Annotated in this window: 94 protein-coding genes, 5 pseudogenes and 1 riboswitch (2 of these 100 running past the window's edge); of the genes and pseudogenes, 44 read left to right on the top strand and 55 right to left on the bottom strand. The window is 70.9% G+C overall.

Annotation, left to right across the window (positions count from 1 at the left end; translation table 11 throughout):
* Positions 1-1,555, top strand: partial view of a thiamine pyrophosphate-requiring protein gene (locus ACFY9S_RS23095; protein ID WP_391131499.1) — the 3' portion only. The gene continues 314 nt to the left of window position 1, outside the view; only the last 1,555 of its 1,869 coding nucleotides appear in the window; its start codon lies beyond the left edge, outside the window; its stop codon occupies positions 1,553-1,555.
* 84 nt (positions 1,556-1,639) lie between these two features.
* Here the strand turns inward: ACFY9S_RS23095 and ACFY9S_RS23090 are convergent, their stop codons facing one another.
* The 3 genes from ACFY9S_RS23090 to ACFY9S_RS23080 all read right to left on the bottom strand — a co-directional run bounded on the left by ACFY9S_RS23090 (position 1,640) and on the right by ACFY9S_RS23080 (position 9,176).
* On the bottom strand, positions 1,640-6,508 hold the full coding sequence (locus ACFY9S_RS23090; RefSeq protein WP_391131497.1) for a DNA repair ATPase: 4,869 nt from the start codon (positions 6,506-6,508) through the stop codon (positions 1,640-1,642).
* Between the two features lie 143 nt (positions 6,509-6,651).
* Positions 6,652-8,688: a flotillin family protein gene (locus tag ACFY9S_RS23085; protein WP_391131495.1), complete on the bottom strand. Its 2,037-nt coding sequence runs from the start codon at positions 8,686-8,688 to the stop codon at positions 6,652-6,654.
* A gap of 71 nt (positions 8,689-8,759) precedes the next feature.
* The gene (locus ACFY9S_RS23080; protein ID WP_391131493.1) at positions 8,760-9,176 is read right to left on the bottom strand and encodes a hypothetical protein; all 417 of its coding nucleotides are present in this window, start codon (positions 9,174-9,176) and stop codon (positions 8,760-8,762) included.
* Positions 9,177-9,427: 251 nt separating this feature from the next.
* Between ACFY9S_RS23080 and ACFY9S_RS23075 the strand changes: the two genes are divergently transcribed.
* The gene (locus ACFY9S_RS23075) at positions 9,428-10,486 is read left to right on the top strand and encodes a helix-turn-helix domain-containing protein (protein ID WP_391131491.1); all 1,059 of its coding nucleotides are present in this window, start codon (positions 9,428-9,430) and stop codon (positions 10,484-10,486) included.
* 456 nt (positions 10,487-10,942) lie between these two features.
* Complete coding sequence (locus ACFY9S_RS23070; protein WP_391131489.1) at positions 10,943-12,475, top strand: amino acid carrier protein; 1,533 nt, start codon at positions 10,943-10,945, stop codon at positions 12,473-12,475.
* Between the two features lie 107 nt (positions 12,476-12,582).
* On the opposite strand, the gene ACFY9S_RS23065 is transcribed toward ACFY9S_RS23070, so the two are convergent.
* Positions 12,583-13,851 (bottom strand): cation:proton antiporter, encoded by a 1,269-nt coding sequence (locus tag ACFY9S_RS23065; RefSeq protein WP_391131487.1) that lies wholly within the window; start codon positions 13,849-13,851, stop codon positions 12,583-12,585.
* Positions 13,852-14,101: 250 nt separating this feature from the next.
* Here ACFY9S_RS23065 and nhaA point away from each other — a divergent pair, with 250 nt between their 5' ends.
* The 3 genes from nhaA to ACFY9S_RS23050 all read left to right on the top strand — a co-directional run bounded on the left by nhaA (position 14,102) and on the right by ACFY9S_RS23050 (position 17,187).
* On the top strand, positions 14,102-15,397 hold the full coding sequence (nhaA, locus tag ACFY9S_RS23060; protein WP_391131486.1) for a Na+/H+ antiporter NhaA: 1,296 nt from the start codon (positions 14,102-14,104) through the stop codon (positions 15,395-15,397).
* 239 nt (positions 15,398-15,636) lie between these two features.
* On the top strand, positions 15,637-16,398 hold the full coding sequence (locus ACFY9S_RS23055; protein ID WP_391131484.1) for a GAF domain-containing protein: 762 nt from the start codon (positions 15,637-15,639) through the stop codon (positions 16,396-16,398).
* 51 nt (positions 16,399-16,449) lie between these two features.
* Positions 16,450-17,187, top strand: a complete 738-nt coding sequence (locus ACFY9S_RS23050; protein WP_391131482.1) for a GAF domain-containing protein — start codon at positions 16,450-16,452, stop codon at positions 17,185-17,187.
* A gap of 29 nt (positions 17,188-17,216) precedes the next feature.
* On the opposite strand, the gene ACFY9S_RS23045 is transcribed toward ACFY9S_RS23050, so the two are convergent.
* The 8 genes from ACFY9S_RS23045 to ACFY9S_RS23010 form a co-directional block, all read right to left on the bottom strand.
* Positions 17,217-18,959, bottom strand: a complete 1,743-nt coding sequence (locus tag ACFY9S_RS23045) for an AMP-binding protein (RefSeq protein ID WP_391131480.1) — start codon at positions 18,957-18,959, stop codon at positions 17,217-17,219.
* Entirely contained in the window at positions 18,956-20,779 is a 1,824-nt protein-coding gene (locus tag ACFY9S_RS23040; RefSeq protein ID WP_391131478.1) for a CoA transferase, read from the bottom strand. Before ACFY9S_RS23040 ends, ACFY9S_RS23045 begins: the two co-directional genes overlap by 4 nt.
* The gene (locus tag ACFY9S_RS23035) at positions 20,776-21,597 is read right to left on the bottom strand and encodes a methyltransferase (RefSeq protein WP_391131476.1); all 822 of its coding nucleotides are present in this window, start codon (positions 21,595-21,597) and stop codon (positions 20,776-20,778) included. The genes ACFY9S_RS23040 and ACFY9S_RS23035 overlap by 4 nt, the downstream gene beginning before the upstream one ends.
* Before the next feature lie 290 nt (positions 21,598-21,887).
* The gene (locus ACFY9S_RS23030; protein WP_391131475.1) at positions 21,888-23,471 is read right to left on the bottom strand and encodes an AMP-binding protein; all 1,584 of its coding nucleotides are present in this window, start codon (positions 23,469-23,471) and stop codon (positions 21,888-21,890) included.
* Positions 23,458-24,828: an FAD-dependent oxidoreductase gene (locus ACFY9S_RS23025; protein WP_391131473.1), complete on the bottom strand. Its 1,371-nt coding sequence runs from the start codon at positions 24,826-24,828 to the stop codon at positions 23,458-23,460. The genes ACFY9S_RS23030 and ACFY9S_RS23025 overlap by 14 nt, the downstream gene beginning before the upstream one ends.
* A gap of 40 nt (positions 24,829-24,868) precedes the next feature.
* Positions 24,869-25,843, bottom strand: a complete 975-nt coding sequence (locus tag ACFY9S_RS23020) for a UbiA family prenyltransferase (RefSeq protein WP_391131471.1) — start codon at positions 25,841-25,843, stop codon at positions 24,869-24,871.
* A gap of 142 nt (positions 25,844-25,985) precedes the next feature.
* Positions 25,986-27,128 (bottom strand): aminotransferase class I/II-fold pyridoxal phosphate-dependent enzyme, encoded by a 1,143-nt coding sequence (locus ACFY9S_RS23015; RefSeq protein ID WP_391131469.1) that lies wholly within the window; start codon positions 27,126-27,128, stop codon positions 25,986-25,988.
* Positions 27,125-28,219: an aminotransferase class I/II-fold pyridoxal phosphate-dependent enzyme gene (locus ACFY9S_RS23010; RefSeq protein WP_391131467.1), complete on the bottom strand. Its 1,095-nt coding sequence runs from the start codon at positions 28,217-28,219 to the stop codon at positions 27,125-27,127. Before ACFY9S_RS23010 ends, ACFY9S_RS23015 begins: the two co-directional genes overlap by 4 nt.
* 356 nt (positions 28,220-28,575) lie before the next feature.
* Between ACFY9S_RS23010 and ACFY9S_RS23005 the strand changes: the two genes are divergently transcribed.
* From ACFY9S_RS23005 to ACFY9S_RS22980, 6 genes are all read left to right on the top strand, one after another.
* Positions 28,576-29,691 carry a Gfo/Idh/MocA family oxidoreductase gene (locus ACFY9S_RS23005; protein ID WP_391131465.1) on the top strand — a complete coding sequence of 372 codons (1,116 nt, stop codon included), beginning with the start codon at positions 28,576-28,578 and terminating at the stop codon, positions 29,689-29,691.
* Between the two features lies 1 nt (position 29,692).
* Complete coding sequence (locus ACFY9S_RS23000) at positions 29,693-30,598, top strand: TIM barrel protein (RefSeq protein WP_391131463.1); 906 nt, start codon at positions 29,693-29,695, stop codon at positions 30,596-30,598.
* On the top strand, positions 30,595-31,887 hold the full coding sequence (locus ACFY9S_RS22995) for a M20/M25/M40 family metallo-hydrolase (RefSeq protein WP_391131461.1): 1,293 nt from the start codon (positions 30,595-30,597) through the stop codon (positions 31,885-31,887). Before ACFY9S_RS23000 ends, ACFY9S_RS22995 begins: the two co-directional genes overlap by 4 nt.
* A gap of 63 nt (positions 31,888-31,950) precedes the next feature.
* Positions 31,951-33,078, top strand: a complete 1,128-nt coding sequence (locus ACFY9S_RS22990) for an Ldh family oxidoreductase (protein ID WP_391131460.1) — start codon at positions 31,951-31,953, stop codon at positions 33,076-33,078.
* Positions 33,075-34,025 carry a Gfo/Idh/MocA family oxidoreductase gene (locus ACFY9S_RS22985; protein WP_391131458.1) on the top strand — a complete coding sequence of 317 codons (951 nt, stop codon included), beginning with the start codon at positions 33,075-33,077 and terminating at the stop codon, positions 34,023-34,025. Before ACFY9S_RS22990 ends, ACFY9S_RS22985 begins: the two co-directional genes overlap by 4 nt.
* Positions 34,022-34,468, top strand: coding sequence for a DUF6917 domain-containing protein (locus ACFY9S_RS22980; RefSeq protein ID WP_391131456.1), 447 nt, complete (start codon positions 34,022-34,024; stop codon positions 34,466-34,468). Before ACFY9S_RS22985 ends, ACFY9S_RS22980 begins: the two co-directional genes overlap by 4 nt.
* Positions 34,469-34,580: 112 nt before the next feature.
* Here the strand turns inward: ACFY9S_RS22980 and ACFY9S_RS22975 are convergent, their stop codons facing one another.
* From ACFY9S_RS22975 to ACFY9S_RS22930, 10 genes are all read right to left on the bottom strand, one after another.
* Positions 34,581-35,114, bottom strand: coding sequence for an EF-hand domain-containing protein (locus ACFY9S_RS22975; RefSeq protein ID WP_391131454.1), 534 nt, complete (start codon positions 35,112-35,114; stop codon positions 34,581-34,583).
* A gap of 178 nt (positions 35,115-35,292) precedes the next feature.
* Positions 35,293-36,552, bottom strand: coding sequence for a nucleotide sugar dehydrogenase (locus ACFY9S_RS22970; protein WP_391131452.1), 1,260 nt, complete (start codon positions 36,550-36,552; stop codon positions 35,293-35,295).
* 49 nt (positions 36,553-36,601) lie between these two features.
* Positions 36,602-36,910 (bottom strand): hypothetical protein, encoded by a 309-nt coding sequence (locus tag ACFY9S_RS22965; RefSeq protein ID WP_391131451.1) that lies wholly within the window; start codon positions 36,908-36,910, stop codon positions 36,602-36,604.
* 239 nt (positions 36,911-37,149) lie between these two features.
* A complete protein-coding gene (locus tag ACFY9S_RS22960; protein ID WP_391131449.1) occupies positions 37,150-40,086 on the bottom strand; it encodes a discoidin domain-containing protein in 2,937 nt (978 codons plus the stop codon).
* Positions 40,087-40,178: 92 nt separating this feature from the next.
* The gene (locus ACFY9S_RS22955) at positions 40,179-41,651 is read right to left on the bottom strand and encodes a GH32 C-terminal domain-containing protein (protein ID WP_391131447.1); all 1,473 of its coding nucleotides are present in this window, start codon (positions 41,649-41,651) and stop codon (positions 40,179-40,181) included.
* A 102-nt stretch (positions 41,652-41,753) separates the two neighbouring features.
* Positions 41,754-44,051, bottom strand: coding sequence for a glycoside hydrolase family 3 N-terminal domain-containing protein (locus tag ACFY9S_RS22950; protein ID WP_391131626.1), 2,298 nt, complete (start codon positions 44,049-44,051; stop codon positions 41,754-41,756).
* Positions 44,052-44,218: 167 nt separating this feature from the next.
* Positions 44,219-45,106, bottom strand: coding sequence for an ABC transporter permease subunit (locus ACFY9S_RS22945; RefSeq protein ID WP_391131445.1), 888 nt, complete (start codon positions 45,104-45,106; stop codon positions 44,219-44,221).
* 6 nt (positions 45,107-45,112) lie between these two features.
* On the bottom strand, positions 45,113-46,099 hold the full coding sequence (locus ACFY9S_RS22940; protein WP_391131443.1) for an ABC transporter permease subunit: 987 nt from the start codon (positions 46,097-46,099) through the stop codon (positions 45,113-45,115).
* 33 nt (positions 46,100-46,132) lie between these two features.
* Positions 46,133-47,431: an extracellular solute-binding protein gene (locus ACFY9S_RS22935; RefSeq protein ID WP_391131441.1), complete on the bottom strand. Its 1,299-nt coding sequence runs from the start codon at positions 47,429-47,431 to the stop codon at positions 46,133-46,135.
* 398 nt (positions 47,432-47,829) lie between these two features.
* Entirely contained in the window at positions 47,830-48,837 is a 1,008-nt protein-coding gene (locus ACFY9S_RS22930) for a substrate-binding domain-containing protein (RefSeq protein WP_391131439.1), read from the bottom strand.
* Positions 48,838-49,372: 535 nt separating this feature from the next.
* On the opposite strand from ACFY9S_RS22930, the gene ACFY9S_RS22925 reads away from it, so the two are divergent.
* Positions 49,373-51,931 (top strand): GH32 C-terminal domain-containing protein, encoded by a 2,559-nt coding sequence (locus ACFY9S_RS22925; RefSeq protein ID WP_391131437.1) that lies wholly within the window; start codon positions 49,373-49,375, stop codon positions 51,929-51,931.
* Positions 51,932-52,101: 170 nt separating this feature from the next.
* Here the strand turns inward: ACFY9S_RS22925 and ACFY9S_RS22920 are convergent, their stop codons facing one another.
* A complete protein-coding gene (locus ACFY9S_RS22920) occupies positions 52,102-52,590 on the bottom strand; it encodes an ATP-binding protein (protein WP_391131435.1) in 489 nt (162 codons plus the stop codon).
* 144 nt (positions 52,591-52,734) lie between these two features.
* Between ACFY9S_RS22920 and ACFY9S_RS22915 the strand changes: the two are divergent.
* Positions 52,735-53,605 (top strand): annotated as a pseudogene (locus ACFY9S_RS22915) (helix-turn-helix domain-containing protein).
* Complete coding sequence (locus tag ACFY9S_RS22910) at positions 53,602-53,799, top strand: DUF397 domain-containing protein (protein WP_102913385.1); 198 nt, start codon at positions 53,602-53,604, stop codon at positions 53,797-53,799. The pseudogene ACFY9S_RS22915 and the gene ACFY9S_RS22910 overlap by 4 nt, the downstream one beginning before the upstream one ends.
* Before the next feature lie 126 nt (positions 53,800-53,925).
* Here ACFY9S_RS22910 and ACFY9S_RS22905 read toward each other — a convergent pair whose 3' ends face one another.
* Together ACFY9S_RS22905 and ACFY9S_RS22900 are read right to left on the bottom strand one after the other, a co-directional pair.
* Positions 53,926-54,582 carry a response regulator gene (locus tag ACFY9S_RS22905; protein WP_391131433.1) on the bottom strand — a complete coding sequence of 219 codons (657 nt, stop codon included), beginning with the start codon at positions 54,580-54,582 and terminating at the stop codon, positions 53,926-53,928.
* Positions 54,579-55,733, bottom strand: a complete 1,155-nt coding sequence (locus tag ACFY9S_RS22900) for a histidine kinase (protein WP_391131431.1) — start codon at positions 55,731-55,733, stop codon at positions 54,579-54,581. The genes ACFY9S_RS22905 and ACFY9S_RS22900 overlap by 4 nt, the downstream gene beginning before the upstream one ends.
* A gap of 380 nt (positions 55,734-56,113) precedes the next feature.
* On the opposite strand from ACFY9S_RS22900, the gene ACFY9S_RS22895 reads away from it, so the two are divergent.
* The 3 genes from ACFY9S_RS22895 (at position 56,114) to ACFY9S_RS22885 (ending at position 58,501) form a co-directional block, all read left to right on the top strand.
* Positions 56,114-57,100, top strand: coding sequence for an ATP-binding cassette domain-containing protein (locus ACFY9S_RS22895; protein WP_391131429.1), 987 nt, complete (start codon positions 56,114-56,116; stop codon positions 57,098-57,100).
* On the top strand, positions 57,097-58,131 hold the full coding sequence (locus ACFY9S_RS22890) for an ABC transporter permease subunit (protein WP_391131427.1): 1,035 nt from the start codon (positions 57,097-57,099) through the stop codon (positions 58,129-58,131). The genes ACFY9S_RS22895 and ACFY9S_RS22890 overlap by 4 nt, the downstream gene beginning before the upstream one ends.
* A 157-nt stretch (positions 58,132-58,288) precedes the next feature.
* Entirely contained in the window at positions 58,289-58,501 is a 213-nt protein-coding gene (locus ACFY9S_RS22885; protein ID WP_391131425.1) for an alpha/beta fold hydrolase, read from the top strand.
* Positions 58,502-58,860: 359 nt separating this feature from the next.
* Here ACFY9S_RS22885 and ACFY9S_RS22880 read toward each other — a convergent pair whose 3' ends face one another.
* Both ACFY9S_RS22880 and ACFY9S_RS22875 read right to left on the bottom strand, forming a co-directional pair.
* Entirely contained in the window at positions 58,861-59,652 is a 792-nt protein-coding gene (locus ACFY9S_RS22880; protein ID WP_391131423.1) for a hypothetical protein, read from the bottom strand.
* The gene (locus ACFY9S_RS22875; protein ID WP_391131624.1) at positions 59,649-60,275 is read right to left on the bottom strand and encodes an ATP-binding cassette domain-containing protein; all 627 of its coding nucleotides are present in this window, start codon (positions 60,273-60,275) and stop codon (positions 59,649-59,651) included. Before ACFY9S_RS22875 ends, ACFY9S_RS22880 begins: the two co-directional genes overlap by 4 nt.
* 336 nt (positions 60,276-60,611) lie before the next feature.
* Between ACFY9S_RS22875 and ACFY9S_RS22870 the strand changes: the two genes are divergently transcribed.
* The 6 genes and pseudogenes from ACFY9S_RS22870 (at position 60,612) to ACFY9S_RS22845 (ending at position 69,452) form a co-directional block, all read left to right on the top strand.
* Positions 60,612-61,841, top strand: coding sequence for an NAD(P)-binding domain-containing protein (locus ACFY9S_RS22870; RefSeq protein WP_391131421.1), 1,230 nt, complete (start codon positions 60,612-60,614; stop codon positions 61,839-61,841).
* Positions 61,842-62,167: 326 nt separating this feature from the next.
* Positions 62,168-62,590 carry a hypothetical protein gene (locus tag ACFY9S_RS22865; protein WP_391131622.1) on the top strand — a complete coding sequence of 141 codons (423 nt, stop codon included), beginning with the start codon at positions 62,168-62,170 and terminating at the stop codon, positions 62,588-62,590.
* A complete protein-coding gene (locus ACFY9S_RS22860; protein ID WP_391131419.1) occupies positions 62,580-63,236 on the top strand; it encodes a hypothetical protein in 657 nt (218 codons plus the stop codon). The genes ACFY9S_RS22865 and ACFY9S_RS22860 overlap by 11 nt, the downstream gene beginning before the upstream one ends.
* 2 nt (positions 63,237-63,238) lie before the next feature.
* Positions 63,239-67,948: a putative T7SS-secreted protein gene (locus ACFY9S_RS22855; RefSeq protein ID WP_391131417.1), complete on the top strand. Its 4,710-nt coding sequence runs from the start codon at positions 63,239-63,241 to the stop codon at positions 67,946-67,948.
* Positions 67,945-68,409, top strand: coding sequence for a barstar family protein (locus tag ACFY9S_RS22850; RefSeq protein WP_391131416.1), 465 nt, complete (start codon positions 67,945-67,947; stop codon positions 68,407-68,409). Before ACFY9S_RS22855 ends, ACFY9S_RS22850 begins: the two co-directional genes overlap by 4 nt.
* Positions 68,410-68,710: 301 nt before the next feature.
* Positions 68,711-69,452: pseudogene (locus ACFY9S_RS22845) on the top strand (transposase).
* Here ACFY9S_RS22845 and ACFY9S_RS22840 read toward each other — a convergent pair.
* Positions 69,449-70,342, bottom strand: coding sequence for an oxidoreductase (locus ACFY9S_RS22840; protein ID WP_391131414.1), 894 nt, complete (start codon positions 70,340-70,342; stop codon positions 69,449-69,451). The pseudogene ACFY9S_RS22845 and the gene ACFY9S_RS22840 sit on opposite strands and share 4 nt — an antisense overlap.
* A 96-nt stretch (positions 70,343-70,438) precedes the next feature.
* Here ACFY9S_RS22840 and ACFY9S_RS22835 point away from each other — a divergent pair, with 96 nt between their 5' ends.
* From ACFY9S_RS22835 to ACFY9S_RS22825, 3 genes and pseudogenes are all read left to right on the top strand, one after another.
* Positions 70,439-71,104, top strand: a complete 666-nt coding sequence (locus ACFY9S_RS22835) for a TetR family transcriptional regulator (protein ID WP_391131412.1) — start codon at positions 70,439-70,441, stop codon at positions 71,102-71,104.
* A 94-nt stretch (positions 71,105-71,198) separates the two neighbouring features.
* The gene (locus ACFY9S_RS22830) at positions 71,199-71,372 is read left to right on the top strand and encodes a hypothetical protein (RefSeq protein WP_391131410.1); all 174 of its coding nucleotides are present in this window, start codon (positions 71,199-71,201) and stop codon (positions 71,370-71,372) included.
* Positions 71,356-71,625: pseudogene (locus ACFY9S_RS22825) on the top strand (VOC family protein); the annotation flags it as partial. The gene ACFY9S_RS22830 and the pseudogene ACFY9S_RS22825, both read left to right, overlap by 17 nt.
* Before the next feature lie 75 nt (positions 71,626-71,700).
* Here ACFY9S_RS22825 and ACFY9S_RS22820 read toward each other — a convergent pair.
* Positions 71,701-72,158, bottom strand: a pseudogene (locus tag ACFY9S_RS22820) (transposase).
* 315 nt (positions 72,159-72,473) lie between these two features.
* Here ACFY9S_RS22820 and ACFY9S_RS22815 point away from each other — a divergent pair.
* The 6 genes from ACFY9S_RS22815 to ACFY9S_RS22790 all read left to right on the top strand — a co-directional run bounded on the left by ACFY9S_RS22815 (position 72,474) and on the right by ACFY9S_RS22790 (position 78,016).
* Positions 72,474-73,136 (top strand): urease subunit gamma, encoded by a 663-nt coding sequence (locus ACFY9S_RS22815; RefSeq protein WP_391131409.1) that lies wholly within the window; start codon positions 72,474-72,476, stop codon positions 73,134-73,136.
* A complete protein-coding gene (locus ACFY9S_RS22810; protein ID WP_391131407.1) occupies positions 73,120-74,973 on the top strand; it encodes an urease subunit alpha in 1,854 nt (617 codons plus the stop codon). Before ACFY9S_RS22815 ends, ACFY9S_RS22810 begins: the two co-directional genes overlap by 17 nt.
* A 97-nt stretch (positions 74,974-75,070) precedes the next feature.
* Positions 75,071-75,745 carry an urease accessory UreF family protein gene (locus ACFY9S_RS22805; RefSeq protein ID WP_391131405.1) on the top strand — a complete coding sequence of 225 codons (675 nt, stop codon included), beginning with the start codon at positions 75,071-75,073 and terminating at the stop codon, positions 75,743-75,745.
* 30 nt (positions 75,746-75,775) lie between these two features.
* Positions 75,776-76,474, top strand: coding sequence for an urease accessory protein UreG (ureG, locus tag ACFY9S_RS22800; protein ID WP_391131403.1), 699 nt, complete (start codon positions 75,776-75,778; stop codon positions 76,472-76,474).
* The gene (locus tag ACFY9S_RS22795) at positions 76,471-77,379 is read left to right on the top strand and encodes an urease accessory protein UreD (RefSeq protein ID WP_391131401.1); all 909 of its coding nucleotides are present in this window, start codon (positions 76,471-76,473) and stop codon (positions 77,377-77,379) included. The genes ureG and ACFY9S_RS22795 overlap by 4 nt, the downstream gene beginning before the upstream one ends.
* 40 nt (positions 77,380-77,419) lie before the next feature.
* Positions 77,420-78,016: an isochorismatase family protein gene (locus ACFY9S_RS22790; protein ID WP_307018173.1), complete on the top strand. Its 597-nt coding sequence runs from the start codon at positions 77,420-77,422 to the stop codon at positions 78,014-78,016.
* 894 nt (positions 78,017-78,910) lie between these two features.
* Here the strand turns inward: ACFY9S_RS22790 and ACFY9S_RS22785 are convergent.
* A complete protein-coding gene (locus tag ACFY9S_RS22785) occupies positions 78,911-80,239 on the bottom strand; it encodes a TRAM domain-containing protein (RefSeq protein ID WP_391131399.1) in 1,329 nt (442 codons plus the stop codon).
* A gap of 109 nt (positions 80,240-80,348) precedes the next feature.
* A complete protein-coding gene (locus ACFY9S_RS22780) occupies positions 80,349-82,400 on the bottom strand; it encodes an amino acid permease (RefSeq protein WP_391131398.1) in 2,052 nt (683 codons plus the stop codon).
* A 182-nt stretch (positions 82,401-82,582) separates the two neighbouring features.
* On the opposite strand from ACFY9S_RS22780, the gene ACFY9S_RS22775 reads away from it, so the two are divergent.
* Positions 82,583-82,705: a hypothetical protein gene (locus tag ACFY9S_RS22775; RefSeq protein ID WP_381216172.1), complete on the top strand. Its 123-nt coding sequence runs from the start codon at positions 82,583-82,585 to the stop codon at positions 82,703-82,705.
* A gap of 27 nt (positions 82,706-82,732) precedes the next feature.
* Here the strand turns inward: ACFY9S_RS22775 and ACFY9S_RS22770 are convergent, their stop codons facing one another.
* Together ACFY9S_RS22770 and ACFY9S_RS22765 are read right to left on the bottom strand one after the other, a co-directional pair.
* A complete protein-coding gene (locus ACFY9S_RS22770) occupies positions 82,733-83,671 on the bottom strand; it encodes a PfkB family carbohydrate kinase (protein WP_391131397.1) in 939 nt (312 codons plus the stop codon).
* A 92-nt stretch (positions 83,672-83,763) separates the two neighbouring features.
* On the bottom strand, positions 83,764-84,492 hold the full coding sequence (locus ACFY9S_RS22765) for a TetR/AcrR family transcriptional regulator C-terminal domain-containing protein (RefSeq protein WP_391131395.1): 729 nt from the start codon (positions 84,490-84,492) through the stop codon (positions 83,764-83,766).
* Between the two features lie 342 nt (positions 84,493-84,834).
* On the opposite strand from ACFY9S_RS22765, the gene ACFY9S_RS22760 reads away from it, so the two are divergent.
* The 3 genes from ACFY9S_RS22760 to ACFY9S_RS22750 all read left to right on the top strand — a co-directional run bounded on the left by ACFY9S_RS22760 (position 84,835) and on the right by ACFY9S_RS22750 (position 87,921).
* Positions 84,835-86,229, top strand: a complete 1,395-nt coding sequence (locus tag ACFY9S_RS22760; protein WP_391131620.1) for an MFS transporter — start codon at positions 84,835-84,837, stop codon at positions 86,227-86,229.
* A gap of 346 nt (positions 86,230-86,575) precedes the next feature.
* Positions 86,576-87,247 carry an NAD-binding protein gene (locus tag ACFY9S_RS22755; protein WP_391131393.1) on the top strand — a complete coding sequence of 224 codons (672 nt, stop codon included), beginning with the start codon at positions 86,576-86,578 and terminating at the stop codon, positions 87,245-87,247.
* Entirely contained in the window at positions 87,247-87,921 is a 675-nt protein-coding gene (locus ACFY9S_RS22750) for a TrkA family potassium uptake protein (RefSeq protein WP_102908236.1), read from the top strand. Before ACFY9S_RS22755 ends, ACFY9S_RS22750 begins: the two co-directional genes overlap by 1 nt.
* A gap of 87 nt (positions 87,922-88,008) precedes the next feature.
* On the opposite strand, the gene ACFY9S_RS22745 is transcribed toward ACFY9S_RS22750, so the two are convergent.
* The 7 genes and pseudogenes from ACFY9S_RS22745 to ACFY9S_RS22715 all read right to left on the bottom strand — a co-directional run bounded on the left by ACFY9S_RS22745 (position 88,009) and on the right by ACFY9S_RS22715 (position 92,361).
* Positions 88,009-88,740 carry a DUF3159 domain-containing protein gene (locus ACFY9S_RS22745; protein ID WP_391131391.1) on the bottom strand — a complete coding sequence of 244 codons (732 nt, stop codon included), beginning with the start codon at positions 88,738-88,740 and terminating at the stop codon, positions 88,009-88,011.
* 3 nt (positions 88,741-88,743) lie between these two features.
* Complete coding sequence (locus ACFY9S_RS22740) at positions 88,744-89,142, bottom strand: OB-fold nucleic acid binding domain-containing protein (protein ID WP_078899176.1); 399 nt, start codon at positions 89,140-89,142, stop codon at positions 88,744-88,746.
* 63 nt (positions 89,143-89,205) lie between these two features.
* Positions 89,206-89,889 carry a response regulator gene (locus tag ACFY9S_RS22735; protein WP_391131389.1) on the bottom strand — a complete coding sequence of 228 codons (684 nt, stop codon included), beginning with the start codon at positions 89,887-89,889 and terminating at the stop codon, positions 89,206-89,208.
* Positions 89,886-90,077: pseudogene (locus ACFY9S_RS22730) on the bottom strand (ATP-binding protein); the annotation flags it as partial. The pseudogene ACFY9S_RS22730 and the gene ACFY9S_RS22735, both read right to left, overlap by 4 nt.
* A gap of 298 nt (positions 90,078-90,375) precedes the next feature.
* On the bottom strand, positions 90,376-91,128 hold the full coding sequence (locus tag ACFY9S_RS22725) for a DUF3710 domain-containing protein (protein WP_391131387.1): 753 nt from the start codon (positions 91,126-91,128) through the stop codon (positions 90,376-90,378).
* Between the two features lies 1 nt (position 91,129).
* Positions 91,130-91,699, bottom strand: a complete 570-nt coding sequence (gene dut / locus ACFY9S_RS22720) for a dUTP diphosphatase (RefSeq protein ID WP_391131618.1) — start codon at positions 91,697-91,699, stop codon at positions 91,130-91,132.
* Positions 91,700-91,776: 77 nt separating this feature from the next.
* Positions 91,777-92,361 (bottom strand): hotdog domain-containing protein, encoded by a 585-nt coding sequence (locus ACFY9S_RS22715; protein WP_391131385.1) that lies wholly within the window; start codon positions 92,359-92,361, stop codon positions 91,777-91,779.
* Positions 92,362-92,419: 58 nt separating this feature from the next.
* On the opposite strand from ACFY9S_RS22715, the gene ACFY9S_RS22710 reads away from it, so the two are divergent.
* On the top strand, positions 92,420-92,878 hold the full coding sequence (locus ACFY9S_RS22710) for a DUF3093 domain-containing protein (RefSeq protein ID WP_102908242.1): 459 nt from the start codon (positions 92,420-92,422) through the stop codon (positions 92,876-92,878).
* 101 nt (positions 92,879-92,979) lie between these two features.
* Here the strand turns inward: ACFY9S_RS22710 and ACFY9S_RS22705 are convergent, their stop codons facing one another.
* The 4 genes from ACFY9S_RS22705 to ACFY9S_RS22690 all read right to left on the bottom strand — a co-directional run bounded on the left by ACFY9S_RS22705 (position 92,980) and on the right by ACFY9S_RS22690 (position 96,551).
* On the bottom strand, positions 92,980-93,942 hold the full coding sequence (locus ACFY9S_RS22705; RefSeq protein ID WP_391131383.1) for a hypothetical protein: 963 nt from the start codon (positions 93,940-93,942) through the stop codon (positions 92,980-92,982).
* Positions 93,943-93,955: 13 nt separating this feature from the next.
* The gene (locus tag ACFY9S_RS22700; protein ID WP_003993510.1) at positions 93,956-94,252 is read right to left on the bottom strand and encodes a DUF4193 domain-containing protein; all 297 of its coding nucleotides are present in this window, start codon (positions 94,250-94,252) and stop codon (positions 93,956-93,958) included.
* 406 nt (positions 94,253-94,658) lie between these two features.
* Positions 94,659-95,891, bottom strand: coding sequence for an ATP-binding protein (locus ACFY9S_RS22695; protein ID WP_391131382.1), 1,233 nt, complete (start codon positions 95,889-95,891; stop codon positions 94,659-94,661).
* A gap of 6 nt (positions 95,892-95,897) precedes the next feature.
* Positions 95,898-96,551 (bottom strand): response regulator transcription factor, encoded by a 654-nt coding sequence (locus ACFY9S_RS22690; RefSeq protein ID WP_003993508.1) that lies wholly within the window; start codon positions 96,549-96,551, stop codon positions 95,898-95,900.
* Positions 96,552-96,961: 410 nt separating this feature from the next.
* Here ACFY9S_RS22690 and ACFY9S_RS22685 point away from each other — a divergent pair, with 410 nt between their 5' ends.
* A complete protein-coding gene (locus ACFY9S_RS22685; RefSeq protein WP_179272427.1) occupies positions 96,962-97,135 on the top strand; it encodes a hypothetical protein in 174 nt (57 codons plus the stop codon).
* 62 nt (positions 97,136-97,197) lie between these two features.
* Here the strand turns inward: ACFY9S_RS22685 and ACFY9S_RS22680 are convergent, their stop codons facing one another.
* Together ACFY9S_RS22680 and ACFY9S_RS22675 are read right to left on the bottom strand one after the other, a co-directional pair.
* Positions 97,198-98,013 carry an inositol monophosphatase family protein gene (locus tag ACFY9S_RS22680; protein ID WP_391131380.1) on the bottom strand — a complete coding sequence of 272 codons (816 nt, stop codon included), beginning with the start codon at positions 98,011-98,013 and terminating at the stop codon, positions 97,198-97,200.
* 8 nt (positions 98,014-98,021) lie between these two features.
* On the bottom strand, positions 98,022-99,149 hold the full coding sequence (locus ACFY9S_RS22675; RefSeq protein ID WP_391131378.1) for a ferrochelatase: 1,128 nt from the start codon (positions 99,147-99,149) through the stop codon (positions 98,022-98,024).
* 159 nt (positions 99,150-99,308) lie between these two features.
* On the opposite strand from ACFY9S_RS22675, the gene ACFY9S_RS22670 reads away from it, so the two are divergent.
* From ACFY9S_RS22670 to sepH, 3 genes are all read left to right on the top strand, one after another.
* The gene (locus ACFY9S_RS22670; protein WP_391131376.1) at positions 99,309-100,547 is read left to right on the top strand and encodes an MFS transporter; all 1,239 of its coding nucleotides are present in this window, start codon (positions 99,309-99,311) and stop codon (positions 100,545-100,547) included.
* Positions 100,507-101,826 carry a D-arabinono-1,4-lactone oxidase gene (locus tag ACFY9S_RS22665; RefSeq protein WP_391131374.1) on the top strand — a complete coding sequence of 440 codons (1,320 nt, stop codon included), beginning with the start codon at positions 100,507-100,509 and terminating at the stop codon, positions 101,824-101,826. Before ACFY9S_RS22670 ends, ACFY9S_RS22665 begins: the two co-directional genes overlap by 41 nt.
* 456 nt (positions 101,827-102,282) lie before the next feature.
* Positions 102,283-103,323: a septation protein SepH gene (gene sepH, locus ACFY9S_RS22660; protein ID WP_391131373.1), complete on the top strand. Its 1,041-nt coding sequence runs from the start codon at positions 102,283-102,285 to the stop codon at positions 103,321-103,323.
* Positions 103,324-103,386: 63 nt separating this feature from the next.
* Here sepH and ACFY9S_RS22655 read toward each other — a convergent pair whose 3' ends face one another.
* Positions 103,387-104,238: a rhodanese-like domain-containing protein gene (locus ACFY9S_RS22655; RefSeq protein WP_391131371.1), complete on the bottom strand. Its 852-nt coding sequence runs from the start codon at positions 104,236-104,238 to the stop codon at positions 103,387-103,389.
* 250 nt (positions 104,239-104,488) lie between these two features.
* Here ACFY9S_RS22655 and ACFY9S_RS22650 point away from each other — a divergent pair, with 250 nt between their 5' ends.
* Positions 104,489-105,292 carry a VOC family protein gene (locus tag ACFY9S_RS22650; RefSeq protein WP_391131370.1) on the top strand — a complete coding sequence of 268 codons (804 nt, stop codon included), beginning with the start codon at positions 104,489-104,491 and terminating at the stop codon, positions 105,290-105,292.
* Positions 105,293-105,314: 22 nt separating this feature from the next.
* On the opposite strand, the gene ACFY9S_RS22645 is transcribed toward ACFY9S_RS22650, so the two are convergent.
* The 4 genes from ACFY9S_RS22645 to ACFY9S_RS22630 are packed head-to-tail and all read right to left on the bottom strand — an operon-like array spanning position 105,315 to position 110,771.
* Positions 105,315-105,965, bottom strand: coding sequence for a thymidine kinase (locus ACFY9S_RS22645; protein WP_102913803.1), 651 nt, complete (start codon positions 105,963-105,965; stop codon positions 105,315-105,317).
* A gap of 46 nt (positions 105,966-106,011) precedes the next feature.
* The gene (locus ACFY9S_RS22640; RefSeq protein ID WP_391131368.1) at positions 106,012-107,208 is read right to left on the bottom strand and encodes an alkaline phosphatase family protein; all 1,197 of its coding nucleotides are present in this window, start codon (positions 107,206-107,208) and stop codon (positions 106,012-106,014) included.
* Positions 107,208-107,795 (bottom strand): DUF5998 family protein, encoded by a 588-nt coding sequence (locus ACFY9S_RS22635; protein WP_391131366.1) that lies wholly within the window; start codon positions 107,793-107,795, stop codon positions 107,208-107,210. Before ACFY9S_RS22635 ends, ACFY9S_RS22640 begins: the two co-directional genes overlap by 1 nt.
* A 51-nt stretch (positions 107,796-107,846) precedes the next feature.
* Complete coding sequence (locus tag ACFY9S_RS22630; RefSeq protein WP_391131364.1) at positions 107,847-110,771, bottom strand: GNAT family N-acetyltransferase; 2,925 nt, start codon at positions 110,769-110,771, stop codon at positions 107,847-107,849.
* A gap of 179 nt (positions 110,772-110,950) precedes the next feature.
* Here ACFY9S_RS22630 and ACFY9S_RS22625 point away from each other — a divergent pair, with 179 nt between their 5' ends.
* Positions 110,951-111,232 carry an HPr family phosphocarrier protein gene (locus tag ACFY9S_RS22625; RefSeq protein ID WP_003993478.1) on the top strand — a complete coding sequence of 94 codons (282 nt, stop codon included), beginning with the start codon at positions 110,951-110,953 and terminating at the stop codon, positions 111,230-111,232.
* 163 nt (positions 111,233-111,395) lie between these two features.
* Here ACFY9S_RS22625 and ACFY9S_RS22620 read toward each other — a convergent pair whose 3' ends face one another.
* The 4 genes from ACFY9S_RS22620 to ACFY9S_RS22605 form a co-directional block, all read right to left on the bottom strand.
* Positions 111,396-112,091, bottom strand: a complete 696-nt coding sequence (locus ACFY9S_RS22620; RefSeq protein ID WP_391131362.1) for an FCD domain-containing protein — start codon at positions 112,089-112,091, stop codon at positions 111,396-111,398.
* Between the two features lie 187 nt (positions 112,092-112,278).
* The gene (locus ACFY9S_RS22615; protein WP_391131360.1) at positions 112,279-113,067 is read right to left on the bottom strand and encodes a peptidoglycan DD-metalloendopeptidase family protein; all 789 of its coding nucleotides are present in this window, start codon (positions 113,065-113,067) and stop codon (positions 112,279-112,281) included.
* 12 nt (positions 113,068-113,079) lie between these two features.
* Positions 113,080-113,244, bottom strand: a riboswitch (cyclic di-AMP (ydaO/yuaA leader).
* Between the two features lie 192 nt (positions 113,245-113,436).
* On the bottom strand, positions 113,437-114,825 hold the full coding sequence (locus ACFY9S_RS22610) for an insulinase family protein (RefSeq protein WP_391131358.1): 1,389 nt from the start codon (positions 114,823-114,825) through the stop codon (positions 113,437-113,439).
* Positions 114,822-115,343: the 3' portion of an insulinase family protein gene (locus ACFY9S_RS22605; protein WP_391131356.1), read on the bottom strand. 846 nt of this gene lie beyond the right edge of the window; only the last 522 of its 1,368 coding nucleotides appear in the window; the start codon falls outside the window, past its right edge — the gene reads right to left on this strand; the stop codon is at positions 114,822-114,824. The genes ACFY9S_RS22610 and ACFY9S_RS22605 overlap by 4 nt, the downstream gene beginning before the upstream one ends.

The raw sequence follows: 115,343 nt of genomic DNA, 5'->3' as shown, positions 1-115,343 counted from the left end.
CCGCAGCGCCATGGGCGGCTCCTACCAGCAGGAAGTGGACCTCGCCGCCCTGTACAAGGACGTCGCCTCGGACTTCTGCGAGACGGTGACGGTGCCCGAGCAACTGCCGAACCTGATCGACCGGGCCTTCCGCACCGCGTACGCCAGGCGCACCGTCACCGCGATCATCCTCCCCGCCGATGTGCAGGAGCTGGACTACAGCCCGCCCACGCACGCCTTCAAGATGGTGCCCTCCAGTCTCGGGCTGGGACGGTACGCGCCGGTGCCCGCCGAGGAGGACCTGCAGCGGGCCGCCGACGTGCTGAACTCCGGCGAGAAGGTCGCCGTCCTCATCGGGCAGGGGGCTCGCGGGGCGCGGGCCGAGGTCGAACGGCTGGCCGACGTGCTCGGCGGCGGCGTGGCGAAGGCCCTGCTCGGCAAGGACGCCCTGCCCGACGACCTGCCCTACGTCACCGGCTCCATCGGGCTGCTGGGCACCCGCCCTTCCTACGAGCTGATGCAGGAGTGCGACACCCTGCTGATGATCGGCTCCAGTTTCCCGTACACGCAGTTCCTGCCGGAGCTGGACCAGGCGCGGGCCGTGCAGATCGACATCGACCCGCACATGATCGGCCTGCGCTACCCGAACGAGGTCAACCTCGTCGGGGACGCCCGCGAGACCCTGCAGCGGCTGCTGCCCCGCCTGCACCGCAAGGAGGACCGGACCTGGCGGGAGAAGATCGAGAAGAACGTCGCCCGCTGGTGGGAGGTCATGCAGCGGCGCGCGGCCGTCAGCGCCGACCCGGTCAACCCGGAGTACGTCGTCCACGCCCTGGACGGCAGGCTGCCCGAGGACGCGATCCTGAGTGCCGACTCCGGCTCGGCCGCCAACTGGTACGCCCGCCACCTCCGGCTGCGCGGCCGGATGCGCGGTTCCCTGTCCGGCACCCTGGCGACGATGGGGCCCGGGGTGCCGTACGCCATCGGCGCGAAGTTCGCCCATCCCGACCGCCCCGCCATCGCCCTGGTCGGGGACGGCGCCATGCAGATGAACGGCATGATGGAGATGGTCACCGCCGCGAAGTACTACCGCGAGTGGTCCGACCCGCGGCTGATCGTGGCCGTGCTGAACAACGGCGACCTCAACCAGGTCACCTGGGAGATGCGCGCCATGTCCGGCGCCCCCCAGTTCGAGCAGTCCCAGCACATCCCCGACCTGCCGTACGCGGGCATCGCCCGGAGCATCGGCCTGGACGGCGTCCGGGTGGAGAAGCCCAAGCAGGTCGAATCCGCCTGGGACCAGGCTCTCGCCGCCGACCGGCCCTTCGTCATCGACTTCCGCACCGACCCGGCCGTGCCGCCGATCCCGCCGCACGCTTCACTCGACCAGATCGAGGCCGCGGCGACCGCGATCCTCAAGGGGGACAGCGACCGCGGCTCCATGGTGAAGCAAGGGCTGAAGGCCAAGGTCCAGGAGATGCTGCCCGGCAGCCGCCACCGCGACGACCGTCCCGGCGCGGGCCCGCACGACAGCTCCGGCGCGGGCCCGCACGGCAGCTCCGAAGGGAACAAGTGACCCCAGGCGGCCCCAGAGGGCCAGGCGCTGCACGACGGGCGGTCGTGGAGCGCCTGGACGTCCAGGAGCGGCACACGTCGCGTCTCAGTCCCCGCCGCCCGGCACCGGCCGTGCGGCATGGCGAGCCGCGGGGTTGGCGATCAGGTTGCGCGGGTCGCCCACCCGGTTGATCGCCGACTCGACGGCTGCGATCCGGTCGGCCAGCAGACCGAGGGCACAGACGGCCCGCGCGAGTTGGTCGTCCTCGGGGCCGCCGAGGGACTGCGCTCGGACATGGGCCGACTTCACCTCGGCCCAGCGCGCCGACCGCTCGGCTGTGAGAGTGCCGCGCAGCTCGGCGAGCTTGAGGAGATTGGCCTCGGCACCGGTGGTGAGGGTCTGGGCCTCGGCCCGGTACTGGTCGTCGATCAGCGCGGCCAGTTCGACGTCGTTCATGACGGGCTGGACGCGTTGGGCGATCTTGTTCATGGTGCGGTAGGAGCCCTGGAGCCGGAAGGGCGGTTCCGTGCGCGCGGTGTCCGACTGGGCCGCCGAGGCGATGTACGCCGCGTTCACGGCCAGGACCGTCTCCCGCGCGGTGAGCAGGTGACGCATTACGGCCAGGATCCGGTCCAGCTCCGCGGGGGCGTACGGATGGGTCAGGCGGTCCGCTCGAGCCGCCGGGTCGCCCTGCGCGAGGCGGATCAGCAGGTCGAGGTCGGTGCGCTCGCGGCCGGCGAGCGGGGCGAGGACCGGGTTGGCGGTGAGGGCGTTCTCGATGAAGCTGAGCGCGAAGGTGTCGCCCTTGCCGGTCAGGACGTCGCCGAGGTTCCACACGTCGGCGCGGTTGGCGAGCATGTCGGGCACCTGGAAGCGGCTGCCGGACTCGGTGTAGGGGTTGCCGGCCATGCAGACCGCGAAGCGTTTGCCGCGCAGGTCGTAGGTGCGCGGTGCGCCGTCCCACACGCCCTCGATGCGGCGGGTGGCGTCGCAGAGGGGGATGAACTTCTGGAGCAGTTCGGGCGAGGTGTGCTGGATGTCGTCCAGGTAGAGGAGGGTGTTGTTGCCCGCCGCCAACGCGAAGTTGATCTTATCGATCTCCTGGCGGGCGGTGGCGTTCGGGGCGTCGGCCGGGTCGAGCGAGGTGACGGTGTGGCCGAGTGCGGGGCCGTCGACCTTCACGAGGATCATGCCGAGCCGGTCGGCGACGTACTCCATGAGGGTCGTCTTGCCGTAGCCGGGCGGGGAGATGAGCAGGAGCAGCCCGCCGGAGTCGGTGCGCTTGGAGTCGCCCGTGGTGCCGAGCTGCTTGGCGAGGCTGTCACCGACGAGCGGGAGGTACACCTCGTCGATGAGCCTGCTGCGGACGAACGCCGACATCACGCGGGGCCGGTACTCGTCCAGGCGGAGGCGGGTGTGCTCGGCGTCCACCAGGGCGGTGCGGCGGTGCTGGTAGGCGCGGTGGCCGGGTACCTCGTGGGTGCGGAACCGCCGCGTCCGGGCGAGGAGTTCGTCGACCCGGACCGTGAGGGCACGGCCGGTGACGCGGGGGTGGGTGCCGCGCAGGCCCGTGACGGTTTCGGTGAGCGGTGCGTCGGACTCGTAGCGGGTCAGGCCGGGGCAGAGTTCGGCGGCCACCGCCTCGGCCAGGTCGCCGGGGGTGAGGTCGGTTCCGGTTGCGGTGGCGTACGCGGTCAGCCATGCCTCGACCAGTTGCTGCCGGGCAGCCGGGTCGGTGAGTGCGGTGAGGTCGTCGTCGTAGGCCGGGGTGCCCACGGTGCGGCGGAACTTGTCCAGCAGGGTGCGGGTGCCGGCGCTGATGACGAAGCCGGGCGGGCCGCTGGTCAGTTCCTCGAAGAGGTACGCGGCCGCCGCTTCTCCGCCCGCGACTTCGGCCAGCTCCCGCCTCAGGTCGGCGATGGCGGGGGTCAGGCCGAAGGTGTCCCGGGCGCGGGCCAGGGACACCGCTCGCCGGGTCCAGTCCTGCCGCTCCCCGTCCGTCGTACCGTGCGCCCAGAACATCTGGGCGGCTGCTCGTGCGGCAGGTTCGTGACGCAGCGGGCCGGCGCCCTCGTACAGGCGCAGGAGCGCGGTGAGGACCGCTGTCGCGTCGTGGTCGTGGACCCCGCGCTCGTAGCCCTCGTCGTACGCCGACTCGGCGGCCTGTCGCACGAGGGCGGGCAGGTCGGCCTCCGCCAGGGCCTCGGGTCCGTGTTCGTCCAGCAGGCGGGCGGCGAGGTACTCGGCGCGGTAGACCTCGGGCGACTCCGAGGGCAGGGGACGGTCCCAGTACGGGCGGGTGGCGCCGAAGTCGGGGTCCGTCACAGGGGAGCGGTAGTCGGTGCCGGTCAGGGCGAAGGCGAGGGTGTCGCCGTGCGGGACGAGGGTGAGGTCGAGGGGCTGGGTGTTGACGGCGAAGCGGTGGGTGCCGAGGCGGATCGTGCGGCCGTCGTCGGCGTACAGGTCGGTGCGGTCGCGCAGGGCGCGGAGCGCCTCCTGACGGGCGGCCTTGAGCCGGCCGTCCAGTTCCTCGGCCCGCACCTGGTCGCCGAGGTCGCGCAGTTCGCCGGCGGTGCGGCGGACCTTGGCGGGCATCGGGTCGGAGGTGAAATACGTGGCGACGGCGTCCGCGTCCGGCTGGGCGGCGGCCCGGCGGGCGACGGTCCGCAGGACGCGGGCCGCCGAGTCGGCCAGGCGTTCGGCGCGCCGGGCGCGGGCGTCGGCGAGGGTCTGCCTCCGGGCGGAGAACGCCTCGTGGATCTCGTCGCGCTTGTCGGCGAGGGTGGTGAGGAAGTCGTCGAACTCGGCGAACCTCGACTCCAGGTTCTCCACCTGTACGAGCAGGCGGGCGAGCTGCTCGTCGGACGCCTCGGGGCTGTCCGCGGCGGCGAGCGCGCCGGTGACGGACTGGCCGAGCAGGGCGAACTCGGCGGTGAACTCGGCCCGTCCCTCCCGGTCGAGGAGTGCGCGGCGACGGCCGTCGAGGGCGGCGCGGGCGCGGTTGACGCCGCCGAGGACCTCGGCGATGCGCTCCAGGATCGCGGTGCGGACGGTGGCGTCGCCGATGTCGAGGCCGGCGACGACCTCGGTCACCGTGCGCAGCCCGTCGGCCAGTTCGTCCGTGCGGGCGGCGACGGGCGTCGCCTCGGCCGCGGTGGCGATCGCCTCGGCATCGGCGACGAGCTGCTCGACCTGCGCGTGGTGGCCGGCGAAGGCGTCCTCGCGGGCGAGGTGAGCCACGGCGCGCCGGCCGAAGGCGGCGAGGTCGGACTCGGTGGCGGCGGCGAGCTCGTCGATGCGGGCGGTGTCCGCGTACCGCATGTCCTTGAGGGTGAGCAGATGACCTTGCGCCCGGCGCAGTTCGGTCAGGCCGGTCACCCAGTCCGCCGCGCTGCGCGCGGACTCGCCACGCAGGCGTCGCACGACCTCGGCGACCCGCGCGGCGGCTTCGGTGAGCGCGTCCTCGGCCTGCCGGGTGAGGGCCTGGACGGTCGCGAACTCGGCCAGGACCTGCTGGGCCGTGTCGTGCAGTCGAGCCAGCGGGGTGTGGAGGTCGCCGAGTTCGGGGTCGCCCAGCCAGTGGTGGGTGTCCGCCGCCCGGGAGCAGGCGGCCAGCAGCGCCTCGTACACCTCGCTCGTGGGGGTCGTGTCGGCGACGGCGCCCGTGATGGTGAGGCAGTCGGCGATGCCGCGCACGAGGTCGGCGTTGCCGATGCGGGCCAGGGGCCCGGTGCCGACCGGCTGGGCGGCGGCGTAGGTGTCCGAGACGTACGGGGAGTTCCACAGCTGTACGGGGTGGACGCGCTGCGGTTCGTCGAGGTCGGCCCGGAGGATGGCGAGGGCGCCGTCGTCGAAGAGCGCCCAGCCGTGGCAGGGCAGGGGGGCCGCCATCTCCTTGCGGATCGTGTTGTACGGCAGGAGGAGGCTGCGGCCTTCCACGCGCGCGTGGAAGGCGTACAGCACGTCCTCGCCGTTCGGGGAGCGGATCTCCCTTTCGAACTCCAGCTCGGTCGTGTCCAGTTCGTACGTCTTGTGGGTGCCGGAGGCCAGGCAGTAGCCGCCCGGGAAGACGATCCCCTGGTCCTCGGGCAGACGGCGGCATGCCCGGCCTATGCCGTCGAGGCGGACGACGGCCCTGGTGAGGGTGTTGAACACCAGGTGGCGGTCGGTGTCCTCCTTGTAGGGGCGGACGCGCAGGAGGATCAGGGCGCCCACGCGCGCGTAAGCGATGTCCGCGTCCGCCAGGGACTGCAGCGGCTCGTCCACGGGCTCGGTGTGGACGCCCTCTGCCGTCTCGGTGTCGTCGTCGGTCTTCACGGTGAGGACACCGCCGACCGCGGAGACGAACACCTCGCCCCGGACGGAGACGTGCGGGTGCCGTCCGAGGACGTGGTTCTCGCGCGTGGTGTCGGTCCATTCGACGTCGTGGGACGGCGGCAGGACGTGGTCGCGCTCGCCCCGGGCGTCCAGGAACCTGACCGCTCCGTCGTCGGACAGGGCCCAGCGCAGCACCCGTGTGTCGTCGGCCTTCTCGCCGGTCTGGAACACGGCGAGCAGCCTGCCCTCGGTGCGGCGGAGCCGGAGGAGGCGAGCCTGGCGGTAGTAGCGGTGCAGGGCGCCGAACTCGCGGACGAAGGCGGGGTCGTCGAGCAGGCCGGGCACGGCGTCGTCGGGCAGTCGTTCCAGGTCGCGGTCGTACAGGGCCAGGACGTCGCCGACGCGTGTGTCGGCCTCCCGGCTCGGGACGGCGTTGGAGCCGACGAGCAGGGCGGCGCCCACCGCCACGACGTCCCCGGGGACCGCGGCGTGGTCCGTGCGCAGTCGCCCGGTGCCGGCGAGTTCGAGCCGCGTCGAGCCGAACTCCTCGCTCCGCCGGGCGTTGAGCGCCTCGGCGCGCCGGGCGAGTTCGGCGGCCTGCGCGGTGAGACGGTCGCGCAGCACCTCGTACGTGCCGGCGTCCGGGCCGATCGTCATGGCGTGCCTTTCGGGAAGTCGGTCGAGGCCGGTTCGCGGCGGGTACCTCGTCGCGGCCTACGCGGCGCTGCACCCCGACGCGGTGAAGGGGCGGTCCGGAGCCGCCGTCCCCTGTGCGGCGGCTCCGGACGTGAAGGGGCGGTTCAGGCGTGGACGGCGCTGCCGTTCAGGGTGGTGAGCGGCTTGTCCGCCAGGCCCAGCTCCCCGGCTCGGTCGAGCAGTTGCTGGAGCTGCCCCGAGTCGGTCCCGCCGGTCTTCATCAGCTTCAGCAGCAGCGCCGAGACGGTCAGGTTCTGAACGTCGGCCGTGGAGACCGAGCCGAGGATGCGGCCCAGGTCGTCGGTGAAGCTGGAGGTGCCGTCCAGCCAGGGCCGGGCCAGTGCCTGAGCGGTCTCGGAGTGCTGGACGAATCCGTCGACGCCCTTGCCGAGCGCGATGGAGGACATCAGCCGGTCGAAGAAGACCGATTCGCCGCCGACGATGCTGATGTCGGCGCTCTCCAGGCCGGTGGCGAGCACCGTGGCCTGGGCCTCGGCGACCTGCCGCTGCATGTCGAGCCCGGCGAGGCGGATCTCCTTGTCGGCCTGGATGCGCAGCCGGTACTCCTCGTGGCCCCGTGAGGCGTCGTCGAGGGCGGCCATGGCGGCGGCCTTCTGCGTCAGCCCCTCGGCTTCGGCCTTGAGCTTCTCGCCGATGGCCGCGGCCTCCGCCAGGGCCTGGGCCTGCGCGCCTTCCGCCTCTGCCCGCAGCCGGGCCTCGGTGGCGGCGGCCTCCGCGCGGCCCGCCTTCTCGGTGACGTCGGCTTCCTTGTCGCGGACCTGGACGGCGGCGAGCCCTTCGGCGGCCGCCTCGGCCTGGATGCCCTCGGCGAGGCGGAGCTTGGCCTGCGCGTCGAGGTCGGCCGTCTTCAACCGGGCCTCGGCCAGAGTCAGTTCCTCGGCGGCCCGGTGCGTGGCGGCCTGCTCGGCGGCCTCGGCGGCCTTGATGTCCTTGACCAGCTTCTCCTGCGCCTCGGCCTCGGCGGCGATGATCACGGTCTGTCGCTGCCGCTCCGCCTCCTCCACGGCCCGCAGCTTCTTGATGGACTCCTCCTGCTCGGCGACCGTACGGTCCACGGCGACACGCTCGCGGATGACCTCGGCGATGTCCCGCTTCTCCGCCTCGACCTCCTTCTCGGCGGCGATCCGGGTCAGCTGCGTCTCCCGTTCCCTGCCGATGACTTCGAGGAGCCGGTCCTTCTCGATGCGCTCGTTCTCGATGGCGATGACCCGCTCGCGGTTCTTTGCGGCGACGGCGACCTCGCGGGCCTGGTTCTCACGCTGCACGCCGAGCTTCTCCTCGGTGGCCAGGAAGGCGCCCTGGGCCCGCAGCCGCTCCTCCTCCACCACCCGCGCCGTCTCGGCCTCCTCCCGGGCCCGTACGGTCGCGATCTCCCGCTTCTGCTTGGTCTCCGCGTCGACCTGGCGGCGCTCCAGCTCCAGGATGGCCTCGCGGGCGTCGACGTTCTGCCGGGTGATCTCCTTCTCCTCGTGGCGCTGGAACTCGTTGGTGCGCACGTGCTCCACGGCCGTCAACTCGGTGATCTTGCGGATGCCCTGGGCGTCGAGGACGTTGGCCGGGTCGAGCTGGGCGACCGGTGTCTGCTCCAGGTAGTCGATCGCCGCGTCCTCCAGGTGGTAGCCGTTGAGGTCGACGCCGATGACCTCGATGATCCGGTACCGCAGCTCCTCGCGCTTGGTGTACAGGTCGGTGAAGTCCAGTTGCTTGCCGACGGTCTTCAGCGCCTCGGAGAACTTCGCGTGGAACAGCTCCTGCAGTGTGTCCCGGTCGCTCGCCCGCGCGGTGCCGACGGCCTGCGCGACCTTGATGACGTCCTCGACGGTCTTGCTGACCTTCACGAAGAACGTGATCCGGATGTCGGCGCGGATGTTGTCCTGGCAGATCAGACCGTCCTTGCCGGTCCGCGTGATCTCGATGGCCTTCACCGAGATGTCCATCACCTCGGCCTTGTGCAGCACGGGCAGCACGACCTGCCCGGTGAAGGTCACGTCGACCTTCCGCAGCTTGGAGACGATCAGCGCCTTGCCCTGCTCCACCTTGCGGAACAGCACGGAGACGACCAGTACGGCGAGCAGGGTGACGGCGACGAGCACGCCGACGCCCAGGAGGATGACATTCATGGGAAACGTCCTTGAGGCGTGAGGAAAATCGAAGCGTGAGAGGGCCGACGGCACGGCCGACGGGGCACTGCTCAGGCGGCGTGGTGCACGTGATCCCGTGCCTCGCCGCGATCGGGCGAGCCGGGTTCGTCGGGGAAGAGCCGGTGCAGAGGGCGTACGAACCGGCAGGTCAGTCGCCATGCGACGGGCAGGGCCGCGACGGGCAGGACCATGCGCAGCAGCCCGGTGGCGGGACACGGCGGCGTGCACGCGGCGAGCAGGAGGCCGCCTCCGACGCTCAGGAACCAGGCCACGGCCGTCAGCGTGGAGACGGCCACCGCCACGGGTACGCCGCCCATGCCCCAGGCACGGAGGTTCGCGTCCGCGTCGAAGGTGCCGGCCGAGGTGAAGCCCGCCGCGACGAGGAGCCAGAAGCACAGCAGCACGACGAGGGCGGCGGTCAGGAGAATCGTGGGCGGACCGGTGACGACCGACAGCAACGTCCGCATGCCGTACCCCTCCCGTCCCGTCAGCACTGCCCGTCAACCGTGTTCGGAGGCGCATCGCTCTCGCAGGGTTTCCGGTGTCGGGCACCTGCCGGTGTCCGGCACCGGAATCCCCCGTAGTGCTCCCCGCGACCCATCCTGCATCGCCGGAGCAGACCCGCGCATTGCCGGATCCCGGCAGTGTTGTCTAAGGTCTGCATGCCGGTCAGCGGCCAAGGAAGCCGTCAGCGGCGCGTCAGGAACTCGGGGGAACCATGGTTGAGTTGGAGATTCCGGAGGAGTATCTGGCGGGCTACGCCCGGATACTGACCGAGGTCGCGGCCACCGGCCGGCGCCTCACCCGGGAGGAACTCACCTCACGCCGGGCCCTCGGGGAGCAGGCGGCCGACGCCGGTTACGGACTGCGGGCCCTGGTCAGCGCCCATCTGACCGCCGCACGCGCGGCCTGGCCGGCCGGCCTCACCTCGGCGGACAGCGTCCTGGCCGCCGTGCAGCAGGCCACGGACGCCTTCGCCGAGGGCTTCGAGCGAGCTCAGCGCCAGGCCGTACGGCAGGAGGAGGCGGCACGCCGCGAGTTCATCGACGACCTCCTCTACGGCCGCAGCGACCTCGGGCGCCTGGCCGAACGTGCCGAACGCTTCGGCCTGCGCCTCTCGCACGCCCATGCCGTCGCCGTCGCCGAGGGCCCGACCGCCTACGAGGAGGGCGACCCGGTACCCCGCCAGGTGGAACGCGCCCTCATCTCCCGCTTCGGCGACCGCAGCATCCTGCTCACCACCAAGGACGGCCGACTGCTGTGCATCGCCCCCGGCCCTCAGGACGAGGTTCTCGCCCACTTCGCGAAGCAGGCGTATGCCGCCACCGACGGCGGCCGGGTCGCCATCGGCCGCCCCCAGTCCGGCCCCGGCGGCGTCGTCCACTCCTACGAGGAGGCGCTCAACGCCCTGGAACTCGCCGAGCGCCTGGAACTGGAGGACCCGGTCCTGCGCGCCGCCGACCTGCTCGTCTACCCCGTCCTCACCCGCGACCGGCAGGCCATGGCCGAACTCGTGCTCGCCACCCTCGGTCCGCTCACCACGGCCCGCGGCGGCGCCCAGCCCCTCCTGGACACCCTCGCCGCCTACTTCGACTCCGGCTGTGTGGCCGCCGAGGCGGCCCGCCGTCTCACCCTCAGCGTGCGGGCCCTGACCTACCGACTGGAACGCATCCACAAGCTCACCGGCGCCAACCCGGCCGACCCGGCCAACCGCTACATGCTGCAGACCGCGGTGATCGGAGCGCGGCTGCTGGACTGGCCCGCCCAGGAGCTCTGACGCGCTCCGGTCCGTTCGCCGTCAGGGGGCATCGGGGGCCGGGGGTTGGGTAGGCGCCTCCGAGTGCGCTCCGGCCGGAGGTGCCTTACATCGCGGCGGCAACCGTGAGCACGGCCGACTTCTCAATAGGTGTCCGATGAACGGATCTCGGGCTCCGCATAACGGTCCGATATCGCTCGCTGGCATTTTCGACCGTAACTGCGAGTCATGTGACTTGCATCACCCATGCCATGGCAAAGGCCGTGGTAGAACTGCGCAACTCCGCAGGTGGAACCGCTCGGCACCACAGCGCGGAGCGGTCGGCATGCACCGGCAGCAAGACCCGGGTGATCACGATCCGCATCCGCGGACAGCCCACCCAGCGTCGCCGATCGGACAACGGCGTTCGTTCAGAGACCGCACATCGACCGGCGGCACTTCCCCGTGCCCCGGGCTCGCACCATCGAGGTAGCCACTGTGTCACTCGACTCCGTCACCCAGAACGTGGACGAAGCCGTCAGCGATTTCTTCGAACCCATAGCCAAGTGGCTCGGAGACGTCGTCTTCTACGCGGTTCCCGTCGGCGGAACCCAACTTCCCCTCATCGTCGCCTGGCTCGTCGTCGCCGGCCTGGTCTTCACCGGCTGGTTCGGGCTGGTACAGGTCCGCAAGTTCAGACTCGCGTTCGACGTGGTGCGCGGGAAGTACGACGAGAAGGGGTCGACCGGCGAGGTCAACCACTTCCAGGCCCTGACCGCCGCCGTCTCCGGCACGGTCGGCCTCGGAAACATCGCGGGTGTGGCCGTGGCCGTCTCCTGGGGCGGCCCCGGCGCCACGTTCTGGATGATCCTGTGCGGCCTGCTCGGCATGGCCACCAAGTTCGTCGAGGTCACCCTCGGCGTGAAGTACCGCGAGGTGCACGCCGACGGCACCGTCTCCGGCGGCCCGATGCACTACCTGCCCAAGGGCCTCAAGGAGCGCTTCGGCAGCGGCGGCGCCAAGCTCGGCAAGGTGCTCGCCGTCCTCGCCTCGATCATGATCCTCTTCTTCGGTCTGTTCGGTGGCAACCTGTTCCAGACCAACCAGAGCTACGCGCAGATCTCCTCGACCTTCGGCGGCGAGGACGGCTTCCTGGCCTCCTCCGCCGGTGCCGTCCTCTTCGGCCTGGTCGTCTCCGCGCTGGTCGGTCTCGTGCTGCTCGGCGGCATCCGCTCCATCGCGTCGGTCACCAGCCGGCTGGTGCCCGCGATGGCCGGCATCTACATCGTGGCCTGCCTGGTCGTCATCCTGGGCAACGTCACCGCGGTGCCGGACGCCTTCCAGGAAATCCTGCGGGGCGCCTTCCAGGCCGACGGCGTCGTCGGCGGTGTGCTCGGTGCCCTGATCATCGGTTTCCAGCGCGCCGCGTTCTCCAACGAGGCCGGTCTCGGCTCCGCCCCGATCGCCCACTCCGCGGTCAAGACCAACCACCCCGCGAGCGAGGGTCTGGTCGCCCTGCTGGAGCCGTTCATCGACACGGTCGTCATCTGCACCATGACCGCGCTGACCATCGTCATCGCCGACCCGGCCAGCTGGGGCGAGGCCCGCGAGGGCAAGGACATCGGCGGCGTCACCATCACCTCCGACGCCTTCGAGACCGTGCTGCCCTGGTTCCCGACCGTGCTCACGATCGCGGTGCTGCTGTTCGCCTTCTCCACGATCCTGACCTGGGGCTACTACGGCCTCAAGGCCTGGTCGTACCTGTTCGGCAAGAGCAAGACCAGCGAGACCGTCTTCAAGGTCATCTGGAGCCTGTTCGTGATCCTGGGCTCCCTGATGTCCCTCGACTCGCTGATCAGCCTGGCCGACTCCGCGCTCTTCCTGCTGTCGGTCTTCAACATCATCGGCCTGTACCTGCTGGCCCCGGTCGTCAAGCGCGAGCTCGCCTCCTTCCTGGAGTTCGTCCGGGCCCGCAAGGCCGGTGAGATCGGCGGCGACGGCGACCAGGAGTCGGCGAAGACCACCGTCTGACCGCCCCCCGGCGGCCCGGCTCCGGTACGGGCCCGTACCCACCTCGCGCCTTGGTGGGTACGGGCCCGTACGTCTGCCGCCACGAGCGACGGCCTGCGATCAGCCGCCTACGACCGGCCGCCGGGCTCCGCCCCGTCGCGCCGCCGGTCCAGGTAACCGATGGCCGGGGTCGCCATGACTCCGTGCAGCACCACCGAGATCACCACGGTGAGGGCGACGACCGCCCACAGCTCCCGCTCCAGCCCGCCGAAGGAGTCCTGCCCCAGGGCGTAGGACAGGTAGAAAAGCGAGCCGATGCCACGGATCCCGAACAGGGCGACCACGGCGCGCTCCTTCTTCCCCACGGCGCTTCCCGCCTGTGCCAGCCATCCGGTCAGCGGCCGCACGACCAGCAGCACGAGCACGCCCAGCAGCGCGCCTCCCAGCGTCAGGGCGGACAAGGCGCCGGCCACCAGGTAACCGCCGAGCAGGAACAGCAGCACGGCCGTGAGCAACCGCTCGATCTGCTCGGTGAACTCGTGCAGCACCTTGTGATAGCCGTGACTGCGCTCGGCGGCGCGGATCACGCAGGCGGTCACGAACACGGACAGGAAGCCGTAGCCGTGCAGCACCTCGGCGATGCCGTACGACACGAAGGTGGCCCCCAGCGCCACGAAGCCCTCCATGTGCTCGGACAGCCGCAGCGCCGAGGTACGCACCCGGAAGAACATCCACCCCAGCAACCAGCCGACACCTCCCCCGACGGCCAGCCCCACAGCGCACTTGCCCAGCAGGTCGGTCAGCGCCCACGAACCGATCCAGTCCCCCGACCACCCCGTCCCGGCCGCCGCCGCGAGGGCGATCGCCGCGTAGACGAACGGAAAGGCGAGTCCGTCGTTCAGCCCCGCCTCGCTGGTCAGGGAGAACCGCACCTCGTCCTCGTCGCGCTCGGTACCGAGCGGCTCGCCCACGCGCACCTCACCGGCCAGCACGGGATCCGTGGGCGCGAGCACGGCCCCCACCAGCAGAGCGGCAGCGGGCGGCCAGTCGAGCAGCCCCCAGGCCAGCAGGGCGACGGCGGCCACGGTCAGCGGCATCGTGATGCCCAGCAGGCGCCACGTGCTCGACCACCGGCGCCATCCGAAGGGCCGGTCGATGGCCAGCCCCGCGCCCATCAGCGACACGATCACACACACCTCGGTGGTGTGTTCGACCCACAGGCGATCCCGCACGGGATCCACAGCCGGCACGCCCACCGGCAGCAACTCGATCAGCACCCCCGCGGCGAGGAAGACCATGGGCAGCGACAACGGCCGCTTGGACACCACCCGGGGCAGCACGGCCGCCCCCAGCGCCCCCAGGCCCAGACAGAGGTAGACCACGTCCGAAAGCGTCACTGCGACCTCCTGCCCGACGCGATCACTCCAGGCCCCGTGTGTACCCCGTCCGCACCGGTATCTCTCTGGAGTACGCCCACCGGTGCTCGCCGCCTGCCCGTTTTCGGCGGACGAGGCGGGGGTATGCCGACGGACCCGCTCCGGTTAGGGTGTGCGGAACGCGCCGGGGAGGCGCGGGGTGTGCCGGGAAGTCTGGTCGGCGTCCGTAGGGCCGTGTGCCCGTTCGCCGATACCCCGGAGGTTCGCCGCCTTGGCCGCCACGCCGCCCCGCACCCCGTTCCTCGGTCTCCTCTCCTGGCCCGAACGGCAGGCAGTGGCCCGGGCCCTGCGCACCGAGACGGTGGGCGGCCTCGTTCTGCTGGCCGCCGCGGTGGTCGCGCTGGTATGGGCGAACACTCCGCTGAGCGGCGCGTACACCACCATCCGCGACTTCCACTTCGGGATACCCGCACTGGGATTGGACCTCTCGGTCGGCCACTGGACCTCCGACGGGCTGCTGACCGTCTTCTTCCTGGTCGCCGGGATCGAGCTGAAGCGGGAGCTGGTCGTCGGCTCACTGCGCACCCCGGCGACGGCGGCGCTGCCCGTCATCGCCGCCGTGTGCGGCATGGCCGTACCCGCCGCCTTCTACGCCGTCACGGTCGCGGCCGGCGGCGGCAGCATGGACGGCTGGGCGGTGCCGATGGCCACCGACATCGCCTTCGCCCTGGCGGTCCTGGCGGTCATCTCCACCCACCTGCCGACCGCCCTGCGGGCCTTCCTTCTGACCCTCGCGGTGGTCGACGACCTCGGCGCGATCCTGATCATCGCCCTCTTCTTCACGTCCGACCTCAACTACTGGGCACTGGCCGGGGCGTTCGCAGGGCTGGCCGTCTTCTACGTCCTGCAGCGGCAGCGGGTGCGGGGCTGGTGGTGGTACGTCCCGCTCGGGGTGACGATCTGGGCGCTCCTCTACAACGGCGGCATCCACGCCACCGTCGCCGGAGTCGCCATGGGCCTGATCCTGCGCACCGTCCGCGACCGGGACGAGAAGGAATCACCCGCGGAACGCACCGGACATCTGCTGCACCCGCTCTCCGCCGGCCTGTGCGTACCACTGTTCGCGCTGTTCGCCGCCGGGGTCGCCGTCTCCGGCGACGCGCTGGGCGAGGTGTTCACCACCCCCGAACCCCTCGGTGTGATCGCCGGACTGGTCGCGGGCAAGATCCTCGGCATCTTCGCCGGGACCTACCTCGCAGCCCGCTTCACCCGCGCGCGGCTGAACTCGGACCTGGCCTGGGCCGACGTCCTGGCCCTGGCGACCCTGGCCGGAATCGGCTTCACGGTCGCCCTGCTCATCGGCGAGCTCGCCTTCCCCGGCACGGCCGTCGGCGAACACGTCAAGGCCGCCGTCCTGATCGCCTCGCTCACCGCCGCCCTGCTGGCCGGCCTGCTCCTGCGCCGCAGGAACGCCGTCTACCGGCGCCTGTACGAGGAGGAGAACCTCGACGAGGACGCCGACGGCATCCCCGACATCTACCAGCGCACGGGATCCGGCAGCACATGACCGACGTGTAGGGACCCCGACGCGGCAGGGGCGCCGACGCCAGGTTGTGCGGCTGTCTCAAGCCGAGTGCCGGAGTTCCCGTGGGGTCACCACGACCGCGAGCACCCGCCCGGTACGAGGACGCAGCCCGAACCGATCCGGTCGTCCGCCTCCCGCCGGTCGGCGGGGGGCATGGCTGCTTGCCTTTGCCAAGATCGGGTGAAACCGTTGATGCGGACCGGCCGCGGGAGGTGATGGGCATGGCGGGGGACGACCTGCTGGGCGGCGGAGACCCCGAGCAAGAGGCGGACGTCGAGCGTGCCCGCATCGCCCACGCGCTCATCGCCGATCTGCGCGGACTGCCTCCGGCCGAGGTGCCCGGCGCCCTGTGCCGAACCTGCCTCGCGCTGCTCCCTGAGGTGTCGGGGCTGTCCGTCTCGGTACTGGGGGGCGGCTCGACGGGCGTCGTCCTGTGCGCCAGCGACGATGTCGCCGCCCGGCTGGCGGAAATCCAGTTCACCCTCGGTGAAGGACCGTGCAGGGAGGCGGCCCGGCTCCATGCACCCGTGTTCGCGACGAACCTGCCTCGTGCCGCGGACCGGCGCCGGTGGCCGCTCTTCTCGATACAGGCGGCGAAGGCCGGGGTCGAGGCGGTCTTCTCCCTGCCGTTGGCAAGCGCCGGCAGCGCGCTGGGCACGCTGGACCTCTACCGCGCGACGCCGGGCTCTCTGAGCGCGGACCGTCTCCGCACGGCCATGCTCGTCGCCGACGCGGTCACTCTCGCCGTCATCGCTCTCGAGCAAGCTTCCCCGGACCCCGAAGGAGTCGTAACGTGGCTGGCAGGAGCGGAATCGGACCGGGAGGAGGTACATCAAGCCACCGGGATGATCATGATGCAGCTGGGAGTGAGCGCCGAGGAAGCGCTCCTGCGTCTGCGTGCGCGGGCCTTCGCCCAGGGCCGTACCGCCATGGAAGTGGCTCGGGCGATCGTCGACCGCAGCATGGACCTCCGCGATGACTGAACGGCCGGTACGCGTGCCGGTACACGCATCGACAGCGCCGGGGAGGCGACCATGAATCGCGAGCGTCGGCTGGCGCAGGCCTTCGTCGTCCTGGCGGACACCTATGCCGCAGAGTTCGACCCTCTGCAACTTTTCCGGCGTCTGGTCCACACCTGCCAGGATCTGCTGGACGTGGACGAGGCGGGTGTGATGATCGCGGACGCCCGCGGCAGCCTGAAGACCATGGCGACGACCGAAGAGGACGACGTCTTCGCCGAACTGCTGCGGCTGCAGAACGGCCATGGCCCCTGCGTGGACTGCTATCGAGCCGTGGAGCCGGTGAGCGTTCCCGACATGGCCACCGAGCACGAGCGCTGGCCGAAACTGGCCACCGCGATGGCCGACGCCGGGTACGAGTCCCTGCAGGCGGTCCCGGTGCGTCTGCACGAGCGTCCGCTGGGAGCCCTCACGCTGCTCCGCCGGCGCCCGGGGCGCCTGGCCGAGGACGACGTACATCTCGCGCAGGCCCTCGCGGACTCCGCTGCGCTGGCTCTGATGCACTGGTCCATCGAGCCGACGGACGGCGAGGACGTGGTCACCCGCGTCCAGGGCGTGATCGCGGCGAAGGCCCAGCTGGAGATCGCCAAGGGCATGGTCGCGCAGTACGGGCAGACCACGATCGGCGATGCGGCCCGCCGGCTCAGCGCCTATGGGAGCAGGAATCAGGTCCGTCTCACCGAGATCGCCCACTCCCTGGTCACCCGCAGTGTGACACCGGCCGACGTGATCGCCGGGCAGCCCCTCGGTTGAGCCGGGAATCGGTGGCTCCGCCGCCACGATCATCGCGATGTGGGGGATCTGCCCCCGCTGCTCTCATCGGCCTCACGAGCGCCCCGCGGTCTTTCCCGGGCTGAGCACGCGGTCGCCCGGGACGTCAGGGTGCGGTAGCAGACCTTCCCGCTGGGGCCGAGGGGCATCTCGTCCACCGCCAGGAGGCGTTCGGGGAGTTTCCGGCGGGCCAGGCCACGGCCCTCCAGGTGGGTGGTGAGGTCGGACAGCGTGGGGACGGGTGTGCCCGGGGCCGGGCGGACGCAGGCGCACAGTCGTTCCCCGAGGTCCGGGTCGGGAACCGGGACGCAGACCGCCTCGGCCACCGCCGGATGGGTACCCAGCTCGCGTTCGACCTCGGCGAGACTGATGTTGAGCCCCCCGCGCACAGCGATGCGTTTGAGCCGGCCCAGGACGTGCAGCCTTCCGCGCTCGTCCAGCAGACCGAGGTCGCCCGAGCGCACCCAGCCGTCGGAGGTGCGGTAACGGCTGTCCAGTTCCGGTGCGTTGACGTAGCACAGCGGTGTCATGGGGCCCAGGGCCTCGATCTGACCCGTCCGCCCGGTGGGCAGCGGCGTGCCGTCGGGTCCGGTGATCCGGATGCGTGCCACCGCGGGGTCCGGGGTGCCGACGCTGTCGCCCGGCGGGTGGTGTTCTCCCGCCGTGTGGCAGTTCAGGCCGTCCGACGAGCCGTACACGGTCACCACCGGTCGGCCGAACCGTTCGCGGCATGCCTGGGCGGTGGCCGCAGGCAGGGGGGCGCCGCTGGAGACGACGGCACGTAATGACGATGTGTCCTCGTCCGGCCGCGCCGGGAGGTCGGCGATACGCCGGAGCATCGTGGGCACCGCGAACAGGTGGGTGGGACGCTGCTCGGCGACCGTCCGCAGCGCTCCCGCCGGGTCGAAGGCCGACCGCACGATCAGGGTGCCGCCGAGGGCGGCCAGGGTGACCGGTGTGCCCAGGGAACCGAAAGAGGAGGCCAGCGGGGCGAGGACGAGGTGGCGGGGCGGCAGTGTGGTGTCGGGGTGCAGGCTCCGGACGTACCGCGCACGGCCGCCGGCCAGGGCGTGATGACTGTAGGCCACCATCTTCGGCTCGGCTTCGGAACCGGACGACACCAGGATGCGGGCGGGCCCGTACGGGTCGGCCGGCCGTGGCCGCCAGGGACGCCGGGTGGGGATGGGCGGGGAGTGCAGTCCGTGCGTCCGTGCGTCGCCCGGGCCGGGGGTGAACACGGTGCGCAGGTACGGAAGATCCGCGACGGCCTGTGTCAGGCGGGCCGATGCGAGGACGGCGCCCTGGGCCCGCGAGCGGGCGAGCAGCGCCCGGACGTCGCGGTCGTCGCCGCCCGGGGGGATCGGGAGGGCCACCGAGCCGATCGCGTAGACGGCGAGTTCCGCGGCCACGGCGTCGCGCCCGTTGGGCAGCAGGAGCGCCACCACGTCTCCGTCTCCCAGGTCCGCCTGGGCGAACAAGGCGGCGATCCGGCGGACTTCGGCGTCCAGCGCCGCGTAGGACAGCACTCCGGCGTCGTCCACCAGCGCCTGGCGGTCCGGGTGTTCATGGACCCGGCCGGTGAACAGTGCGTAGAGGTCGGTGTCGGGGCACAGGCTCGCCGACACCCAGGCACGTCGTTGGGCGTGGGGCACCAGATCCGGGAAGGGCACGCCGGCGCGTGAGGTCCACACCGGCTGCGCGGCCCGGCTCGCGGACGGGGCGATACGGTGCCGGGTCTCGGGGGCGGCCGTCATGCGAACTCCCAGGGGGCGTACGGGCGGGCGTGGCCGGTGGACGGATCAGGTGGTGCGACGGCCGCCCGGAAGGCCGGGTCGCGGGCCGGAGCCGTCAGATCGGTGAGTACGGGGGTCGCGGTCAGACCGGCCTCGGCCAGCCGTGCCGTCCACTGTTCGGTGGTGCGGCGCGCGAAGCGGGCCGTGTGGTCCTCGGCGGCCGTGGGTCCGACGCCGTCCAGCAGGCGGAGCACTGCCTCGGGGCACGCCCGGGCCTCGGGACCGAGGTACAGATGGCCGTCCGCCGTGCGCAGCGGCCGGTCCAGTGCCGTCCAGCGGGGCCGGTGTGCGGGGCGGGGGACGAGAGCGGCGGCGGAGACCAGGGAGGAGTCGACGCGGCTGCCCCGGCCGGTTGCCTCCCGGGCAGCCAGCGCGGCCAGCACCCCCTGCGCGCACACCAGTCCGCCGAGCACGTCGGTGAGGGTCATCAGAGAGGGGGCCGGGGGCTGGTCGGCCGGCCGTGCCGCCGCGGCGAGGCCGCTGTGCACCTGGGCGAGGTAGTCGGTGCCCAGGGGCGGCGGCCGGTCGCCGAAGGCGTCCCCGAAGCCGGATGCCCAGGCGTACACCAGGGCGGGGTGGCCGGGCAGCAGGTCGGTTGCGTCCAGGCCGAGCCGCGAGGCTTTCCCCGGGGCCCAGTTGTGCAGGAAGACGTCGGCCTCGGCGGCCAGCGCGCGGACCGTGTCGCGGCCCCGCGCGGCGGTGAGGTCGGCCTCGATCACCGGCTTGCCCGCGTTGAGAGCCGAGAAGCGGGCCGAGCAGTCCCCCGCCAGCGGAGGGAGCCAGCGCATCGGGTCGCCGCCGGGCGGTTCGATCCGGACCACCTCGGCGCCCAGCATCCGCAGGACGTGCCCGGCGAGCGGGCCCTGCACCCTGCGGGTGGACTCCACCACCCGCAGGCCCGTCAGCGGCAGGACGGCACCGGAGAGCGGGACGGCCGGGCGTGGGCCGCGCACGGCGGTGTCAGGGTGTCCCCGGGCCCCGGGGAAAGGTGCCGGCACCGGAGTGAGGCACCAGGCGGCCGGGCGGACGGCGGGGGCCGGGTCGGAGCCGACGGTGAGGAGGCTGACGCCGGTGTGATGCGCGGCGGCCCTCAGCTCCGCCAGCGTGCGGCGGCGGGCGGCCCGGCGCAGCTCGTCCGGCAGCGGGCAGACGGCGGTGGCGAACCGCTGCTGGAACGGCAGCCAGCCACGGCCGGCGAGCGCGGGGACCACGCCGAGCCGGACCCAGAACTCCCGCCACGCCAGGGGGTCGAGGGTCTCGACCTCCACTCGGGCGTCGTCGGACGTTTCCAGGGTCGCCAGACCGCCCGTCGGCAGCGCGTCCGGTCCGGCCGTCGACGGCGCCGGCGCATCCGGCTCGGGCGGACCCGAGTTGTCGCGGGCCGTCTCGGCGGCGAGGTACTGCCCGACCGCCAGAAGGGCCCCCTGCGCCACAGAGGTCCGCACCTCGCGCAGGTCCAGGCCGCGGGCCCGCGCGACGCGGAGAGCGGTGGCGCCCTGGGCGGCGAGCACCCCCGCCACCACCGAGGCGTAGTCGACGGCCAGCGGGAGCGGCCCGCCCGTCGCCCGGCCGTGGACCTCCATGAGACCGCAGGCGGCCTGTACGGCGCGCTCGTCCGGCAGGTCCGCACCGACCGGCCCCGCCCAGTCGACGGTGTACCGCGGCGTATCCCGGCCCGGGCCGCGCGTCTCCGGCAGGTCCCGCGCGGCGTGCCGCAGCAGCCGGCCGGCGATCGTGGCGGCGACGGCCGGCCGGGCCGCGGCGCGCAGGTGTGGCGTCACGATCGCCCCCGGCCGGGCCGGCGGCCCTGCACCGAGTACAGGACGCTGGATGCGGCGCGGAAGGACGGGTCCCGCATCAGCCGTCCCACGCGGTCCAGGTCCTCCTGGGTCATGCCCTGTTCCGTCAGCCGGTCCCGGAGGTTGCGGGTGTGGTTCAACTGAAGTCCGAGGCCGGGGTCCCGGGCGTGCCGTACGCCGATGTGGAGGTGGACGTCGATGGCGGTCAGCCCCGCCGCCCGGAATGCAGCAGGCACCTTGCGTCCCCAGTGCGGATCGCCGCCCGCGGCGCGCAGCGCGGCCGTCTTGGCCCGCAGGAACCGGACATAGAGCGCCTCGGCCTGCGCGTCCGGGGTCAGCAGGGGTGGCTCGTAGGAGGCGTCGAGCTCGTCGATCTGCAGCAGGCCGCCGGGTTTGAGAGCGCGCACCAGCTTGTGCAGGACGGCGTCCCGGGTGGGGAGGTGCTGCAGGACCAGGCGGGCCACCACCAGGTCGTAGACCGCCTCCGGCAGCGGGTCGCGGGCCACGTCGAGGGCGGCGACCTCCAGGCGCGGGCCGGGTGCCAGGTCGCGCGGGTCGAGGTCGGTGGCGAGCACCGAGCCGCCCGGTGCCACCCGGCCCGCCAGCCAGCGCGCGATGCTGCCGCCGCCGGCGCCGACCTCCAGGCAGTGCCAGCCCGGGCCGACACCGGCGGCCGCCAGGCGGGGCAGGGTCACCGGATCGTAGGCGGCAGCCAGGCAGGAGTGCTGGTCGCGGCTGTGCGCGGTGCCGTTGCCGAAGACCGGGTCGGTGCCCTCCCGGGCGGGAGCGGGCTGGGACACGGTGTGGATCCTCTCGTGAGAACGCTGCCCGGTCAGGCCCGGCGTCGTCAGGTGCGGCCGGACGGGGCCCGGCGTCCGGCACCGGCGCGTTGGATACCGCCGGCATGCGCCCGGCGGGGGCGCGCCTACCCGGGCGCCTGCCCGGGCGCCCACCCGGGCGGGAGCCGGCCGCTCCGGCGAGACCCCTCTCGCAAAGCGGCCCGGAGCGCCGGCGCCGTCGGACAGGGACCCTGGCAGGCCGGCGCCGTCGGACAGCCCGCACAGGCCGTCCTCGTCGGACGGCGGCCCGGTCACGTCCACCGGCCGGTGCCGGCGGGCGCCGCGCCGGTGAGCCGGCGTGCCAGGGCCGCGCGGCGGACCTTGCCGGTTCCGGTGCGGGGCACCTCGTCCCAGGTGAGGACGGTCGGGTCGCGCAGCGCGGGCAGTCCCTGTGTGGCCTGTTTCCAGGCATCCGGGTCCAGCCGGCCGTCGGCGGTGACCACGACGGGCAGCGGATCGCCGTCCGGGGCGCCGAGGATCACGCATTCCAGGGCCTGCGTCAGTCGCTGCTCCAGTACGTCCTCGGTCCGCAGGCAGCTCATACCGGGCAGGGTGTCGGCGGCGCGGTCGAGGACGCTGACACTGCCGTCGCGGTGGTGCACGCCCATGTCGCCCGTGGACCACCAGTCGCCGACGCGTTTGGTGTCCCAGCGGTCCTGTTCGCCGACGTACCCCAGGGCGAGGGCGGGGGTGCGGACGAGGAGCAGGCCGAGGCGGCCGCGCGGCACCGGGCGCAGCGTGTCCGGGTCCACCGCGCGCAGCCGGGTGCGGCCCGGAACGGGACGGCCGAGCCGGCGCGCCGTGGTCTCCGCGTCCGGGGCGAGCGCGGAGCGCCGCGTGTGGAAGCGGAAGGTCAGCGGTCCGGTCTCGGTCTGGCCCCAGCCCTGCATCCACAGCGGGCGGGCGCGGCGGCTGGCGGTCAGGTACGCGCGCAGGGCCGGCGGGTGCACGGCGTCGTAGGTGCTGATGTAGAGGCGGACACGCCGGAAGGGGTTGTCCAGCCGGGTGGTGAGCGGCCGCAGCCGGATGTAGGAGGCGGGCAGGGCTTCGACGACGGTGGGCGGGTGGGCCCGCAGGAGCGGGTCGGCGGCCTCCGGGTCGTCTCCGGTGAGGATCAGGATTTCGGCGAGCGCGAGCGACACGACGACGGCCGTCCAGCAGAAGGTGCGTCCGTGTCCGTAGGCGCTGGCGTTGGCCAGGACGTCGTCCGGGCGGAGGCCGATGCCCGGATAGCGCACCGCTTCGAAGCGGGCCAGCTTGTGCACGAGTGTCCGCGTGGAGTGAACCACCAGCTTGGGCACGCCGGTCGTCCCCGAGGTGTGATGGACGACCAGCGGTTCGTCGTCGTGCCGCCGCACCGGTGCGCAGGGGCGGGACGCGTCCAGCGCGGCCAGGTGGGCCGCGCCGGGCGCGGCGGAGTCGACGGTGACGACGATCGGGGCCGGTTCGCCGGCGGCGGTGTCCCGGCAACGGGCCAGCACCGCGGCGGTGGTGATCAGCGCTGCGGGCCGCAGCCGCTCCAGCAGGGTGACGAGGTTCGCGGTGTCGAGACGGGCGGACAGCGGCGCGGGCACGGCACCGAGGCGGACCGCGGCGCAGGCGAGCAGGTCGTAGTCCCAGTGGTTGTCCTTCACGATCGCCACGCGGTCCCCGGGCCCGACCCCTGCGTCGGTGAGGCGGGCCGCGGTGGCGCGGACCAGGCCGGCGAGTTCGGTGACGGTCCACCGGGTGCCGGCATGCGGGGCGATGTCGAAGGGCCGGTCCAGGTGGACGACGGTACGGGCGCCGCCCGCCGCCGCCTCGTCGAACAGGGTGCCCATGTCATGCGGTCGCAACGGTCTCCTCCGATCGGTCGTGGCCGGCCGGGGTGTTCCGTCCGAGCCTGCTCAGGACGCGGGACGCGGCCAGCGCGCCCGCCCGCACGGCTCCTTCGGAGGCGGGCCGCAGCGTGAGCCAGTCGCCGGCGTACTCCACGGCGCGCGCCGGCCGGGACAGGAAGCCGGCGCGTTCCCGCAGGGCTTGGGGTGTGGCCTCCGGCAGGCCGTGGCGGAAGGCGTGCACCAGACGGTGGCGGCAGGCGTCGCCGATGCCCGGGACATAGCGTTCCGCCGCGCGGACCAGGAGGTCGGCGGCCTCGTCGGGAGGGGCGTCCAGCAGCGCGCGGACTCGGCGTGGAGCGGCCACGAGGGTGACCAGGCCCCGGCCGGCGGGGGCCCGGCCGGGGTCCTTCGCGTGGTCGACGACGACTCCGGAGAGCACGTCCTCCTCGGCGGCCGGGGTGAGCAGGATGTGCACCGGCCGCCGGGCGGCCGGTGCGAGAGGGCGGTCCAGGAGGCAGCTGACCTTCAGCATGGGCGTGAAGGTGCAGGAGGTGAGGAAGGGCTGCTCGTCGGCGGGGGCGTCCGGGCGGAGGGCCGCCGCGACGGGTGCCGGTACGGCGAGCACGGCGGACCGCGCGGTGACCTGCCCGTCGTCGAACCGCAGTACGGCGTGCCCGCCCGCGTCGGTGACCTCGCGTACGGCGCGGCCGGTGACGACCTCGGCGTCGGCGGCCAGGCGGCGGGCCAGGAAGTCCATGCCGTCGCGGTAGGTGCGCCAGGCGGCGGGGGAACCGGCCTCCAGCAGCAGACTGACCATGGGGGCGGCCGTCGACCGGGCGGTGTCCCAGCCGAAGAAACAGCCGGCGACCGGCTGGAAGAGGTAGTCGTGCACGTCGCGGTGGTAGCGGGCGGCCATCTCCCGCACGGTGGCGGCGCCCAGCGGGCTGGTTTCGGGACGGTCACCGTCGAACGCGGCGCGGCGGCGGCCGGTCCAGGCGGAGAAGGCGGCCAGGTCGAGCCGTGCCCGGGAGGACAGGCCCGCTCCGGTGACCACGGCTGTGCTCTCGCCGACGCCCAGGTGGGGCCGTCCGCCGCGCCAGACGGCGACCGCTCCGCCGACCCTGGGCACGTCCGCGGGAGTGACGCGCAGCCGTCGCAGCAGCTCCCAGGTCGCGCGGTAACCGCGGGACGGGACCTGCTCGGCGCCCGTGTCCACCGTCCAACCCTCCTGGCGGATGCTGCGCATCCGGCCGCCGACGTCCGGCAGTTGCTCGTACACCCGGACGGCCAGCCCGGCGCGGCGCAGTTCGTGGGCGGCGGTCAGGCCGGCGATGCCCGCGCCGACGACGGCGACGTCGAGTTCGGGCTTCATGCGGCGGCTCCCCCGGCGACGGCGACATCGAGTTCGGGCTTCATCGGGCGGCTCCCGTTCCGACGACGACGTTGGCCACGGTCATCAGCACGACGCTCAGCCGGTGCACCGCGAAGCCCGTTCGGCGGGCGGTCATGATGTCGCTGCGGACGAACCCGGTCAGGTACTGACGGGCTCGCAGCGCGGTCGCCGGCAGCATCAACAGCACGAACCACCAGGGGGCCACCCCGGTGGCCGAGGCGACCGCGCCGATGAGGAACTCGGCGACGGACAGGGCTCCGATGAAGACGGCGTTGCCCCGCTCCGAGACCAGGGCGGCCACGGTCGGTCGGCCCACGGCCCGGTCGCCGGCCACGTCGTTGGTGTTGGAGTAGACGCCGAACATCAGCGGCCCGAACCCGAACAGCACCGCCTGCACCATCAGGAATCCGGAGAAGCCCCCCGTCACCAGGCCGTAGGGAACGATCACCAGCACGGCGCCGAGGGCGACCAGGAACACCTCCTGGAAGCCGTGGTAACTGATCTTCAGCCCGTACGAGTACTGCAGCGACACCACGAACAGCGCGCCCGCCGTCCCCAGCGCCCACAGCGGGTGGTGCGGCGCGAGCGCGGCGGCACCCGCCCAGAGCACCGCCCCGGCCGCCGCGCAGGCCCAGGCGAAACGCAGCGCCTGGGGCACCGTCAGTGCCCCGGCTACCAGGGGTTTGCGTGCCTTGCTGCGCAGTGGGTTGTCGGGGCCGTAGTTGGCGAGGTCGCTGCCGTCCCGGAACCCGGTGACGTCGTCCAGGGCGACCATCGCCATGAGGACCGCGACCTCGCCGGCCAGGAACACCGCCATCACCAGTGCCTGCCGGGCGGTGAAGGCGCCGGCCGGGAACAGCGCGGCGGTCAGGGCGAGGAAGATGCCGAGGTAGTAGTCGTACACGTCCAGCTTGCCGAGCCGCGCGTAGGCGCGCAGCCGACTGTGGCCGTGGGCGGTCGCGGCGGGACGGCCGGCCGCGATGCTGTCCGTCATGGGTGACCTCTTGGGGGTGTCTGCGTCCGAAGGGGGGGCCGCTCGCCCGGGCAGCGCGATGGACGAGGAGGCCGGTCGCGGGTCGACGGTGTCCGAGGCGGGCGGTCGCTGGTCAACGGTGTCCGAGGCGGCCGGTCGCCGGTCAGCCGCGCTCGGTGGCGAAGGCGCACACGAGGTCGGCGACCTGCTCGACCTGTGCGTCGGTCAGCAAGTGGTGCACCGGAAGGGCGAGATGGCGGCGGGCAGCCTGTTCGGCGCGCGGCCAGCGGGCACCGGGCGACGCGTAGGGGGCGAAGGCACGGTGGGCGGGCAGGGGGCACGGATAGTAGACGTGTGTCGCCACCCCCCGCTCGGCCAGGTGGGCTTCGAGGGCCTCCCGGTCCTCGGCCAGGACCGTGTACACGTAGAAGCACCGGCCGTCCCTGCCGGGCGGCGGCGGGACCACACCGCGGCCGGCCAGCGGCGTGAAGCGTTCGGTGTAGTACGCGGCGATCTCCGCCCGTCGCGCCAGCCGCGCCGGGAAACCTGAGTAGCGGTAGGTCTGGAAGGCGGCCTGGATCTCGTCGAAGCGGCTGTTGAGCCCGACGGCGTGGTGGACGAACCGGCGACCGGCGTACTGGCCGTGGTTGCGCAGCATCCGTACTCTCTCGCCCAGTGCCGGGTCCCGGGTGACGACCACGCCGCCCTCGCCGGGCATGCCGCAGGTCTTGACCTGCACGAAGGAGTAGAGCCCCGCGTCGCCCCACAACCCGGCCGGGACGCCCCGCAGCACGCCGCCCTGGGCGACCGCCGAGTCCTCCAGCAGGCGCAGCCGGTGCCGTCGGGCCAGTTCGGCGAAGCGGGGCATGTCGGCCATGACGGAGAACATGTGGGCCGGCATCACCGCCTTGGTCCGCTCGGTGACGAGGCGCTCCGCCTCGTCCGGGTCCATGGTCATGGTGTCCGGCCGGATGTCGGCGAAGACCGGTGTGGCCCCGCAGCCGACCACCGAGGCGGCCAGGGGCGCGCAGCCGAACGCCGGCACGATCACCTCGTCACCGGGACCTACGTCCATGGCCCGCAGCACCAGCGAGAGCGCCGACGTGCCGCTGGAGCAGGCGACCACGTCGGCGGCCCCCAGGTCCTCGCGCAGCAGGTCCTCGAAGGCGGCGGTGCGCCTGCCCAGGATGAACCGCTGCTCCGGGTCGAGGCCCACCTCGCGGACCAGCCCGATCAGCGCGGGGCGGTCGGCTTCGAAGAGGGCGGGAGGGAAGAACGGGACGGCGGGACTCGGCGATGCGGTCATGCGGTCGTCCTCGTTCCGGCGAGGAAGGAGCGGACGGTGTCGCAGACGCGGTCCAGGTCGTCGGATCCGAGATCGGGGTGGAAGGGCAGGGCGACGGCGTGCCGGGCCGCCGCCTCGGCGTGGGGGAACTCGCCCTGCCGGTGGCCCAGGTGCGCGAAGGCGGGCTGGTGGGGCAGGGGCACCGGGTAGTAGACCTCCGTTCCGATGGCGTGCCGGGCGAGGTGGTCGACGAGGGCGTCCCGGTGCTCGGTCTCGATCAGGTAGACGTAGTACACGTCGCGGTCGTCCGGTGGTCCGGCGGTGGTCCGGGGCAGGCGGACGATCCCCGGCGCGCCCCGCAGCCGGGCGGTGTACGCGTCCGCCAGTTCGGCCCGGCGCGCGATGTGCTCCTCCAGCAGGGACAGCTTGGTGAGGAGGACGGCCGCCTGGATGTCGTCCATCTTGCTGTTCGCGCCGGGCAGGGCGCTTTCGGTGGAGATGGCCGGGAAGTTGTTCAGCGTGCGGCCCGTCCTGCCGTGGTGGCGCAGCGCCGCGACGGTGGCCGCCACCTCCGGGTCGTCGGTGAGCACGGCTCCCGCGTCGCCGAGCGCGCCGAGCGTCTTGGAGGGGAAGAAGGACAGGACGCCGCCGGCCCCGTGCAGGCCCGCGTGCACTCCGTGCCGGCGCATGCCGATCGCTTCGGCGCTGTCCTCGACGACGGTCAGGCCGTGCTGCCGGGCGACGGCGGTGACGGCCGCCATGTCGGCCATCGTGTGGAACAGATGCACCGGCATCACGAACCGGCTGCGCGCAGTGACGGCCGCCTCCAGCGCCGCGGGGTCGATCGCGTACGTCTTCGGATCGATGTCGACGAACTGCGGTGCTCCGCCTGCCAGTACGACGGCCGAGGCGGTGGCGAAGAACGAGTACGCCGGCACCAGGACACCGTCGCCGGGGCGCAGTCCGCAGGCGCGCAGCAGCAACACCAGCGCGTCGGTGCCGCTGTTGACGCCGATCACATGCCGGGCGCCGGTGTGGTCCGCGAGCGCCGCCTCGAGCTGTCCGACCTGTTTTCCGTGGGAGAACTTGCCGCTGTGGAAAACGTCGTCCAACGCCTTTTCGATGGACGGCCACAGTCGTTCGAAAGTCGCGGCCTGGGAGAAGAAGGGAATTCGATCGGGCGTTCTCGGCACAGACGGTGATGCACCCTCGGAGCGCGCCGAAATCTGTCCACCGGAAGGCAATCTCTCACCTGTCTCCGTCGTGTCAGTGGAATGCCCACGCTAATCGGACTTCCGGTCGACGGAGAAAGGAAAGGATCATCTTCACACGTTCTGGGGAATGGCGTTCCGGATGTCTTGACCATTTCCGCTCGCGGCCGCAACAGTGGTGCGGCGCACCGGAGTTGTGCGCGGCTCAGCGCTTTTCGCGCGCCCGTTTCCTTCCCGTTCTCCTCTCAGGAGGCCCTGTGCTGCAGCCCCTCGTGGTCGGGCTCGGCCGGTCCGGATCAGGACTGCATCTGCACACGCTCGGCAGTCTGGCCCGGCGGACCGCGGCCACGGGACATCCGCTCGTCGCGCTGCCCGCGGTCGGCTGCGACCCGCGCGCCGACAGTCTGCGGCTCCTGGGCACGCCCGGCGAGGTCACGGCCGTCACCACGTTGGAACAGGCCCTGCGGTACGTGGACCCCGCCACCGCGGTGGTCCACGTGTGCACACCACCCCGGCTGCGCTACGACCTCCTCGCGGAGCTGGCCGGACACGGCTTCCGCCGAATGATCGTGGAGAAACCACTCGCCGCGTCCAGGGACGAACTCGACGCCCTGATCCGGCTGCGTCAGGAGGCCGGGCTCGATCTCGTGACCGTCGCCCACTGGATCACCTCCCGGCTCGCCGGCCGGTTGCGCCGGCTGGTGAGCGGCGGACTGCTCGGCTCGCTGCGCCGTATCACCGTCGACCAGCACAAGCCCCGCTTCCTGCGGTCCCTGGCGACCGACGGGCATCCGTCCGCCCTGGACGTGGAGATCCCCCACTCCCTGGCGCTCGCGCTCGATCTGGCCGGACCGGCCGAACTCCGGGCCGCGCGCTGCTGGGACCTGCGCTGCGGGGACCGCGGACTGCCCCACCTGGGCGGCGCGCACATCGAACTGGAGCACCGTTCGGGCGTGGTGACGCTGCTGCGCTCCGACCTCGGCGCCCCCGTCCGGCAACGCAGCGTCGTCTGCGAGTTCGACGGCGGGACGGCCACGGCCCACTTCCCCCTCAGCGAGGACGACGACCACGCGCAGCTGGTCGTCGCCCCCTTCGGCCGCGGTACGGCTGCCCCGCCGACCGGAGTCCTCGACGCGGACGGAGTACCCGGGATCGGCCACCACGCCCTCGACACGGACGGAATGCCCGGGATCGGCCACCACGTCTTCCGGGACGACGCCCTGACCGCCTTCCTGGACGACGTCTACCGCGGCTTCTCCTCCGGCGCCGGGGGCGTCGGGAACTTCCCGCTCGCCTGCGCGACCACCCGGCTGCTGTGCGCGGCCCGGGAACACTGCGCCGTCACCCCGCGCGCCGGCGCCGGGAGCCGCTGACATGTCCCGGCACGGCGCCGCCGAGCCCGGCGTCCGAAGGTTCGGGCAGCTCACCGGCATCGGCGACGAGGCGGCACCCGGCACCGACGGGCAACTGGCAGCGCTGCGAAGGCTCGGCTGGAACACCATCGAACTGCGCACGGTCGACGGCACCGCTCTCGCCGACCTCTCCGCGGCGGCCTTCGGCACGCTGGCCCGGCGGCTCGCGGACGAAGGCGTCACCGTGACCGCCGTCGCCTCCCGGATCGGCAACTGGTCCCGTCCCATCACCGGCGACCTCGGCCAGGACCTGGCGGAACTCGACGTCCTGGCCGAGCGCTGCGCCACCCTCGGCTGCCGTCTGGTGCGGATCATGTCGTACCCCAACGACGGTCTGACGCAGACCGATTGGGCCGACCGCGTCCTGGCCCGCACCGCCGTCCTGGCGGACCGCGCCGAGCGCGCGGGCCTGGTACTGGCGCACGAGAACTGCGCGGGCTGGGCCGGGGACCGGGCCGACCGCGCGCTACGACTGGTGCGCGCCGTGGACAGCCCCGCCCTGCGACTGCTGTTCGACACCGGCAACGGCGTCCCGTACGGCTACCGCGCCCCGGACATGCTCCGCGACCTCGCCCCGTACGTCGTCCACGTGCACATCAAGGACGCCGTCCGCACTCCGGACGGCGGCACCGCCTACACCCTGCCCGGCGCGGGCGAGGCCGGGGTTGCGGAATGCCTGGAGTTGCTGGCCGCCCACGGCTACACCGGAGCACTGTCCCTCGAACCCCATCTCGCGGTTCGCCCCCACGAGGGGCTGGCCCGGGCCGGTGAGGACGCCGCCGACCTGTTCGTCCGGGCCGGCCAGGCGCTCGCCGGGCTGCTGGGCGCCGGACAGCCGGTCACCGGCCCGCTGGACGGCCCGGTGTGAGCGACCTCTTCACCGGCCGGCACCGAAGGTTGCTGCTGGACCTGCTGCGCCTGCCGAGCGTCAACCCCCTGGAGGCCGGCCCGGACGATCCGCCGTCCCGGCTGCCCGAGATCCTCCAGCGGTACGCGACGGCCGCCGCCGAAGCGGGATTCAGCACCCTCCGCCTCGCCGGTCCGCCCGCCGCCTGCCTGAACCGCCCGGGCGTGCCGTCCACGGTCCGCGCCGCCGCCCGCGATCCGCGCTTCCTCGCCGACCAGCCCAGCCTGCTGCTGCGGCTGGGACCCGAGCGTCCCCGTGCGCACACCGTGATGTTCAACGTCCACCTGGACACCGTCGCCGGGCACACCCCGCCCGCCTTCGACGGCGTGCGGTTCACCGGCCGGGGCGCGGTCGACGCCAAGGGACCCGCCGTGGCCCTGCTCGCCGGCCTGCGGGCCGCCGCGTCCCACCCCGCCGTCGGACGGGACGTCACCGTCCTGCTCCAAGCCGTCGCCGGGGAGGAGGGCGGCGCCCTGGGCACCTACGGCACCCGCCCGCTGCTGGAGGCCGGGTACCACGGCCGCCTCAACGTGTTCTGCGAGCCGACCGGGCTGCGCGCGCTGCCCCGGGCCACCGCCGCGATGACCGCGCGCATCACCGTCGCGGGCCAGGACGCGGTGGACGACCACCCGGACGCCGGACACAACGCCACCGTGCTGCTGGGATTCCTGGCCCAGCACCTCGCCGCCCGCCTCGACGGGACAGTACCCGGCACGCGGGTGTGCGTGGCCGGACTGCACACCGGCCGTACGCACAACCGCGTCCACGGCACCGGCACGCTGCTGCTGAACCTGTCGTACCGCCGCACCGCCGACGGCGACCGCCTGAAGACCGAGGTCGCCCGGCACGTCGCCGACGGCTTGCAGCGCTTCACCGAACTCTTCGCCCCTACCCGCGAGTTCGCGCGTACAGCGCGAGAGGCGGCACGGATCATCCGGCTCGGCTGGGACAAAGAGGGCCTGCCCGCCCTGGACGACTCCGACCCGTGGGCCGAGGAACTCCTGGCCCGCGCGGGAGCCCGGGCGGCGGCCGGCGACCCCGGCTTCACCTGCGACGCCATCTGGGCGGCCGGTCTGGACGACGCCTTCACCACCGTCCTCGGGCCCGGCTGTCTCGCCGCCAACCGCGCCCACGCGACCGGTGAGTTCGTCGACCTCGCCGACCTGGAGGAGTTCGCCGGCGTGGTCCGCCGGCTCGTCACGTTCTTCGCCGACGCGCTGCCTGCGGTGTCGCCGCAGCGACCTCCGTAGAGCACCACACCCCCAGCCGGACGACCTGCGCAGACAACTGGCCCGCCCCGTAAGGAATCCCGTATGACGGCACCCACCGCCCCGCGAGCGGCGGTCGAGCACACAACCGTCCTCGTCGACCACGCGGAGCTGCACGCCTCGCTCACCGGCCTCTTCACCGGCCACGGCATCCCTGACGCGCGGGCCCGGCTCACCGCGGACGCGCTGTGTCACGGCGATCTGACCGGGCTCGACTCGCACGGCGTGTTCAACCTCACCCGGCTCTACCTGCCGTTGCTGGAGTCCGGCCGTTGCGACCCCCGCGCCGAACCGGAGGCCCTCACCGACCTGGGCGCCTGCGCGGTCGTCGACGCGCGCCGCACCCTGGGCCTGTGGGCCGCGGCCGAGGCCATGGACGACGCCGTGGCACGGGCCGGCCGGCACGGGGTCGGGCTGGTGTCGGTGCGCGGGGCGACCCACTTCGGGTGCGCCGGCTTCCACGCCGTGCGTGCCGCGCACGCCGGGATGATCGGTGTGGTCGCGAGCAACTGCGGCGGCCAGCGCATCGCACGGCCCCCGGGCGGCGCGGTGGCGATGCTCGGCACCAACCCGCTGAGCGTCGCCGCGCCGGCCCTCGACGGGCACCCCTTCCTGCTGGACATGAGCACCACCGTCGCGCCCAGCGGGCGGGTCCGCGTCGCCGCCCGCCGCGGCATCCCCGTGCCCGACGGCTGGCTGGAGGACGCGGCGGGCGCCCCGGTGACCGACCCGTCCGCCTTCGACCGCGGCGAGGCCTTCCTGCGCTGGCTGGGCGGCACGGCCGAGGCCGGCGTCCACAAGGGCTACGGGCTGGGCATCGCCGTCGAACTGCTGGCCGCCGTGGTGTCCGGCGCGGCCGTGGGGCCCGCGCCCGCCGCGCTGGAAGGGGACGGCCGGCCGCACGGCAGCGACGACGGCATCGGCTTCTTCCTCCTCGCGATCTCCCCGGAGGTGCTGCGCCCCGGCGCGGATGTGGCCGCCGCGACCTCGTCCCTGTTCGGCACCCTCGTCGACTGTCCACCGGTGCCCGGCGGTGAGCCGGTTCGCTATCCGGGCTGGCGGGAGGCGGAACTCGCCGCCGAGCGCCGCCGTCACGGCATCCCCCTGCCTTCGCACCTCCACGCGGAGCTGACCGCCCTCGGTCTCCTCGGCGGTCCCGGGAGCCCACGATGACGCGGCCCTTGCGGCTCGGCGTCGTAGGTCTCGGCGCCATCTCCCCCTACTACCTGGCCGCCGCGGAACGGCTGCCCGAGTGGCGGCTGACCGCCGTGTGCGATGCCCGCGCCGAGGCCTTGGAGCAGTTCCCCGGCCCGGTGGCACGCTTCAGCGACCACCGCACGCTCCTGGACCGGGCACGCCCGGACGCCCTCGTCGTGGCCGTGCCCAACGATGTCCATCTGCCCCTGTGCCGGGACGCCCTGGCCGCCGGCGTCCCGGTCTGCGTCGAGAAGCCCCTCGCCCTGACCGCGGCCGAGGGGTCCTTGCTGGTGGAGCTGGCGCGGCACTACGGGGTCCCGCTGATGACGGCGTTCCACCGCCGCTACAACGACGCCGTCCGCGCACTGGCGCGCCGGACGACGGGCCGGGAGATCCGCTCCGTCCGGGTGCGCTACCTGGAACGCATCGAGGAGCATCTCGGCGGCGAGGACTGGTACCTGGACCCGGCCCGCTGCGGAGGCGGCTGTGTGGCGGACAACGGCCCCAACGCCCTCGACCTGGTGCGGCTGCTGCTCGGTGAACTCGCCGTCGCCGGCTGCGAGATCCACCGCGACGGCTCCGGCGTCGACCGTCGGGCGGTGATCCGCCTGCGGGGCCGTACGGGAACCACGGCCTCGGTCGAGCTGGACTGGTCGTACCCGGGAGAACGCAAGGACGTCGAGGTGGAGCTGGCCGGCGGAGAGGTGCTGCACGCCGACATGCTGGCCGGACACACCGGCTTCAAGGCGTCGCTGTGGCACGAGTACGAGGCGGTCCTCACCGAGTTCGCCGCGCTCGTACGTAACGGTGCCCCGGCCGGCCCGGGGGCGCACGGCGGCCTGGCCGCGCTGGAACTGGTGGAGGCGGCCTACCGCTGTGCCCGGCCCGCGTCGGATGCGACGGCAGCGGAGGCGGGCCGGTGAATCGGGCAGAGGACGGCCCGAAGCGCGTGGTGCGTGGATCACTGGTCAAGGTGCTCGTGCACCGCCGCACGGACCGCGGCATGCGGCTGGAGGAGCACGCGGCACGCTGCGTACGCCGGGGCGAGGTGCACGAACTGGTCACCACCGACCAGTGGGACCCGCGCCCGGGCGCCCGGATCGACCGGGTGGGTTTCCTGGGCTTCGCCGAGCTGTCGTGCGGCGGTGTGATCGACCGGGGTGACCTGGTGCGGATCGGGGACACGGCGGTCGGCACGGTGCTCGGCTTCGACGCCTGCCACCTGCCGAACCACTACAACATCCTGATCCACGCGGCGCGTCCGGTCAGCGGCAGGGACCTGGGCCTGCGGCCGGAGAACGCCGTCACCTTCGTACAGGGCCGGGCCGGGGACCACGGCACGGTTCTCGCGCCGCCCGGCACCTGAAGGGCACCCGGTCGCGCACCGGATGGCGCCGGCCCGGTGAACGGGCGGCGCCATCCGTGGCCGTGGAACCCGGGTGGTCGCCCACCCGGGTCACAGCTGCCGCTCGGACAGGTCAGCCGAGCAGCTCGACCTCCAGGCGGCCGAAGTGGAAGTCACGGACCGTCTGGAGCAGTTCGTCCTCGGACAGCCTTCCGTCGCCGTTCCTGTCCACCGTCTGGAAGATCTCCCCGGCCTGGGAGGCCGGCACGCCGACCGCGGACAGCCAGGCCTGGAACTCACGGGCGTCGATCTCGCCGTCGTGGTTGTCGTCGCACAGGCGGACCAACGCCTTCACGATGGGAGAGAGCGCGCGGTTGAAGCTCGCCTCACCCTCCTTGAACAGCAACTCCCCCGTGGCGTCGAGGAACTGCTCGCGGCTGATGGCGCCACCAGCCGGGACGCCGGCCTTCTGGGCCAGGTGCTGGTACAGCCCCTGGAACGCGCTGTGGAGCTCCTGTACCTCCGGGGAGTCGGCGTTCTTGCCGAGGTTCTGGGCGATCCGGGCTGCCTCGCCCTGGAAGTCGCTCGCCTCCAGGACGCCGTTGCCGTCGGTGTCCCACTTCTCGAAGCGCTTCACCAGGCGGTCGTTGGCGACAGCGGTGCTCATATGTCTCTCCTTCTTTCGGACGGAGTCCGATGGTGTCGGTGCTGCGGTTTGTTCCGGGTGGATGACGGACTACGGCACCTGGGCAGGGCCGCGACCGCGCAGGGCGGTACCGCTGCGCGGGCTCTGGGGCCGGCGAACGCCGGCAGGAGGAGACGCCGGCTGGGCCGGCGCGAGGGGGTCAGAGAAGGGTGACCTGGCTGCCCACGGCGTTGCCGCGGGTGTCGAGCAGGGCACAGCGAGCCTGGCCCAGTGCTTCCCTGGCGTAACAGGCGTGTTCCTGCAACAGGATCGCCACATCGGCCTGGGCCATGGCTTCCTGGAGGTTCTCGGCGCGCGGCACAGACCGGCCGTCGACGGTGAACTCGGCTATGTACGGGTCGTGGTAGTACACCTCGGCGCCGGCGGCGAGCAGCCCTGCCGCCACCGGGTGCGCCGGCGTCTCCCGGACGTCGGCCACATCCGCTTTGTAGGTGATTCCGAGGAGCAGGGCCCGTGCGCCCTCAGGGCGGCCCCTGACCTCGGTGAGCAGGGCCAGCGCTCGGTCCACGACATGGTTGGGCATACGGCCGAGGACCTCGTGTGCGGCGGCCAGCGTGCGGAAGGCGAAGCCCTGGGATGCGGCCCGCGCGGTGAGATAGCGGGGGTCGACGGGAATGCAGTGCCCGCCGACGCCGGGTCCGGGCCTGAAAGGTGCGAAGCCGAACGGCTTGGACGCGGCGCAGTGCAGCACGTCCCAGACGTCGATGCCGGTCTCGTGGCAGAACAGTGCCACTTCGTCGACCAGGGCGATGTTGACGTACCGGTAGGTGTTCTCGAGGAGCTTGGCCATCTCCGCCTCCCGCGTGCCACGGGCGAGGACGAGGTGGTCCACGAACCGGGAGTAGAACGCGACGGCGTACTTGGCGCACAGAGCGCTGCAACCGCTCACGATCTTCGGCGTGTTGCCGATGGACCACGTCTCGTTGCCGGGGTCGATCCGCTGCGGCGAGTACGCCAGGTGGAAGTCCTCGCCCGCCCGCAGCCCGCTGCCGTGCTCCAGCAGCGGCCGCACGACGTCCTCCGTGGTGCCGGGATAGCTGGTGGACTCCAGGACGACGAGCATGCCGGGGCGCAGCCGGGCGGCGACGACCCGGGCTGCGCCCTCGACCGCGGACAGGTCGGGTAAGCCCTCCGGTGTGAGCCCGGTCGGCACACAGATCACCACGGTCTGTGCGCCGTCCAAGACCGCTGGGTCGGTCGTGGCGTGGAAGCCCGCGTCCAGCATGACCTCGACCTCGGCGTCGAGAACGCCGCCGACATGCGAGCGGCCTGCGGCGAGTCCGGACACCACCCTTCCGGACACGTCGTACCCCGCGGTCGCCAGACCGGCCGAGACCGCGGCTCTGGAGAGCGGCAGCCCGACATGCCCCAGCCCGATGACGACGAGATCCGTGGCCATGTCCGTACGTTCTCCTGAGGGTGTGGGGGGGAACGGGAACAGCGGTGGCTCAGGCGGAGAAACTGCCGCTGCCGGGCGCCACGTGCGAGCCGTATCCGGGTTCGACGGTGAGGCCGGGGGTCAGACAGAACGGGTCGGCGTAGACGGTGACCGGACGATCGGTGTGGTTCGTCAGCACATGCGCGTCGGGCGGAAGCTTCTGGCACCCGTGCGGATCGCGATAGACCGTCAGTGGCGTCACTTCCGTGGCGAACACCACGACATCCCCCTGCTCCGCCGCGGCAGCGGTGCCGGTGGCGGCGCTCGCCGCGAGCAGCGCCCCGGCAGCGGCGAACATGAAGGCAGGGGCGAAGCGCATGAATTGGTCCTTTCGGCAGGGTGTTGTCGAAATGATTCTTTTCGGCAGATGCACCCGCTAAGCGCCACCCCATCCTGATGCGCCCGAACCAGTGACACGGTCAAGTGGAGTTGACGCCACGGTCGGTGATCCGCGCACTCCGTCGATGCCGAACCTGCGCGCCCGGCTCCCGGCCGGCAGCCCACGGCCGGAGCGGCGCCCTCGGCGAGGCGTGCCACTCCGGCCCTGAAAGCCCGAGGTCAGTTGTAGACGTTGAACTCTGCGACCGACCACCAACTACGCGCAAGGTTTCCGGTATTGACGACCTTGATGTAGCGAGCTGTCTGCGTGGGGAAGGACATCAGGTGGACTCGTTGGCCGTCCGCCGCGGAAGAAACCTTGGTCCAGTCACTTCCATCCGTGGATACGTATACGTCCGCGCTCCGCGCATAGTCGCTGACACTTCCGCCGACATCCAACACAATCTTGTCGAAGGTCTGCGTCTGCCCCATGTCCACTTGGATCCAGAGGCCGTCGTACTGCCCTGTTCCGGAGCTGTACCGAGTGTCGGAACTGCCATCGAGCATGTTTCCGGGCGCATCCCCCTGAGTGGCGTCCGAAGCCTTGGCGGTCCAGCCCGTCCGCGGCAGCGCAGGACCCAGGTCTATGACGTCGAACGAAGATCCACCTGCGTCCACCCCGCTGGTCCCCTTCACGGAAACCGTGACCTTCCCCGCCGGAAGCCCCGCCGGAACGTAGGCACTGATGCTCGTGTCCGACCAGGTGTCAATCTCGGCATAGCTTGATCCGAAGTAGACCGTGCCCAGCCCTTGGGCGTCACCGAAACCAGCACCGCGGATCGTGAACTTGGAGCGCGGCATTCCTCGTTCCGGCTTCAGTCCGCTGAACTTCGGCGAGGGGAAGCTCGACAGCTTCTTGGTGGTGAACATCGCCGAGGTGCCGCTCGGCAGCGTATAGGTGTACGAGCCGTCGGCGGATATCTTGAAGCTCTTGCCGTCGGCGGTCCCGTTGAACACGACGGTGACCTGCGACCCTTCCTTGCTGGTCCAGGTCTTCAGCTGGAGGCCGTTCGATACCGCTGCCGGAGCTGCGATCGAGCCGGCTCCACGCGCAGACCCGTACACCTCGATGTCGCCGATGGCCCACCAGAATCCGGATACCGCAGTACTGACGATGCGAACGTACTGTGCCGTCCGGGTCGGCAACGTGACGGCTATCTTGCCGATGCCGCCGCTGCCGCTCGCAATCGCGCTGCCCCAATCGACTCCGTCGTCCGAAACGTAAATCTGATACTTGGTGACGTAGTCGAACGAATTGTTCACGCCGGTATCGAAGACGAGCTTGTTGAAGCTCGTGGGGCTCCCCAGGTCGATCTGGAACCAGTCGCCGCTCGTCGGCCCGTGCCCGAGACTCCACCTGGTGTCGATGTCGCCGTCGATCGCGTTCGCGGCCACACCCCAGTCCGGCTGCGCGGAAGCCTTGGCCGTCCACTTGCCACGGCTCAACGCCCTTCCTGTCGTCTGGACGGCAGCTCCGATCGGAAGGGAGTACGTGACCATCTTGTTTCCGGTGCGGATGGAATTCTGGTAAGGCAGCAGTTCCGGGTCGTACGTGACAGTGACCGGACCGGATGCCGACGTGAACATGAAGTCATGTGTGGGGTCCGAGACCTTGGTCGCCGCGGGGGTACGGCCGCTCTGCGCAGGCCCGGAGTACGTGAAGGTGACGGCGTCGCCGGCGTTCAGGGTGTAGTCGAACGAGTGCGTCCCGTCGGCGACACTGAAGGTCTTCGCGGCGCTGCCCGAGTTGTGGGCGATCAGAACCTTCGATCCGTCCGGGTTCTGGAACGCGACGTTCTCTATGCTGCCTTCCCCGAGCGTGTTCGAGTAGATCCGGCGCGCTCCGGGCTTGACGAACCTGCTGGCGTGGGCGAGGGCGTGGTAGTCCACGTTGTAGGTCACCCGTCCGTCGGCCGGGTCGATCGTGAGCAAGCCGCGCAGCATGGGTATCCCGGCCGTGTCGCTGTTGAGCGGGCCCCGATCGGGGTCGAGTGCGATGTTCCACAGCATCACCCCGTTCGCCCAGTTGCGCGCGCCGTTGATGATCCACGTACCCAGTGCTTCACTGAACGCCGTCTGGTCGCTGTCCTGCCAGACGCCTCCGGTGGCCTCCGTGATGAACGTTTCCTTGCTCGGGTAGTCGTTGTGGACCAGCGTCTGGGAGTTCGGGTTGCCGCTGTAGATGTGCCACCCGGTTCCCGCGGTGTACTTGGAGGCGGCGGGGTCGCTGAAAATCGTCTCCGGATACGAGGGCACGTCCCAGTTGTGGTCCCACGCCAGGATCTTCGTGGAGATTCCGTCGGCCTCGAACGCCTTGCCGATCTCCTGGATCAGCTCGGCTTCCTGGTACGCGGACAGGAACATGCCGGGCCAGGTGGGCGTACCCATGGGTTCGTTCTGCGGGGAGATGTAGGAGATGGGCACGCCGGCTTCGCCATAGGCCTGGATGAACTTGACGAAGTAGTCGGCGAGCGCGGAAGTGTACTCGCTCTTGAGGGTGCCTCCGATCATGGAGTCGGAGGTCTTCATCCAGCCTGGTGGGCTCCACGGGTTGGCCATGATCTTGATGGACGGGTTGAGTGAGAGGGCCTGCCGCAAGGCCGGAACGATGTACGGCAGGTCATGCCGGATGGAGAAGTTGGACAGCGTGGGGTCCGTCTGCCCCGCGGGCATGTCGTCGTAGGAGTAGTTTCCGGACGCGTTGAAATCCGTGGCGGCCATCGGAGAACGGAGCAGGCTGAGGCCGATTCCCTTCGAGGGATCGAACAGCTTCTTCATCAGCTTGGTCCGCTCGGCAGGGGACAGCTTGTCGATGAGCCAGGCGGAGGAGTCGGTCATGGCCGCGCCGAAGCCTTCGACCTTCTGGTACTTGACGCCGTCGTCGACCTTGATCGTCAGCGGGTTGGCCGTTTTCCTCGCCTTGAACAGCACATCGTCCTGACCGGCGACCCACTTGTCGGCCGATACGTCCGTCAGCCACACACGGACGGAATTGTCACGTGAGGCCTGCTTCTGCTGCGGGACGGCGATGGCGTTCCCGGATACCTGCGTCCAGGCGGCGGCGACACCGACTGCGGTGGCCAGGAACTGGCGTCGTCCGAGACCGTATGACCTCATGGAAGATCCTCCTTCGGACCTGCTGGTTCAGTACTGGGGAGAGCGGGTGGGGCACATTGCCGAGGTGGGGGATCGACCGGTCGGTGTCGGTTCTACGGCGACGCCGGCGCCGGCTCTGCGACGTCGGTGCTCGGTTCCTTGATCACGAGCGGGTGCAGTTCCCAGGCGTCGACCGCGTAACCGAGGCGTGTCCCCGGTGCGGTGCGGGCCTGCAGTCGCCATGGGCTCCGCCCTGTCGGGTAGAAGCGCAGGGTGAGGACCTGTCCGGTGGTGGTCAGGAAGACTTCGGCGATGGAGTGGTCGACGAGCACACGCAGGTCGACGGGCCGGTCTGGCGGGCAGGGCATCCGGTGGGAACCGCCGCGGGCCCGGCTGTCCAGTGAGGCGTGTTCGCGGTCGACGACCAGTTCACCGGCGTCGGTATCGAGGTGGATGTCGAGGTACTCGGAGCCGTCCGGGGTGGTGAGCAGCCGCAGGCCGGCGTTTCCGGTCGGCTCCAGACGGGCCGTCAGGTCGAAGGCGCAGCCCACGGTACCGAGGTCCACCGGCTGCGAGCCGTGCGTCGCGCCTGTGGAGGTGACGGTGTGTCGGCCGCGCAGGGCGAGCAGTTCGGTGGCGGGCTGCTGGCGCAGTGTGCCGTCGTCGTGGACGTGGATCTCGCGGGGCAGGGTGAGGACCCCGGCCCATCCGTCCGCGACGGCCCAGGCTTCTTCGCGGGCTTCCCACGACCAGCCCCACAGCAGCCACCGGTCGCCCGGTGCCCGCAGCAGGGCGGGGGCGTAGCAGTCGGGGCCGTGGTCGACGGGCACCGCTGAGCCCGCCTTGAAGTGGCCGTCATGCTCTTCGCCGATCAGGGCCGCGACGCTCTGCGGACCGGTGGGTTCGGTCCAGGTGCTGAAGAGGAGGGCGCCGCGTCCGTCGGCTGCCGGGAGGTATTGCGGGCATTCCCAGCCCTCCCCGGTGAGCAGGTCGGTGCCACCGATGGGCTCCGGATGGCGGGCGGCGAAGGGCCCTCGGTAGGCCCAGTTCTCCAGGTCGGGCGAGTCGTAGAGAAGGGCGGAGGCGCGGCCGTCCGCGAGGGCGGCGCCGACCAGCATCCGCCAGCCGTCGCCGTCCTGCCAGACGTACGGGTCGCGGTACATGGTGCAGCCCTCGGGCAGCTCGGGGATGAGCAGTTCGCCCCGCGGGCGGAAGCTGTTGCCGCCGTCGTGGGAGACGGCACAGGTGACGGGCTGGTGTTGGAACGAGCGGTCCTCGCGGTGCGCGGAGTAGAAGGCGACCAGCCGGTCGCCGTCGGAGACGGCGTTGCCGGAGAAGCAGCCGTCGACGTCCTCGCCATCGGGGGTCGGGGCGAGGGCGATCGGCAGCGGCTCCCAGGTCAGCAGGTCGGGGCTGCGGAAGTGGCCCCAGTGCATGTTCGCGTGGGTCGCTCCGGACGGGTTGTACTGGTAGCACACGTGGTAGTGGCCGTCGTGGAAGACCAGCCCGTTGGGGTCGTTGATCCAGTTACGGGGCGGGCGCAGGTGCGCGACGGGGAAGTGCGGATCGCGGGGTGGGATGGACACACGCGCGCCTTTCGGTGGGGCAGAGGGGACCGCCCCGCCGGCCCTCTGAGTGGCGGGGCGGCGGGCCGGCGGGGCGGTGGTCTTCGAGCCTGTGTGCGGCCTTCAGGTCCGGATGCGGAATTCCACGCTCAGCTGCTGCTGTCGCCGTGAGCTGGGACCGACGCGGAGTGCGAACTCGCCTGGTTCGACCACTCGGCGGTTGTCGGCTGTGACGAGAGAGCACTGGGAGGCAGGGATGCTGATGCGGACGTCCAGGCTTTCGCCGGGAGGTATTTCGACCTGGGTGAAACCCTTCAGCTCCTGCTCGGCCCAGGTGACGCTGGTGGTCAGGTCGCTGACGTACGCCTGGACCGTTTCCACGGCCCTGCGGCTGCCGCTGTTGGTGAGCCGCACCGTGGCGCCGACGGTGCCGTCGGCGGGGACCTCCGGGTCGTGCACGACCAGGTCGGAGTAGGTGACCGTGGTGTAGGTGAGGCCCTCGCCGAACGCGAACAGGGGGTCCTGGGTGAGATCCGCGTAGCGGCTCCCGTGCTGACCTCGCACCTGGTTGTAGAAGACCGGTTGCTGGCCGACGTGGCGGGCGAAGGAGACCGGCAGCCGGCCGCTGGGCTGGACGAGCCCGAGGAGGAGTTCGGCGACGGCGCGGCCACCGCGCATGCCCGGGTTGAACGCCTCGATGAGAGCTGCGGCGTTGAGTGCCGAGTCCGGCAGGGTGCTCGGCTTGGACTGGACGAGTACGACGATCATCGGTGTGCCGGTGACGGCGACCGCGTCCAGCAGTGCGATCTGGCCTCCCTGGAGGTCGAGCGTGGCCGTGGAGCGCACCTCGCCGGTGAGGGCGATGGTGTCCCCCACGACCACGACGGCGTAGTCGGCGGCCTCCGCTGCGGCAGTGGCCTCCCGAAGCTGGGCCTGGTCGACCGGGGCGGGGGTGAAGGCATCCGGTTGCGGTTGGCCGTCGGGCCCGAGGGACCACTCGGAGTTGGAGGCGGGGCTTTCGATGTCGGCTCCGCGGGCGTACGTGATGGTCCAGTCGGCCGGCGCGACGGCGCGCAAACCGTCGAGCACCGTCTCCACCGACTCGCGTGGATGTCCTTCGGGCATCCACGGGACCTGGCCGGTGGCGCCCGCCCAGTCGCCGAGCATGGCTTGCGTGCTGTCGGCGTTGGGGCCGATGACCGCGATCGTCCGCGCCTTGTCCCGGCTCACGGCGCGCCCCGTTCCGTCCGACGTCAGCCCGCCCTCGAGGGGCAGGATCCCGTCGTTGCGCAGCAGCACCAGGGAGCGTCGGGCGGTTTCGAGGTTGAGGTCGGCGTGTGCGCTGCAGCCGATCACCTGCGCCTGCCGCTCGGGGTCGGGGGCGCGGGGGTCCTCGAAGAGCCCGAGCTCGAACTTCAGCCGCAGAACCCGCCGTACCGCGTCATCGATCTGTTTCTCTTCGATCAGGCCGCGGGCGACCGCCTCCTGGGCGCCCTCGAAGAACTGCGGTGTGGCCATGATGAGGTCGTTCCCGGAGCTGACGGCGACCGCCGCCGCCTCGGCGTAGTCGGCGCAGGTCCGCTGGTCGTAGACCATCCGGCCGACGTTGTCCCAGTCGGTCACCAGCGTCCCGGTGAAGCCCCACTCGCCCTTGAGCACGTCGTTGATCAGCCACTGATGCGCCGTGATGGGCACCCCGTCGATGGACTGGTAGCCGAGCATGAAGCCGCGGCAGCCGGCCCGTACCGCCTGCTCGAAGGGGGGCAGGAACCACGAGCGCAGCTTGCGGGGGCTGAGATCGGCTTCGCTGGCGTCGCGCCCGCCCAGGGTTTCGGAGTAGCCCGCGAAGTGCTTGGCGTACGCCAGCACGGCTGTCGGGTCGCTGAGGCCGTCGCCCTGGTAGCCGCGTACCATCGCCGCCCCGAGTTCACCGATCAGGAACGGGTCCTCGCCGAACGTCTCGTTGATCCGGCCCCAGCGCAGGTCCCGGGTGATGCACAGCACCGGGGAGAACGTCCCGTGGATTCCGGTCGCCGCGATCTCGGTCGCGGCGACGCGGGCCACCCGGTGGAGCAAGGCGGGATCCCAGGTGCAGGCCATGGCCAGCTGGGTCGGGAAGATGGTGGCGCCCGGCCAGAACGAGTGGCCGTGGATGCCGTCGTCGGCTGTCAGCAGCGGGATGCCGAGCCGTGTCTGTCGGGCCAGATCCATGGCCTGCGGCATGAGGTCGGGAGACACATGCAGGACTGACCCGGTCAGCTTGGCCGACACGATGTCCGCCAGGTCCCCGTGTTGTGCGTCGAGCATCAGCAGCTGCCCGACCTTCTCCGGCAGGGTCATCCGGGACAGCAAGTCGTCGGTTCTCGCTTCCACGGACGCTTCCGGATCCAGGTACGCGGCAGAGTGGACCGGCTGTCCCACGGTGTTCTCCAAGAGATGAGTCGTCACAGATCAGAGAGTTGATGGGCGACGGTGAGTGCTTCGTCGCGCGAGCGTTGCCGCCCGGCGCGGCGGGGCGCGCGTGCCGTCCGTCCGCCGCTCTGGGCGGGACCGGTACGGCATGGGGCGGCGGGGCGGGAGCCGGGGTGTCACTTCAGGCCGGTGGTGGCGATGCCCGCCACGAACTGTCGCTGGAAGAGCAGGAAGACGATCATCACCGGCAGCAGGACGACCATGGCGCCGGCGAGCAGGATGCCGAAGCGGGTGAAGGATTGTCCGCTGCTGGCCAGGGCGAGGCCGACGGGGAGGGTGTACTGGCTCTCGTTCTGGGCCACGACCAAGGGCCACAGGAAGTTGTTCCAGGAGCCGAGGAAGGTGATGATCCCGAGGGTGGCGAGGGCCGGCTTGGTCAGCGGCAGGATGATCTTCGCGAAGATGGCCAGTTCGCGGCAGCCGTCGACGCGGGCGGCGTCGATGAGTTCGTCGGGCAGGGTGGAGATGAACTGCCGCATCAGGAACACCCCGAAGGGGGTGGCCAGGAACGGCAGGATCAGCCCGAGCAGGGAGCCGGTCAGCTGCATGTTGGCCACCAGCACGTACAGCGGTACGAAGGTGACCAGGCCGGGGATCATGAGCGTCCCCATGACCAGCAGGAAAACGGCGCGCTGTCCGCGGAACTCCAGCTTGGCCAGGGCGTATCCGAGCATCGAGCAGAAGATCAGGTTGCCCGTGGTGACGGCGAGGGCCACGATCACGGAGTTGGCGAACATGCTCGTGAAGTCGAGCGTGCTGAACAGCTCGCCGTAGTTGGCGGTCGTGGGCGCCGTGGGTATCAGGACGGGCGGGACCCTGCGGATGTCGGCCTCGGGCTTGAACGACCCGGACAGCATCCACAGGAACGGCGCGACCATCAGCAGCAGGGCGCCGGCGAGCGGTATGTACAGCCAGGGCTGGCCCCAGTTCTGCCGGATGCGGCGGCGCCTCAGGGCGCGGTTCGTGCCCTGTTGTGGCGTTCGGAGAGTGGAGAGGGTGCTCATGGGGCATCAGTCCTTGTCTCGCAGCACGCGGAACTGCAGCACGGTCAGCGCGACGATGAGGACGAAGATGACGTAGCCGGCGGCCGACGCCATCTCGTAGTTGCCGTTGCCGAACTGTTTGTAGGCGTACAACGTCGCCGACAGGGTGGAGTCCAGCGGTCCGCCACCGGTCATCACGAACGGCTCGTCGAAGAACTGCAGATAGCCGATGCCGGTGGTCACGGCGGTCAGCAGCAGGGCCGGCCGCAGGAGCGGGAAGGTGACCCGCCAGAACCGCTGCCAGGGCCCGGCGCCGTCGAGTTCGGCCGCCTCCATCAGGGACTGGGGCACGGACTGCAGACCCGCCAGCATGATGATCATGACCGTGCCGAGGTTGCGCCACACCGCCATCACGATCATGACGGGCAGGGCGAAGCGGGTGTCCGCCAGCCAGGCCGGACCGTCGATCCCGAACCAGCCCAGGACGAGGTTCGCCAGTCCCGCGCGAGGTTCCAGGAGCGTCTTCCACACCACGGCGACGGCCACGATGCTGGTGATCACCGGCAGGTAGAAGCCGACCCGGAAGACGGCCCGGAAGCGGCGGATGCCCCGGTCGAGGGCAACCGCCGCCGCGAGCCCGGCGGCCAGCGTCAGGGGCAGGGCCACCAGGACGAACACGGCCGTGTTGCGCAGGGCCGTGAAAAACTGCGGGTCCTCAAAGAGGCGTACGTAGTTGTCGAAGCCGACGAACGACACGTTCAGCGGTGTGCGCAGGTCCGCGCTCTTGGTGTCGGTCAGGCCCATCAGCAGCGACCACACCACCGGCAGCAGCATGAAGGCCGCGAACAGCGCGAGGTACGGGGCGGCGAGGAGCCAGGCGGCCCGGGTCTGCCTGCCGCGCGCCGTGCTCCGGAGCCCGGAGTGCCGGCGATCGGCACTCCGTTCCGACCCCGCGGTGCCCTGCTCGTGGGTGTCGCCCCGCTCGGGGAGCGTTTTCGTGGACATGGATGTCATCCGTCCGTACGAGGGATACTCACGCGGCGGCGCTCAGCGACCCGTGCCGATGCTGGTGGCCTTGGACTGCAACGTCTTCTGCACCTCGGCGACGGTGGCCTTGCCGAGGGTCAGCTTCTCCAGTTCGGAGTCGATGGTGTCCGCGATCTGCTGCCAGGTCGTGATGGCGGGCGGCGCCTTGCCGACCTCGAGCTGCTCGGCGAACGCCTTCAAGTTCTCGTCCTCGGTCAGCTTCCCCTCCGTCCACGCCTGGGGCGAAGGAGGCAGGCTGCCGGTGGCCTTGGAATAGGTCGCGAGGTTGGCGGGCTCGGTCAGGAACTGGGCGAACTTCCATGCCGCGTCGGGGTTCTTGGCCTCCTTGAACACCGCCAGGTCGCTGCCGCCGGCGAACCCTGCGGGCTGCTTGGTGTACGGCATCGGCATGGTCTTCCACTTGCCGTCCAGCTGCGGGGAGTCCTTGTGGAAGGTGCCGCCGGCCCACGCGCCCTCCTGGTAGACGGCGGTCAGCCCGTCCTGGAAGCTCTGCACGTTGTCCGCCCTGTCGGTCGGCGCGAGGCCCTGCTTCGGAACGCTTGCGTAGTTCTCCAGCGCCTCGGCGCCCTCGGGCGTGTCGAAGGTGAACTTCCCGGTCTTGGCGTCGTAGATGTCGCTGCCCTGCTGCCAGACCATCGGCAGCCAGAAGATCCATGAGTTGAAGCCCATCTTCAGCCCGCTGGCATGGCGCAGCTTGGGGTTCTCCTCGCCGGCGGTGGCCTGGATGGCCTTGAGGTCCTTCAGGTACCCGTCCCAGTCGCCGGCCAGGGCGCCCTTGATGCCGGCCTTCGCCGTGAGATCGGTCCGGTAGAAGACCGCTTGGGTGTCGGCGATGAACGGGACGCCGTAGGAGGTGTTCTTGTACTTGGTGGTGTCCCACTGGCCGGGGTAGAAGTCCGAGGACTTGATCGACGCCGGGGTGGCCTGGAAGCCGTTCAAGGCGGCCAGCTCGGCCATCCAGGTGCTGCCCACCATGGACATGTCCGGTGTGTTGCCGCCGGCTATCGCGGTGGTCAGCTTGTCGTGGGCACCGTCCCACGGGACTGCGGTGATCTTGACGTCTGCGTCCGGGTTCTCCTGCTCGAACTTCTTGGCCAGCTCCTTCAGGTCTTCGTCGGGGTCGCCCATGGACCACATGACCACCGTCCCCTTGGCCTTGCCCGCGCCGATCTTGGCCGGCGCATCGTTGCCGGGGCCGGAGTCCTCGCTCCGGCCGCAGCCGGTGGCCACGAGGGCTGCCGTGAGGGTGACGCACAGGGTCTGGACGGTTCTGACAGCGTGACGGGTGGTGATACGCATGATGCGGCTCCTTGCCGTTGAGCGAGACAGGCGCGGGGGGGGCGGCGAGGGGTAGGAAGGGGCGGGCGCCCGGATGGGCCGACCCACGAATGGGCAGCGTCTGTGGTGACAGCGGCGACGGTCCCTCGCGGGTCGCGGTGGGAGCGTCCGACGCGGAGTGGGTAGCCGCCGGGCGGGGTGTGCCAGGCGCCCCTTCGGTGTCCCGGATCGGGAACGCGCGGGCGGAGAGTGCATGTGGGCGGTGCCGCGTGAACGCAGGCGCGGCTGCCCCAAGTTGTGAGGAAGGCGAGACCCGAAGAGGTTCGCCGATGTTTCAGGGAGACGGGGGGCGGTGCGTCACCGGCAACGCACCGCCCGGCCGCGAGGCGCCGTCATTCGCGCATCGCGATGCCGTCGCGTCAGTTCGAGCTCGGCTCTAACGTCGAGCCACGGACCACGAGGCTGGTGGGAACGATGCGCGAGGGGGCGGCCTCCGGCGATCTCCGCACGTGGTCGAGCAGTAGACGGGCCGCCGCCTCACCCATCTCCCGCATCGGCTGGCGGATGGTGGTCAGCGCCGGATAGGTGTACGACGCCACCTCGACGTCGTCGAACCCCACCACGGCGACGTCCCGCGGAATCTTGAGGCCCGCCTCGTGCAGGGCCGCGATCACGCCGGCGGCCAAGGGGTCGTTGTGCCCGAAGACCGCGTCGAACTCCACGCCGTCCGCGAGAGCTTGCGCCACCGCGCTCCGGCCGTCGTCGAACAGGAAGTCGCCGCAGATGATTCTGCGCGGGTCGAGTTCGATCCCGGCCTGCGCATACGCGTCGACGAAACCGCCCAACCGTTCCTGCGTGCACCCGTACTCATCAGGACCGGTCACCACCAGAGGGCGACGGCGACCGAGGTGTAGCAGGTGGCGCGCCGCCTGCTCACCGCCCTCCCGGTTGGTGGTGGCCACGTAAGGGAATCCCGGCCGCTGGAAGCGGTCGTCGATCAGCACCACCGGCAGTCCGGCCTCGTGCAGTTCCGTGATGGACCCCAGGGCCCCCTCGGGCTCTATCACCAGCAGCCCGTCGAACGACTTGGCAGCGACCTGCAGGCCCAGCCTGCGCAGTGACTCCTCACCGCGGTTCCAGGTCAGGATCCGCAGCCCGAAGCCCTCGGCCTCCAGCGTTTCGACGACCGCCTGCACTATGCCGGCCCAGGCCCAGGCCAAGTCAGGGACCAGCATGCCGATCATCTGTGTCGTACCGCGTGCGAGCCCCACTGCCCCGGCGCTCGGCACATAACCGAGTTCCGATATCGCCTTGCGGACCTTCAAGACGGTGTTCTCGTTGATCTCGCCCTTGCCGTTCAGCACCCGAGAGACCGTTGTCTTGCTGACCCCGGCCCGCGTCGCCACGTCGGCGATAGTGACTCCCATGTCACCTCCCCTCCCTTCCTGCAGAGGCGGAAGACGTCCTCCCGCACCGAAGGGCCGATCGTACAGAGGAACGTGGAACCGGTACCGGAATCGGTTCCGGAACCGGTTTCGGTAGCGGTTCCGGCAGTGAAGCACCGACAGGCCCGACCGGTCAACAGGTCGGAAACAAGTCGTTTACCGGCCCGTCTCGGCGTCGACGATGAGGCCGAAGCTTGCCGGACGGCCTCCGCCCACCCCTCCGACCTGGGCGGTCATCGAACCCGACCCCCACTGCCAACGGGTCGGCGCGGTTCGCGACCACCGACGACAGCCGGTGAACTGCCGGTCATACCGGAGCAATCGCGCCCGGACCGTTGACGCGGAGGGCGGATTGGGCTCCATAATCGGGCACTCGATGTCATCGATGACACAAGTCAACGATGACACCCCGAGCCGTCGCCACGGATGGTCGGCCTCGGCCCGGGGTGCACTTTCGGTCCGTCGCGCAGAAGCCGCAGTCACCACTGCGCGGACGGCCCCGGGACAAGGAGACACCATGAGCTCTGCACGCGTTTCCCGGCTTGCCCGCATACGGATGATGGCGGCGGTGGCGACCGTCTGCGCCCTGTCCGCAGCCCCGCTGGCCCCCCAGGCCGTCGCCGCGGACACCCCGCCGTACACCGAGACCTACAGACCCCAGTTCCACTTCACGCCTGAGAAGAACTGGATGAACGACCCCAACGGCCTCGTCTACTACAAGGGCGAATACCACCTCTTCTACCAGTACAACCCGAACGGCAACTCCTGGGGTGACATGTCCTGGGGCCACGCGGTGAGCAAGGACCTCGTGCACTGGAAGCACCTGCCGCTCGCCCTGTCGCACGACGACGAGGAGATGGTGTTCTCCGGCAGCGCGGTCGTCGACTGGAACAACACCACCGGCTTCGGCACGAAGAAGAACCCGCCCATGGTGGCGATCTACACCAGCGCCTACAAGGACGGCGGCAAGCAGGCCCAGTCGCTCGCCTACAGCACCGACCGAGGCCGCACCTGGACCAAGTACCAGGGCAATCCCGTCATCGACATCGGCTCCGACAACTTCCGCGACCCCAAGGTCCAGTGGCACGCGCCGACCAAGAGCTGGCTGATGACGGTGTCGCTGTCCGCCGAGCACAAGGTGCAGTTCTACTCGTCCAAGAACCTCAAGGACTGGAAGCTGCAGAGCGAGTTCGGTCCGGCCGGTGCGACGGGCGGTGTCTGGGAGTGCCCCGACCTGTTCCCCCTCGCGGTCGACGGGGACAAGAAGAAGATCAAGTGGGTCCTGGTCGTCAACATCAACCCCGGTGGTATCGCGGGCGGTTCGGCCGCCCAGTACTTCGTCGGCGACTTCGACGGCAAGAAGTTCACCGCCGACGACAAGGGCACCTACACACCGCCCACCGGCGAGGTCGTACAGGACTTCGAGGGTGCCGGCTTCGGTGAGTGGACGACGACCGGAACCGCGTTCGGCCAGGGCCCGGCCGCCGGGGCGGTGGACGGGCAGGGAACCGTCGGGGGCTTCGACGGGAAGGGCCTCGCCAACAGCTTCCACGGCGGTGACGGCGCCACCGGCATCCTCACCTCCCCCTCCTTCACCGTCGGCAGCCCTTACCTCAACTTCAAGATCGGCGGCGGTCGGCATCCGCACGAGGCCGGAACCGTCCTGGACAGCACTCCGCCCGAGGGCACGGTCCTCGCCGACTTCGAAGGCGGCACCTACGGCGACTGGACGGCGACCGGGGACGCCTTCGGCACCGCACCGGCCACCGGCGCCCTTCCCGGCCAGCAGAGTGTCTCCGGCTTCCTGGGGAATGGCCTGGCCAACACCTTCCTGAACGGCGACTCCACCACCGGCACCCTCACGTCGCCCGAGTTCACCATCGACAAGAAGCACATCAACTTCCTCGTCGGCGGCGGCAACCATCCGGCCGGCTCCGACAACCCGACCGCCGTCGAGCTCCTCGTGGACGGCCAGGTCGTCCGCAGCGCCACCGGAAGGGACGCCGAGGCACTCAACTGGGCCTCCTGGAACGTCGGCGACCTCGCCGGCAAGAAGGCGCAGATCAGGATCGTCGACGACAACACCGGCGGCTGGGGCCACCTCAACGTCGACCACATCGTGCTGTCCGACACCCAGGCCGCGCGCGTCTCGCAGGAAACGTCCGTCAACCTGCTCGTCGACGGCAAGGTCGTCCGCAGCGCCACCGGCGCCGACAGCGAAACCCTGGACTGGGCGTCGTTCGACATGCGCCCGTACGAGGGCAAACAGGCGCAGATCCAGGTCGTCGACATGAACACCGGCGGCTGGGGCCACGTCATGGCCGACCAGTTCACGGCCGCCGACAAGCCCGCCAAGTCCGTCGTGCAGCGCGCCGACTGGGCCGACTACGGCAAGGACTACTACGCGGCGGTGTCCTGGGAGAACGCCCCGGGCGGCAAGCGCTACATGATCGGCTGGATGAACAACTGGGACTACGGCCAGTCCATCCCCACCTCCCCGTGGCGCAGCGCGCAGAGCGTTCCCAGGGAGATGGCCCTGCGCACCGTCGACGGCCGAATCCGGCTGACCAGCAAGCCGGTGGGCAGCCTGGAGTCGCTCCGGCAGAAGCGCCCGGCGACGGCGTCCGACGTCACCGTCAAGAGCACCTCCAAGCCCCTGACGGGCCCGGGGGCCACGGGCAAGGCGCTCGACATCGAGGCGACGTTCTCCCTCAAGGACGCCGACCGCTTCGGCCTGAAGGTGCGCACCGGCGCGGGCGGCGAGGAGACCGTCATCGGCTACGACGCCACCACCCAGGAGCTGTACGTCGACCGCACCCGCTCCGGCGCCGGCGACTTCAACAGCACCTTCCCCGGCGTCCAGACCGCACCCCTCAAGGCCGAGAACGGCAAGGTCAAGCTGCGCATCCTCGTCGACTGGTCGTCCGTCGAGGTCTTCGGCGGCAACGGTGAGGCAGTGATCACCGACCAGATCTTCCCCGACCCCTCCAGCACCGGCGTCGAGGTGTTCGCCGAGGGCGGCACCGCCACCCTCGACCACCTGCGGGCGTGGCAGCTGGGGTCCATCTGGCGGTGACGCCCCGGGGCCCGTGCGCCGGTCGGCCAGGAGCTGCTTCCGGCGCGGGGGGGACGAGGAAGGCCCGCATGACCCGGCGGCAGAGAGCGGCGTTGGGGGCGGTGAGGTGGGCGAACGGGTTGTAGTCGCTGGAGGTCACCTCGCCATATTCTTCCACCGCGGTCACGGACTCACTTGGGAGTTGCGAACACGCACTCCGCCCAGACCGTCTTGCCCGGACCTCCGGGCCGGAGGTGCCAGCCCCAGCGGGTGGCGAGCGCCGCGACGAGAAGCAACCCTCGGCCGCCGGTGTCCTGCGAGCCGGGGGCGGACAGCGCTTCCGGTTCGGGCGGCGTGCGTTCGGTACGGGTGTCGGTGACCTCGATCCTGCTCGTGCGAGCGGGTGCGCTCGCACGGAGGAGCAGTTGGAAGTCCCGGCTGGGGACATGGCCGTGCCGTACGGCGTTGGCGGTCAGCTCGCCCACGACCAGCACGATCTCTTCGTGCTGGTCGGTGCCGTACGGGATGCCCCAGGTGTCCAGCCGGTGCGAGGCCAGTCTGCGGGCGAGGCGGGCGCCCCGTGGGGTGGAGGTGAAACGCATCTCGAAGGTGCGGCTCAAGTCATCGCCGGGGAACCTGGGTTGTGAGGTGCCGACGGGGCTGGGGAGTTGGCTCGTCATGCCGACAACGGTGTCCCCGGTCGCGTAGCGTGACCAGTGGTGACGCACCGACGCGGGCCGTTGTACGCGTGGTGGCGGTACGGGTACCAGGTGCGCGGCGTGACGAGGCCGCCGGGACGGCGTCGGGCCAGGGAGGCGGTAGCGATGACCGAGGGTACGGACGAGAGGGCCGAGACCGTGCCGGGGGACGACGCGGGACAGGCGACGGCGGACACGTCCGGCCAGGCCGTGGTCGTCGCGTTCGGGCAGACGATGAAGACACTGCGGGTGCGGGCGGGCCTGGAGCGAGAGGATTTCGGACGCCGGATCGGATACTCGGCGTCCACGGTCGCGTCCTACGAGCAGGGCCGGCGGATCCCCTCCCCCAGGACCATCGAACGGGCGGACGAGGCCCTGGACGCGGGCGGGCTGCTGACGGTGTGGAAGGAGCAGGTGGAGCGGGCTCAGTATCCGGTGTTCTTCCAGGGGATGGCAGCCTTGGAGAAGGAGGCCATCGAGTTGCTCGCGTACGACACGCTCATGGTCAAGGGCCTGCTTCAGACTGAGGAGTACATGAGGGCGGTACTGGCTATGCGTCGGCCGCCTCTGGACCAGGAGACCATCGAGCAGCGCGTGGCCGCTCGGTTGGCTCGGCAGGATGTCTTCGACCGACAGCCCGCACCACTTCTCAGCTTCGTGATGGACGAGTCCGTATTGCGTCGTCGGCTTGGTGGAAAAGGACGTGCTGCGAGGGCAGTTGGAGCATCTGCTACTCGTCGGCCAGAAGCGAAACGTCGAAATCCAGGTCATGCCGCTCGACTGCGAGGAAAGCGCGGGCGTGGACGGGCCGTTCACGGTCGTCACGCGTGACGACGGCAAGAAGTTCGCGTACACCGAGGCGCAAGGATCCAGCACGCTTCAGACCGACCCGCAGCAGGCAGCGCTCGCCGCCGCCCGTTATGGGATCATCCGATCACAGGCTCTCACTCCGCGAGAGTCCCTGGAGTTCATCGAGAGGTTGCTGGGAGAGCTATGAACACCGCTGAGTCCTCGGCCGTCGCGTCCGGCCTCGCCTGGTTCAAGAGCAGCTACAGCGGAGCGGAGGGCGGCGACTGTATCGAGGTCGCGGCCGACATGGGAACAGTGCACATCCGTGACTCCAAGACCGTGGCCGGACCCGTCGTCCGCGTGTCACGTGAGGCGTGGGCGGGGTTCGTCGGGGAGGCCTGACGGTCGTACGTCAAGCGTGAGCCCTGCCGTCCGATCAAGCACGGCGGGGCTCACGCGCACCACCCCTACCTGGGCAGGTACGGGCTCGACTTCCCGTACCAGCTGATCCGCGGGGGGCCCACTTCCTCACTCTCGCCCGTCGACGACCCCGGATTCCCAGGCCCAAGCGGCGATCTCCACACGGTTGCGGGCAGAGAGCTTGATCTGCACGTTGGAGAGATGAGTCTTCACCGTGCCGACCGAGATGGTCAGTTCGGTGGCGATCTCGGCGTTGGTCAGCCCTCTGGCCACCAGGCGCACCAGGTCGATCTCCCGTGCGGACAGTGCGGTGTGCGGTTCCCGGGGGGTGGGGACGGCGCTGTTGAGGCGCCGCAGCAGCCGGACGGTGATGGCCGGGCTGACCAGCGCCTCGCCGGAGGCGGCCGCCCTGATGGCCTCGACGAGGAGGGCGGGGCCCGAGTCTTTGATCAGGAACCCGGAGGCGCCTTCGCCCAGGGCTCGCTGGACGTACTCGTCGTCGTCGAACGTCGTCACCACGACGACCTTCGGCGGATTGACGGTGCCGGGGCGGGTCAGTCTGCGCAGTGCCTCCAGCCCGTCCATGCGGGGCATGCGGATGTCCATCAGCACCACGTCGGGCCGGTTGCGCTCGGCGAGTTCCACCGCGTGTACCCCGTCCGTGGCCTCGCCGACGACGTCGATGTCGTCTTCCGCGGCGAGGATCATCGCGAACCCGGCACGGACCATGGCCTGGTCGTCGGCGATCAGCACACGGATCGTCATGACACCGCCGCCTTCGCCGGGGAGGCGGCCGGGGACACGGGGAGGGTCGCCTCGACGGCCCAGCCGCCGGCCGTCACCGGGCCCGCCTGGACGTCTCCGCCGATCAGGCCCACCCGCTCGGCCAGGCCCTTCAGCCCGAAGCCGCTCTGGGAGAGGTGACGCGGCCGTCCGTCGTCGCTGACCCGTACGGTGAGCCGGTCTCCCGAGTGGTCCACACGCACCCACACCTCGGTGCACCCGTGGGCGTGTTTGCGTACGTTGGTGAGGGCCTCCATCACCACCCGGTGCGCGGTGGTGGACACCTCGACCGGCAGGTCGTCGAGGTTCCCCTCCAGTTCGAGCCGGGCACGGGCGCCGCCGACGGCCGAGAACTCCTCGACGAGCGTACGCACTTCACCGATGCCCGCCAGCGGCGCCAGTGTCACTTCGCCGTCGGCCTCACGCAGCATCCCCACCATGTGCCGCATCGAGGCCAGTGCCTCCGAACCCGCCTGTTCGATCCGCTGCAGCGCTGGCGGTACGAGTTCGGGCCGCCGGCCGGCCATCGCCTGGGCCCCCTGCGCCTGCACGACGATGCCCGTCACGTGGTGGGCGACGAAGTCGTGCAGGTCCCTGGCGAACTCTGTCCGCTGCTCGAGGCGGAGGGCCGCCGCCTGCCGCCGCCGGTCCACCAGGAGCAGGCGCATGCCCAGGCCCATGCCCAGCGCCGTGACCGCTGCCAGGGCGAAGAGCAGCGCCATGATGGTGGTGGACTGCCGCACCGAGACCGACACCGGCCGCAGCACGATCGCCATGCCCAGCAGAGGGACGGCGAGCGCCACCCACGAGGGCTTCCCCCGTCGGGCGACAAGCAGCAGGAGCCACACCAGCGCCGCCGGCTCGGCGAATCCCAACGGCTGTGAGCTGCCCACCATTTCCAGGTGTATCCAGACCGAGAGGCACAGCGACCCGACCGCGCACACGCAGGCGGCCACCGGCAGCGCCCGGCTGTCGAGCCGGGGTGAGACGACGGCGAGAGCGACGATCACCAGGGCGCCGATCAGCTTGGCGGGGCCGTGGTAGGGGATCCAGTAGAGGCCGCCTGCCCAATCGAGCACGACAAGGCCGACCAGGGCTCCGCCGAGCAACATCCACGCCGTGACGGGCAGCATCCCTTCCGTGATGGGCAGTAACTGCGAACGTCCCGTCTCCCTTGTGGCCGTGGGGGTGGGCGCTTCGTCCGCCGCTCGCACCATCTCTCTCACCGTCCTTCCGGCGGACCGGCCGAAAGTCGGAGCCGGCCTCGCATGATCTGTCTTTCGCCCGATCCGCCGCGAGACGCCGCGGAGGAGAGTCGTGGTCACCGGGCGGCGTTCGCCGTTCATCACGCAAGGACCACGTCATGATCACGGCCGACATCACCTTAGTGGGGAGCCCCGGAGGATCCGGAGCCCGCGTCGGCGGCTTCCCGGCAGTGGTCGACCGTACCCAGCCGGCCCTCTCCCCCACACGCACAGGGCCGGCCCTCCTCCCCCACGCACAGGAGCCACACATGGACCACCCAGGGACGCATCGCGCAAACGGAACGGGTTTCGCACCCCGCGTCGGCGCATCGGCGATCGAGGCCCACGGGCTCGGCAAGCAGTACCGGCGCGGCTGGGCATTGCGGGACGTTTCCTTCCGGCTGCCGGCCGGACGGGTCTGCGGCCTCGTCGGCCCCAACGGCGCCGGCAAGAGCACCCTGATGGGACTGGCCACCAACATGATCCGGCCGACGACCGGCAGCCTGCGGGTGTTCGGCGCGGCACCGGGGTCGACGGAGTCGGTCCTGCGCACCGCGTTCCTCACCCAGGAGAAGCCGCTGTTCCGGCGCTTCACCGTGGCCGAGACCCTGCGCCTGGGCCGTGAGCTCAACCCCCGGTGGGACCAGGAGGTCGCCGAGGGCATCGTCCACGCGGGCCGGGTGCCGCTCAAAGCGAGGATCGGCACGCTGTCCGGCGGGCAGCGCACCCGCGTCGCCTTCGCCCTGGCTTTCGGCAAGCGCCCCGACCTGCTCATCCTCGACGAGCCGATGTCCGATCTGGACCCGCTGGTGCGCCGCGAACTCATGGCCACGCTGACGGCGGAGGCCGCCGAACACGGCACCACGGTCCTGGTGTCCTCGCACATGCTCGCCGAGCTGGAGTACATCTGCGACTACCTCCTCGTCGTCGCGGACGGAGGTCTCCGTCTCGCGGGCGAGGTGAACGAACTACGCGCCGCACACGCCCTGCTCGACATCCCCGGGGGCGGCTCGTTGCCCGCCGTCGCACCCCACACCGTCATCGAGCCCCGCCACGACGAGGGCCGGCCGGGCGTCCTGGTGCGGCTGGGCGCTCCGATCACGTCCGGCGGGCCGGTCACGCCTCCCACTCTGGAAGAGCTGCTGCTCGCCTATCTGCGCGCACCCGACGCGCCCTCGCTGATCGCCCCCAGCGCCCGCGTCGGCGACATCCACGACATCATCGCCCGCGACCGGCAGAAGGCTGTGACCGTATGACCACGCTCACTCACGACCCGGCCCACACGGCGCCCGCCGGGCGCCCGCAGAACGCACCGGGCTCCCGGCCGGCCGGCCCGAGGCTCGGCGGTACCGCCTGGCTCGTCTGGCGCCAGCACCGCGCCGCGTTCTGGACCCTCATCGCCCTCACCCTCCTGTGCGTGGCCGTGATGGTCCTTCTGCGCGGGCAGGTGGTGGACCACCTGGACGCGCACCCGCAGAAGTCCGGTGGCCTGCCGCCCGATTCCGAGAAGTACACGGCCCGGCTTTTCAGCTTCGGCGGATACCTGGGCTACGTCCCTCTCCTCACGGGTGTCCTGCTCGGTGCCCCGCTCATCGCGGGCGATCTGGAATCCGGCACCGCCAAGCTGGTGACCTCGCAGTCCGTCAGCCGGCTTCGCTGGCTCACCACGAAGCTCGCCTTGCCCGCCGCACTGATCACACTGTCCACCGCGGTAATCGCCGCCGTCTTCAACTGGTGGTGGAGCCCGGTCAAGGGACGGTCCGGCACACTGGAGTGGACCAGCGGCGCGTTCTTCGACGTCACCGGGGTGATGCCGGTGGCCTACGCCCTGATGACGTTCGCCGTGGGCGTGGCGGCCGGCATGCTCCTGCGCCGCACGCTGGTGTCGATGGTGGTAACGCTCGGCATCGTCGTGGCGATCGGGGTCGTCTGGGACCGGTTCCGGCTGGACCTGGGCAACCTCCTGTCGGTCAGCACGGACAAGGGAGTCGGACCCGGCGCCGCACGGCCGAAGCTGCCCGCCGGGGCGGTGCAGCAGGGAGAGGGCACCTACTTCCTCACCAGCTCCGGAGCCCGTCTGGACTGGACCGCCTGCCTCGACAAGATCGACAACGACCGGGCGCACACCGCCTGCCTGGAGTCCAAGCACGTCATCGGCTGGTCCATCGACTACCTCCCCATCTCCCAGATGCACACGATGCAGTGGCTCGGAGCGGGCATCATGCTCGGCGTCGCCGCCGCCGTCGTCACCTTCATCATCGTCTGGGGCCGCAAGCGCCTGCTGTGACGTCCCGGCAGGAAGAAGCCAGGGGCCCGACTCCGAGGAGTCGGGCCCCGTCATTCCGATCACCAGCACCTGCCGGGGGCGGACGATATCCCGAGGCCCAGGCAGTGCGGCAGGTTCTTGCTGTTGAGGCATCGAAGAACGCTCCTCGTGGAAGGTGGTGCTCACGAGGCAGGAGAGCAGAAACCATCTCGGCTTCGGCCAGTCCGAGCAGCACGAGGGCCAGGACCTGAGCCTCGCGGCTCACTCGAGGAACTTCGCTCAACTCCTCGACCACTGGGGACTGTCCCGCCCCAGCGTCGTGGCTCACGACATCGGCGGGGCGGTAGCGCTGCGGACCCTGCTGCTGGAGGAGAGGAACTCCGGGACCTGACCCTCTTCGACGCGGTGAGCGGCGGCGAGTGGGAGCGGGGACTGTTCCGGCTCTTCCTGGACCACGAGGAAGTCTTCCGCAAGCTTCCGGCCTACGCCCACGAAGCGCTGGTCGACGTCGAAGCACCGTTCCCTGGGCTCCTTCTGCGACTCCCTGCTGGCCCAGGTCCGCCCGAGCGACACCGACGCCGTCGCCGTGATTACCCTGCGCACGCCCCCTATCGCACAGGAGCAATGACGCGTAATGCCGCGCGCACATATCGCGGGCGAGGGGTGAGCCGCCACCGGCAACCCTGCTCACACCGCTGATTGGACTGTCCTCGGGCCAAGCAGAGTCCCGCGGGACCATCCGCACCCTGATCACCCTGCCTGGGCTCTCGTCCTGCGGGACCACGGGGAGCGGGAAGGGCGGTGCGTATGAAGGACGAGCAACGCCAGGGCACCGGTCGCCGCGGACCAGGTGAGGGAGAGCAGCCCGTGGGACCAGGGAGTGTGCGGGGTCAGGGCTGAGCTCAGCGCCAGCTGGTTCACGCCGTACAGGGGAAGCGCGGACACGCCCGCCACATCCATGAGCGTGTTGAAGACGGGATTCTGCAGGCCGGTGTCGACCAGGCTGAGCATGATGATGAGGAAGAAGCCCTCCAGCTCGCCGCGGACCAGAGAGCCGAGCAGAAGCCCGATGCCGCCGTAGACGAGGCCGGCGCCCGCAAGGGCCAGCGCCAGGGGTGCCGCATGGCGTACGGGCAGAGAGATCCACAGCAGGATCGTCGTGTAGAGGGCCAGCAGGGTGGCGGTAAGGGCGACGGCAGCGAGTTTGGCCAGCAGTATCGGCAGCCGCGGGTACCCGGCCAGCAGCAGACGGCGGTCCATCTCCCGCGATTGGAAGGTCTCGGTGAAGGCGATGAAGCCGGCGACCATGGTGATGGCGCCCAGCGCACTGGCCACCTGGCCCACCTGGCTGGCCGGAGCGGAGACGGGGCCGCTGATGGCGTCCAGCCGGATACGCACCACTTGGCCGGAGGTGCACAAGCGCGCCACGAAAATCCAGATGGGGATGAACGCGACCGCCAGAACCAGGGCCAGCCGGTTGCGCAGGTGGCCCAGCAGAGTGCACCGCAGCAGTTCGGTGAATGCCGTCCAGGAGAGCCTCAACGGTTCGACTCCTCGAAGTGCAGACGCCCCTGGCGCAGATGAGCGATCGCGTCGAAGTGGTGCAGGTCGTGCAGCAGGTGCGAAACCACGATGATCGACCGGCCCTGATCACGCAGATCGGCGGCCAGGGCCCAGAACCGCTGATGAGTGTCCCAGTCGAAACCCTGGTAGGGCTCGTCCAGGACCAGCAACTGCGGATCGTGCATGAGAGCGATCAGCAGGTTCAGCTTCTGTCGCGTTCCACCACTGAGCTCGCCGACCTGCTGTCGCCGGCAACCGGTCAGCGCCAGCAGCTCCATCAGCTCGCCGGCGCGCTCCAGCGTCGGCAACCGATAGGCCATCTGGAACAACCGCAGATGCTGTCCGACGGTGAACGCATCGTTGAGCACCGCCTGTTGCGGGCAGTACCCCACCGCCCCGGTCCGTGTCACCGTTCCGCCGTCGGGCGCAAGGTGTCCCACGGCGATCTGCAACAGAGTGCTCTTGCCCGCACCGTTCTCGCCGACGACTCCCACCAGCGTCCCGGCAGACACGTCAAGATCCACATCGCGCAGGACCTGCCTGCCGCCGAACGCCTTGCAGACTCCGCTGATCCGCAGCCGTGGCCGGTGGCACGTCATCATTGCCTGCACATGATCCCCTCGAAAGGTCGGACAGGTGGAGCGAGCCGACCCTGAGCCCGCCGCGGGGGCCGGTGCCGCGCGGGCTCATGTCCCCCGGCCTGCCCGGCTCATGACCGCTCAGCCGCGTCCGGCCCGGACAGTCCCGACGGTCCGGCCCTCGGCGGACCGATCCGCCGCGCGAGGCGGCGCGCTGCTGCCCGGTGTCCAACGAGTCCGTACCGCTGGTGTAACGGCAGCCACCCGCTGTTCCGTTGAGCAGCCGACGTCACCACTTCACAGGCTTTGCGCCTCCCCGTCGAGCGTGACCCGCTCCGCGGTCCGCCGTTGTAGGAGGCGATGTCCTCGACACCGCAGCAAAACCTCAGCGCTCCCACGATCGTGATCGGAGCGGGCCCCCACGGCCTGGCGGCCGCCGCGCTACTGCGCCGCTCCGGGGTGCCGGCCGTGATCCTGGAACGATCGGACCGGGTGGGAGCGAGCTGGGCGCAGCGCTACGACCATCTACGCCTGCACACCATTCCCGGCACCTCGAGCCTCCCCGGCCTGTCGGTGCCGCGCCGAGCGGGCCCGTGGGTGAGCCGGGACGACTATGTGCGCTACCTGGAGAGCTACGTCATCCATCACCGACTCGACGTCCGGGTGAACACCCTGGTGCAGCGCATCGAGCGGGCCGAGCCGGGTTCGGGAGCGCAGTGGATGGTCCACATCCCCGACGGCCCAGTGACTGCTGGTGCGGTCGTGGTGGCCACCGGCCGCTGCCACACCCCGAACGTCCCGGACTGGCCCGGACATTCGGCCTTCACCGGCACGCTGCTCCACTCGGCCCACTACCGCTCTCCGGCCCCCTACCGCGTGCGGGACGTCCTGGTGGTCGGCGCCGGTAACAGCGGTACCGAGATCGCCGGTGTCCTCGCCGGGGCGGGAGCCGCACGGGTACGGATCGCGGTCCGTACCCCACCCAACATCCTGCCCCGCTCCAGCGCCCGGTGGCACGCGGTCGGTCGGCTGACGGAGGCCCTCCCGCTCGCGTGGCGCGACCGCACTTCCCTGCTCATGCAACGTCTCGCGGTGCCCGACCTGACCTCACGGGGACTGCCGCGGCCCCGCACCGGCCTGTACACCCGCAATGCCCGCGAAGGGGTCAACCCGGTGCTCGACCACGGCTTCGTGGACGCCGTCCGGTCCGGGCGGGTCGAGCCGGTCGCAGCCGTCCAGGCGTTCGACGGCCCCGACGTGTTACTGGCCGACGGCACCCGACTGCAACCCGACACAGTCATCGCCGCCACCGGGTACCAGCCCAACCTGCACAACCTGGTCGGGTCCCTGGGCGTACTCGACGAGGACGGGCACCCCCTCGCCGTGGGGGCACAGACCCATCCAGAGGCCTCGCGCCTGTACTTCACCGGATACACCAATCCCCTCACCGGTGTCCTTCGACAAGCGGGCATCGAAGCGCGCGCCATCGCGCAGGAGTTACGGCGCGAGACGGTGCGGGCCCCCCTTCCCTCGCCCCGCGCTGGCTACCACACTGCCGACCCCCTCCACAGAGGGCACGCTTCGAGTTGACGGGGCCTCGGAAGCTCGGCCCTTCAGCGGCGTGCCCCCGCAGGGCGAGTGGATGGCGTCGCGCCTACGGCGACACAGTCCCGGTCCTGGGAGGACGCATTCCCCCAGCTCGCCTCCCGCACGATGGCGGCCGCGTGACGGACATGCCGAAGCTGCACGCCCGGCTCCTGGCACGAATCTGAACCGTGAGGGCTGGTCCTGTCTCCACGGCGGTCTCGAACTGAGGGCGACACGCAGGCCCATGACGAGCCTCCAGGAGAACCGCCGACATGTCCGCGTGCGTCTTGATCTACGGTGCCATCAGTCACCTGGAACGGGGAGAGGCCGTGCAGCAGACCAGGACAGCGCTCGCGGAGCGAATCGCCGAGCAGAGAAGCGGAGTCGGTGACCCTCGTGCGCTGGTCGGTGAGATGCGGCGCTCGGTCCTCCTGGTGCCCACGACCGGCGGAGGCCTCTGGTCGGCGCGGTCGGGAGGGGTGCGGTGGATCTGCGGGTTCACCGGCGAGGCCGCACTGGCCCGGTTCGCCCTGCTGCACGCGTCCGGTGATCAGCCCATGGACTACGCGGCGCTGTTGGGCGCGCGCATCGTCGACGAGGTCGTGCCGTCCTTGGGCGAGCCCGCCGGCCTGGCCGTCGACATCGCCACCGACGACGGGTCGATGTTCTTCCCACCGGTCGTCGGCATCGTCGCGGACGGCGTCGCCGTCGACTCCGGCGAGGCGGAGGAGGGGCGCGGCCATGGGCGCTGACGGGACCGATCTGCAGTTCGACAAGGCGTCTGTCGCGAAGTTCACGCAGGGCGTGGGCGCGACCATCGACGGCCTCGGTGATCTGGGCGGCGCCACCGGTTCGGTGCTGGGCAAGGGTTTTTCGGAGCTGGCGATGACCGGGATGGAGGCCGGGCACCACGGCCTCTCGGTCGACTTCGAGGACTTCTGCGAGCGTTGGGAGTGGGGTGTGCGGGCCCTGGTGGGCGACGCCAGCGCGCTCGCGAACCGCCTCGGGCTGGCGGCGGGCACCCAGTGGGAGCACGACCAGTACGTCGAGGGCACGCTGAAGGTGGGCGTCAACTCCGTGATGGGCGGCAACCCGCATGCCACCGAGGAGGAGATCACCCAGCAGGGCTGGGGCGACGTCATCACGCCGGACTACCTGAACCCGGACTGGAGCGCGGAGTCGTTCGACAAGGCGGGTGAGGACATCGAGCAGACGTGGAAGGACACCGGCCGCACGGTTCTCACCGAGGGCGAGGGCGGCCGGCGGTCGCAGGCGATCATCGACGCGTCGGGGGTCTCCGAGGACCAGTGGAACCAGGCGCTGGACAACACCTTCGGGCCCTCGCCCGAGGAACGCGCCCAACAGGCGCAGCAGCAGGGTGAGTCCGGGGGGAACTGACGGTGGGTGTAGGCGACTTCCTCAGTGACATCACGCCCGACTCGGTCGAGAACGCGGTCGAGGACGGTGTCGAATGGGCGGGCAACCGGGTCGAGGACGCCGGCAACTGGACCGCCGACCGGCTGCAGGACGTCGGCTGGGAGTCCGGTGCCGACTGGGTGCGCGAGCAGTCCCGTTCGGTCGCCAACCGCATGGGCGCCGAGGTCGACGAGATGGACCTCGGGCAGACCGAGGACAAGACCAAGCTGATCTACGGCAGCCCCAGCAAGATCGCTGCCACCGCCGAAAAACTCCGGGCCTTCCAGACGGCCTTCGACGACGCCGGTGACGGTCTCAAGGGCCTGGACTCCTCCCGGCTCAAGGGCGAGACGGCCCAAGCGCTGCGCACCGCGGTGAGCACCCAGCCGCCCAAGTGGTACGCCGCCGCCGACGCCTGCGCGAAGGCGCTCGGCGCGCTCGACGCGTACGCCGGCACGGTCACCTGGGCGCAGGCACAGGCGCAGACGGCGATCGACAAGTGGAAGGAGGGCGTCAAGGCCTCCGAGGACGCCGCGGACGCCCACCGCAAGAAGGTCGACGGCTACAACACCGCCGTCGACCGCTACAACGCCCAGCCCGCCGACAAGCGCGATCCGTCCTCGCTCCCGCCCAGGCCCGCGGCGACGTTCGAGGACCCCGGCAAGAAGCTGATGCAGGAGGCGCAGGACATCCTCGCCGAGGCCCGCAAGCAGCGGAACTCGGCGGCGGAGACGGCGCGCACCGCGGTCCGCGCCGCCCGCGACATGGCCCCGCAGAAGCCCTCCTATGCCGAGCAACTGGTCGGCGGGCTGCAGGAGTTCCAGATCATGGGCGACCATGTCGGCGGCGGCATCATCAAGGGCACGGCGGGCATCCTCAACTTCGTCCGCAGCGTCAACCCCGTCGATCCGTACAACCTCACGCATCCGGCCGAGTACGCCACATCCCTCAACAGCCTGGCCGCCGGGCTGATCGTCGCCGCCAACGACCCGGTCGGCACCGGCAAGCAGATGGTCAGCGACTTCATGAAGGACCCGGCCGAGGGTTTCGGCAGGCTGATTCCCGACCTCGCGCTGACCGCCGCCACCGGTGGCGGCGGTGCCGCGGTGAAGGGCATCCGCATCGCCGAGGAGGCCGCCGACGCCGCACGGGTGCGCAAGCTGGTCGACGACGCCCCCGACGGCACCCACAACCGCCCCGACGGCGAGCGCACCACCGACGGCACCGACCCGGTCGACCTCGCCTCCGGCCGGATGTTCCTGCCCCAGACCGATGTCGAACTGCCCGGCATCCTGCCGCTGGTCTTCACCCGCCGCACCGAGTCCGGCTGCGCGGCCGGCCGCTTCCTGGGCCCTTCCTGGACCTCCACCGTCGACGAACATCTGCGCATCGACGCGATAGGCGTGCTCCACGTCACCGCCGACGGGCTCCTGATCCCCTACCCGCACCCGGCCCCCGGCGCGCCCACCACCCCGTCATCGGGCAGAGGCCGCACCCTGCTGGCCCGCGACGCCGACGGCGACTACACGGTCACCGACCCCGACAGCGGCCTGATCTCCCACTTCACCGCCCCGCCCGGCAGCGAACCGGGAGACGACGGAACCGCCTGGCTGACATCCGAAACCGACCGCAACGGCCACACGATCACCATCGACCGCACCGACGACGGCCTGCCCCTGGCCCTGGTCCACTCGGCCGGTCACCAGGTGAAGCTGTCCGTCACCGACGGCCTGGTCACCGCCCTCTCCCTGGCCGGCGCGGGCGAAGGCGGCGCCGACCTGCCCCTGATGCACTACGGCTACCAGGACGGCAACCTCACCACCGTCACCAAACCCTCCGGTGCCACCACCACCTTCGTCTACGACGACCGCCGCCGCGTCATCGCCTGGATCGACTCCAACAACAGCCGCTACGACTACGTCTACGACGACCGCGACCGCGTCATCGCCGAAGGCGGCCAGGCCGGCCACGTGCAGATCACCCTGACCTACACCGAACCCGACCCCGAAACCGGCCACCGCACCACCACACTCACCACCGCCGACGGGCACGCGACCCGCCACGTGTTCGGCCCCGGCTGCCACCTCCTGGCCACCACCGACCCGCTCGGCCACACCACCCGCTTCACCTACGACGCACGCGGCCACCTCCTGACCTGCACCGACCCACTCGGTCGCACCACCCTCTACTCCTACGATGAGGACGGCTGGCTCATCGCGGTGACTCGGCCCGACGGCACCGGATCGCGCATCGTGCGCGGCCCGCTTGGACTGCCGGTGGAGTTCCACGAGCCGGACGGCACCTGCCGCACACAGGACTTCGACGAGCGCGGCAATCGGATCAGAATCACCGACGCGGCTGGCCACGCCACCTGCTACGCCTACGACGACGCCGGCCGCATCATCTCCGTCACCGACCCCCTCGGCGCCACGACCCAGGTGGTCTGCGACGCCGCCGGCCTGCCGGTGGAGGTCACCGACCCGGCCGGCGGCACCACCCGCGTGGGACGCGATGCTCTCGGCAGACTCGTAAGCACCGTCGACCCTGTGGGCAGGGTCACCAGTCTCACCTGGAACGCCGACGGACAACTCGCCCGCCGAACGGCCGCGGACGGCGCCACCGAGTCATGGACCTACGACGGTGAGGGCAACTGCCTGACCCACACCTCCCCGGCTGGAGGAGCGACCCGGTTCGAGTACACCCACTTCGACCTACTCGCCGCCCGCACCGGGCCGGACGGCGCCCGCTACGCGTTCGAGTACGACACCGCCCTACGCCTCACCCGTGTTACCAACCCACAAGGTCTGGGCTGGAGCTACCGCTACGACGCGGCCGGCCGCCTGGTCTCGGAAACCGACTTCGACGAGCGAACCATCGACTACCGCCTCGACGCGGTAGGGCAGTTGACCACGCGGGTCGACCCGCTCGGTGACTTCATCTCCTTCACTCACGACGAGCTGGGCCGTGTCACCTGCAAGGATGCCTCCGGACGGACGACCAGCTACGCGTACGACCCGGCCGGGCGCCTCCTGCGGGCTTCCGGCCCGGACGGCGAGCTGATCCGGCAGTACGACCGGCGCGGCCTGATCAAGACGGAACTCATCGACGGCCGCGCCACCATCTTTCGCTACAACGCCGTGGGCCGTCGCGTAGGACGTGTCACCCCCACCGGCCATGTCACCACCTACACCCATGACAAGGCAGGCCGCCCCCGCCTCCTGACCACTGGTGGTCAGGAGGTCACCTTCGCCCATGACGCGGCAGGCCGTGAACTGTCCCGCGTCTTCGGCTCCCTCACCGTCACCTCGGCCTGGGACGAAGCCGGGCGTCTGTCCGCCGAGCACCTGATGACCGACGGACGCGAGCTCAACAGCCGCACCTACACCTACCGCGCCGACGGTCACCTCTCCGTGGTCTCCGACCGGTTGTCGGGCACCCGCACCTTCGGCCTCGACCCGGTCGGCCGTGTCACCGCCGTGACCGCCGACGACTGGAGCGAACGGTACGCCTACGACGCGTGCGGCAATCAGGTCTCCGCCTCTTGGCCCGCCTCCCATCCAGGCCAGGAAGCCACCGGAGCCCGGACGTACCACGGCACTTCCCTCACCCACGCCGGAGGTGTGCGCTACGAACACGACGCCCAAGGCCGCGTCACCCTGCGCCAGAGGACCCGCCTCTCCCGCAAACCCGACACCTGGCGCTACGAGTGGGACGCCGAGGACCGCCTCACCTCCGTCATCACTCCCGACGGCACCCGCTGGCGCTATCGCTACGACCCACTGGGTCGCCGCACCGCCAAGCAACGCCTGGCTTCCGACGGCGAGACGGTCGTCGAGGAGGTCCGCTTCACCTGGGACGGCACCACCCTGTGCGAGCAAATCACGGCGTCGCAGGACCTTGCCCATCACGTGGCGCTCACCTGGGACCACCGCGGCCTGACCCCAATGGCCCAAACCGAACGGATCCTCACCGCGGATGCCCGCCAGGAGGAGATCGACCGGCGGTTCTTCGCCATCGTCACCGACCTTGTCGGTGCCCCCACCGAACTTGTCGACGAGTCCGGCGACATCGCCTGGCGCACCCGCAGCACGCTCTGGGGCACCACGGCCTGGTCCCGGGACAGCAGCACCTACACTCCTCTGCGCTTCCCCGGTCAGTACTACGACCCCGAAACCGGACTCCACTACAACTACTTTCGCCACTACGACCCTGAGACCGGCCGCTACACGGCTCCGGACCCCCTCGGCCTCACACCCGCGCCCAATCCGGTCACCTACGTTGACAACCCCCACACAGGCGCCGACCCACTGGGACTCTCGCCGAACTACCAAGTGGGCCAGACCCTGGGCGACACATCAAACCTGAGTGGGTGGATTCCCACAAAGGTTCCGGCGGAGTCCGAGGCGGTCCTCCGTGACATTCGCGAGTTCGGTGTCGAGGCTCAGGGCGCGGGCCCTCAACGCATGGGACCGTCCATCCCCAAGCCATTCGAGAACAGCGGAAAGGGCGGCGCCTACAAACTCCCCGAATTCGACAGCCAGGGAAACAATATCCGCTATACGGAATGGGGCACGGTACAGTCGATCGACAACCCGAAGTGGGGCGGTGAGAGGGTCGTGACCGGATCGGACGGATCGGCGTACTACACTCCGACGCATTATCAGACGTACATCGTGATGGAGACCGGCCGATGATCAACGCCACCTGGTGGGAACGGAACGAAGAAGAAACCTGTGTCGTCCCGACCGACTCCTCGCTCTCCGTTGCACGCGCCCTGCCTCCCACCGGACTGATCTACTCGGCCCGGATGCGAGGACAGGAAATGCACGACTCCGACGGGGTGTTCACTCAGTTCTACGAGGCACTGCGCCTCCCGGACTACTTCGGCTGGAACTGGAACGCACTACGGGACTGCCTGACCGATCTGCACTGGATCAACGCAAAGCATTTCCTCCTTACCATCGATGACGCCGACGCCGCGCTTTCCAGGAGCGTCGAAGAACGTGAAATCCTCTTCCGTGCCCTGAACGACGCCGTTAAGTTCTGGGCGGGAAAGCCCGAGCTTCCGGGCCAGGAGAAGATCACCTTTCAGGCCGTACTGTTGTGCCCGCCCGATGCCCAAGAGGGACTACTCCACGAAATCAGGAACTCTTGAGGCCTGCTTCACGTCTTTCGTTTCAGACGGTGAGCTGTTGGCTTCGATCGCCGATGCCGGCAAATGGCACAACGGGCCCTCACCTCGTAACTCGTCGGTGATCACCACGACTTTGTACCGCGCCGATCGATACGCGACCGCCTCCTGTTCCGATAGCAGGCAGGACGGTCTGCCATCGTGCATGACCATCGATGACGCCGAACGCCGCGCTTTCCAGGAGCGTCGAAGAACGTGAAACCCTCTTCCCTAAGACTTGTCCCGTGACTGCTGGTCACGGGTTAGGTGATCTTGTTGTGGCTGTGTGATTACGGCGTCGGAGCCGTCCTGGATAGCCCCGTTCACCGGGCTGAGCCCGCGTCAGTTCGGGAAGCTGATCACCGCGTTGCGGCGCGAGGGTGCGGACCTGGTGCGCAAGGGCCGGCCGTGGAGCCTGCCGCTGGAGGACCGTGTGCTGCTGGTCGCCGCCTACTGGCGGACCAACCTGACGCTGCGCCAACTGGCCCCGCTGTTCGGAGTGTCGAAGTCGGCCGCATCATGGCCACCTCGGACCTGCGCTCGCCCTCCAGCAACGCAGGCGGTTCCGCAAGGACGCCGTGCTGATCGTGGACGGCACCCTGGTCCCCACCCGCGATCACCAGGTCGCCGAGCAGTCGAAGAGCTACCGCTACTCGACCAACCACCAGGTCGTCATCGACGCCGACACCCGGCTCGTCGTCGCCGTCGGCCGCCCGTTGCCCGGCAACCGCAACGACTGCAAGGCGTGGGAACCGTCCGGCACGAAGGGCGCCGTCGGCAAGACAACGGTCATCGCGGACGGCGGCTACCGCGGCACCGGCCTGGTCATCCCGCACCGCCGCGAACCCGGCCAGGCCGAACTCCCTGACTGGAAAGAGGAACACAACACCTCCCACCGCAAAGTCCGCGCTAGCGTCGAGCACACCTTCGCCCGCATGAAGACCTGGAAGATCCTCCGCGACTGCCGCCTCAAGGGCGACGGCGTCCACCACGCCATGCACGGCATAGCCCGCCTGCATAGCCCTTAGACAGGGAACTTCACGCCGGTGAGGTCCTCGGAGACCGTCCACAGGCGTTGCTGGACGGTCCGGTCGTGGGACTCCGGACTGGACTCGACGACCTTCGGGTGTCCTCGGGTGCCGCCCATCCGGTCGGGGCCGTAGTACTGGCCGCCGCGGACGGCGGGGTCGGTGGCCGCGCGCAGGGTCGGCAGGGCGCCCATCTCCGGCTTCTGGCTCATCAAGGGCCCGATCACGGGGGCGATCACCCGCATCGCGGGGGGGATGTTGCGCACGAGGTCGGTATTGGCCAGGCCCGGGTGTGCGGCCACCGAGATCGTGGTGCTGAGCGAGCCGAGGCGGCGTTGCAGTTCGTAGGTGAACATCAGGTTCGCCAGCTTCGACTGCCCGTAGGCCGCGACGCGGCTGTAGTCCCGCTCCGACTGCAGGTCGTCGAATTGGATGGCGGCCCGGGCGCGGTGGGCGAGGCTGCTGACCGTCACCACCCGCGAGCCCTGCACGGGCAGCAGCAGGTCCAGCACCAGCCCGGTGAACGCGAAGTGCCCGAGGTGGTTGGTGCCGAACTGCAGCTCGAACCCGTCGCGGGTGGTCTGCTTCGGCGGGTACATCACACCGGCGTTGTTGATCAGCAGGTCGATCCCCCTGTGTGTGCCGTGCAGGTCGGCCGCGACGGCGCGGACCGACTCCAGTGATGTCAGGTCCAGCTCCTGCACGGTGACGTCGCCGGATATGCGGGCGGCCGCCTGCCTGCCCTTCTCGACGTCCCGCACGGCCAGCACCACCGTCGCCCCGTGTTCCGCCAGAGCACGGGCGGTCTCAAAGCCCAGGCCGGTGTTGGCGCCGGTCACGACCGCCACCCGCCCCTTCTGCTCGGGGATGTCTCGCTCGGTCCACTTCATGTCAGTCTCCTTATAGACCGATGGTCTCTTGTCGTCCCGACAGTAAGAGACCGACGGTCTGCTGTCAAGAGACCGCTGGTTTGTAAACTGGGGCGCATGACATTCCAGCGAGCACGCAGCAAGGAGCAGCGCGAGATCCGGCGCCAGGCGATCCTGGACACGGCGGCGGCGATGCTCGACGAGATGCCGGTAGCCGAGCTGAGCCTCAACGAGCTGAGCCGGCGGGTCGGGCTGGCCAAGTCGAACGTGCTGCGTTACTTCGAGTCCCGTGAGGCGGTGCTGTTCGAACTGCTCGTGCGCGCCATGGAGAGATGGCTGGCGCAGGTGCCGGACGAACTGGCCAAGGGTGTCGACCCACACCTGTCGGCGCGTGAACGCGGCGACCAGGTGGCCGCGGTACTCAGCGCGTCCCTCGCACGCCGGACGGTGCTGCTCGATCTCGTCAACGCCCAGGCCAATGTGCTGGAGCACAACGTGTCCGTCGACGTCGTGGTGCGGCACAAGAGGTCAGCCATCGCCGGCATCAGGACCACGGCCGACCTCATCCGCCAGTACGTGCCCGAAGTCGGCGATGGCGCCCGGACGGTGGCCATGATGACGGTGATCCTGGCCGGCACCCTTTCGACCTACTGCCGGCCCTCCGCCAGCGTGCGCGCCGCCTACGAAGCCGACCCCACCGTGACGGAGCTCCGCCTGGACCTGCGCGCCACCCTGGAAAACGCCGTCGCCACACTGATCGCGGGCACGGTGGCGCGGGCCTGACGCGAAGGCGCCGAGGAGTTCGCACAGCGGCACCGGTTAATCTGCCCGGACATACGAACGTACGACTGGGTGTGAGGGCGGGGAAGCAAGGGGCGTGGAGGAGCGAGGGAGTCCGGCCGACGGGACGCGGGTCGTCGCGCGGCCGGTCGTGTACGTCGTGGTCGGCGGCATCGCCCTGGCGGCGATCGGCACCGTCGGCTCGGTGCTCGGGCCGATGGTCGCGCTGGACATCGCCCGCGGAGCAGGTGATCTACTTCGCGTGCACTGATCCCTCGGGAGTGGGTCCGCGCCTGCTCTTCCAGCGAGTTCCCGAAGGCAAGGTCGTCAAGAACCGACTGCATCTCGATGTGCGGGCCGGTATCGGGCTCGTGGGTGAGGAGCCCCTTGCCGCACTTGAGGCCGAGTGCGCACGACTGGTCGCGCTCGGCGCGGTACATGTGCGAACGATGCGTGCCCACGGCGAGAACGAGTCCTGCATTGTGATGCAGGACCTTGAAGGCAACGAGTTCTGCCTCGACTGAACCTCCTCCGAGCCTCCGAGACTGCGAGGCGAGGAGCCGTCTCCGGTGGGCCTCCCGGACCCCGCATGGGCGCGGTTATCCCGTGAGAGCGAGGTTGTGCAGGCGGGCGACGCCGTGCATTGCGTGGCGCACGCCGTCGCCTCTCAGGCGGCAGTCGCGCAGGATCTTCCAGGCCTTCATACGTGCGAAGGCATGCTCGACGCGGGCGCGGACCTGCTTGTGGGACTTGTTGTGGGCCTTTTCCAGGCAGGGAGATCCTCTCCCTTGCGGCGTCGGTGCGGCATCACGAGCCCGGTTCCTGGGTAGCCGCCATCGGCGATGGTCATCGTGTTGCCGACGGCGGCCTTGGCGCCGGACTCCGCCCAGGCCCGGCAGTCGTTGCGATTACCCGGCAGCGGCCGGCCGACCACCACGACCAGGCGGGTGTCGGCGTCGATGACTACCTGGTGGTTGGTGGAATAGCGGTAGTTCTTCGATTGCTGGCGGGCACGCCTGAGGGCAGCCCGTACTGGCGTGAAGCGGACCGCCCACATGGGTGACGCCTCTCGCTCGGCAGCACTGCTCGTCCGTGTGCCGGACAGCCGGCAGTTTTCACCGCGCGGAAGACAGTGGGGCTTGCTCACGAGATCAGCCGATGCCTCTCCGCCCCGCACGCGGGTATTGCGCCCCGCATGCTCCCTTTGACCCCGGTTCACTCCATCCGGGCCAACCAGACCTTTTCACTGTCCATGGGTTCCCTCCCTCTTTCAGGATCGGTCTACGACAGGCGCGACCGGTGGCATCCCTTTGTTCCGCTTTGTGATGCCTGCCGCGCGGGCGAAGCGACGGACAGGAGAAGGGGGACCGGAGTGCATCTGACTCCGCATGAGCAGGAACGTCTGTTGATCCACGTGGCGGCCGATGTCGCCCAGCGGCGGCGTGAACGCGGTCTGCTGTTGAACTATCCCGAGGTCATGGCGCTGTTGACGGCGCACGTCTATGAGGAGGCACGGGCCGGGGCAACGGTTGATGCGGTGATGGAGTCCGGGCGCCATGTGCTGCAGCGCAGCGAGGTCATGGACGGCGTGCCGGAGATGATCGACAACGTCCAGGTCGAGGCGACGTTCCCGGACGGCACGAAGCTGGTGACCATCCACGATCCGTTCGATGAGGCGTCCACCAAGGTGGACATTCATCCCGGCAAGCCGGAACTGCTGCCGGACGAGGACGAACACCGGGTGGTCTTCAACGAAGGCGCGATGCCTGTGCCGCTGGTGGTGCGCAACCCCAAGGACCGTCCGATCCAGGTGGGCTCCCACTTTCACTTCGCCGAGGCCAACGAGGGACTCAAGTTCCGCCGTGAGGCCGCCCACGGAATGCGGCTGCACATCCCTTCCGGTACATCCGAACGGTTCGAGCCCGGCGACAAGCGCACCGTGATGCTGGTGCCGATCGCCGGTGAGCGGATCGTCCACGGGCTGCAGGCCGACAAGAGCGAAGAGGAGAAGCACCTCGATGCCGGACAGGACTGAGAAGAACAAGGCCAAGAAGGACAAGCCCTGGGACCCACTGCTGCGTTCCCGCTACGCCGACCTGTACGGGCCGACCGCCGGCGACCGGGTCCGGCTCGCCGACACCAATCTCGTCCTGCGCATCGACGCCGACTGGTGCGGCGGCCCGGGGATCAGCGGGGATGAGATGGTCTTCGGCGGCGGCAAGGTGATCCGCGAGTCGATGGGCCAGTCGCACATCCCCCGCGACGACCCCCGCGAACCGGTGGACACCGTGATCACCGGCGCTCTGATCCTGGACCACTGGGGCGTGGTCAAGGCCGACGTCGGGCTGCGCGACGGCCGCATCCGGGCCATCGGCAAGGCGTACAACCCAGAGACCATGACGCCGCCGGCCAGCCGCGACCCGCGCGCGTCGGCCTTCGTCGTGGGGCCCGAGACAGAGGTGATCTCCGGCAAGGGCCGCATTCTGACCGCGGGCGGCGTGGATACCCATGTGCACTTCCTGTGCCCGGAGCAAATCCACGAGGCGGTCGCCTCGGGGGTGACGACGCTGATCGGCGGGGGCACCGGGCCCGCCGAGGGCAGCACGGCCACGACCGTTACACCAGGCAAGTGGCACATCCAGCGCATGTTCGAGGCGCTCGACGCCTTCCCGGTCAACATCGGCCTGCTCGCCAAGGGCAGCACCGTCTCCGAGAAGGCGCTGCACGACCAGGTCGCGGCCGGTGCCCTGGGCTTCAAGATCCACGAGGACTGGGGCGCGACGCCGGCCGTGATCGACGCGGCACTGAACGTGTGCGAGGAGACCGGGGTCCAGGTCGCCCTGCACGCCGACTCCCTGAACGAGTCCGGCTTCGTGCACCACACCTTCGCCGCGACCAAGAAGGACCGCAGGACGAAGGACGCCAAGTACAGGAGCCTGCACATCTTCCACATCGAGGGCGCCGGCGGCGGCCACGCCCCCGACATGATCAGCCTCGCGAGCAAGCCGAACGTGCTGCCCGCGTCGACGAATCCCACCCGGCCCTTCACGGTCAACACCGTCAAGGAGCACGTCGACATGATGATCGTGTGCCACCACCTCAACCCGGAGGTCGAGGCGGACATGAAGTTCGCCGACTCCCGGATCCGGCCCTCCACCATGGCCGCCGAGGACCTGCTGCACGACATGGGCGCCATCTCGATGATGTCCTCCGACGCCCAGGCCATGGGCCGCATCGGCGAGATGATCATGAGGACCTGGCAGACGGCGCACGTCATGAAGTCCCGCTACGGTCACCTGCGCGAGGACGACGCGCGCGCGGACAACTTCCGTGCCCGCCGCTACGTCGCCAAGTACACGATCAACCCGGCCATCACCCACGGCATCGACCACGAGGTCGGCTCCGTCGAGACCGGCAAACTCGCCGATCTGGTGCTGTGGGAACCGAAGTTCTTCGGCGTCAAGCCGCACATGGTCATCAAGGGCGGCCAGATCTCCTACGCCCAGATCGGCGACGCCAACGCCTCCATCCCCACCCCGCAGCCCTACCTCCCGCGCCCCGTCTGGGGCTTCAAGGGCCGCGCTCCGGCGGCCAACTCCTTCAACTTCGTGGCCGAGGCAGCCCTGGACGGCGAACTCTCCCGGATCGGGCTGCTCAAGCCCTTGCGCCCGATCCGCTCCACCCGGGAGGTCACCAAGGCCGACATGGTCCACAACAACGGCGTCCCGAAGATCGACATCGACCCCGACACCTTCGACGTCACCATCGGCGGCGCCACCACGTCCGACGTCCGCACCACGGTCGACGGGCAGGAAGTCGGACGCAACTACGCCACCGAACTTCCCCTGGCACAGCGGTACTTCCTCTTCTGACCACCACAGCTTCCGATTCTGACCACCACGGCCGGGGCCGGTCACGCCCGCGCGACCGATTCCGGCACATCCTCGCGAAAGGCGGTCCCGCCGCCCCATGAGCCGCACTGCCCTGCTCGTCCTGGCCGACGGCCGTTTCCCCGCCGGCGGGCACGCCCACTCCGGCGGAATGGAGGCCGCCGTCGCCTCCGGCCGGGTCCACGACACCGCGAGCCTGGAGGCCTTCTGCCGGGGCCGGCTGCACACCGCCGGACTGGTCGCCGCCGGCCTCGCCGCAGCCGCCGCCGACGGCTGCGACGCCCTCGCCCTGGACGAGGCCGCCGACACCCGCACCCCCGTACCGGCGCTGCGCCACATCGCACGCCGTCTGGGCCGGCAACTGATGCGCGCGGCCCGGGCCACCTGGCCCAGCACCGACCTCGACCACCTCGCCCGACACCGGCCCCAGGGCGCCCACCAGCCGGTCGTGCTCGGCGTCACCGCCCGCGCCGCCGGACTCGCCCCGCTCGACGCCGCCCGGGCCGCCGCCTACGACAGCGTCGGCGGCCCGGCGACCGCCGCGGTACGCCTGCTGAGCCTGGACCCGCTCGACGCCACCGCCGTCCTGGCACGGCTCGCCGGCGAACTCGACACCGTCGCGGACGCCGCGGACGCCGCGGCGCGCCGCGTCACCGCCGAGGGCGTCGGCGTCCTGCCCGCCGCCTCCGCTCCCCTGCTGGACATCACCAGCGAGCAGCACGCCGCCTGGACCGTCCGGCTCTTCGCCTCCTGACCAGCCCCGACCGACGCATGGAGCCTCCTCGTGCACCTCGACCACCCCGTGACGATGCCGCACCGCCACACCCACAGCGCCGAACCGCTGCTCGCTGACGGCGGCCGCCGCGCCCTGCGCATCGGCTTCGGCGGGCCCGTCGGCTCGGGCAAGACCGCGACGGTGGCCGCCCTGTGCCGCGCCCTGCGCGACCGGCTGTCCATCGCCGTCGTCACCAACGACATCTACACCCAGGAGGACGCGGCCTTCCTGCGCCGTGAGGCCGTGCTGCCACCGGAGCGCATCACCGCCGTGGAGACCGGAGCCTGCCCGCACACCGCCATCCGCGACGACATCTCCGCCAACCTCGAAGCCGTCGAGCAGCTCGAACAGGACCTGGGCCCGCTCGACCTGATCCTCATCGAGTCCGGGGGGGACAACCTCACCGCGACCTTCTCCCGCGGGCTCGTCGACAGCCAGGTCTTCGTCATCGACGTGGCCAGCGGCGACGACATCCCCCGCAAGGGCGGCCCCGGCATCACCACCGCCGACCTCCTCGTGGTCAACAAGACCGACCTGGCACCGTACGTGGGAGCCGACCTGGACACCATGAGGGCCGACACCCGCAGGCAGCGGGGGGACCTGCCGTACGCCTTCACCAGCCTCACCACCCCCGACGGCATCCAACCAATCGCCGACTGGGTCACCAGCTGCCTCGCCGCCTGGCACGCCACCGGATCCGCCCGGTGAACCTCACCACCGCGAAGACGCCGACCGTGATTCCGGCGCCGGCCGACGAACCGCTGCGAGCCGACGGTGGCCCCCACGGTCGGCACTCCACCGAATCCGCCCCGGCGGACCCGTCCGGCGTCACCGCGACCGCCCAGATCAGGGCCGCCCACAACGGCCGCACCACGACGGTTCCGCTCCTGCACAGCGACGGTCCCTTCCACCTGCGCCGGCTACGGGCCCGCGGAGAGCAGGCACGTGTCTGTGTACTCGGCGCGATGAGCGCACCGCTCGGCGGAGACCGGCTCGCCCTCGACATCACCGCCGGGACACGGGCCCGACTGGAGGTGACCACGGCCGCCGCCACCATCGCCCTGCGAGGCCCCACCACCATCCCCGCCACGTATGACGTACGGATCAGGGTGGACGACGACGCGACCCTGCACTGGCTGCCCGAACCCTTGATCAGTACCCGGGGCAGCACCCTGCACCAGACGTTCACCGTCGACCTCACCCCCACCTCCCGTCTGGTCATGCGGGAGGAACAACTCCTGGGCCGCTCGGGCGAGGTGCCGGGCCACCTCACTACCCGCCTGGCCGTACGCCGCGGCGGACGACCGCTCCTCGACCAGCAGGCCGCCTACGGCTACCCGGCGCCGGCGTGGGACGGCCCGGCCGTCCTCGGAGCCCACCGGGCGACGGGGCAGCTCCTCCTGGTCGATCCTGGGCTGGGCACGCCCCAGGAGCCGCATGTCATCGGCGACGACCCGGCCGAGGGACACGCGGTACTGACCCCTCTCGCCGACCCCCAGGCCCTCATCGCCACCGCCGTCGCCCCGACACCGGCCCAGCTGCGTCACCTCCTCGACACCGCCCTCGCCTACGCCTACGAGACGCCGAGGCCAGATGCCGACGGCGAGCAGTAGATCCATGAACGACGTGAACGCCGAACCGGAGGACAGGAACATGGGACGAGCACTGATCGTGGTGGACGTGCAGAACGACTTCTGCGAAGGCGGCAGTGTTCCCGTGGCAGGCGGCGCCCTGGTCGCCGTCAAAGTCCGCGACCTGGTCGGACGCGCGGCAGAAGCCGGGTATCAGTACGTCGTGGCGACTCGCGACCACCACATCGACCCAGGAGACCATTTCTCCGACACCCCCAACTTCAAGACCTCCTGGCCCGTGCACTGCGTGGCCGGCACGCAAGGCTCCGACTTCCACCCGGACTTCCTCCCCGCCGTACACGCCGGAGCCCTTGACGCTGTCTTCTACAAGGGTGCCTACGAGGCCGCCTACAGCGGTTTCGAAGGCGCCGACGAAGAAGGGACGGGATTGACCGCGTGGCTGCGCGAGCACGGCGTCACGACGGTGGACGTCGTCGGTATCGCCACCGACCACTGCGTGAAGGCCACCGCCCTGGACGCCGCCGCAGCAGGATTCACCACCCGAGTCCTGCTGGACCTGACCGCCGGCGTACACCACGACACGATCCAGCAGGCTCGCGACGAACTCAGCCAAGTTGGCGTGGAACTGTCCGGCACACCCGTGGTCGCGGAGGCTTAGAAGCCTCCCAGTGAGTTGAACACACGGGTCTGCCGCACGATCGGGTGACATCTGAACTGGCTTGCCCTGTGGGGCGGGCAGGCCCAGCCACCGTCACCGTTGTGGTGGTCGGCGAGACAATCGCCGATGCGCACCATCAGCTCGCGGTGCTCGGGTAGAGCACCGCGAGCCAGGGTCAGGGCGGCGACGGCGGACAGGAAGAGGGTGTGGTCAGGAATGAAGGGAAGGCCGCCGTCGAGGTTGCTCCCGCATTAGGGCCCTGGTCGATCATCCAAGGGCGGGTCTGCGGCTGGAGCGATCCCGCCATCGGAGCCGGACGCACCCTCGCAGCCCTGGTGTTCGCCTTGCTCCTGCGGTGGGAGAGGCACCATCCCGCCCCGGCTCTTTGCCGACCGTCGTGTTACCGCCGCCGCGGCCGCTCCGGCCGGGATGTTCCGCCCTCCTCGATGCAGAAGCCCGATGCCGCCGTAGACGAGGCCGGCGCCCGCAAGGGCCGGTCTGACCCGCGCGTGAGGCAGATCAAGTGGGCGGAACAGGAGACGGTCGAAGCTCCTGAGCCGGTGGGCTGAGGCTTCGAACGCCTCTCTCCGCCGCGCGAGAACTTCGCGCGCTGCGGGCCCCGCGCTCCCCCGTCGGCGAGCGGGGCCAGAACGCAATCCTTGACGTCAACTGGAAGGTCCTGACATGCCACCAGAACGAGCGTCAGGTGAGCGTCACGAGTGGCACCGGCCGTCCCTGCGAACATCGCGATCCGGAGCCCGGGGCCCTCCTGGCAGCTGCCGAACCCGCAGGTCGGAAGCCCTCCCGGACATACGGCAAGACTCCACGCCATGCACCTTGGAGAACAGGTCGAGGAACCACCGGCGATCCTCAGCAATCCAGAGAAACAGCAGGTCAGAGGCCCTTTGCGGCAGGCTCCAGAATCGCCACACACTCCACGTGATGCGTCATCGGAAACAGATCGAACGCCCGCAACGTCCGCACGCGATACCCCCCGTCCCGGAAGTACCCCAAGTCCCGCGCCAACGCCGCCGGATCACAAGCCACATAGGCGATCCGCCGCGCCCCCAGCGACGCCAGATGCTGAACCGTCTTCCGGCCCGCCCCCGCCCGCGGCGGGTCCAGGACGATCAGGTCGACCTCCGTGATGCCGGTGCGCGGCAGCACGCTGTCGACCTTGCCCTGCTCGATCCGCACGCGGTCGAAGTCCGCGAGGTTGTGCCGCGCGTCCTCCACCGACCGCTTGCCGGACTCGATGCCCAGGACGGCGCCCTGGTCGCCGACGCGGTCGGCGAGGGCGCCGGCGAAGAGGCCGACGCCGCAGTAGAGGTCGAGGGCCATGTCGCCCTTGCGCGGCAGCAGGCCCTGCATGACCGCCGTCACCAGGGTGTCCGCGGCCTTCGGGTGGACCTGCCAGAAGCCGCCGTTGCCGACCCGGTGGGTCCGGCCGTCCGCGCGTTCGCGGACGAAGTTGCGGCCGTGGACGCGATGGACGCCGCCCGAGCGTTCGTCCACGCGCAGGACCGACACGGGGCGGTCGAGTTCGACGAGCGGCAGGCGCGCGCCAGGCTTCGGGGTGAGGATCACCTGGCGGTCCTGGGAGCCGGTCGCCGCGATGGCCTCGACGGAGTCCATGCCCGTCCAGACCCGCTTCTCGACGCCCAGCTCGCTGACGCCCTCCGCGGCGATCATGCAGTGGTCGATCGGCTCCACCTCGTGGGAGCGGTGCCGACGCAGGCCGGCCCGGCCGTCGGCGGTGACGGCGTACTGGACGCGGGTGCGCCACGCGGGGACCTGGCCCGCGGGCACCTTGTCGCCCTCGGCGGGCAGCACCGTGCCGTCCCAGCCGGCCTCCTCCGGGGTGAGCCCGGCGAGGTGCTGGAGCTGTTCGGCGATGACGTCGGCCTTCAGACGCCGCTGCGCGCCCGGCTTGGCGTGCTGCCAGTCGCAGCCGCCGCAGCGGCCGGGGCCGGCGAACGGGCAGGGCTCGTCGATCCGGTCCTTGGAGGCGTCGAGCACCGTCACGGCGTCCGCGCGCAGGAACCGCGCGCCCTGCTCGCCCTCCGTCACCCGGGCCACGACCCGCTCACCGGGCAGCGCGTGCCGTACGAACAGCACCTGGCCCTCGGACGTGCGGGCGATGCAGTGACCGCCGTGGGCGACGGGGCCGATCTCGACCTCGTACTCCTCCCCCACCAGCGATTTCCTCGGTTCTGCCTGCATGGCGGGGTGACTCCAAAACGCGTGAGGGGGAAGGGCCGACGGAAACGGCCGGACAACAGCCCACCAGTCTACGTGGCTGCCACCCGGCCGTTTCACATCAGCCGTCGTCTCACGACTTGCGCTCGGTGGACTCCTTCGACCGCACCTGGGCCGGGCCCCGGCGCACCGAGCCCGGCGCGTTCCAGTCCTGCTGCCTGCGGGCCCGCCGCTTGGCCGCCTCGGACGACTGGAGCTGGTACGGCACCGAGGTCACCATGATCCCGGGCGTGAACAGCAGCCGGCCCTTCAGCCGCAGGGCGCTCTGGTTGTGCAGCAGGTGCTCGTACCAGTGGCCTACGACGTACTCGGGGATGATCACGGACACCGCGTCGCGCGGTGACTCCTTGCGCAGGCTCTTGACGTACTCGATGATCGGCCGCGTGATCTCGCGGTAGGGCGAGTCCAGGATCTTCAGCGGTACGTCGATGCCGCGCCGTTCCCACTCCTCGCGCAGGGCCTTGGTCTCCGCCGGGTCGACGTTGACGCTGAGGGCCTCCAGGGTGTCCGAGCGCATCAGCTTGGCGTAGGCCAGGGCGCGCAGCGCCGGGCGGTGGATCTTGGAGATCAGCACGACCGAGTGGACGCGGGAGGGCCGTACGAGGTCGTCGCTCGGGCCCTCGGGGGCGGCGATCTCGGCGGCGACCCGGTCGTAGTGCTTACGGATGGCCGTCATCGTCGCGTAGAAGATCACCATGCCGAGCAGGGCGACCCAGGCGCCGTGCGTGAACTTGGTGAGGAGGACGACGACCAGCACGAGGCCGGTGAAGAAGGCGCCGAAGGCGTTGATGGCGCGGGAGCGGATCATGTGGCGGCGCTTGGCCTGGTCCTTCTCGGTGGCCAGGTGGCGGTTCCAGTGCCGGACCATGCCGGTCTGGCTGAGTGTGAAGGACACGAACACGCCGACGATGTAGAGCTGGATCAGGCGGGTGGAGTCGGCGCCGTAGATCCCCACCAGCAGGGCGGCGGCGCCCGCGAGGAGCACGATGCCGTTGGAGAAGGCCAGCCGGTCGCCGCGGGTGTGCAGCTGGCGCGGCAGGTACCGGTCCTGGGCGAGGATCGAGCCGAGCAGCGGGAAGCCGTTGTAGGCGGTGTTGGCGGCGAGGAACAGCACCAGCGCGGTGGCCGCGGCCAGCACGATGAACAGGAGGCTGCCCTTGCCGAAGACGGCCTCGGCGACCTGGGAGATCACCGGGTTCTGGACGTAGTCCGGGCCGAGCGGGACGCCGTTGTGGAAGAGGTCGCTGGCCGGCTTCTCGGCCATGCGGACGTCGGTCGCGGCGGCCAGCGCGATGATGCCGCAGAACATGGTGACGGCCAGCAGGCCCATCATGGCGAGGGTGGTCGCGGCGTTCTTCGACTTGGGCTTGCGGAAGGCAGGGACGCCGTTGGAGATCGCCTCGACGCCGGTGAGGGCGGCGCAGCCGGAGGAGAAGGCGCGCAGCAGCAGGAAGACCAGGGCGAATCCGGCCAGGCCCTGGTGCTCGGGCTTGATGGCGTAGTCCGCCGTCGGGGCCCGCATGGTGTCGTCCAGGACCAGGCCGCGGAAGGCGCCCCAGGCGATCATGGTGAAGACACCCGCGACGAAGATGTACGTCGGGATCGCGAACAGCGAGCCCGATTCCCTCACCCCGCGCAGGTTCATCAGCGTCAGCAGCACGATCACGCCGATCGCGCAGGCGACCTTGTGCTCGACGACGAACGGGATCGCGGAGCCGAGGTTCTCGATGCCGGAGGAGATCGACACGGCCACGGTGAGGACGTAGTCGACGAGCAGCGCGCTGGCGACGGTGAGGCCGGCCTTGGGGCCGAGGTTGGTGGTGGCCACCTCGTAGTCGCCGCCGCCGCTGGGGTAGGCGTGCACATTCTGCCGGTACGACGCCACCACGGTGAACATCAGCACGACGACCGCGACGGCGATCCAGGGGCTGAAGTGGTACGCCGTCACGCCCGCGATCGACAGGACCAGCAGGACCTCGCCGGGCGCGTACGCCACGGAGGAGAGCGGGTCGGAGGCGAAGACGGGGAGTGCGATGCGCTTCGGCAGGAGCGTTTCGCCCAGCCGGTCGCTGCGCAGTGCGCGCCCGATCAGGATCCGTTTGGGCACGTCGGTCAGTTTGGACACAACAGAGGATCGTAGGCGTTCGATTGCGGGGGCGCCCACCCGCCACCCCTCATAGGAGTTCCCTCTGCTCTCCGAGTGAATTCGGAGGCCTGTGCGGCTGAGGATTCAGCAGGTCACCCGGTTCCCATGCCTATATGACTGAGCCCGTCCGTCTCCCGTCCGTTGCCGCCCCTGGAGGTCCCATGCACACCCCCGCCCAGCTGATCGGCGCCGCGGCAACCCTCGTCGCCCTCGGGATCCTGACACTGGCGAGCGTCCGCAGCATCAGCCGCCGCAAGGACGTGTCGCCCGGGGCGCGACCCTAGGAGTTCCGGGAGACTCCTGCCGCCGCCCTAGGAGTTCCGGGAGCCCCCCGGCCGCTCGGCCCGCTCCAGCTGCGCCACCCCCGCGCTCAGTTCCTCCCGGCTGATGGCGGCGGCCCGGGTCGACGGGATCGTGCAGGCGTAGGCGCCGGCCACCGTGCCGTGCAGGGCGCTGCGGTGGGGCGGGGTGCCGTCCAGCCAGGCGTGGAGGAACGCGGCGGCGAAGGCGTCGCCCGCGCCGTTGGAGTCGACGACCGGGGCCGGGGGCGGGGCGGCGGGTACGTGGGTGAGCTCACCGTCTGCCAGCAGGTACGCGCCGTCCGCCCCGGCCGTGGCGACGACGATCCGGGCCCTGCCCCGTTCGGTGATCCGCCGCATGGTCCGCTCCGGGTCACTCAGGGCCGTGCTGGACAGGAAGACCAGGTCGGCCTGGTGGGCGAAGGGCTCGTGGTAGGAGTTGGAGCCGTCCCAGTCGTGCAGGTCGGTGGAGATCGTGACGCCGGCCGCGCGCAGGGCGGGCAGTGCGTGGGCGCACGGCTGGGTGATGACGACGTGGGCGTGCCGGCTGACGGCCGCGAGTGTGCGCACCGTGGCTTCGGGCAGCCGGTCCGTGCCGGCGGCCCGGGTGGCGTCGTAGAGGGACGACCGTCTGCCGTCGGGGCCGACGAGGTTGACCGCACGTTTGGTGCCGAGCGGCTGCGGCACGGCCGTGAGCCCGATGCCGTGCTCCTGGTGCAGCACACGCACGAGGTCGCCCTCGGGGTCGTCGCCGAGCAGGTCGAGGTGGTGTGTGCGCAGGCCCAGCGCGCTCGTCCCGAGTGCCACGAAGTCTCCGCTCTGTCCCGCCCGCGTGACGATCCCGGGCCGGATCATGTGGCTGTCCGCGAACGGCACGGGCAGCTCGGGCACGTGCACGATCGTGTCCACTCCCGCGCCGCCCAGGACGAGGACGTCGATCTCGTGACTCATGGCCGTCCGTTTCCTCGCGCGTCGTACGCCGTAGGGCCGTGAAGCCCATGGCCTTCCACCGGCGCCCCGGAGGTGCCCGGGGCCGTCCGGCCTCAGTTCCTGGTCTGCGCTTCGATGCCGTCGAGCAGCAGTTCCAGCCCGACGGTGAAGCTGGTGTCCCAGTCGACGTCGGAGATGTAGTTGTTCGCCGCGACGGTCGGGTACCGGTCGCGCCGGCTCTCCAGGTACTCCTGCCCCAGCCTGGCCTCCTCGGCGGAGAGCTGGAGGCTGGACTGCGTGGCGGTGGCACCCATCACGTGGTTGTACAGCGCCCAGGTCGCTGCGTTGAGCCTTTTGTCGGTCAGTCCGACCCGCAGCAGACCGGACTGCAGGAACTCCATCCAGGCCAGGAAGTTAGGGCCCATCAGGGGCCGTTGCCGCGCGGGCAGGGTGGCCGCCCAGGGGTGCCGCAGCATCGCCTGCCGCCAGGTGTTGACCAGGACCACGATGTCGTCCCGGGGATTCTCGGCACGCTGGTCCGGGAGCGAGGTCTCCCCGAAGATGGCGTCGACGGCCAGATCGATGACGTCGGCCTTCGTCGCCACGTGCCAGTACAGGGTCGTGGCACCCACCTGAAGCCGTTCGGCCAGGTGGCGCATGGTGAGCCGGTCCATCCCCTCCTCGTCCAGCAGGGCGACGGCGGCCTGGACGATGCGCTCCCGCGTCAGCGGTGGTTCTCCCTTGTTGCCCCGCGGGGAGCGCAGCCAGACGTTGCCGATCCCCGCACCGGCCTGTCCCCTCGAGCGTTCCTTGCCCGCTATGACGTCCACCTCCGGATCCATGCGGCTCACCCCCGAGGGTGCACGTCGCGTCACTGAGTGTTCGGGGCGAGTCTCGCACGCCCGGACCCGCTCCCCGCGGCGAGCCCGTCGGCACTGTGGCCGTCGTCGCTCATTTCCCCTTGCCCGCAAGCCACTTGGGACCCCCCAGGGCTTCGATGCCCGGCGCCTGCGTAATGGCACGGCTGCACACCGTTGCTGTAGGGTCCCCCCGCTAGACCAACGTTCTAGTGACCCGACCATTGTGCGAGGAGAGCCGTGACAGACCTCCAGCGAGAAGCCCCACCGCCCCCTCGGTCCACGAAGCACTGGTGGACCCTCCCGGTCGTGAGCCTGGCCCAGCTGATGGTCGTGCTGGACGCGACCATCGTGAACATCGCGCTCCCCTCGGCCCAGGAGACCCTGGGCATGGCCGACACCGACCGCCACTGGGTGATCACGGCCTACGCCCTCGCCTTCGGCGGCCTCCTGCTCGTGGGCGGACGCGTGTGCGGCGCGATCGGCCACCGGCGGGCCTTCACCGTCGGCCTGGCCGGCTTCGCGCTGGCCTCGGCGCTCGGTGGTGCGGCGGGCAACGCCGGCACGCTCGTCGCGGCGCGCGCCGGACAGGGCGTCTTCGCCGCGCTGCTGGCACCGGCGGCGCTGTCGCTGCTGATCCTCACGTTCACCGACGGGCGCGAGCGCGGAAAGGCCTTCGGGATCTTCGCCGGTGTCGGCGCGGGGGGAGCCGCCCTCGGAGTCGTGGCGGGCGGGCTGCTCACCGAGTACGCCGACTGGCGCTGGTGCCTCTACATCAACATCCCCATGACCGCGATCGCCCTGCTCGGCGTCCCGCTCATCCTGCGTGACAGCCCGGGCGGCAACCTGCGCCATCTGGACGTCCCCGGGGTGCTGCTCAGCGCCGCCGGCCTCGTCTTACTGGTCTACGGCTTCACCCAGGCGGAACCCCACGGCTGGGGCGACCCGACGGTGCTCGCCCTGCTCATCGGCGGTGGGCTGCTGCTGGCCGTGTTCGTGCTGGTGGAGGCCAGGACGCGGCATCCGCTGCTGCCGCTGCGGATCCCGCTCCACCGCGTCCGTGGCACGGCGTTCCTCTCCGTGTGCCTGATGTTCGCCGCGATGTTCGGCTTCTACCTGTTCGTGAGCTACTACACGCAGACCGTCCTCGGCTACTCGCCGGTCAAGGCGGGCCTGACGCTGCTGGTGAACGCGGTGAGCACCACCGTCGGCGCGATGCTCATCGCCGGCAGACTGCACCGCCGGGTCGCTCCCGACGTCCTGATCGCGGGCAGCCTGCTGTCGTCGGCCGCCGGGATGCTGATCCTCACGCAGCTGGAGGCGGACAGCTCCCACGTGTTCCCGGTGTACCTCACGCCGTCCATGATCCTCACCGGCATCGGGCTCGGCTGTCTGCTCGCGACGGCGACGGACATGGCCACGGTCCGGCTCGACCCCGCCGAGGCGGGTGTCGCGTCGGCGGCGTACAACACGGTGCAGCAGGTGGGGGCCGCGTTCGGCACCGCGCTGCTCAACTCCATCGCGACGAGTGTCACCACGTCGTACCTCAAGGACCACGGGCACGGCACGGACGCCGTCAGCACCGGGACGGTACAGGGCTACACCGTGGCGCTCCGGGTGGCCTTCGGCATCCTCGTGGGCGGCGCGCTCCTGGTCGGCCTGCTCTCACGAGGCGGACGGCGAACTCCCCGTCCGGAAGCGGCAGTCGAGGCGGCCGGCTGAGTGCGGCCCTGTTCCGGAGAAACGTCAGTGGATCATGCAGCAGAGCACCCCGTCACGACAGGCTCCGTGAGCATCGGCCGTTCCTTCGCCGGCCGGCGCCGCGGACCTCGACCCCCGCCGCACCCGAGGGTCCTGGCGGGCTCTCCCGGCATTGCCGATACGTTGGACACAGGCGATCGGCCCGGCGGGCGGGCACCGAAGGGGATCACACCCGGCGTTCCCCGGCATGATGGTGCCTGGCGGCCCGCACAGAAGGCCGTGAAGTGCTGCCCGGCGAGCCGAGAGAGAGACATGAGCAGAACACTGACGCAGGCCGGAAGGTCTGCGGGAAGCGTGGTGTGAGGCCATGCACATCGTCATCATGGGTTGCGGAAGGGTGGGTTCCGCGCTGGCCCAGAACCTGGAGCGACAGGGGCACACGGTCGCCGTGGTCGACCAGGACCCCACCGCCTTCCGCCGGCTGGGCTCAGGCTTCGGCGGCCGACGCGTCACGGGCGTCGGCTTCGACCAGGACACCCTGCGCGAAGCCGGCATCGAGGAGGCCGGCGCCTTCGCCGCCGTCTCCAGCGGCGACAACTCCAACATCATCGCCGCTCGCGTGGCCCGCGAGATGTTCGGCATCGAGAACGTAGCCGCCCGCATCTACGACCCCCGCCGCGCGGAGGTCTACCAGCGCCTGGGCATCCCCACCGTCGCGACGGTCCGCTGGACGGCCGACCAGATGCTGCGCCGTCTGCTCCCCTCCGGTGCGGAGCCGCTGTGGCGCGACCCCACGGGCGGTGTCCAGCTCGCCGAGGTGCACACCTCCCCCGCCTGGGTCGGCCACAAGATCAGCCGGATCCAGGAGGAGACGGGCGTGCGCGTCGCGTTCCTGACCCGGCTCGGCGAGGCGGTCCTGCCCACCTCGCAGACGGTGCTGCAGGAGGGCGACCTGGTGCACGTGATGATGCGCACCGACGAGGTCGACAAGGTCGAGGCGGCGTTCGCCAAGGGTCCCGAAGAGGAGGGCGGTCACTGATGAGGGTCGCCATTGCCGGAGCCGGCGCCGTCGGCCGCTCGATCGCGGGCGAACTGCTGGAGAACGGCCACGAGGTCCTGCTGATCGACAAGGCGCCGACCGCCATCTCGGTCGAACGCGTCCCGCAGGCCGAGTGGCTGCTCGCCGACGCCTGCGAGATCACGTCCCTCGACGAGGCGGCGCTCCAGCGCTGCAACGTCGTGATCGCCGCGACCGGCGACGACAAGGTGAACCTGGTCGTGTCGCTCCTCGCCAAGACGGAGTACGGCGTCCCGCGCGTCGTCGCCCGCGTGAACAATCCCAAGAACGAATGGTTGTTCAACGAGTCCTGGGGCGTGGACGTGGCCGTCTCCACTCCGCGTCTGATGTCGGCCCTGGTCGAGGAGGCGGTGAGCGTGGGCGACCTGGTCCGCCTGCTCCGCTTCAGCCACGGCGACGCCAACCTGGTCGAGCTGACCCTGCCGGAGGAGTCGGCCCTGGCCGGCACGCAGGTCGGCGACGTCGAGTGGCCGCAGGACACGTCCCTGGTGACGATCATCCGCGGCAACCGCGTGCTGACGCCCTCACGGGAGGACTCCCTGGAGGCCGGCGACGAACTCCTCTTCGTGGCGGCCCAAGCCCGTGAGGAGCAGCTGGAGGACCTGCTGTCGGTGCGACGGACCTCAGCCGGCTGAGCCGTCTGGAACAAGCCGTCTCGAACAAGCGGAAGGGGCGTCCCGAGTGCTCGGGACGCCCCTTCCGCTTCCGTCAGCGCCGGAGGCTCACTGCTCCGCGGACCGGGCGGCACCCTCCCGCTCGCGTTCCTCGGCCGCCTTCTCCTCGGCCTCCATCTCGGCGAACACGTCGATCGGCGCGGGAGCCTTCGCGAGGAACACCCACGTCAGGTACACCGCGAGCAGGAACGGCGGGATCTTCAGGGCGACCAGGACCCAGCCCAGCTGGGTGGTGTCGGCCCACCAGTACAGCGGGAAGAGGATCGCGCACTTGGCGAGCAGGATCGCTCCCCACGCGTAGCTGGCCTTCGCGTAGGCCTTCTTGCGGCCGGGGTTGCGCGTGCGCCAGGAGAGGTTCTCCTTGAAGACCGGGCCGAGGATCAGCCCGATCAGCGGCACACCGCACAGCGTGGTGATGATGTAGGCGAGGCCCAGGCCCAGCGTGTAGAGCATGCCGGGCAGGTAGAAGTCCTTGGCGTTGCCGGTCATCATCGCGAAGACGACACCGAAGGCCACGCCGAAGACACCGCTGAAGGCGTGCTTGACGGTGTCCTTCATCACCAGCCGGACCACGACCAGCACCAGCGACACGGCCAGCGCCGCGATCGCCGACAGGTGCAGGTCCTTGTTGATCGTGTAGATGGTGACGAAGAGGAGGCCGGGGACCACCGTCTCCACCATGCCCCGCACGCCGCCGAACGCCTCGAACAGGGCGGCCTCGGTCACCGCCCGGGCGTCGTCCGCAGATGTCTCTTCGGTCGGCTTGTCGAGCGACGTCACCGGCTACTCCCGTCCGAGGGGTCTCAGTTCGTACTTGGGGTTGAACAGCACCCGGCGGCCGCGGCTCATCGAGATCCGGCCCGACGCGATCAGCTTGCGCCCCGGCTCTATGCCCACGATGGAGCGCCTGCCGAGCCACACCACGTCCAGCGCGGCGGAGCCGTCGAACAGCTCGGCCTCCAGGGCCGGGACTCCCGCACGCGGCCGAAGGGTGACCGTGCGCAAGGTACCAGTAACCGTCACTATCTGGCGGTCCTGGCAGTCTCCGATCCGGATGCAGCCGGCCGTCTCGCTGTCTTCGCGCAGTTCCTCGGACTCCAGGTCCTCCTGCGACGAGGAGAGCCGGTCGAGCATGCGCCGGAAACGGCCCGCCGGCTTTTCGGAACGAGGGACAGCACTCATATCTGAAGCGTACCGGGGCGTACTGACGAAGGGCGAGGAGCCTGTTTCCCGAAGGCGACACCCTCACTTCTCGAAGCGACAGCCCGTCCCGGTCTCGGTGATGAAGTGCTTCGGCTGCGAGGGGTCGGCTTCCAGATTCCGCCGCAACTGCGCCATGTACACGCGCAGATAGTTCTTCTCCGTCCCGTACGACGGCCCCCACACCTCCTGGAGCAGCTGCTTCTGCCCGACCAGGCGTCCGCTGTTGTGCACGAGGACCTCCAGCAGGTGCCATTCCGTGGGGGTCAGCCGTATGTCCTTGCCGCCCCTGTTGACCTTCTTCGCGCCCAGGTCGACGGTGAAGTCGCCGGTGTCGACGATCACGTCCTCCAGACCGTCGCCGGCCGGTTCGGCCCGGCGTACTGCGGCCCGCAGCCGGGCCAGCAGCTCGTCCATGCCGAACGGCTTGGTGACGTAGTCGTCGGCGCCCGCGTCCAGCGCCTCGACCTTCTCGTCGGAGGTGTGCCGGGCGGACAGCACCAGGATCGGCACCCGGGTCCAGCCGCGCAGGCCCCTGATCACCTCGACACCGTCCATGTCGGGCAGCCCGAGATCGAGAACGACCACGTCGGGGTGGCGGGCGGCGGCGAGCCGGAGGGCGGTGGCACCGTCGTGGACCGCGTCGACCTCGTACGTGCGTGCCTTGAGGTTGATCACAAGTGCGCGCACGATCTGCGGCTCGTCGTCGACCACGAGGACGCGGGTCATGAGGCCTGCCTTTCCGGTTCTGTCGCGGGGTGGTGCTCAGGGGCGGTTCCCGCAGCGCGGAGGGTGAGGACCATGGTGAGCCCGCCGCCGGGGGTGTCCTCGGCGTCCAGGGTGCCGCCCATGGCCTCGGCGAAGCCGCGTGCCACCGCGAGGCCCAGGCCCACGCCGGCGCCGCGCGGGGCGTCCCCGCCGGGCCAGTGCCCCGGTGTTGGTCATGGCGTGTCCGAGACGGTTGGCCAGGGCGTTGTGCCCGACCTCGGAGACCGGCCGAGCCCGAGCTTCAGCGAGCCGCCGCACAGCAGGTCCCGGCGCCGAGCTGGTACCTGGCGTGAAGCCGAACCCGAACGCAAAGCGCCTTCATGAACAGACGCGTTGGACGAAGACACCAGGTACAGACCATGCGGCCTCAAGGTTCCGCGCACGAGAAAGGGCCCACGAGAAAGGGCCGCACCCCGGCGGGGGTACGGCCCTGGGCGTCCCTACGGGTCAGCGGACCTCGGTGATCTCCGGTCCCCGCTGGAGCTGGCCCATTCCGCCGGCGAAACGGGAGCCCTCCTCCTGCTGCTGAACGCCCTCGGGGACCATCTGGGCGTCGTCCGGCAGCTTCAGGACGATCGGGTCACGAGGCGCCATCGGGCCCTCTCCGCGCACCACGACCGTGTCCCGGAAGATCTGCTCGAGCAGCCCCGCGGCCTGCGGCTGTACCGCGCCCTGGCCCGAGATGACCCCGCGCAGGAACCAGCGGGGGCCGTCCACACCGACGAACCGCACGACCTGGAAGCCGCCGGTGCCGTCCGGCAGCTGTACGGGCACCTGGGCGCGCAGCTCCCAGCCCAGCGGTCCCTCGACCTCGTCGACGATGCCGCCCTGCTGGGTGATGCCGGTGCCGATCTCCTCACGCACCTCGCCCCAGATGCCCTCGCGCTTGGGTGCGGCGAAGCCCTGCAGCTGGATGGCGCTGTCGCGCAGCACGACCGTCGCCGCCACGATCGCGTCGCCCGCGACCTCGACCCTGAGCTCCATGCCGTCGACGCCCGGCACGAACAGACCGCCCAGATCGACCCGGCCTTCGCTCGGGTCACGCACCTCGGAGCTGTCCCAGGGCCCGTCGGGGCGCGGCGCCGGCTCGAGCCTCAGACGCCCGCCCTCGCCCGCCTCAGTGTCGACACCGTCGACGACCTGCTCGGCCTCGCCGGCCGCGTCCTCGGCGGCATCCCTCTTCTTGCGACGTCCGAACACGTCACTGTCCTTCCCGGTCGGATACGACCGAAGCGTATCGATTCCCACCCGCCTGACCGCCGATGGCGGCCTGACCGCTTGTGCCGTTCGTCCCGTCCACCGCCGCATGGCCTCCGGTGGATCCGAAGCCCCCCTCGGCCCGCGCCGAGCCGGGAAGCTCCGCCACCTCCTGGAAGCGGACCCTCTCGACCTGCTGGACTACCAGTTGGGCAATCCGGTCGAAGCGCTCGAACCGCACGGCCTCGCGCGGGTCGAGATTCACCACGATCACCTTGATCTCCCCACGGTACCCGGCATCAACCGTCCCCGGGGCATTCACCAGGGCGACGCCGCAGCGGGCAGCCAGACCGGATCGCGGGTGCACGAAGGCCGCGTACCCCTCCGGCAGCGCCACAGACACCCCCGTGGGCAGCACGGCCCGCTCGCCCGGCCCCAGTTGGCACGCCTCGGTGGTGCGCAGATCGGCCCCGGCGTCACCGGGCCGCGCGTACGACGGAAGCGGCACGTCGGGATCGACGCGCCGGATCAGCACGTCCAGCGGCCGACGGCTCACGGGGCTCGTGGGAGTCATGGGGAGATCCGTGCTCATGGGGGAATCCGTGCTCATGGGGCTGATGGGGCTATCGGCTTGCAAGGGGCGGGCCGTGCTCACGGGTTCACCTCGAAGGCACGAGCGCGCCGGACCTGGTCCGGGTCGTTCATGGCCGCCTGGATCTCCTCCTGGCGGCCGTGGTCCACGAAGTGGTCGACCTTCACCTCGACGAAGAGCGCGTCCGCGCGCACGGCGACGGGCCCGTCGGGGCCGCCGACGCGTCCGGTCGCGGTGGAGTAGATCTTCCGCCCGGCCACCGCCGTCACCTCCGCCTCCAGGTACAGCGTGGTGCCGACGGGCACGGGCCGCACGAAGTCGGTCTCCAGCCGCCCGGTCACCGCGATCGTGCGCAGCAGCCAGTTCAGCGAGCCGAGGGTCTCGTCCAGGGCGGAGGTGAGCACGCCACCGTGCGCGAGGCCCGGAGCGCCCTGGTGGGCGGGCTGGACGGTGAACTCGGCGGTGAGCGACACGCCTTCACCGGCCCGCGCCTCCAGGTGCAGCCCGTGCGGCTGGTCGTCGCCACAGCCGAAACACGCGCCGTAGTGCGCGCCGAGGAGCTCGCCGGGCGCGGGCGCGTCCGGGTGCCGCACCGGCTGCACGGCGTCGACCGGAGGCTGAAGAGCTGCGGAAGTACGACTCACAGCCGGAGACCTTACCCGCGCGTCCGCCCCTCCCGGACACCGTGTCAAGCTTGGCCCCATGCAGCTCTCCGCCGCCCCGTACGAAGAACGCCTCACCGCCCCGCGGACCTGGTGGCTGATCTCGTTCCTGGTGGGCGTCTCCATGGCCCTGATCCTGCTCCCGTTCGGCACGCTGCCGATGCTCGGCGGCCTGGCCGGGGGCACCGCGGTGGCGGCCGTCGCCGCGAGCTCGTACGGCTCGGTCCGCATCCGCGTGGTCGGCGACTCCCTGATCGCGGGCGAGGCGAGGATCCCGCTGGCGGCACTGGGCGAGGCCGAGGTGCTGGACGCGGAGGAGACCCGCGCCTGGCGCACCTACAAGGCCGACCCGCGCGCCTTCCTCCTGCTGCGCGCGTACATCCCGACGGCCCTGCGGGTGGAGGTCACGGACCCGCAGGACCCGACTCCGTACCTGTACCTGTCCACGCGCGAGCCGGAGCGCCTGGCGGAGGCACTGCGGCCGGCGAAGCCCGAGTAGCACAGCCGAGCGGGACATCACCCGGCCGCCGAGTGCGCCCGCACGAGGTCGCCCGAGAGTGCCTCGACGTGCGGCTCCCGCGCGCCGAATCGACGCCGGTCTCAGCGGTCGTCGCCGCCGTGCCGGTCGTCGCCTGGGGGACCCTGGTGACGGCCCAGGGGGTCGCTGGTGATCTCGTCCATCTCCAGGACGTCCGCCGGACGTTCCAGGGCGGGGAGCGCCTCCAAGGCCTCCCAGGGCACCTGGATCTTGCGCAGGTCCCCACGGATCCGGCCGGCGAGCTTTCTCGTCTCGCCGCGGTTCATGACCGCCCCCACGGCGGCGCCCACCAGGAACGGCATCAGGTTCGGCATGCTGCGGACCATTCGCTTCATGATCCGCTGCCGTAGTTCGCGCTTCATGCGGCTGTTCAGCGCCGCGCTGAGTGTCGACGGCTTGGTCGCGTCGATCCCGCGCTCCCCCGACCACGAGTCGAGGTACGCGGTGCTGCGCTGCTTGAGGTTGCCGGGTGGCCGTACGCCGTAGACCTCGTGGAGTTCGGCGATCAGCTTCAGCTCGATCACCGCGACGCCGGTGACCTCGGCGGCCAGTTCCGTCGGCATCGCCGGGGGCACGGGGAGCATCGCGGCCGCGCCGATACCCGCCCCGACCGTCGCCGTCGCGTTCGCGGCGCCCGCCACGAGCTTGTCCGCGAGCTCCTCGGGCCCGAGGCCCGGGAACTGCCTGCGCAGCGTCGCCAGGTCCCGTACGGGCACGCGCGGGGCCAGTTCGATGATCCGGTCGGCGAGGTAGGCCAGTCCGGCCCGGGCCCGGTCGCCGCCCTTGCGGACGCCTTCCCTGGCCCGCTCCCGGATCGTCCCCGCCCGCCGTCTCGCGACGGGTGCGGGGACGTCCACGGACGCCGGGAGGTCACCCCGGTCCGCTGCCGGTTCGAGCGAGGCCGCCCCCGTAGCGGTTGAGCCTCGCTCGTTTTCACGCACGCCGTACCGCGGGCCGTCTGCCGGCCCTTCGTCCGCTTCCCGCTTGGAGAAGCGGCGCTTCCAGGGAGGGGTCGAGCCGGTCACGGCCGACCCGCCCTCAGTCGCAGTCGCGGCAGATCGGCTGACCGTTCTTCTCCCGGGCCAGCTGGCTGCGGTGGTGCACCAGGAAGCAGCTCATGCAGGTGAACTCGTCCTGCTGCTTCGGGAGCACCCGGACGGCCAGTTCCTCGTTCGAGAGGTCGGCTCCGGGCAGCTCGAGGCCTTCCGCTGCCTCGAACTCGTCGACGTCCACGGCGGAGGCCGACTTGTCGTTCCTCCGAGCCTTCAGCTCTTCCAGGCTGTCCGAGTCGACGTCGTCGTCGGTCTTGCGTGGAGTGTCGTAATCGGTTGCCATGGTCGCTCTCCCCCTCTGGGTGTCTGCGGTGTCTCCAGCGCACGTAACGCGTGAGAGGCCGGACTTGTGCCCGACCTGAGGCGGAGATTTTGCCTCACATCAAGGTCTGTTACTCAATCGACACCCAACCGGACTCCCCATGAGTGATCGGCTTGGATGGCGATGGGGACCGTACACGGTCCGAATGCTGCACGCCAAAGGCGTCTCACCGTGTACTTCCCGTGATCAAGACCCCCGAAAACCGGGATTATCCCGGCTTTCCGACAACGGGCATGATCACGGAGAGTAGATGACCGGAAAGGCGTCCCTGTGATCGATCACACACGGTGAACGCGCGGTGAAGCCTCAGAAATTCCGCGCAAAGCGAACATCCCCGGGTGCCGCCGAGTGAATCGGCGACATGATCTCAGATCGGCAGCGTGACGCGCATGACGAGTCCACCCCCCTCACGCGGCTGGGCGTAGATGTGCCCGCCGTGTGCCCGGGCCACGGACCGGACGATGGACAGCCCGAGCCCGACGCCCTTGTCGCTGCCCGTCCGCTCCGTGCGCAGCCGCCGGAACGGCTCGAAGAGGTTGTCGATCTCGTACGCCGGCACGACCGGGCCCGTGTTGGACACGACCAGGACCGCCTGGCCGTGCGTGACCTCGGTGGTGACCTCGACCCAGCCGCCCTCCGCCACGTTGTAGCGCACGGCGTTCTGCAGCAGGTTGAGCGCGATCCGCTCCAGCAGCACGCCGTTGCCCTGGACGACCGCGGGCTTCTGTTCGCCGCGGATGGTCACGCCCTTGCTCTCGGCTTCGCCGTGCACCTGGTCAATGGCCTGCCCGGCGACCTCGGCCAGGTCCACCGGGCCCCGCTCGACGATCTGGTTGTCGCTGCGGGCGAGCAGCAGCAGGCCCTCCACCAGCTGCTCGCTGCGCTCGTTGGTGGCCAGCAGGGTCTTGCCCAGCTGCTGGAGTTCGGTGGGGGCGCCCGGGTCGGACAGGTGCACCTCGAGGAGCGTGCGGTTGATCGCCAACGGCGTTCTCAGTTCATGCGAGGCGTTGCCGACGAAGCGCTGCTGGGCGGTGAAGGCGCGCTGGAGGCGCTCCAGCATGTCGTCGAAGGTGTCCGCCAGCTCCTTCAGCTCGTCGTCCGGGCCGTCCAGCTCGATCCGCCGGGAGAGGTCGGAGCCGGCCACCGCGCGGGCGGTGCGGGTGATCCGGCCCAGCGGTGACAGGACGCGGCCGGCCATGGCGTAGCCGAAGGCGAACGCGATGACCGCCAGGCCCAGCAGGGCCAGCAGCGAGCGGCTGAGCAGATTGTCCAGGGCGTTCTGGCGCTGCTCGTTGACGCAGTGGTTCATGGCGTTGTTGAACTCGGCGGGCGAGGCCTGGTCGGGCAGGTTGCAGATGTCGCTGGTGACCTTGCCCTCCACGATCTTGAACGGCAGCTCGCTGCCCACGTTCAAGGCCTGGGCGGCCAGCAGGTAGATGATCGACAGCAGCAGGATGCCCGCGATCAGGAACATGCCGCCGTAGAGCAGCGTGAGCCTTATGCGGATGGTCGGGCGCAGCCAGGGGACGGGCGGCACGGGCCTTCTGGGGTCCCAGGTGGGCTTGGGGGGTGCCTGCGGGGGCGCGGGGGACGCTGCCACGGGGTATCAGATCCGGTAGCCGGAGCCGGGGACGGTGACGATGACGGGCGGCTCGCCCAGCTTGCGGCGCAGGGTCATGACCGTCACGCGTACGACGTTGGTGAACGGGTCGGTGTTCTCGTCCCAGGCCTTCTCCAGGAGCTGCTCCGCGGAGACGACGGCGCCCTCGCTGCGCATCAGCACCTCCAGAACGGCGAACTCCTTGGGCGCGAGCTGGACCTCCTTGCCGTCGCGGAAGACCTCGCGGCGGTTGGGGTCGAGCTTGATCCCGGCGCGCTCCAGGACGGGCGGCAGGGGCACGCTGGTGCGCCGGCCGAGGGCGCGCACGCGTGCGATGAGCTCACTGAACGCGAACGGCTTGGGCAGGTAGTCGTCGGCGCCGATCTCCAGCCCCTCGACCCGGTCGCTGACGTCGCCGCTGGCCGTCAGCATCAGCACGCGCGTGGGCATGCCCAGTTCGACGATCTTGCGGCACACGTCGTCGCCGTGCACGAGGGGCAGGTCGCGGTCGAGGACGACCACGTCGTAGTCGTTGACGCCGATGCGCTCCAGGGCGGCCGCGCCGTCGTACACGACGTCGACGGCCATGGCCTCCCGGCGCAGTCCGGTGGCCACCGCATCGGCGAGCAGTTGCTCGTCCTCGACGACGAGTACGCGCACGTTCCTGGTCCTTCCTCATGTCCACCCGCGCAGCCCTGTAGGGCGCACGCGGGCAGGGGTCTTCGACGGTGCCTCGGTGTGTTGCCTCCATCCTGCCCTTTTCGGCCATAAGTCGGAGGTAAGGCGGGTGAGAGGCCGGTGATCCGGGGGGGATACGAGATTTTCTCCTCCGGTTAGGTTTCCACGGAAGGGAGCTTGGGGAGGACGGCTTTACATCCCACGATCACGCTCTGCTGGCGCCGCACCACCATGCGGTGCGCATCAATCCGCTTCCGCAGAGCGGGCGTGGCTGTCCGGCACCGTCGCCGCCCGGCCGAGCGGCGCTGGGCATCCACATGCGGCGTGATCGTCCCTTCCGAACGGCACACCCCCGTGCCATCGACCCACGACCCAGGACGAGGGGGCGCAGCATGGACGCATTCACCGCAGGACTTCTGCAGCGCATAAGGGCGACCGAGTCCGATCTGTCCCGGGCTCGCGACGAGGGCGACGAATTCCTCGTCGAAGTGGAGCAGGGCGAGCTCGACGACCTGCGCCGTCTCGCCGCCGAGCACGGTGTGGAGGTCGGCGCGACGAGCGTCTGATCAGGCCGTACGAAGCGGGCCCCGGCGAATCCAGCGCCGGGGCCCGCTCGGTTGTCCGCCGCTCAGTCGTGCCAGGCTCCGAAGTCCTCCAGGAGGCGCTGGAGAGGCTCGAAGACGCCGGGAGTGCCCGCCACTGCCAGATCGCCCGACGGGCGCTCCCCGGGGCGTCCACCGGTGAGCGCGCCCGCCTCCCGCGCGATGAGGTCCCCCGCCGCGAGGTCCCACGGGTGCAGACCGCGCTCGTAGTAGCCGTCGAGGCGTCCGGCGGCCACGTCGCACAGGTCGACCGCGGCCGAGCCGCCGCGCCGGATGTCGCGCAGCAGCGGGATCAGCCGCTGGGCCACGTCGGCCTGGTGGGCCCGGACGTCGGCGACGTAGTTGAAGCCCGTCGAGACCAGCGCCTGGTCCAGGGGCGGCGCGGGGCGGCAGACCAGCCCGCGCTCGCCGTCCCAGGCGCCGGTGGCCCAGGCGCCCCGGCCGCGCACGGCGTGGAACGTCTCGCCGCGCATCGGGGCCGCGACGACGCCGACCACGGTCTCGCCGTCCTGCTCGGCGGCGATGGAGACGGCCCAGGTGGGCAAGCCGTACAGGTAGTTCACGGTGCCGTCGAGCGGGTCGATCACCCAGCGGACGCCGCTCGTGCCCTCCGTGGCGGCGCCCTCCTCGCCGAGGACGCCGTCGTCCGGGCGGCGCTCGGCGATCAGGCTCGTGATCAGCTTCTCCGCCGCGATGTCCATCTCGGTGACGACGTCGATGGGGCTGGACTTGGTAGCGGCGACCGCGAGGTCGGCCGGACGCCCGTCCCGCAGCAGCGCCCCGGCGCGGCGGGCGGCCTCCTGGGCCAGGTCGAGCAGGTCCGTGTGCAGGGGGTCGGTCACGGGGCTCCTCACGCGTAGGTGCTGTCGGCGCCCGCGGCGGCGGGCCGGGGGGCGCGGGCCGGGCAGCAGCCGACCGGGCAGAGGTCGTGGCTCGCCCCGAGGGCGCCCAGGGCGCACGGCGTGACGTCCTGCCCGCGCTCGGTGGCGGCGCGCTCCACGACGAGCTCGCGGATCGCGGCGGCGAACCTCGGGTCGGCGCCGACGGTGGCCGAGCGCCGCATCGGCAGCCCGAGCTCCTCGGCCCGGGCCCTGGCCTCCGTGTCGAGGTCGTAGAGGACCTCCATGTGGTCGGAGACGAAGCCGATGGGGGCGATGACGACGGCCGGGACGCCGGCGGCGTGTCGTTCGTCGAGGTGGTCGCAGATGTCGGGCTCCAGCCACGGGATGTGCGGGGCGCCCGAGCGGGACTGGTAGACGAGCTGCCAGGGGTGGTCGACGCCGGTGCGCTCCCGGACGGCGTCGGCGATCTGCTGCGCCACGTCCAGGTGCTGCTTCACGTAGGCGCCGCCGTCGCCGTGCTCCTCGACGGGGCCGGAGGTGTCGGCGGAGGCTGTCGGGATCGAGTGCGTCGAGAAGGCGAGGTGCGCCCCGTCCCTGACGTCCTCGGGAAGCTCGACGAGGGACTGGAGCACCCCGTCGATCATGGGCTCCAGGAAGCCGGGGTGGTTGAAGTAGTGCCGCAGCTTGTCGACCTTCGGCAGCTCCAGGCCTTCCGCCTCCAGGGCCGCGAGCGCGTCGGCGAGGTTCTCGCGGTACTGGCGGCAGCCCGAGTACGAGGCGTAGGCGCTGGTGGCGAGGACCAGGACGCGGCGGCGGCCGTCGCGGACCATCTCGCGCAGCGTGTCCGTGAGGTACGGGGCCCAGTTGCGGTTGCCCCAGTAGACCGGCAGGTCCAGGCCGTGGTCGGCGAAGTCCTTGCGCAGGGCGTCCAGCAGGGCGCGGTTCTGGTCGTTGATCGGGCTGACCCCGCCGAAGAGGAAGTAGTGCTGTCCGACTTCCTTGAGGCGTTCCTTGGGGATGCCTCGCCCACGCGTCACGTTCTCCAGGAACGGGACCACGTCGTCCGGGCCTTCCGGGCCGCCGAACGAGAGCAGGAGCAGGGCGTCGTAGGGACTGACATCGCGCGCGTCTGGCATGAGTCGATCCTGCCACCCTGCACTGACAGCCGGGAAACGGCGGGGAGACACCTGCGCGGCGGACGGCCCGAAGCAGGCCTTGACGGGTGCGTCGGGCGCATCCCGAGGCGTAATCTGTGCCGACTGCGTTCGCAGCTTACTGAGTCTTCCGGAGACCCCGTGCCCAGCCCTTATCGCGCCCTGTTCGGAGCCCCCGGCTCCAAGGGCTTCTCCATCGCGGGTTTCGTCGGTCGTATCCCGATATCGATGATGGGCATCGGCGTCGTCACGATGGTCTCCCAGCTCACCGGGAGGTACGGCCTGGCCGGTGCCCTGTCGGCCACCATCGCGCTGTCCGCCGCGGTGGCCGGACCGCAGGTCTCGCGGCTGGTCGACCGGTACGGGCAGCGGCGCGTGCTGCGCCCGGCGACGCTGATCTCACTGGCCGCGGCGGCCCTCCTGCTGTGTGCGGCGCATTACGGGTGGCCGGACTGGGCGCTGTTCGCGGCGTGCGTGGGCATCGGCTGCGTCCCGAGCGTCGGCGCGATGATCCGGGCCCGCTGGGCGGCCCTGTACCGGGGGACGCCGCAGCTGCACACCGCGTACTCCTTCGAGTCCGTGATGGACGAGGTGTGCTTCATCATCGGGCCGATCATCTCCATCGGCCTGTCCACGGCCTGGTTCCCGGAGGCCGGTCCGCTGCTCGCCGCCTGCTTCCTGGCGGTCGGCGTGTTCTCACTGACCGCGCAGCGCGCCACCGAGCCCGAACCCCACCCGCGCGAGCGGCGGGGCGGCGGGACGGCGATGCGCTCGCGGGGCCTTCAGGTCTTGGTGGCCACCTTCGTGGCGACCGGGGCGATCTTCGGAGCGGTCGACGTGGTCACCGTGGCCTTCGCGGAGGAGGAGGGGCACAAGGCCGCCGCCAGTGTCGTCCTCGCGGTGTACGCGGCGGGTTCCTGTGTGGCGGGCATGGTTTACGGGCTGCTGCACTTCGCCGGGCCACCGGAACGCCGGTGGCTGCTGGGCGTGTGTGCCATGGCCGTGAGTATGATCCCCCTCCTACTGGTCGGAAACTTGCCGTTTCTGGCCGTGGCGCTGTTCGTTGCGGGTCTGTCCATCGCTCCGACGATGATCACGACCATGTCCCTCATCGAAGAGCACGTACCACGCGCGCAGCTCACCGAGGGGATGACCTGGGTGAGCACCGGGCTCGCGGCGGGTGTCGCACTCGGCTCCTCCGTGGCCGGCTGGGTGATCGACGCCGCCGGGGCGCGTGCCGGGTACGGGGTTCCGGCGGTGGCCGGGGCCGTCGCGGTCGCGGTGGGTTTCCTCGGGTTCCGCCGGCTCAAGCGACCGGCACCGGGTCGGGGAGGCTCCGTTGAGCAGCACAGCGAACGGAAAGAACGGCACGTGGCGTAACTGGGGCGGCAACGTCTCGGCCCGTCCGACGCGGGAGGTCACCCCTGCTTCCGTCGATGAGCTGGCCGCCGCGGTGCGGCGGGCCGCCGAGGACGGTCTGAGGGTGAAGGCCGTCGGCGCCGGGCACTCCTTCACCTCCATAGCCGCGACGGACGGCATGTTGATCCGCCCTCAACTGCTGACCGGCATACGCAATGTTGATCGCGAGAACATGACGGTCACGGTGGAGGCCGGCACCCCGCTCAAGAGGCTCAACGTGGCCCTCGCCCGTGAGGGTCTGTCGCTCACGAACATGGGCGACATCATGGAGCAGACGGTCTCCGGCGCCACCAGTACCGGCACGCACGGCACGGGCCGCGACTCCGGCTCGATCGCCGCCCAGATCACGGGCCTGGAGCTGGTCACCGCCGACGGTTCCGTCCTCACCTGCTCCGAGAAGGAGAACCCGGAGGTCTTCGCCGCCGCCCGCATCGGCCTCGGCGCCCTGGGCATAGTCACCGCGATCACCTTCGCCGTCGAGCCGGTCTTCCTGCTCGCGGCCCGCGAGGAGCCGATGCCCTTCGACAGGGTCCTCTCCGATTTCGAGGAACTCTGGGCCGAGAACGAGCACTTCGAGTTCTACTGGTTTCCGCACACCGGCAGCACCAACACCAAGCGCAACAACCGCAGCGCGGGCCCGGAGCAGCCCGTGCCGCAGCTCAAGAGCTGGTTCGAGGACGAGTTCCTCTCCAACGGCGTCTTCCAGGTGGCCAACTGGGTCGGCCGCGCGGCGCCCGCCACGATCCCCGCGATCGCCCAGATCTCCAGCAAGGCCCTGTCCGCACGGACCTACACGGACATCCCGTACAAGGTCTTCACGTCCCCGCGCCGGGTGCGCTTCGTGGAGATGGAGTACGCCGTTCCGCGCGCGGCCGTCGTCGAGACGCTGCGCGAGCTGAAGGCGATGGTCGACCGCTCCGGCCTCAGGGTCAGCTTCCCCGTCGAGGTGCGCACCGCCCCCGCCGACGACATCGCACTGTCCACCGCCTCCGGCCGGGACAGCGCGTACATCGCCGTCCACATGTTCCAGGGCACCCCCTACCAGCGGTACTTCACCGCGGCCGAGCGCATCTTCACCGCCCACGAGGGCCGTCCGCACTGGGGCAAGGTCCACACGCGGGACGCCGAGTACTTCTCCCGGGTGTATCCGCGCTTCGGCGAGTTCACGGCGCTGCGGGATCGACTCGATCCTGACCGGCTGTTCCAGAACGACTACTTGCGGAGGGTTCTGGGGGCGTAGGCGACGCACTGACACGGTCGCTCAACTGCACAAGAAGGGGCTGCGCGACCGAGACCCTTAGGTTCCGATTCTGGTGATTACGTGAAGTTCCCCACGTTCGAGATCACGGAACAGGGGAAGGCGCGGGCAAGTCCCACCCCTCGCCAGAAGTTGGGCGGCGCGCCAATCCACGCACGTGGCCCGAATGGAGTACTGTGGCGAGCCCTGGGTCCGGTCTCCCGTCCGGGTGTACAGGGCCTTTAAGGACCGCCGGGAGGGGGCTAGTTGCACAGGGTGATGGAGTTCGTCACTTAGCGTTGCGAATAGGTAACCGTGCCATAACGGCGATCCAGGGCCCGCGCCCGACACGCCGGGCAACTCGGCAAGGTTGTGGCAGGCTGCACCCGGGCAGGCCACACTCGACTAGCGGAAGCAGCGACGCACGTGACGTCGGCAGGCACCACCCGGGAGGTCCCCATGCCCGAACTGCGTGTCGTGGCCGTCTCGAATGACGGCACACGGCTGGTGCTGAAGGCTGCCGACTCCACGGAGTACACCCTTCCTATCGACGAACGCCTGCGCGCCGCCGTGCGCGGCGACCGTCCCCGCCTCGGCCAGATCGAGATCGAGGTCGAGAGCCACCTCCGCCCCCGCGACATCCAGGCGCGTATACGTGCCGGCGCGACCGCGGAAGAGGTCGCGCAGATGGCCGGCATCCCCGTCGACCGGGTGCGCCGCTTCGAGGGCCCCGTGCTCGCCGAGCGTGCCTTCATGGCCGAGCGGGCCCGCAAGACCCCGGTCCGCCGCCCCGGCGAGAACTCCGGTCCGCCGCTGGGCGAGGCCGTGCAGGAACGGCTGCTGCTGCGCGGCGCCGACAAGGACACCGTCCAGTGGGACTCATGGCGTCGCGACGACGGCACATGGGAAGTCCTGCTGGTCTACCGCGTCGCGGGCGAGCCGCACTCGGCGAGCTGGACGTACGACCCGCCCCGGCGGCTCGTCCAGGCCGTCGACGACGAGGCGCGCTCCCTGATCGGCGAGTCCGACGACCTGGCCGCGCCGGAGCCCAGCTTCCCGTTCGTCCCCCGGATCGCCCGGCTGCCGCGCGACAGACCGCTGGACCGCCCCGAGCGCGAGCGCGAGCGGCCCAGCCTGCCCGCGCAGGCGTCCGAACCGGACGAGGAGATCACGGGCGAGCGGGATTCCCTGACCAGCCTGCTGGAGGCGGTGCCGAGCTTCCGCGGCGACCTCGTCGTCCCGGAACTGCCCCCGGCGGAGCCCGAGGAGGAGCCCGTCGTCGCCGAGGTCGAGGAGGAGGAGCCTCCGGCTCCCGCCGCCTCGGCCGGATCCGCCTACGCGGACGTCCTCATGCCGCGATCGGTGGGCAGCCACCGTGACCGGCTCGTCGGTGCCACCGACCGCCAGGCCGAGGCTGACGGCGTACGCCCGGGCCGCAGAGCGGCCGTACCGAGCTGGGACGAGATCGTGTTCGGGACGCGGCGCAAGAAGCAGGAGTAGCCGGTTCCGCCGTCGGACGACGAGGGCCGTGCCTTCCGGGCACGGCCCCCTCCTCGTGTCGGGTCACTGCGGGTCCGGCCCGACGGCGACCGGCCGGTCCGGGTCCGAGGACCACTCCGACCACGAACCCACGTACAGCTCGGCCGGAATGCCCGCAGCGGCCAGCGCCAGAACCTCGTGGGCGGCGGAGACCCCCGACCCGCAGTACACCCCGACCCGAGAACCCTCCCTCACGCCAAGTCCCTGGAACCGCGCCCGCAGTTCCCCGGTGGGCAGGAAGCGCCCGTCGGCCCCCACGTTCTCCGTGGTGGGTGCCGACACCGCGCCCGGGATGTGCCCGGCCACCGGGTCGATCGGCTCCACCTCGCCCCGGTACCGCTCCCCCGCCCGCGCGTCCAGCAGCACACCGGACCGGGCCAGAGCCGCGGCGGCATCCGCGTCGAGCAGCCCCGTCGTCCCCGGCTCGGGCACGAAGTCGCCCTCGGCCGGAGCCGGCACGGACTTCTCCAACGGCCCCTCCCAGGACGGCAACCCGCCGTCGAGGACCCGCACGTCCGGGTGACCCGTCCAGCGCAGCAGCCACCACGCCCGGGCCGCCGCCCAGCCCTGGCCGCCGTCGTAGACGATCACCGGTGTGCCGGCCGACACGCCCGCCCGGCGCATCGCGGTACCGAAACGCGCGAGGTCCGGCAGCGGATGCCGGCCGCCCTTGCCGGGCTCGGAGGCCAACTCCCGGTCCAGGTCGACGTAGACGGCCCCGGGCAGGTGCCCTGCCTCGTACGCGGCCCGGCCGTCGAACGGCGGTTCGCCGGCCGCCTTGGCCGCGCTGAGTTGCCAGCGGACATCGAGCAGGACCGGCGGGCGGGCGCTGTCGAGGTCCTTCACGAGGTCGGATGCGGAGATGATGGCGTTCATGGTCCCCATCCTCGCGTACGGGGGTGGCCGAGCCGTCCGTGTCCGGCTACTCTGCTCGGCCGGAGCGGAGCGATCACACGTTGTACGGGAACAAGCACATGCTGTACAGCTGAACGACACCTGCCTACAAGCGCGCCGCGAGGGACGAGGCCCGCACATCGGGCATTCTCCCGGACAAGGGACGCCCCACAGGGCTGCCCCACCAGGCTGCGGAGAGCACGGCCACCGCGAGGCCGAGAAGAGAGTGACGATGACCGACGCACGGGGGTCCGCCGGGCCGAACGGTGACACACCCACCCGGCACGCGCCCGGTGCGCCCTGCTGGGTGAGCCTGATGGTGCACGGCCTGGACGCGACCGAGGAGTTCTACGGAGCGCTGTTCGGCTGGGAGTTCCAGCCGGGCCCCCAGCAGCTCGGCCCATATGTGCGCGCGCTGCTCGACGGGCGCGAGGTGGCCGGCCTCGGCCGGCTGCCGCCGGACCGCCATCTGCCCATCGCATGGACCCCCTACTTCGCCTCGGAGAACGTGGATCTGACGGCCGAAACGGTGCGCAGCCGCGGCGGAACGATCGGCGTGGGTCCGCTGGACGCCGCCGACGCCGGCCGCCTGGCGATCGGCTCCGACCCCGCGGGCGCGGTCTTCGGCATCTGGCAGGCCGCCGCGCACCTGGGCACCGCCGTCTCGGGCGTTTCCGGCACGCCCGCCTGGAACGAGCTGCTGACCTACGAGTCGGCGAGCGTGGCCAAGTTCTACCGCACGGTGTTCGGCTACGAGGAGGAGCCGGTGGTCTCCGCCGACTTCGACTACGTGACCCTGCACCTGGGCGGCGGGCCCGTCGCCGGCATCCACGGTGTGGGGCACGCGCTGCCCCGCGACCGGGGGCCGCACTGGGTCACGTACTTCCAGGTCGCCGATGTCGACGACGCCGTGGACCATCTCGTCCACCTGGGCGGGCAGGTCCTCAAGCCGGTGCACGACACCGCCCACGGGCGGGTGGCGAGGGTGGCGGACCCGGAAGGCGCGCGGTTCGCGCTGCTGCAACGGCCGGGCTGACGGCCGGAGCGCCGGACGCGGGTCAGGCGGAGGTCACCGGCAGCACGTCCGGGGACAGGGCCGCCGCGTGGGAGGTCGCCGCGGTCATCCGGCGGCGGTGGTGACGGCGGCACAGCACCTCGTACCCGACCTCGTCGGCGGAGTGGGTGACGTCGCCGACGACCACCTGGGCGCCCTCGACGACCATCACCCCGCCTATGGTGCGGGCGTTGTGCGTGGCGCGGGCTCCGCACCAGCACAGGGCCTCGACCTGGAGCACCTCGACCCGGTCGGCCAGCTCCACCAGCCGCTGCGAGCCGGGGAACAGCTTGGAGCGGAAGTCGGTCGTGATGCCGAAGGCGTAGACGTCGAGGTTCAGGTCGTCGACCACACGCGCGAGTTGGTCGATCTGCTCCGGTGCGAGGAACTGCGCCTCGTCGGCGATCACGTAGTCGGCGCGGCCGCCCTGCGAGAGATGGTCGACGAGATAGCCGTAGAGGTCCTGCCCGTCGCCGACCTCCACCGCGTCCGTCACCAGGCCGAGACGCGAGGACAGCTTGCCCTCGCCGGCCCGGTCGTCACGCGAGAAGATCATGCCCTGCAGGCCGCGCGCCGAGCGGTTGTGCTCGATCTGGAGAGCCAGCGTCGACTTGCCGCAGTCCATGGTTCCGCAGAAGAACACCAGCTCGGGCATGTGGAGTTGAGCACCTTTCGGCGTGAGAGGTCGGCGTGGGGCAGTGTCAGGAGCGTACTTCGAGCAGGGGGACCAGCTGCTCGGCGGGGGTCATCGAACCGTGGTTGCCGACCATGGCCGACTCCTTGGGCTCCCGCTCGGAGGCGATGAGCAGGACGTCGTCCCGCGCGGCCGCGACCACGTCACCGATCCTGCCGTACACCCGTTCGTCGATCTGCGGGCCGAACCAGCCCGCCGCGATGGCCTCGTCGCGTGAGGCCACCCAGAACTGCTCGCCGAGCACCTCGCGCCAGCAGGTCAGGACGTCGTTCGCCGCGCCGGGCACCGCGTAGACATGGCGGGCGCGGCCCTCGCCGCCGAGCAGGGCGACCCCGGCGCTCAGCTCCCAGTCCTCGTCGAAGTCGATGCGGTGCTGCTCGTCGAACGGCACGTCGATCATGCCGTGGTCCGCGGTGATGTAGAGGGCGCTGCGCGGCGGCAGTTGCTCGGCCAGGCGCTGCACCAGGCGGTCGGCGTACATGAGCTGGCCGCGCCAGGTGTCGGAGTCGACGCCGAAGCGGTGACCGGCGCCGTCCACCTCGGCGAAGTACGTGTACACCAGGGAGCGGTCGCCCGCGGCCAGTTGCTCGGCCGCCAGGTCCATGCGGTCTTCGCCGGTCAGCCGCCCCAGGAACGTTCCGCCGCTGAGCGCGACCCTGGTCAGCGGGGTGTTCTGGAAGGTCGGGGAGGACACCTGCGCGGCGTGCACCCCGGCCTCGTGCGCCCGCTGGAAGACCGTGGGGTACGGCTGCCAGACGCCGGGCTGGGTCCACGGCTGCCAGCGCAGCTGGTTCATCAGCTCGCCGGTGTCCGGGTTGCGGACGGTGTAGCCGGGCAGGCCGTGCGCGCCGGGCGGCAGGCCGGTGCCGACGGAGGCGAGGGAGGTCGCCGTGGTCGCCGGGTAGCCGGCGGTGAGCGGACGCCCGGTGCCGCCGCGCGAGGTGGCGAGCAGGGACGTCATGAAGGGCGCGTCCTCGGGGTGCGCCCTCAGCTGCTCCCAGCCGAGACCGTCGATCAGGAACACGCAGTTCCGGTCGGCGGGGGTCAGCTCGGCGATCGTCGCGCTCATGTCCGGTACGCCGAGACCGGCGGCCAGCGTGGGCAGGAGGTCGGCGAGCGATCCGCTGCCGTACTCGGGGGCGGGTGCGGAGGCGACGGTCAGCGGTTCGGGGTGGGGGTCCCAGGCCGTCTTGGGCTGTGCCATCAGCGGGTCGTGTCCGCGGTCGCCTCGGAGAGGGCCTGCGCGAACGCGAGCGCCTCACGCACGGTCTCCGGTCCGTCCCCGGCCTCGCTGACGCGCAGGCTGAGGTCGTCCGCCGTCGAATTGCCGGTGTAGCCGTGGTCCGCCTCGCAGTTGGGGTCGCCGCAGGCGGCCGGTTCCAGGTCGATACGGGAGACGGCGCCCCAGCCGATGGTGAGGACGACCTCGCGGGGCAGCGTGCCCGGCTTGTACGACTCGGGGTTGGCGACCACGCGGCTGACCACGACCGACGAGATGCGGCCGATCTTCACCGACTCCGTCGACGTCGTGGCGTAGGGCGTCGGGGAGGTGCTGTCGGCGGCCTGTTCGTCGGTGTGGCTGACGATGAAGCGGTTGTCCGTGAGGACGAGCACGGTCACGTGTCGCCGTACCTCGTTCTGGTCGAACGTCGTCTCCTGGTGGACCAGGAACGACCGCATGGGCTCACCGCCCACGGCGGCCTCCACCGCCTCGGCCACGAGGGCGGGGTAGTAGCCGCTGCGCTCGATCGCCGCCCGCAGCCCCTGGGTCGTCGTACTGGTCTTGGCCATGACGCCCATCCTACGGGGGACCACTGACTGCGAGGGACAGGTCGCCCCCTGTCAGTAGGCGGGGAGGGTCCGCGGGCCGAGGTCGTCGCGGGCGGGCGGGGACGCGAGGCGGACGGAGGCACCGAGGACGCTCAGGCCGTGCGCGGCGACGACGACCGGCTCCAGGGTGACCGCGACGACCTCGGGGTGGTCGTCGACCAGCCGGGAGACCCGCAGCAGCAGTTCCTCCAGGGCCCGGGTGTCGGCCGGAGCGGAGCCGCGCCAGCCGAACAGCAGGGGGGCGGTGCGGATCGAGCGCACCAGCGAGGTCGCCTCCCGGTCGGTGACCGGGATCAGCCGGTGCGCCGTGTCCCCGAGCAGTTGTGAGGCGGCCCCGGCGAGCCCGAAGGAGAGCACGGCTCCGGCCGCGGGGTCGATGACGGCCCGCACGACCACGTCCACGCCGCGCGGCGCCATCCGCTGCACCACCGGCCGCAGCTCCTCCGGCGCGCCGAACAGCTCGGTCAACTCGGTGTACGACCGGCGCAGTTGTTCCTCGTCGGCGAGGTCGAGGCGGACGCCGCCCAGGTCGGCGCGGTGCCTGAGGTGCGGGGCCGTGGCCTTGAGTGCCACGGGGTAGCCGAGGGTGCGGGCGGCTTCGGCGGCGGCGTCGGGGGTCGGGGCGGGCAGGGCGCGGTGGACCTGGACGCCGTAATGGCCGAGGAGGTCGCAGGTCTCGTCCGTGCCGAGTGTGAGTCCCTGCCCGCGCGCGAGCAGGCCGTCGATCAGTGCGGCGGCGCCCTTCTCGTCGATGTCCTCGTACTCGGGCACCTTGCCGGGGGCGGCGGCCTCGCGCCGCCACTGCGCGTAGGCGACGGCCTGGCCGAGGGCGCGGACGGCACGCTCGGCGGCGGGATAGGCGGGGATGAGGTGCGCGCCTTCGGGGGCCTCGGTGGCGGGGAGGTGTTGCTCTGCAGGTGCCGAACCGGGCAGGCCTCGAGGATATTTGCCCGACTCGGCGCGTGACGCCCCCGCAGGAGATTCCTGCGGATTATTGTCCGAACCGGTCTGGGGTGCCGTGCTCGCCGCCGCCGACAGGGCCTCCGCCAGGCCGCCGAGCTCCACGTGGACCACCAGGACCGGCTTGCCCGGGGCCGCGGCCGAGGCCGAGCGCAGGGCCTGTGCGAGGGCCGCGTCGCCGACCGAGCCCTCCCCCACCGCCGGTATGGCGGTGACGACCACGGCGTCGCACCGGTCGTCGGCGAGCGCGCGGGACAGGGCGGCGTGGAAGTCCGCCGCGGAGGCCGCGGTGGTCAGGTCCTGCGGGGGGTGCGGCCGCAGGCCCTCGGCGAGGCACGCGTCGTACGTGAGCAGGCCGAGCGACTCCGAGTTGCCCAGGATGGCCACCCTGGGGCCGGCGGGCAGGGGCTGGCGGGCGAGCAGCAGGCCCGCGTCCACCAGCTCGGTGATGGTGTCGACGCGGATGACGCCGGCCTGGCGCAGCAGCGCCGACACGGTCGCGTGCGGCAGCCGGGTCGCCCGTACGGCGTGTCCCTGGGGGGCGGCGCCGTGCCGCGCCCCCTGGACGACGACGAGGGGCTTGGCCGCGGCGGTCCGGCGGGCGAGGCGGGTGAACTTGCGGGGATTGCCGATGGACTCCAGGTACATGAGGACGACGTCGGTGTCGGGGTCCTCGTACCAGTACTGCAGGACATCGTTGCCGGAGACGTCGGCGCGGTTGCCGGAGGAGACGAAGGTGGAGACGCCGGTCACGCCCGTGACGCCGCCGCCGCGCCGGTGCAGCCGGGACAGCAGGGCGATGCCGATGGCACCGGACTGGGCGAACAGGCCGATCCGGCCGGGACGCGGCACCTCGGGGGCGAGGGAGGCGTTGAGCCGTACCCGCGGGGAGGTGTTGATGACGCCGAAGGCGTTGGGGCCGATGATGCGCATGCCGTACGTGCGCGCGTGCCGGACGAGGGCTCGCTGGCGTTCGCGCCCCTCGTGGCCGCTCTCGGCGTACCCGGCGGAGACCACGACGAGCCCCTGCACGCCGTGTTCGCCGCACTCGGTGACGACCTCGGGGACCTGCTCGGCCGGTACGGCGACGACGGCGAGGTCGACCGGGCCGTCGATGTCCCGCACCGAGCGGTGCGCGGGCACGCCGTCGAGCTCCTTCTGCTCCTCGGGAAGGGCCTTGTTCACGGCGTACAGGCGGCCGGTGAAGCCGGCGTCGCGGATGTTGCCGAGGACGCTGCGGCCCACGCCGCCCGGGGTGCGCCCGGCGCCGATGACGACGACCGAGCCGGGGGCGAGCAGCCGCTGCACGGAGCGTGCCTCGGCGCGGTGTTCGCGGGCGTACTGCACGGCGAGGGAGCGGTCGGTGGGTTCGAGGTCGAACTCCAGACGGACGACGCCGTCCTCGAAGCTGCGCTTCTGTGTGTAGCCGGCGTCCGTGAACACCTTGATCATCTTGGTGTTGGCGGGCAGTACCTCGGCGGCGAAGCGGCGGATGCCGCGCTCGCGGGCGACGGCACCGATGTGTTCGAGCAGGGCGGAGGCGACCCCGCGGCCCTGGTGGGCGTCCTGTACGAGGAAGGCGACCTCGGCCCATTCAGAAGGGGCGGGCGCGGAGCGCCCTCCGGCACGGGCGGTGGCGGGAGACGGGTGGGCGGGTGCCGACGCGGGCGTTCCGTCCGCGCCGATCCGGTCGTAGCGTACGGTGGCGATGAACTCGCCGCCGATCGTGGCCGCGAGTCCCACCCGGTCCACAAAGTCGTGGTTCGTGAAGCGGTGGACGTCCTTGGCGGACAGGCGAGGGTACGGCGCGAAGAAGCGGTAGTACTTCGACTCGTCGGAGACCTGCTCGTAGAAGCTGACCAGGCGATCGGCGTCATCAACGGTGATGGGCCGGATGCGCGCGGTGCCTCCGTCGCGCAGCACCACGTCGGCTTCCCAGTGGGCGGGATACTCGTGCCGGTCCGGCGAGGTCTGCATGGGCCCCAGAGTACGGCTAGCGTCCGACAGTGGCGCGAGGCAGTCTGTGGAGGGCGTCAGTCGGGTCGAGGCCGCGATCCGACGGCACCCCTGGAGCGGAACGCGAGGACCGCTCCGGGCGGGCTTCACGATATGGGAAACTGGTCTAGACAACCCTGAACACCGAAGGGCAGCAACACATGGCTGAGCGCCGCGTCAACGTCGGCTGGGCCGAGGGTCTCCACGCCCGCCCCGCCTCCATCTTCGTCCGAGCCGCCACGGCCGCAGGCGTCCCGGTGACGATCGCCAAGGCTGACGGCAACCCCGTCAACGCGGCCTCGATGCTGGCCGTCCTGGGCCTCGGCGCCCAGGGTGGCGAGGAGATCGTCCTCGCCTCCGACGCCGAGGGCGCGGACGCCGCCCTGGACCGGCTGGCCAAGCTGGTCTCCGAGGGTCTCGAGGAACTGCCCGAGACCGTCTGATCCCGTGCGCCGATCCGGCGCACACCGAAGGGCTCGTCCGTATTCGCCGGGCGAGCCCTTCGTCATTCCCATCGACGAGGGGCCAGAATTCTGGAATTTCCAGTTTCCGGGCAAGGGAAATAGACCCGCACGAATTGGCTGCTCTTTGTATACGGCCGCCGTGTTAATGCCGCGGGCTCGCCGTGTTTACGGGATGTTGCGAGTTCCTCACATGGTCCGCGGGCTCCCTGCCGGAGCGGAAACGCAGTCGGTGCGCACCCCGCGCGCGCTCGGCGTGCAGCGCCGTGACCGCCCGCGCGCGCTCGCCGTCCCCGCGCGCCACCGCGTCCACGATCGCGCCGTGCTCCGTCCAGGACTCCACCGGGCTGACCGGCGCGTCCACGGCGTACATCCACGCGATCTTGTGGCGGAGCTGGGTGAGCATCGAGGTCAGTGCGGGGCTGCCGGAGGCCTGGGCGAGCGTTTCGTGGAACCAGCCGCCGAGGGAGCGCAGATCGTCGCTGCTGCCGCGGCGGGCCCGCTCCTGGCCCAGCCTGACCAGGCCGCGCAGGACCTTCAGATGCGCCTCGGTGCGGCGCTGGGCGGCGCGGGCCGCGCCGAGCGGCTCCAGGAGCATGCGCATCTCCAGCAGGTCGCCCGCCTCCTGCTCGGTGGGTTCGGCGACGCACGCGCCCGCGTGCCGGCGGGTCACCACGAAGCCCTCGGCCTCCAGAGTGCGCAGCGCCTCCCGGACGGGCACCCGCGAGACGCCGTAGCGGCGGGCGAGGAGTTCCTCGGTGAGCCGGCTGCCGCGTCCGTGGACACCCGCGACGATGTCGTCCCGGATGGCCGTGCACACCGAGTGCGCGGGAATACGCATGACCGACCTCCCCTTAATTCCCGTGAAACGCCGACGAGCGGCGCCCGTTCCGTGACTCTATTGCAATGAGCCGGAATTTCCGACGGCAAGCGGGAATCCAGGGATATTTTTTGGACAGGCTCCGCAGTAAACGCCGAAAGCCCCGGCTCGGGGAGCCGGGGCTTCGGGGACAGCGCTGAGGTTCCGGTCAGACGTTCACGCCGTGCGAGCGGAGGTAGGCGACCGGGTCGATGTCCGAGCCGTACTCGGGGCTCGTACGGGCCTCGAAGTGCAGGTGTGGCCCGGTGACGTTGCCGGTCGCGCCGGACAGGCCGATCTGCTGGCCCGGAGTGACCTGCTGGCCCACCGAGACGCCGGCGGAGGACAGGTGGCCGTACTGGGTGTACGTCCCGTCGTTCATCTTGATCACGATCTGGTTGCCGTACGAGCCGCCCCAGCCGGCCTCGACGACGGTGCCCGCGCCGACCGCGTGGACGGAGGTGCCACTGGCGGCGTGGAAGTCGACACCGGTGTGGCTGCCGGAGGACCACAGGCCACTGTTGGCCTGATAGCTGGTGGAGACGTACGAGCCGGAGATCGGGGACACGAAGGTGTTGAGGCGCTTGCGCTCGGCCTCGCGGGCGGCACGCTCCTTGACCTCACGGGCCTCCTCGGCCGCCTGCTTGGCCTTCTTCGCCGCCTCGGCCGCCTGCTTGCGGGCGGCCTCCTCGGCCTTCTGCTTGGCGGCGGTCTCGTCGGCGGCCTGCTGCTGCGCGACCGCCTGGGCGTCGATCTGCTGGGCCACGGTGTCGCCCATGGTGACGACCGGGGTGAGGCCGGTCTGCTCGGCGCTGGGCTCGGCGGCGAAGGCCGCGGGGGCTGCCACGGTACCGATCACGCCGGTGGTGGCGAGGGCCGCGACGCCCGCGGCGCGGGCGGTGCCGCGCTGGATCCTGCTGGGACGACGGTGCTTCCCGGTGGCGCGAGTGAACGCCATGTAGTGGCTGGTCCTTTCCTTCCCTCTCGCCTACCGGGTTAGCTGACGGGTTCGGAGCAGGAAGGTCTCCTACGGACTCCCTCGCGGCTCGCGCGGGCGCCCGATTCACCCCAGGGACTTCGATGGGTCCCCGGCTCCCCTGGCTCGCGCCGTACGGGGACTCGGCGATGACTGTCCGGTGCCGCGGATGCGGCGCACTGCCTGACGAACAGCCCGGACGACGCTAAGCGGCGCCACTTTCAATTCCCAAACGAATCCTGGTGTTTGTAGCGGATCCCACAGGGCAGACAGGCAACCTCCGTATCAATTCGGGCATAAAGGAGCCCTGGTGCCTTGGAAGACAACCAGGGCCCCTACGCGCGCGTGCCGCTACTCGGCGGCGACGACGGTCACTTCGCCGATGCCCAGGGCCTCCACGGGCGCCTTGATCTGCGCAGCGTCACCGACGAGGACGGTCACCAGACGGTCCACCGGGAAGGCGCTCACGGCCGCCGCGGTGGCCTCCACGGTGCCGGTCGCGGCGAGCTGACGGTACAGCGTGGCCTGGTAGTCGTCGGGCAGGTGCTGCTCGACCTGGTCGGCCAGCGTGCTCGCGACCGCCGCGGCCGTCTCGTACTTCAGCGGAGCCACCCCGACCAGGTTCTGCACGGCGACGTCCCGCTCGGCGTCGGTCAGCCCCTCGGCGGCGAGGGTGCGCAGCACCGTCCAGAGGTCGTCCAGAGCGGGGCCGGTGTTGGGCGTGTCGACGGAACCGCTGATGGCGAGCATCGCGGCACCCGTGCCGTCCGGAGCGGACCGGAGGACCTGGCCGAACGCCCGTACGCCGTAGGTGTAGCCCTTCTCCTCGCGCAGGACGCGGTCCAGACGGGAGGTGAGGGTGCCGCCGAGGCAGTACGTGCCGAGCACCTGCGCGGGCCACACGCGGTCGTGCCGGTCCGGGCCGACCCGGCCGATCAGCAACTGCGTCTGGACGGCGCCGGGGCGGTCCACGATGACGACCCGGCCGGTGTCGTCGGCGGTCACCGGCGGCACGGGGCGGGACTCGGCCGAGGAGCCCGTCCAGGCGCCCAGGGTCTCCCCGAGCAGGGCGTCGAGGTCGATGCCGGTGAGGTCGCCGACGACCACGGCGGTGGCCGTGGCGGGACGGACGTGCTTCTCGTAGAAGCCGCGAACGGCCGCGGAGTCGATCGCGGCGACCGTCTCCTCGGTGCCCTGCCGGGGCCGCGACATACGCGCGTCCGACGGGAACAGCTCCCTGGAGAGCTCCTTGGCGGCGCGGCGGGAGGGGTTGGCCAGCTCGTGCGGGATCTCGTCGAGGCGGTTGGCGACCAGCCGCTCGACCTCGCTGTCGGCGAACGCGGGCGACCTCAGCGCGTCGGCGATCAGGTTCAGTCCCTTGGCGAGCCGGGAGGCCGGCACCTCGAGGCTGAGCCGGACGCCGGGGTGGTCGGCGTGCGCGTCGAGAGTGGCACCCGCGCGCTCCAGCTCGGCGGCGAACTCCTCGGCGGAGTGCTTGTCGGTGCCCTCGGAGAAGGCCCGGGCCATGATCGTGGCCACACCGTCGAGGCCGGCCGGCTCGGCTTCCAGGGGGGCGTCGAGCAGGACCTCCACGGCGACGACCTGCTGACCGGGGCGATGGCAGCGCAGCACCGTCAGGCCGTTGTCGAGCGTGCCGCGCTCGGGGGCGGGGAAGGCCCACGGCTTGGCGTCGCCCGCCTGCGGCCGGGCGTGGAAGTCCATCGTGGCGAGCTCGGTCACTTGGCCGCCTCCTCGTTCTCGTCGCCGGCCGCGGCTGCGGTGTCCTCGGTGGCGTCCTCGTCGGTGACGGGCTCGTACACGAGCACCGCGCGGTTGTCGGGCCGCAGGCGGGCCTTGGCGACCTCCTGGACCTCCTCCGCCGTGATCTCCAGCACACGCTGGACGGCGGTCAGGGCGAGCTGCGGGTCGCCGAACAGCACGGCGTACCGGCACAGTTCGTCGGCGCGGCCGGCGACCGTGCCGAGCCGGTCCAGCCACTCGCGCTCCAGCTGGGCCTGGGCGCGCTCCATCTCCTCCGCCGTGGGGCCCTCCTCGGCGAACCTGGCGAGCTCCTCGTCGATGGCGGTCTCGATGACCGGAACCTCCACGTCACCGGACGTCTTCACGTCCAGCCACCCCAGGGAGGGCGCCCCGGCGAGCCGCAGCAGGCCGAAGCCGGCCGCCACGGCCGTACGGTCGCGCCGCACCAGCCGGTTGTAGAGGCGGGAGGACTCGCCGCCGCCGAGGACGGTGAGGGC

Source organism: Streptomyces sp. NPDC012474 (genome assembly GCF_042955185.1).
Taxonomy (GTDB): domain Bacteria; phylum Actinomycetota; class Actinomycetes; order Streptomycetales; family Streptomycetaceae; genus Streptomyces; species Streptomyces cahuitamycinicus.
Note: the sequence above shows the minus strand (reverse complement) of the source record. Positions and strands in the feature narration are given on the sequence as shown.

Coding starts and splice junctions, on each gene's coding strand:
- ACFY9S_RS22990 (WP_391131460.1), top strand. CDS start 31,951: ATGACGGCACCCACCGCCCCGCGAGCGGCGGTCGAGCACACAACCGTC.
- ACFY9S_RS22630 (WP_391131364.1), bottom strand. CDS start 110,771: ATGCAGACCTCGCCGGACCGGCACGAGTATCCCGCCCACTGGGAAGCC.
- ACFY9S_RS22920 (WP_391131435.1), bottom strand. CDS start 52,590: ATGACGAGCCAACTCCCCAGCCCCGTCGGCACCTCACAACCCAGGTTC.
- ACFY9S_RS23090 (WP_391131497.1), bottom strand. CDS start 6,508: ATGACGATCGGCCCGGACGCCGGCACGTACGAGGTGCTGCGCGACCGT.
- sepH (WP_391131373.1), top strand. CDS start 102,283: ATGCCCGAACTGCGTGTCGTGGCCGTCTCGAATGACGGCACACGGCTG.
- ACFY9S_RS22985 (WP_391131458.1), top strand. CDS start 33,075: ATGACGCGGCCCTTGCGGCTCGGCGTCGTAGGTCTCGGCGCCATCTCC.
- ACFY9S_RS22945 (WP_391131445.1), bottom strand. CDS start 45,106: ATGAGCACCCTCTCCACTCTCCGAACGCCACAACAGGGCACGAACCGC.
- ACFY9S_RS23015 (WP_391131469.1), bottom strand. CDS start 27,128: ATGACCGCATCGCCGAGTCCCGCCGTCCCGTTCTTCCCTCCCGCCCTC.
- ACFY9S_RS22975 (WP_391131454.1), bottom strand. CDS start 35,114: ATGAGCACCGCTGTCGCCAACGACCGCCTGGTGAAGCGCTTCGAGAAG.
- ACFY9S_RS22905 (WP_391131433.1), bottom strand. CDS start 54,582: ATGACGATCCGTGTGCTGATCGCCGACGACCAGGCCATGGTCCGTGCC.
- ACFY9S_RS23045 (WP_391131480.1), bottom strand. CDS start 18,959: ATGACGGCCGCCCCCGAGACCCGGCACCGTATCGCCCCGTCCGCGAGC.
- ACFY9S_RS22620 (WP_391131362.1), bottom strand. CDS start 112,091: ATGCGTATTCCCGCGCACTCGGTGTGCACGGCCATCCGGGACGACATC.
- ACFY9S_RS22835 (WP_391131412.1), top strand. CDS start 70,439: ATGACATTCCAGCGAGCACGCAGCAAGGAGCAGCGCGAGATCCGGCGC.
- ACFY9S_RS23055 (WP_391131484.1), top strand. CDS start 15,637: ATGGCGGGGGACGACCTGCTGGGCGGCGGAGACCCCGAGCAAGAGGCG.
- ACFY9S_RS22965 (WP_391131451.1), bottom strand. CDS start 36,910: ATGCGCTTCGCCCCTGCCTTCATGTTCGCCGCTGCCGGGGCGCTGCTC.
- ACFY9S_RS22850 (WP_391131416.1), top strand. CDS start 67,945: ATGATCAACGCCACCTGGTGGGAACGGAACGAAGAAGAAACCTGTGTC.
- ACFY9S_RS22685 (WP_179272427.1), top strand. CDS start 96,962: ATGGACGCATTCACCGCAGGACTTCTGCAGCGCATAAGGGCGACCGAG.
- ACFY9S_RS22765 (WP_391131395.1), bottom strand. CDS start 84,492: ATGGATCCGGAGGTGGACGTCATAGCGGGCAAGGAACGCTCGAGGGGA.
- ACFY9S_RS23075 (WP_391131491.1), top strand. CDS start 9,428: ATGGTTGAGTTGGAGATTCCGGAGGAGTATCTGGCGGGCTACGCCCGG.
- ACFY9S_RS22810 (WP_391131407.1), top strand. CDS start 73,120: ATGCCGGACAGGACTGAGAAGAACAAGGCCAAGAAGGACAAGCCCTGG.
- ACFY9S_RS23050 (WP_391131482.1), top strand. CDS start 16,450: ATGAATCGCGAGCGTCGGCTGGCGCAGGCCTTCGTCGTCCTGGCGGAC.
- ACFY9S_RS23080 (WP_391131493.1), bottom strand. CDS start 9,176: ATGCGGACGTTGCTGTCGGTCGTCACCGGTCCGCCCACGATTCTCCTG.
- ACFY9S_RS22755 (WP_391131393.1), top strand. CDS start 86,576: ATGCACATCGTCATCATGGGTTGCGGAAGGGTGGGTTCCGCGCTGGCC.
- ACFY9S_RS22785 (WP_391131399.1), bottom strand. CDS start 80,239: ATGCAGGCAGAACCGAGGAAATCGCTGGTGGGGGAGGAGTACGAGGTC.
- ACFY9S_RS22640 (WP_391131368.1), bottom strand. CDS start 107,208: ATGGCACAGCCCAAGACGGCCTGGGACCCCCACCCCGAACCGCTGACC.
- ACFY9S_RS22775 (WP_381216172.1), top strand. CDS start 82,583: ATGCACACCCCCGCCCAGCTGATCGGCGCCGCGGCAACCCTCGTCGCC.
- ACFY9S_RS22645 (WP_102913803.1), bottom strand. CDS start 105,965: ATGCCCGAGCTGGTGTTCTTCTGCGGAACCATGGACTGCGGCAAGTCG.
- ACFY9S_RS22860 (WP_391131419.1), top strand. CDS start 62,580: ATGGGCGCTGACGGGACCGATCTGCAGTTCGACAAGGCGTCTGTCGCG.
- ACFY9S_RS22805 (WP_391131405.1), top strand. CDS start 75,071: ATGAGCCGCACTGCCCTGCTCGTCCTGGCCGACGGCCGTTTCCCCGCC.
- ACFY9S_RS23025 (WP_391131473.1), bottom strand. CDS start 24,828: ATGAAGCCCGAACTCGACGTCGCCGTCGTCGGCGCGGGCATCGCCGGC.
- ACFY9S_RS22910 (WP_102913385.1), top strand. CDS start 53,602: ATGAACACCGCTGAGTCCTCGGCCGTCGCGTCCGGCCTCGCCTGGTTC.
- ACFY9S_RS22760 (WP_391131620.1), top strand. CDS start 84,835: ATGGTCGTGCTGGACGCGACCATCGTGAACATCGCGCTCCCCTCGGCC.
- ACFY9S_RS22870 (WP_391131421.1), top strand. CDS start 60,612: ATGTCCTCGACACCGCAGCAAAACCTCAGCGCTCCCACGATCGTGATC.
- ACFY9S_RS23020 (WP_391131471.1), bottom strand. CDS start 25,843: ATGACGGACAGCATCGCGGCCGGCCGTCCCGCCGCGACCGCCCACGGC.
- ACFY9S_RS22890 (WP_391131427.1), top strand. CDS start 57,097: ATGACCACGCTCACTCACGACCCGGCCCACACGGCGCCCGCCGGGCGC.
- ACFY9S_RS22740 (WP_078899176.1), bottom strand. CDS start 89,142: ATGAGTGCTGTCCCTCGTTCCGAAAAGCCGGCGGGCCGTTTCCGGCGC.
- ACFY9S_RS22875 (WP_391131624.1), bottom strand. CDS start 60,275: ATGATGACGTGCCACCGGCCACGGCTGCGGATCAGCGGAGTCTGCAAG.
- dut (WP_391131618.1), bottom strand. CDS start 91,699: ATGACTCCCACGAGCCCCGTGAGCCGTCGGCCGCTGGACGTGCTGATC.
- ACFY9S_RS22625 (WP_003993478.1), top strand. CDS start 110,951: ATGGCTGAGCGCCGCGTCAACGTCGGCTGGGCCGAGGGTCTCCACGCC.
- ACFY9S_RS22615 (WP_391131360.1), bottom strand. CDS start 113,067: ATGGCGTTCACTCGCGCCACCGGGAAGCACCGTCGTCCCAGCAGGATC.
- ACFY9S_RS22930 (WP_391131439.1), bottom strand. CDS start 48,837: ATGGGAGTCACTATCGCCGACGTGGCGACGCGGGCCGGGGTCAGCAAG.
- ACFY9S_RS23000 (WP_391131463.1), top strand. CDS start 29,693: ATGTCCCGGCACGGCGCCGCCGAGCCCGGCGTCCGAAGGTTCGGGCAG.
- ACFY9S_RS22790 (WP_307018173.1), top strand. CDS start 77,420: ATGGGACGAGCACTGATCGTGGTGGACGTGCAGAACGACTTCTGCGAA.
- ACFY9S_RS22675 (WP_391131378.1), bottom strand. CDS start 99,149: ATGCCAGACGCGCGCGATGTCAGTCCCTACGACGCCCTGCTCCTGCTC.
- ACFY9S_RS22635 (WP_391131366.1), bottom strand. CDS start 107,795: ATGGCCAAGACCAGTACGACGACCCAGGGGCTGCGGGCGGCGATCGAG.
- ACFY9S_RS22940 (WP_391131443.1), bottom strand. CDS start 46,099: ATGACATCCATGTCCACGAAAACGCTCCCCGAGCGGGGCGACACCCAC.
- ACFY9S_RS22895 (WP_391131429.1), top strand. CDS start 56,114: ATGGACCACCCAGGGACGCATCGCGCAAACGGAACGGGTTTCGCACCC.
- ACFY9S_RS22735 (WP_391131389.1), bottom strand. CDS start 89,889: ATGACCCGCGTCCTCGTGGTCGACGACGAGCCGCAGATCGTGCGCGCA.
- ACFY9S_RS22650 (WP_391131370.1), top strand. CDS start 104,489: ATGACCGACGCACGGGGGTCCGCCGGGCCGAACGGTGACACACCCACC.
- ACFY9S_RS22770 (WP_391131397.1), bottom strand. CDS start 83,671: ATGAGTCACGAGATCGACGTCCTCGTCCTGGGCGGCGCGGGAGTGGAC.
- ACFY9S_RS23085 (WP_391131495.1), bottom strand. CDS start 8,688: ATGAATGTCATCCTCCTGGGCGTCGGCGTGCTCGTCGCCGTCACCCTG.
- ACFY9S_RS22925 (WP_391131437.1), top strand. CDS start 49,373: ATGAGCTCTGCACGCGTTTCCCGGCTTGCCCGCATACGGATGATGGCG.
- ACFY9S_RS22960 (WP_391131449.1), bottom strand. CDS start 40,086: ATGAGGTCATACGGTCTCGGACGACGCCAGTTCCTGGCCACCGCAGTC.
- ACFY9S_RS22750 (WP_102908236.1), top strand. CDS start 87,247: ATGAGGGTCGCCATTGCCGGAGCCGGCGCCGTCGGCCGCTCGATCGCG.
- ACFY9S_RS22700 (WP_003993510.1), bottom strand. CDS start 94,252: ATGGCAACCGATTACGACACTCCACGCAAGACCGACGACGACGTCGAC.
- ACFY9S_RS22655 (WP_391131371.1), bottom strand. CDS start 104,238: ATGAACGCCATCATCTCCGCATCCGACCTCGTGAAGGACCTCGACAGC.
- ACFY9S_RS22840 (WP_391131414.1), bottom strand. CDS start 70,342: ATGAAGTGGACCGAGCGAGACATCCCCGAGCAGAAGGGGCGGGTGGCG.
- ACFY9S_RS22935 (WP_391131441.1), bottom strand. CDS start 47,431: ATGCGTATCACCACCCGTCACGCTGTCAGAACCGTCCAGACCCTGTGC.
- ACFY9S_RS22710 (WP_102908242.1), top strand. CDS start 92,420: ATGCAGCTCTCCGCCGCCCCGTACGAAGAACGCCTCACCGCCCCGCGG.
- ACFY9S_RS22900 (WP_391131431.1), bottom strand. CDS start 55,733: ATGCTGCCCGTCACGGCGTGGATGTTGCTCGGCGGAGCCCTGGTCGGC.
- ACFY9S_RS22970 (WP_391131452.1), bottom strand. CDS start 36,552: ATGGCCACGGATCTCGTCGTCATCGGGCTGGGGCATGTCGGGCTGCCG.